We start from the raw sequence: 115,343 nt of genomic DNA, 5'->3' as shown, positions 1-115,343 counted from the left end.
GCTCTCACCCAGGGCCTCGTATTCTGCGATGACCTTGTCGGCAATCTGCATCCGCTGTTCAAAGGGCATGGAGGAAACCAAAGCGATCAAGTCGACGTTGCCGCCGGGAAGGGCTTGCCCACTCAGCTCTCCAAAAACTTTCTGGAGGGTATCCGGGTCTTTTTCCAGGGATTCCATCGTTCCAACCGTCGCGAACGCCCTGGCAAACGCCGTGTTCATTTCTTTTCGGTCGGAACTGCTGAGTCCCTTTTTCTGTAAAATCCAGTAGTCTCCGCCCGCTTCACTTGCTTCGCCTAAGTAATGCTTCGCTATCAGGCTCTGCTCGTCTTCCGACAGAAACAGAAAAAGTTTTTCCACTTCGCTTGCCCGAATTTTTTCTGGCACTGCATCTGTGATACCGCTCTGCTGTATGCCTACATTGACAATGTTGGACATGTAATCCGGAAGCTTCAAATCGCACATGGCCTGCACGAATACCAGCACAACGGCAACTGCAATGGAGCCTGCAAACGGTTTGAGGTACTTCATAATTTTCTTCATCGACCGTTCTCCTCTCATTCCCTCTTCATCTTTTCTTTAACCGATAATTTGTTTATAATTTACTTTTTTACCGTATAAAGGTAGTAAAATCAATCAAGATGGGTTCAAAAGGCAATCAACTTTTGAAAAAGTAAATTATTAAAAAATAGTTATGGGTTTGCAAAGCAAACCCATAATACCCGCTTTTTGGGCTGTTATAGGCGTCTTATGCCCATAACAATATTGTTTTTTTATAATTTACTTTCTTTTACCTGCATTTTATGCGGTAAACTCCATAGAAGATGGGTTCAAAAGGCGAATGCCTTTTAAAATAGTAAATTGCTAGATAATAGTTGCAATCCGTGTTACGGATTGCATATGACTGTATCATCAGGCATATTGTGGGCACTTCATGCCCGCAAAGATACTGTTTTTTATTATATTCCCCGAATATGAACTGTATTTGAAGGAATGCGCAGGAACCGCCTGTAATTTGTGAATGAAGATTGAATTTTCTGGAAGAAAACGGGGGGCGAAACCGAATCGCTTTTGCACCTGGCAACTTCTATGGTATAATGTCCACAAATAGCACACAATGTGTGCTATGCGCCGCAGGCGCAATCATTTTGTCTCGCAAAATGATTCGTGGATGATTATCACCATAACAAAAACAGCTAAAGCTGTTTTGCGCCGCTGAAAGCGGCGTGCAAGCCCTATGGGCTTGCGGATATGGTATAATAACCTCACGGCGTGAACCGAAGCCTTGTTCTACAAGCCTTCGGACGCCTGAGAGTACATTTTATCACAATTTGGGGCTATCGCCCCTGTAACTACGCCACTGATTGCGCTTTGCGCAATCAAATTGTGGTACAATATCCACGAACGACACACTTTGTATACCGTGCGTCGTAAACGCAAGAGTGTTTTCATCCACTGCCCGAAAATTATTCAACTCAATTAAAGGAGTTTGCTATGCGCTTTAAGCGAATATACATTGAAATCGGCAATATCTGCAACCTTAATTGTTCCTTTTGCAGCAAGGGAATCCGACCCAAACGCCAAATGGATGAAGCAGAGTTTCGTCATGTTATTCAACAAATCAAACCGTACACGAAATATGTGTATTTCCATATCAAAGGGGAACCGCTAATGCACCCTCTGCTGGGAATCTTCCTGGATATCTGCGCCGAATTCGGACTGTTGGTCAACCTGACCACCAACGGCACCCTGCTTCCTGAAATCGCTGAGCTGCTTCTGTCCAAACCCGCCCTCCGGCAGGTAAACATCTCCTTACACAGCTTTTCCGCCCACGACGGTATAGACACCGAAAAATACCTGGACACCATCTTGAAATTCTCACAAAAAGCGAGCCTGGAACACCGCAAATTTATTGTACTGCGCCTCTGGAACCTAGATAAAAACCGTGGCGCTGATGAAGCCTCCTGTGATATTATGGCAAAAATCCGGACTTTCTTCCACTTTAAAGGAAATCTCGCGGCACTCATGTCCACCCAGCGGAGCGTTATGCTGGAAAAAGGCATTTTCATCAGCTGGGAGGAAGAATTCCTGTGGCCGTCCCTCTCTCACCCAGTGGTGACCGACGAAGGCATCTGTCACGGCGCACGAAACATGCTGGGAATTCTCGCCGACGGAACCGTGGTACCCTGTTGCCTGGATGCCAACGGAGAAGCTCCCCTTGGAAATATTTTTACCGAATCTATGTGCTCTATTGTGGAAAGCAAACAACTTCAGACAGTGGCCGCCAGCTTTACGAACCAGCGCATCGTACTTCCCCTCTGCCAGCGCTGCACTTATCGAATCCGATTCAATCAGCCGGATTCTCGCTTGGTTCCTCCAAGGTAGTTTTGTCAGTTTTTCCAAAAAAACTGCTATGTCGGCAGCATCTTTTTATCGCGAAATTTAAAATTCCTATTGACTTAGTATGATTTAGGAGTTATAATAATGGAAAATATTCCTACTAAATACATATGATTTAAAAAGGAGGCCATCCTATGTCCAGAAACTTTCATTTTGAGACACAGCAGCTTCATGCGGGACAAACCGTAGATCCCGCTACCAAATCCCGGGCCGTCCCCATCTACCAGACCACTTCTTATGTGTTTGACGATACTCAGCACGCAGAAGATCTGTTCGGACTCAAGGCAACCGGAAACATTTACTCCCGGATCATGAACCCCACTACTGATGTCTTTGAAAAACGGATGGCCGTGCTGGAAGGAGGTGTAGGAGCAGTCGCCACTGCTTCCGGCTCTGCCGCAATTACCTATGCGATTTTAAACATCGTTCGGGCAGGTGACGAAATTGTCGCGGCTTCCACTCTATATGGCGGCACCTATAACCTTTTCAGTGCGACTCTGCCCCGCTTAGGAATCCGTACCATATTCGTAAACCCCGACGACCCTAAGAATTTTGAAACCGCTATCACCGACAAGACCCGGGCCCTCTATATTGAATCTTTGGGCAATCCGGGTATCAATATCGTCGACATGGAAAAGGTGGCGGAAATTGCTCATAGCCACGGTATCCCGCTGATCGTAGACAACACCTTCGGCACGCCATACCTGATCCGTCCCTTTGAGTACGGCGCAGACATCGTTGTCCATTCCGCGACTAAATTTATCGGCGGCCACGGCACTTCTATTGGCGGCATCGTGGTCGACAGCGGCAAATTCGACTGGGTCGCCAGCGGAAAGTTCCCAGATTTGACTGACCCGGACAACAGCTATCATGGAATCCGCTATGTGCAGGATGTGGGGGCCGCCGCCTACATCACGAAGCTCCGGGTCCAGCTACTCCGGGATACTGGTGCCTGCCTCAGCCCCTTCAATGCATTTTTGTTCTTGCAGGGCTTGGAAACCCTCTCCATTCGAGTGGAGCGGCACGTTGAAAACGCCAAAAAGATCGCTGAATTTTTGGAAAGGCACGAAAAAGTCTCCCGCGTGAACTATCCCTCTTTGGAGAGCAGCCCTTATCACACTTTGTCGGAACGATATTTCCCCAAAGGCTCCGGCTCTATCTTCACTTTCGAAGTGAAAGGCGGCGCAAAAGCGGCCCGAAATGTCATCGACAACCTGGAAGTGTTCAGTGACCTTGCAAATGTCGCCGACGCGAAATCTTTGGCTGTTCATCCTGCATCTACCACCCACCAGCAGCTTTCGCCGGAAGAACAGAAGCAAGCGGGCGTCACCGAAAGCCAAATTCGCCTTTCCATCGGACTCGAGCATGTGGATGACCTGATTGAAGACTTGAGGCTAGCTTTGGAGCAAATATAACGAATATGTAAAAATCCCCTGCCAGTTGGCAGGGGATTTTTTTGCTATTTATCGTATACCGCGCCTCTGGAGGCAGAGTTTACAATCGCCGCATACCGTTTCAAGTAGCCTTTGACCTCTTTTTGGTAAGGTACAAAGTTTTCTTTGCGTTTTTGGAGTTCCGCTTCGTCAACCAGCAAGGTGATGCTGCGGTTGGGGATGTCGATAGCGATCTGGTCACCCTCTTCAATAAGGCCGATCATACCGCCCGCTGCTGCTTCCGGGGAAATATGCCCGATGGCAGCTCCTTTGGTGGCGCCGCTGAACCGTCCGTCAGTGATAAGAGCAACTTCTTTGTCGAGGCCCATCCCCACCAGAGAAGCAGTAGGAGCCAGCATTTCCTGCATACCGGGTCCGCCTTTGGGGCCCTCATAACGGATGACGACCACATCGCCTGACACGATTTTTCCGTCACGGATGGCGTCGCAGGCCTCTCCTTCGCTGTTAAAGACCCGCGCCGGACCTTGATGCTTCATCATTTCTTCGCAGACAGCACCCTGCTTAACGACGCAGCCTTCCGGAGCCACGTTGCCGCGGAGCACGGCGATGCCACCATCCTTGCGGATAGGCGCTTGAATGGTATGAATGATTTTGCCGTCTGCTTCGGGAACATTCTCAAAACGCTCCGACTGCTTGCCGCTGACAGTCATGACGTCAGTATTGATAAATCCGCCTTTGGAGAGTTCTTTCAGCACCGCCTGGATACCGCCCATAGCGTCCAAATCCTGAATGAAGGTGCTTCCGGCGGGATTCAGCTTGCAAAGCTGGGGGGCCGTACCACTCAGTTCCTCAATAGTGGTCAGATCCACGTCCACATTGGCCTCATATGCGATGGCGAGAATGTGGAGAACGGTATTCGTGGAACAGCCCAATGCCATCTCAGCAGTCAAGGCGTTTTTGATATTCTCCTTGGTGAGGATCTGAGACGGCAGAATCTGATTCTCGATTAGGTAAAGAATCCGCTCACCGGTTTCTTTGGCGAAACGCAGACGTTTGGAGGAAGTAGCAAGGGCAGTGCCGCTGCCAGGGAGGGACATTCCCATAGCCTCCACCAAACAGTTCATCGAGTTGGCGGTGTACATGCCGGAGCAGGAGCCGCAGGTGGGGCAGACGTTGTCCTCAAAATCCTTGAGATCCGACTCGGTGATTTTTCCGGCACTGTAAGCGCCGACCGCCTCAAAGCCCTCGGAAAAACCCACACGCTTACCGCCGACTACGCCGGCCTCCATAGGGCCGCCACTGATAAAGATGGATGGGAGATTCAACCGGGCTGCCGCCAGCATCATGCCGGGGACAATTTTGTCACAGTTTGGAATAAACACAATTCCGTCCAGGGGATGAGCAGTCAGCATTACTTCAATGCTATCGGCAATCAGTTCCCGGGAAGCCAAGGAGTATTTCATCCCCACATGGTTCATAGCAAGGCCGTCGCAGACCCCAATGGTGTGAAACTCAAAGGGCACGCCGCCTGCATTGCGGATACCGGCTTTGACAGCGTCGGCCAACAGCCCCAGGTGCATGTGGCCCGCCACATATTCGCTCTCAGCGCTGACCACCGCCACAAAGGGACGTTTGATCTCACTGTCGGTCAGGCCCATGGCCTTTAATAAAGAACGGTGCGGCATCCTGGCAGGGCCGCTTTTCATCAAATCACTGCGCATAAAGTTCTCCTCTTTCTATGTAGATTTACGCGGCCCACTCCCCCTTGACGACGTGATCGACAAAGTTCAGTGCATCCTCGTATTTTTTCTGTGTTTTTTCGTTGTCTTGTACGTTTCCTTCAATTTTGCGGACGCAAAGGTAGAGTTCTGACCCCACTGTATTCATCCGCCATTTTTTGCCCAACGCAGTCTGCTGGATCAGTACCTTGTCATCCTGCACCAACTCCGGCAGATCGGGATAAAGCGCCGACAGGTCGGTAAAGATACTTTCGCCGCCGTTGCTTCCTATGAGCTGGTCGTAGGTTTGGCCATCCAGGATGAAGACCAGATCCTCACCGGCGTTCAAAACGGCCAGTATTTTCTGCTCGCCCACCATTGTCGTTTGGTCATTGGATCCGGTTCCATCGTAATTGACCTGCATTTCGTTGACGAGAACCGCCTTTTTGCCGTTTCCGTCATAATCCTCGATGTAAGCGGCGGCATCTTCCCCCATCCCTTCGTTGATGGCGGAAAAAGAGTACTTGCTGGCAATATCCACCACCAAATCGTACTTCACGCCGAAAAAAATGTCCTTGACGAACCATCCGGCCACAAACACCACAAAAACGGCAAGCCAGGTGACCAGTTTATAATGATACCAATAATTATCCCATTTTTCTTTGAACGTTTTGGGGAGAAGGATCTCTTCCTCCTGTTTCGGCAAAGCGTCGACAATTTCCGGATGTTCCGATGCGGCCTGCCTCATTTTCTTAAGCTCTATCAGCTCCTGGAGTTCCCGCTGTTCTTCACTGACTTGATCGTTTTTATTAGACTCCAAAACAGCACCTCCTAAAAAATTTACAAACTATTTGTAAATTTTTTAATTTTCCCTTATTTGCGACAAACCTCTTACCCGAAAAAGGTAAGAGGTTTAAATGCTTACTGGCCCAGCGGCTTCATTGTCGGAAACAGCAATACATCGCGAATGGACGCGCTGTTGGTGAGAAGCATCACCAAACGGTCCAGCCCGAAGCCCAATCCGCCTGTAGGGGGCATACCGTATTCCAAAGCGGTGATAAAATCTTCGTCCACTTCAGCATTGGCACCGGTGGCGCGTTTGGCCTCCACCTGTTTGACAAAGCGTTCCCGCTGGTCGATGGGATCGTTCAGTTCCGAGAAGGCGTTGCCCATCTCCCGATTGTAGATAAAATACTCAAACCGCTCAGTAAAGGCGGGATCAGAGGGTTTTCTCTTGGCCAGGGGAGAATTCTCCACCGGATAATCGTAGATAATGGTGGGCTGGATGAGCTTATCTTCCACAAAAGCCTCGAAAAAGGCGATAAGCACATGTCCTTTGGTAGCGTTCGCCCCTTCTTCCACTTCGACATCGTGGGCCTTGGCGCAGGCTCTTGCGTCCTCGTCGGAGGCCCAGTCATTGTAGTCGACCCCGGCGTATTTCTTCACAGCTTCCACCATGGTCAGGCGTTCCCAAGGGCCGCCCATATTGATTTCAGTTCCCTGATAATTGATGGTGGTAGTGCCACAGACCTTTTTCGTAATAGTGATGTACATATCTTCTATCAAATCCATCATGCCGTGGTAGTCGGTATAAGCCTGATAGAGCTCAATAGAAGTAAATTCCGGGTTGTGAGAGGTGTCCATGCCCTCGTTGCGGAAAATTCGACCCACTTCATACACCCTGTCGAACCCGCCGACGATGAGGCGCTTCAGGTACAGTTCGGTTTCAATGCGGAGATACATGTCGATGTCCAGAGTGTTGTGATGGGTAACAAAGGGTCTCGCCGCCGCTCCAATCTCCAACGTATGAAGTACAGGGGTATCCACTTCCAGGTAACCCAAATTGTCGAGATAAGCCCGCACCTCCTTGAGGATTTGGCTTCTCTTTAAAAAGGTATCCTTCACCTCAGGGTTCACGATCAAATCCACGTACCGCTGACGGTAACGGGTGTCGGTATCCTTCAGGCCATGAAATTTCTCCGGCAGGGGGAGCAGTGATTTGGAAAGGAGAATAATCTTCTGAGCGTGAACCGAAATCTCGCCCTTCTGGGTACGAAATACAAAGCCTTCCACGCCGACGATATCGCCGATATCCCATTTCTTAAAAGCCGCGTATTCGTCGGTGCCAACGTCGTCCCGTTTCACATAGACCTGCATCCGGTCGCTGCCGTCGCGGACGTCCATAAAGCTCGCTTTTCCCATAATACGGCGGCTCATCATCCGTCCGGCAATTCGGACAGCCTGGCCTTCTATTTGCTCGAAACTTTCACGGATATAGCCGTTTTGGGCTGTGACGTCATATTTAGTAATCTCGTAAGGATTTTTGCCCTCTTCTTTTAGGGTGTTCAGCTTTTCTCTGCGGATGCGCAGCAGTTCGCTTAAATCCTCGGTCTGCTCGGCTGGAGTGTTGATCGCGTCGCTCATAGTTTTTTTCCTTTCCCATTTACACTTCTTTAAAATAGGGACAGAGCCTTCGCCCTGTCCCTGCATGGTAATCCTTTTTGCAATATTGTCAGGACGGTAAAAGCCGCTGAAGGCTGTTACATCATAATTTCCAAGACCTCATAGGAAATCACCGCTCCGGAAGGAACTGGGATTTCGACTACATCTCCGATCTTATGGCCTAAAAGAGCCTTACCCACCGGGGATTCGTCAGAAATTTTTCCAAGAGTGGGGTCGGCTTCAGTGGAGCCCACGATGTGGAAGGTCTCTTCATCTCCGAATTCCACATCCTTGACCTTCACTTTGCTGCCCACACTGACGTTTTCAGTGTTCAGTTCGTCGGTATCCAATATCTTTACGTTTTTGAGCATGGCTTCGATTTGCAGAATCCGCGCCTCGATCATAGCCTGCTCGTTCTTCGCTTCGTCGTACTCACTGTTTTCCGAAAGGTCGCCGAAGGAAATCGCCACTTTGATTTTGTCGGCAATGTCTTTCCGTTTGACGGTTTTGAGCTCTTCCAGCTCTTTTTCGAGGTTAGCTAGACCCTCGCTGGTGAGAATCACTGGTTTCGCCATAGTTTCAGTTACCGTTACGGCCCTTTTCCTTAAATAGACCGTTCCTTTCAAAAATTGATTTCCGCCGAAATCCGGCGTTTCCTTTATCTTACTGATTTCAAAGCAAAAGGCGGCCATCCCGCCTTTTTCATCCTGTAAAATCAGTAATGAATTCAGTATAAAGGGCAATGACCATCGGCTTTTCTGCAAAAGTCCGATGGTTATCACAAAACTCTATAATGTTTTAGATTATAGTATATGCCCGTTTGTTTGTCAAGTAAAAGGGTGGGATTTTTTTGTTTTTACACCGCATTCACATTTGACTAATGCCGACAAAGCTTGCAGAAGAGCTCAGCAAGCCAGTGACGCCTGATAGCTGCTTTTACATTACAGCATCCCTTTTACACGTTTTACAATGTTCTCTGAACCTAATCCGAACAACTTCAGCAAATCCAACGCTGGGCCTGACATACCAAAACGATCCTCTACGCCCAGCCGTTTAACGAGGCAGGGACACTCTTCACAAACTACTTCCGCCACGGCGCTGCCCAGCCCGCCGATGATATTATGCTCTTCTACCGTGAGGATTTTACCAGTTTCCTTCGCCGCTTTGACAATAATTTCCCGATCGATGGGCTTGATGGTATGGATATTGATGACTCGAGCATCGATGCCTTCTTTAGAAAGTTCTTCGGCGGCCATCCGGGCTTCATTGACCATCAGGCCAGTGGCGATGATGGTTACGTCTTTACCGTCCCGGAGAGTAATACCTTTGCCCAGTTCAAAGCGGTAGCTTTTCTCGTCGTTGAAAACTGGCACCGCCAAGCGCCCGAATCTCAGATAAACAGGTCCGTCGTGAAGGGCCGCCGCACGAACCGCCGCGTGGGCTTCTACGTCATCGGCAGGATTGATAATCGTCATACCGGGGATAGTGCGCATAAGCGCGATATCCTCGTTGCACTGATGAGTGGCGCCGTCCTCCCCGACGGAGATGCCCGCATGGGTGGCGCCAATTTTGACGTTTAGGTGAGGGTAACCGATAGAGTTGCGGATGATTTCAAAAGCCCGGCCCGCCGCAAACATAGCAAAGGAGCTTGCGAACACCGTCTTTCCGGTTGCCGCTAATCCTGCCGCCACACCCATCATGTTGGCTTCGGCGATACCGCAGTCAAAAAACCGGTCCGGCACCTGCTTTTTAAAGATCCCCGTTTTTGTGGCCGCCGCCAGATCGGCATCCAGTACCACTAAATCGTCTATTTCTTTGGACAGCTCCACCAAAGCGTTTCCATAGCTGTCTCGGGTGGCAATTTTCTTGATTTCAGACATACTTCTCGTTCCCTTCCCTCTTAATCCAAGTCGTTCAGCGTATCTCTCAGTTCCTTGAGTGCAGCTTCATACTGCTCGGCGTTGGGGGCGGAACCGTGCCAGCCCACCTGGTTCTCCATAAAAGAAATGCCTTTGCCCTTGATACTCTTCTGCACGATAACGGTGGGTTTGTCCTTCACCGTTTTCGCTTCCTCGAAGGCTTTCTCGATTTCATCGAAATTGTGGGCGTCGATGGTGATAACGTGCCAGCCGAAAGCAGCAAATTTTTCCGGAATGGGGTAAGGGGACATGACTTCTTCAACGGTGCCGTCGATCTGAAGGTTATTGTTGTCGACAATGGCCACAAGATTATCCAGCTTGTAGTGAGAGGCGAACATGGCCGCTTCCCAGACTTGGCCCTCCTCGATTTCCCCGTCGCCTAAAATGGAATAGGTGCGGTAGCTGTCTCCGGAAATCTTCGCCGACAGAGCCATGCCGCAAGCGGCAGAAATTCCCTGTCCCAATGAACCGGTGGACATGTCCACGCCGGGGATGTGTTTCATATCAGGATGGCCCTGAAGCATGGAGCCAATGTGACGCAGATTTTTCAGTTCGCTTTCAGGGAAAAAGCCCTTGAGGGCCAGCGCTGCATACAATGCTGGAGCGGTATGCCCCTTGGAGAGAACCAGCCTGTCTCTGTTTTGCATCTTGGGATTTTTAGGATCGACGTTCATCTCTCGCCAATAGAGGTAGCTCAAATCCTCCGCAATAGAAAGAGAGCCGCCCGGATGACCGGATTTGGCGTGAAAAGTACCCTCAATAATCCCCATCCGGATTTTGCAGGCAATTTTCATTAATTCTTTTTTCGTCGTTGCATCCATCTTGTGTAACCATTCCTTTCTACATGCCTATGAAACTGATTTTATCCTTAAAACAATTTTTTCTTGTTTTCCATTACATATTCTATGGCTTCCGCCACGCCGTTTTGTCCGTTGGATGAGACTACAAGGCTGGCAGTCACCTTAACATCCCGACAGGAGTTGGACACCGCTATCCCGAAGCCGGCCATCTCTATCATTTCCAAATCATTGTAAAAATCACCGATAGCCGCCGTCTTTTCCAGCGGAATACCAATTTCGCTGCAAAGCCGTCTGAGCGCAGAGCCTTTATTTGCATCCGCCGGCACCATCTCAACAAGGCGTTCCGCCGAATGGACGATGCGCACCCCCTGAATATTCAAGTTCTCTAATTCCCTTTGCAGCGCACCAACCTGGTCTTTTTCCGCCGCAAACATCACTTTAAGCCACCGTTTTGGAATAACGTCTTCTATTCCGCACCGTTCATGGGGTACTTGATATCCTCCGTCGTTTAAATGCCAGCGGATAAAATCGTTGTACACCACGGCGTACAGTGCGTGATCGTCCAATACTTCGATGCCCACCGTTTCTCCAAATATTTGGTAAATATAGGGTACCGCTTTTTTGGCTTCTTCCGGCAGTCCAGTCTCCCAAATCGTCTCCTTTGAAACCGGGTCGTAAATCATCGCCCCGTTGTAGAGTGTCACCGGAACATCGAGTTCCAATTCCTCCAGATAGGGGGCCACAGTAGGGATTGACCGCCCAGTCGCTACAGTAAAAGTCCCTCCGGCTTCCCGGAATCGTCGGATTGCCGCCTTGTCTATCTCAGAAATAGTCTTATCGTCCTGCAACAGCGTTCCATCCAAATCAGAGGCGATAAGGACATCCGCCATACTGACGGACGGCTTAATTCCCGATTCCCTGCGGAGTTTTTCGAGGAAATCCTCAAACACCTCGGGGAGGGGACTGTCAAATTCCAAATACTCCCCCGTTGTGGGATGGACAAATCCGATACTCTTGGCGTGAAGGCACTGGCCATTTAATACCTCCAGCACTTTTTTGGGGCCATACACCGGATCTCCCGCCACTGGATGTCCTATAGATGCCATATGTACCCGGATTTGATGGGTCCGCCCAGTCTCCAGCCGCAGTTTCACATAGGTAAAGGAGCCGTACCGCTCCAGCACCCGAAAATGAGTGACAGCACGCCTCCCGCCGGAAGTAAGCACCGCCATCTTTTTGCGGTCCTGCGGGTGACGGCCCAGCTGGGTCTCAATGGTTCCCTCGTTCTCCTTAATATTACCGTAAACCACCGCGTGATATACCCGGGAAAAGCTGTGACGTTCAATCTGCTCCGCCAACTTTAAATGGGCGTTATCGTTTTTCGCTACAATCAAAAGGCCACTGGTATCCTTATCGATGCGATGGACGATGCCCGGCCGGATAACGCCGTTGATTCCCGAAAGAGAGTCCCTGCAATGATGCAAAAGAGCATTGACTAGAGTTCCGCTCTCATTTCCCACCGCCGGATGAACCACCATTCCCTTAGGCTTATTCACCACCAGCAGGTCGTCGTCCTCATAAACAACCGACAGAGGAATGTCCTCCGCCTCCACATCCAGCGATTTTGGCTCCGGCTCCTTTACCATCACCATATCGCCTACACGCAGCTTGCTGTTTTTAGAAGCAGAGGCTCCGTTGATGCGCACATGCCCCCCAGCAACCAGCTTTTGAACTGCCGAGCGGGTTTTCCCCTCCAGCTTTTCCGCTAAAAAGACGTCGATCCGCTGTCCAGCCTCCAGCTCAATTCGAAACTCACGCACCTTTTGTTTCTCCCGCAGCTTCTTTGTTTTTATGCCTCAGCTCGTAAAACAAAAGGTAAACCAGCAGCATGGCGGTTCCCACTGTCACGCAAATATCCGCGAAGTTAAATACCGCAAAGTTTATCACTTTCAGGTGAACGTAGTCCACTACAAAGCCCCGGTACACCCTGTCGATGAGGTTCCCCACACCGCCGCCAATAATCGTCGCCACCGCGAACAGCACCATGGCATTCTTAATTTTACCCGCCATGACAACGACGATGGCCGCCAAAATAACGATGGCTGTCGCCCAAACCAAAAGCCATTTCTGACCGGCCATCATGCCGAAAGCCGCCCCCCGGTTTTCCACATAAGTCAAATGAAAAATATCCGGAATAATGGGATGGCTTCCGACAGGCTTTAAATATTGGATAGCCAACACCTTGAGAATCTGGTCGATTCCCACCAGCACCGCCGACATCAGCAGCGCAACGTATCTTCTCATTCTTTTTCCTCCCAGCAACAGGACTTGTCTCCACACCATTTTAGCAGCGGCGCAATTTGTATAAAAATACAACAGGACTTTGTCCGCTTGTTTCAGTAAATGAGGGGAATTTTATAGGTTGACGCCATACGTCTTAAAATTTCACTTTGGCATAAGTAGTTGCCGCAAAAAAATTTTGCGGCAACCGGCAAATGATATCGTTCCCCATTATCCGGGATTATCGATTGTTGTTTTTCCCGAACTTCAGCTCCCCAAACTTCTCCTCAAAGGTCGGTTTCCGGGTAGGAGTAAAAGCGGGCTTTGAATTATTGCTCTGCACTTTGTCAAAGCGCATGGTAGAAACTGTTTCATCCGTTTCTTCCACCGTTTCCTCCGTGGCGGAAGCTTCCACAGATTCAGAACTGGTTGACACTTCTTCGGTTACCTCCGCAACAGTCTCTTGTGCCTCCTCTGTTGCCTCTTCTTTAATACCACCCAGCTTGTCATTATAAAATTCCGCTGTTTCCGCATCCATCTCGGGCAGATTGGTAATGACGTTCAGGTGCCGCTTATAGGTAGCAAGCAGCGTGGCCTTAAAGTCGGAAACTTCTTTCTGCATCTTGGCCAAGGTCATTTTTTCCTTCTCGGTCTGCCGCTGGATAGCGCCTATTGTTTCTTCCGCCTGTTTCTGAGCGTCGTAAACCATCCGGTCGGCGCGGTTTTTGGCGTCTGTAATCATCATATCCGCCTTGGTCTTCGCCTCATTCATGATGGTGTTGCCCATCTTTTGAGCACCCAGCAGGGCGTCTTTCAAATCGGATTCTTCTTTGCGGTACTCATTTATTTTCTCCGCCAAAACTCTCATTTTGGCGACCAATTCTTCTTTTTCTGCTTCCAGGGAGGAAATCTGTCGATTTAGTTCGTCGATGTGGTTGTCCACGTCTTCAGGACGATAGCCAAAGGCTGCTTTTTCAAACATTTTCACCGGTTTGCTCATTGAAGTTCCCTCTTTCCCAATAAAATTTCGTCAAAATGCTATTCCTTTATTCATTTACAAAAGCGTCAAATAAAACGCTGATTCTTCCTTTTCGTGTTTCGTGGCCCACCGTGGTCAATCGAAATTTTCCGTAGCCGCGTACCGTGAGTATGTCCCCCTCCTTGAGGAGCGAGGCCCCCTGGCTTTTGTCCAGGTAGTTGAGCGTCACCATGCCGCTTGTAATTAGCTTAGCCGCTTTTTCTCGGCTGAGACCCGTCACCAGCGACACCGACGCGTCCAATCGGAGAGATGCCAGAGTCCCTTTTAATTCCCTAAATTTTTGTACAGCCGTCACGGGCCCATCAACGCCCTGTTCGACTGTAACACCGACACCGCCGACTTTATCGATCTGCGTCGCAACTAATTTTTGAACCCGCTCTTCGGCAAACAAAAATGCCTTGCCGGAAGTAATCACAATGTCCCCGATGGTTTCCCGCTTAATCTGCTGTGCCATCAAGGTGCCCAGAAAATCTCTGTGTGACAGATGATAGTTATCAGGATATCGGAAAGTAAACGCCTTCAAGGGGAAATAATCATCCAACGGCTCCATATGGTCAGGGAACACCCCCAACATCTGTCGCTGGGCCCCGGGAAAACCGCCGTAAAATCGGTACTGTGCTCCGCTTTTACGGACGATGGGTTCCGCCATAGCCTGTTGCTGCTCATTGAGGAAGCTGCTGAATTTCATTGCATCCTGCCTCATCGACAATTCGATAAGATTCCGGATGCCCGCTAAGAAATATTCCCGTTCCTTTTGTTCCTTATCCATCTGCCCTCGTCAAAACTTGTAATATAAAAGACCTATAGGCTGCGCCCCTTTTTAAGGAACACAGCCTTTTTATTCATTCGCTTAGAAGTATACGCCGCTGTTTTCCAGCTCGTCCAGCAGATCGCCCATCAAATTCACATTGGAGGGGGTGATGATGAAGGTGCTGTTGGCCACCCGCTTCACCTCGCCGTTGTTGGCAAAGGCGACGCCGCTTAAAAAGTCCAAAAGCCGTCTCGAGAGCTCTTTGGAAGCGGACTCCAGGTTTAAGACCACAGTGCGTTTCTGATTTAAATGCTCGGCGATGGTCCGGGCATCTTCGAAACGCTCCGGCTTTACCAGCATCACCTGCAATTGAGTGGTAGCGTGAATGTTAACCACTTTGCTGCGGTTCATGTTGGGCATTTCGCTGTAGTTGCTGCCAGTTTCCCGTTTAATCTGGTCAAAATCCTCTATTTCAGGAGCCGGTTCCAATTCATCATCGTACTCGTCGTCATACTCAGTGAACATGTCTTTAAATTTCTGTACCAATCCCATATGTATTCCTGCCTTTCAACAAACTAGTGCGGTTTCGCCGCAGGGCGTTCCCCAAAAATTGCTCGTCCTAAGCGTATTTGGGTGGAGCCGCAGGCGATAGCCTCCCTGTAATCGTCTGACATCCCCATGGATAGAACGGAAAATTCCAATCCTTCTATTTTTTTCTCTTTGCAGAGCAAAAACAGTTCCTGCATCTTTTCAAAGTATAATGTTCCGGAAAACCGAGGCGGAATGGTCATCAGACCCTTAGCTTTCAAACCGGGCAGTTTTGCAATACGTTCCACCGCATCCAAAACCTCTTCTTCGTAGAAGCCGCTTTTTGTTTCCTCTTTGCCGATGTTCACCTGCAATAAAATATCCATCTCCATCCCGCGTTTTTCACATTCCCGGGACAGGGCTTGTGCCAGATGCAGAGAGTCCACCGACTCAATCATACTTACCTTTTCTATTATATCTCGAATCTTGTTGGTCTGCAAGTGTCCAATAAAATGAATTTTGTCCTTGGAAGCCCGGTAAAATGCAGCTTTTTGACAGATTTCCTGCACCCGGTTCTCCCCTAGAAGGCAAATTCCCTCCTGAAGGGCCACATTCACCCGCTCTGGCGGTACCGTTTTCGTCACCGCCATCAAAGCGACGTCCTTTTCCGCCCGCCCGGCGGCCTGAACCGCTTCTTTCACATTTGCCCGAATTTCCTCTATGTTTTGCCGGACGTCCCAGCCAAAAGATTCATCCATTTGCTCACACTGGTTTTTGGTCATATAAATCCTTACCCTTCACAATCACATCATCGTAAAGTTCCAGATAGCCTTCCTTGTTGTCGTAATAAGTCCTGCTGATGACAAAGTCGTCAGTCTCATAGAGCTTGTCCAGCTTGCGAAAATACACCTTGTTCATCGTTTTGATGTAGACACCCATTTCGTCGTCCTTGAACCGGATGGCCTCCTTAGGAACCTTGAGTCCCTTATAGGAGCTGACCAGCACTTCCGCCGACTGCACCCTGGTGCTCAACAAAAAGTCATTGATGGTATCTCCCAAAAAGACAACCTTGTACAGGCCGGACGCTTCATCGAAATCCACCGACTGAACTGTCGCCGGAACCGACTCTTTTTCAGTGGGGAACTGAAGAGTCGCCTTACTTCCCGCTCTCAGGGATTTAGCATGCTCTTCGGAAACCGTTACTGCATAGTACCAGTTGTGGTCCTTCACGATTTTCACCGAAGTAGAATCCGCCTGATACCCCTGATAGAATTTGACAAAATCATTGATCTGTCCCGCCGTCAGGGACTGCATGTAACTCTCTGTGAGGGCTTCCTCCTGCCCGTCTACATGATCGACGAAATAGCCGGCAGCAGTGGAATAAAATGCCTGGGACGTGCCGCCGAGGCCCGCTTTCAAAGAATCCCGCTGATTCATGAGGTTTTGAATCGTCTCGGTGTAATCGGTGCCGCTGTCCATTAAAAGGTTCCGCTTAGCATAAGTCTCTGTGAGCCCTGTGCGGATATCAGAAAGTTTCGAAAAGTTCTCTGTGTCCCGGGAGGTAATCAACCGCTCGCCGTACTCACTGATGGAACTGTTTAAAACTTCTGGCTTGATGATTTCCGAAGCGTCGCCGTTTTGCTGGATTTTCTGGAGAGTCTCCAGGGTCTGCTCCACATTTTTTAATTCCCGCTGCTCGTCAATGGCAGCTTGATTTTGATAAACGCTTCCCAGCTGTGTTTTGGTAGAAACTTTTTCCCCAACCGCGTAGTTGCAGCTGATGATGCCGTTTCCCCCAACAGAAATCACCGTTTCGTCCCGAAAAATAATGCCCTCTACTGGTATGGTATCGTTGACGGTCTGCTCGTAGACCGTCTGGGTAGCATAATCGCTTCCGCCAAACCGGAACATTTGGCAGATCACGTAAATAATAACAAACGCCGACAATACGACGGTTGAAATCTTGATAACCTTATCCGAGTTCAATTACTCCACATCCTCGTCGGCAGACAGAATCGCTATGGGTTTCGACGGGATAATCGTCGATACCGCGTGTTTGTAGACCAGGTTTTGCTTCCCGTCGCAGTCCAGAATCACTGTGAAATTATCGAATCCCTTGACAACGCCTCGAAACTGGAATCCATTGGTTAAATAAATCGTCACAGTAATCCTATCTTTACGCGCCTGATTCAAAAAGACATCCTGCAAATTCAGGTTTTTCATCCATTCATCCCCCTTGTCTCTCTATATATTGAAAATAGAAATAGGTATACAACTGTATATTAGCACAATATGGCGGAATTTTCTATGATTTTTATAGATTTTTCAAAAACTTTTGTAAAGTTTTCTTCCTCGTCCGGATAAATCCAGTGAATCCGTCCGTCCCGCCTAAACCACGTGAGCTGCCGCTTGGCATAGCGGCGGGTACTTTGCTTGAGTTTTTCCACGCATACATTGAGGGGAAGTTCCCCTTCTAGGTAAGGCTTTAGTTCCTTGTAGCCGATAGCCTGAGCGGAGGTTTCCAAAGGCGCGTCAAGCACCCTTCTCGCCTCCTCCAAAAGCCCCTCCGCCATCATCCGTTCCACCCGCAGGTTGATACGGTCGTACAAGTTTTGCCGGTCTTTGTAATTTAAACCGATCATGCAGAATCGGTAGGGAGAATCTTGTTCGTGACTCCGTTTCACCCATTCGGACATAGTGACTCCCGTCAGACGATACACTTCTATGGCGCGGACGATACGCAAAAGATTGTTCTCATGAAGGTTCTCCGCCGTCTCCGGGTCAAAGGTGCGAAGCTCTGAAAGCAAATAGCCATTTCCCTTTTCCTCCGCTTCCCGCAGAAGCTCTGCCCGGAGCGTCTCATCCCCGCCGCTTTCCCCTAGGGTAACGTTGTCAAGCAGAGTGTTGATGTAAAGTCCCGTTCCCCCTACCAGTACTGGGAGTTTTCCTCGACTGTGGATGTCGGCGATGACTTTTTTAGCCGAATGGATGTATTCCGCCAGAGAAAAAGGCTTATCCGGGTCCCAAAAGTCGATCAGGTGATGAGGAACCCCGTCCATTTCCTCAAAGGTGGGCTTCGCAGTGGCGATGTCCATGGTGCGGTAAATCTGCATGGAATCGGCGGAAACCACTTCTCCTCCGTAGTGCTTCGCAACAGCAATTCCTAAGCCGGTTTTTCCCGACGCTGTGGGGCCTACCACCGCCACAAGGGGTATTTTATCGGCCATGGGCAAACCTCCTACACAATTCTTCCAAATAATTTTTCGATTTCTTTTCTGGTATAACGGATCATTACCGGACGGCCATGGGGACAGTACCGGACATTTTCATCCCGGCAAATGATTTTGACTAGTTCCTCCAGTTCAACCCGGCTGTTCTGATCATGGGCTTTGACCGCGCCCCGACAGGCGATCCGATGGAGGATGTCCTCGATGAGTTCCGGGAATTCCGTCTTTCGATTTTGGAGAAGGCTTGCTGTTATTTCCAAAAACATCTCTTTGGCCCGCTCCGGCTCCGCCACCGCAGGCACTGACCGGAGGATCACGGTGAGGCCTCCGAAATCTTCTACGAGAAAGCCGACTTTTTGAAACAGATCCAGCCGTTCCATCACCGTCTCGTGCTCCTGCCGCGACAAAGTAACCGTCACCGGGCTCAAAAGGAGCTGCTTATCCAGTTCCCCGTTATTTTCCTTGAGCTTGTTGTATAAAATCCGTTCATGGGCGGCGTGTTTGTCGATCATGACAAACTCATCTCCCATCTGGGCGAGGATATACGTCCCGAACAGCTCTCCGATGACCTGCATGGGAGCAGCCGTCTGAGGCGCTTCCTGTCCCCCTCTATTATCGTGCAAAACAGTCGCAGTTTCTGTCGTTTTCTCTGGTTTTGTTTCCGGCGACTTTTGGGGAACGAATTCTTCCCCTTCATCGCAGCTATGTAACTCAAATACCGCTCGGGCGTCAGTGACAGGAGGCGGGACAAAATCGTCTGGATCGGGCTCCACGTCAATATTGATGGATTTGGGCTTTTTCGGGAGCCACTGATCTGCCGGACTTATGGAAATGGTCTCCTGCACTGCCGGAACCGCTTCACTGCGAAACGGACTGGCCACGTCCAAGGGTCCGTTGCCAGTCAGAGGGGCATTTGTCCGGAATGCCTCTTTTTGTATGCCCATAGTCTGTTTTGAAACTGACGCTCCCCTTTTCCCCTGCAATTCAGGCAATTTGTCCGAAACAGCTGTCTCTTTTCTGACCAGTGTTCCGTGATCTGCCACCGCACTTTTCACTGCGAAATAAACTGCGTCGAAAACCGCCTTTTCATTGACGAAACGGACCTCTATTTTCGCCGGATGAACGTTGACATCAACCTGGTCAAAAGGCATCTGGAGTTCTAAAACGCAGGCGGGAAATTTCCCCACCATCATGGCGCCCCGGTATCCTTCCTCCGCGGCAATGCCGCAGGTGCGAGTCTTAGTGTAGCGACCATTGATAAAAAAATGCTGCATCGACCGGTTTGCCCGGTGAAACATAGGCTTACCTGTCAGTCCAGTCACTTTGATGCCGTTCAGTTCGTAATCCACCGGCAGCATGTTCTGGGCAAACTCCCTGCCGAAGATGGTGTAAACGGCGCTTATGAGCTTGCTGTCCCCCGGTGTGTGAAAGGCTACCTTGTTGTCTCTTATGAGTTTTACCGAAATCTCCGGATGGGAGAGGGCGATTTTATCAACGATACTGGCAACAGCATTCCCCTCGGTTACATCTTTTTTGAGAAATTTAAGCCTTGCCGGCACGTTATAGAAAATGTCCCGGATGGTGATGGTGGAACCCAGGGGGCAGCCGGTCTCCCGCACCTCCTGGAGCTCCGATCCTTCGATTTTCACGTAGGTCCCCAGCTCTTCGCCGGCGGTTTTGGTCATCATTTCCACCCTGGCCACAGCCGCGATAGATGCGAGGGCCTCCCCACGGAATCCCAGGGTGCCGATCTCGTCCAAATCTCTGGCGTTTTTCACTTTGCTGGTGGCGTGACGAAGAAAGGCCGTGGGGGCATCGGACGGATGGATACCGCAGCCGTTGTCGGTAATACGGATGAAACGGATGCCGCCGTGTTGGATTTCCACCGTGATGATAGTGGCACCCGCGTCGATAGAGTTTTCGATCAGCTCCTTGACAATGGATGCGGGCCGCTCGATGACCTCGCCCGCCGCAATCAGTTCGGACACTTCTTTGGGCAGTACATGGATCTGGGGCATTTGGTTCCTCCTGTTATGTATTATTCCTGACCGTTTAAGATCGCTTTTAATTCGTATAGGGCTTCCAGCGCCTCTCTCGGCGTCAAGCTGTCGGCGTCCAGTTTTTTGAGTCTCCCCAGCGCCTTTTCGTTTTGCTGATCCTCAAAGGAAATCTGGTCGTCCTCCGCCCCGATGTGATAGGTCAGATCTGGTTTCCCGACGCTCATTTCCAGTTCGCTCAAAATGGTCTTGGCCCGTTTGATGACTTTACCCGGCACCCCGGCCAGCTTGGCCACCTCGATTCCGTAACTGTCGTCTGCGCCGCCGCGAACGATTTTGCGGAGGAAAATGATATCGTCCCCCCGCTTTTTCACGGCGATGTTGTAATTGACGACCCCTTCATACTCGTTTTCCAGCTCGGTCAGTTCGTGGTAATGAGTGGCAAACAGGGTTTTACAACCTAAATTTTTCTCCCGGACGATGTATTCTACTACGGCTTCGGCAATGCTCATGCCGTCGAAAGTGGAGGTTCCCCGCCCGATTTCGTCAAGGATAACTAAACTGTTTGGGGTGGCGTTTTGAAGAATGTGGGCCACCTCGCTCATTTCCACCATAAAGGTGGACTGGCCCGCCGTCAGGTCATCGGACGCGCCAACTCGGGTAAACACCTTGTCCACCAATGAAATCGTGGCCGCCTTGGCCGGCACAAAGGAACCCATCTGCGCCATAATAACAATGAGGGCCACCTGACGCATGTAGGTGGATTTGCCCGCCATGTTGGGGCCGGTGATGATGGCGATTTTATTTTTGTCCCGGTCGAGAAATACATCGTTGGGGATAAATGCGCCGTCGGAAGAAATAGCCTCCACCACCGGATGCCGCCCCTCAATAATCTGGATTTCCCCATTAACCGAAAGTTGGGGACAGACGTAGTTGTGGTCCGCCGCCACCTGGGCAAAGGACTGTAAAACGTCCAGCTGGGCCACGGCGGCAGCTGTCCGCTCGATAACAGGCAGCTTGTCGGACACAATTTGCCGGATCTCGTTATAAAGCTCTGTCTCCAGCGCCACCATCTTGTCTGTGGCGTAGAGCACCTTGCTCTCCAGCTCTTTGAGTTCTTCTGTTATGTACCGCTCGCAGTTCACGAGAGTCTGTTTGCGGATGTACCGGTCGGGCACTAGATTCAGGTTCGATTTCGTCACCTCGATAAAATACCCGAACACCCGGTTATAGCTGATGCGCAAATTTTTGATGCCGGTAATGTCTTTTTCTCGTTGTTCGATGTCGGCCAAGTACCCCTTAGCGTTTGCATGGATGTCCTGAAGCTCGTCCAAATCGCCGTTATAGCCCTTTTTGATGACGCCGCCGTCTTTTAAAGAAACCGGTGGATCTTCCACAATGGCGCTGTCGATGAGTTGGCGGATGTCCGATAGTGTGTCCAGCTGAACGTCCAAATCCCGCAGAAGCGCCGACGAAAAAGTCCTCGTCAGCTCCTTCACCTGGGGCAGATGGGAGGCAGTATAAGAAAGCGCCTGCATCTCTCGGGGATTGACTGTACCGTATACTACCTTGGTCATCAGCCGCTGCAAATCATAGACACCGCTCAAGGCCTCCGCCAGTTCGATGCGATCGATGCTTTTCTCAAACAGCTCCGCCACCGCGGCCTGCCGCCTGGTGATCTGCGGGATGTTTGCAAGGGGCTGCTCCAAATATTTGCGAAGAAGCCGTTTTCCCATGGCGGTTTTCGTCTTGTCCAGCACCCAGAGAAGGGTTCCCCGCTTCTCCTGGGTGCGAATGGTCTCGGTAAGTTCCAAATTCCGGCGGGCAGTGAAGTCGATGGACAAAAACTGCTCTTCGTTATAAGAAGAAATACCGGTGATCCGGTTGATTCCTTCCTTCTGAGTCTGCCGCAGATAGTTTAGAAGGCTCCCCACCGCGTAAACAGCAAATTCCTGGTCCTCCAACCCCAAATCGGAAAGGCTCGTCTTTTTAAAATGGGATAGGATGGTCTTGACACAGGCGGATGCCTCGTACTCTTCGCTGTCCACCGGGTCAACGACGCAGTTTAATTTCTGCTTGAGAAATTCTCCTGCCTCCTTGCAGTCAAAAAATTTCTCATTGACCAGCAGCTCCGCCGGCGTAAATTTCGACAGCTCGTTGATAATGCCCCGCTCCACCGACTCGTCCCGGCTTTCGGTAAACAGCACTTCGCCTGTTGAAATATCGGCAAAACAGATGCCAAAGCCCGTTATGTCATAATAGACGCTGGCGATATAGTTGTTTTCTCCTTCCGGAAGCATACTTCCTTCGACGATGGTTCCCGGAGTCGTAATGCGGATGACTTCCCGCTTGACGACACCTTTTGCCTCATAGGGGGACTCCACCTGTTCGCAGATAGCCACTTTGTAGCCCTTTTCCACCAGCTTTTTGACATAAACGTCGCAGGCGTGGTGCGGCACTCCACACATAGGCGCCCGTTCCTCTAGCCCACAGTCCCGGCCGGTGAGGGTTAGTTCCAGTTCCCGAGACGCCGTCAAGGCGTCGTCGAAAAACATCTCATAAAAATCGCCCAAACGGTAAAAAAGGATATAATCCTTGTGCGCCTCTTTGATTTCCTTATACTGCTGCATCATCGGAGAAAGCTTGCCCACAATGAACGCCCTGCCTTTCAAAAAATGTCAATCCAAAAAAGAAGAAAAGAGGGCCGCCAAAATTTTTGGTGACCCTAGCTTTTTAAAGTTTAGTGGCATCCGCCGCAGGAGGAACAGCTGCCGCTGCACCCTGTGGGGATTTCACAGGTTTCAGGGTCTTCGCCATTGACGCACATCGTAAGGATGGCGTTCACCTGCTGCATGATCTCGTCCATTTCCTGCTTGGCGATATTGTACTCCATCATGTTCTTGTTGCCCATGACTTCAGTGTAAATGTTCTGCAGCTCCTCGTTGAGGACTTTGAGCTTTTCGTCGTCCCGCTCGGTTTTCTGCATCTCGTTATTCATGTCCAGTCTTTTCAGGTTAAACTTGCCGATATCGTCCTGCAATGCGGAATCATTATCGCAGGCAGTCTGTGCTTCCCGCAGTCTTTTGTATTCGGCGCTTGCCTGAATCTCTTTGCCCATGTCTCTTGCCATTTCGATCAATTTCATGTGTTCTTTTCCAGCCTTTCTATTCTAAAACGCATAGCGTTTTGATTACTCGTTTACAAGCTTTCCCCGGACGGAACGATTATTGGCGGAAACGATTTCCACCATGGCGAACTCCCCCACCAAAGAAGGATCCCCTTCAAAGTCAATAATTATGTTATTTTCTGTCCTGCCGGCCAGCAGATAGTCGTCGTGATCACCCGTCCGTTCAACAAGTACCCGATAGGTTCTGCCCACGCAGTCCCTGTAAAGCTCGTCAGTGATTTTCCGCTGAACGTCTAAAAGCTCCTGAAACCACTTGGATTTTTCCGACGCGGAAACGGGGTCTTCCATAGATGCTGCCTTTGTTCCAACCCTTTTGGAGTAGATAAAGGTAAAAAGCGATGCATACCGCACCTTTTGAACCAGATTAATCGTCTCCAAAAAGTCCTCATGGGTTTCCCCGGGAAAGCCCACGATGATGTCCGACGAGAACATCACGTCCGGAATTTTTTCCCGGGCGTAATCAATGAGAGAAAAGTATTCCTCGGTGGTGTAGTGCCGGTTCATAAGTTTCAAAATCCGGTCGCTTCCCGACTGTACCGGCAGGTGGATGTGGTTGCAGATTTTATTGCACTCCGCTACCGCATCGATCAGTTCCTTTGTACAATCCTTTGGATGGGAGGTCATAAATCGAATGCGGAAGTCCCCTGGGATGTCGTTCACCGCCCGCAAAAGCTCCGGAAAGCTTAAATCGTTGTCCAAATCTTTGCCGTAGGAGTTGACGTTCTGCCCCAATAGCATAATTTCCCTGTATCCCGCTGCCACGATCTCTCTCGCTTCTTGGAGTACGTCTTTGGAACTTCTCGAACGCTCCCGGCCCCGCACCAGCGGCACTACGCAGTAGGTGCAAAAATTGTTGCAGCCATACATGATGGGTAGGCTTGCCTGTATTTTACCCAGCCGCCTAACTGGTATTCCCTCTGCAATGATACCATCAGAATTTTCGATATCAAAAATCCGTTGGTGCTCTGTCAATGCCTTGCAAAAAATCTCCGGAAACCGGTAAAGGGCGTGCGTGCCGAACACAAAGTCCACCTGAGGATAGCTTTTTTTAATTTTTGCCGAAATGTGCTCCTGCTGCGCCATGCAGCCGCAGAGTCCTACAAGGAGATTTTCATTCCGCGCCTTGCAGTGGGAAAGCTCCCCCACAAATCCGAACACCTTTTTCTCGGCGTTTTCTCGAACAGCGCAGGTATTATAAAGTATCACGTCGGCGGCGTTTACGTCATCTGTAAAGCCAAAGCCCATCTCTGATAACATACCCATAATTTTTTCGCCGTCGTTCACATTCTGCTGACAGCCATAACTGCGCACCAGTGCCATGGGAGACCGATGATCGCCGTATCGCCTCAAAACCAATTCCGCGCATTTTTTCATAAACTCAGCTTGGCGGGAATATTCTTCCTGGCACAGCACCGCCCGTTTTTTTTCCGACAAATCCCGAAACCTCCGCAGACAAAATAAATAGGAACAATTTTTCTCAATACTCTAAAATAGTATCACTTTATGACGAAAAAGGCAAGAAAAAATTTGTGAATACAGTCAAAAGATGGTGCAGGTTGACTACTTTCGTAAATATAGTGATCTCTTAGACAAACCAATGCTAAAATCATTTTGATGGCATCACTTGAAACAAAGCAGACACATTTTGCTCCGGTTTCAAAGATAGAAAAGCCGCCTATTAAAGGCGGTTTGTCTATCGGATGGATTTGACTGCCACATTTGGAATCTGCTCTTCCACTTGCTTAGGAGTAACGATGTCGGTGCCATCCAGCATCACCGAAGCGCTGCCGGCGGCCACTGCGTAAGTAATCGCCTCCTGAGGAGAATTCCCTTGTTGCAAACTGTGGATGAAACCAGCCAGCGTCGTATCCCCAGCACCGATGGTGGATTTCACGCTGACAGAGAGGGTACTGAGCCGGTATCCACAGTCTTTTGTAACGTAAATGAGCCCTTTTGAACCCAAACTCACCAGGACATGGTCCACATAGGAAGACAATGTCCTGCAAAGTTTGATAATCGACTGCTCAGTTCTCAAATCACTACCGCACATCTGTCTAAATTCTACTAAGTTTGGCTTGATGATAAAGGGTTGCAGTTCTTCAATATCCTGCATCTTGAAAACCGCGGTATCCAGGGCCAAGGCAACCCCTTTCCGCCGGAAGGATAAAATATATGATTTATAGGCTTCCGGAGTGATGTTGGGAGGCAGGCTCCCGGCGAAGACCAGCAACACGTTGCCGCAGCCATCCATTTCTTTTTCTATGCGTATTTTAAGCTGCTTCATGGCATCGGCCGGCACCGGAAAACCGGCCCTGTTGATTTTGAGAACGCGCCCGTCCGGTATAATGAGGGTCAAATTTTCACGGATGCAACCAGGGATGGTTAAAAAGTCATAGTGTACCCCATCTTTTTGAAGCAACGAAGTGAACAGCCTCGAATTATCGTCACCACAGATTCCCAGTGAAACCGACGGCGTTTGCAGGGATGCCAGCACCCTCGAAACATTGATGGATTTTCCAGCGGCATAAATTTCCTCCCGGGTGGTCTTATTCGGCTCGGAAAAGTCCATAGTTTCGGTCCAAAGTGTTACATCCAGTGCCGGATTGACGGAAATGGTAATAATTTTGTCAAACATACAAACGCCCTCCTGACAAAAATAAATCGGAAAAGTACCAAGCCGATTCGTATTTTTTTCTCTATTTATCAAAAATGCAAATCACAGTACCTGAATATTTTATTCTGCATTATTTTCCCCAACTTCCAGTTCGGGATGTGAAAAGTGTTGCTCGCGCAGCAACTTTTCCAGTTTGTCGATGCGGTGCCGCATCTGGCAAAGTTCCTGGGAAACAGGATCAGGAATATGAATCTGATCCAAATCTTCACAGATTCGTTTTCCGTTTTGTTTAACGACCCTGGCCGGGACGCCTACGGCGGTGGAATCAGGTGGAATTTCCTCTAAAACTACCGCATTAGCGGCAATTTTCGAATTGTCTCCCACTTTGAAAGGTCCTAAAATCTTCGCCCCGGTTCCCACCAACACATTTTTCCCCAAAGTGGGATGCCGTTTTCCTTTTTCTTTACCCGTTCCACCCAAAGTCGCCCCCTGATAGATTGTACAGCCGTCGCCAATTTCGGTGGTTTCGCCGATGACGACGCCGCTGCCGTGGTCAATAAAGACTCCTTTGCCGATTTTAGCCCCCGGATGGATTTCGATTCCGGTCAAAAAACGGGCGAACTGGGAAAGAAAGCGCGCAAGAAAAAACCACTTATGACGGTATAAAAAATGCGCGGGACGATGCAGCATAATAGCGTGCAGTCCCGAATAGAGCATAACAATTTCAAATGAATTACGGGATGCCGGGTCGCGTTCTTTGATGGCCCGGATATCCGCTCGGACTCGGTCTAGCATAAAAACCACCTTTATAAAAAACTGTGTAGGTTGTAACACCACCGTTTGGAATGTCGTTGTTGTAATCTTATTTAACTACGTTTTCCATTTCTTGTCAACTTTTGGATTCTTGCTGAAATACAACAAGCAAGGCAGGGGCAGCACTTGTGCCCTCTGCCTTGCTACTATCATATGCAGATAAAAAATATTGGCTTTGCAAATCCATTAACCTTATTTGTCGGAGCTGAACTGCGCCCGGTTTTTCCACAAATACTCGCCCCCGGACAAAAGGGTAATGGCTGCCGCCATCCAAACTAAAACATTGCTGATAAGGGCAATGTCCACTGTAAAGGAAGAAACTTCACAAATAGCTGACAGGCAGAGAACCACAACGATAGCCGCCATTGTCATAGCTGTCTTGAGCTTACCGAGCTTGCTCGCCGCAATCACCGTCCCATTATCTGAGGCGACCAGCCGCAGAGAGGTCACCAAAAATTCCCTGGCCATCATAATAATGACCGCAATAGAGCTGGCAAACCCCAGGTCAATAAAGGCGATCAGCGCGGAAAACACCAGGATTTTGTCAGCCAACGGGTCGAGAAATTTCCCAAAGTTCGTGATGAGCTGATGCTTCCGGGCCAAATGCCCGTCCAACGCATCAGTGCCCGAGGCCACGGCAAAAACGATAAGTGCCCAAAGATAGTGCCACGGAATAAAATCCCCCAGCAGGAAAAGTAAAAATACTGGAGCCAGGATTATTCTGACGATAGTCAGCTTGTTGGGTGTGTTCAAAACGGTTCACATTCCTTTCCGAATGGGTGGTGTAGCTCTAATCCTCCACGACAGAGCCGATCAAATCTAAATCCAAGGTATCCTCCAGGGCGACTTTTACAAAGTCACCGACAGACAATTTTTTCTCGGAAGTGAAGAAAATTTTCCCGTCGATGTCAGGAGCGTCCGCCTCACTGCGGCCAAAATAGCACTCGCCGAACCGGTCGAAACCTTCGGTGACTACTGTCACCACCTGGCCCACCTTCTTTTCGTTTTGCTGAGCCATAATGTTCATCTGTTCTTCGGTGACGATTTCCGCCCGGTGGATTTTCAGCTGTTCATCCAGCTGGTCTTCCATCTCAGCGGCAGGAGTTCCCTCCTCCGGCGAATAGGCAAAACATCCCAGTCGGTCGAACCGCATATCTTTGACAAACTGACAAAGTTCTTCAAACTGCTCCTCTGTCTCACCGGGAAAACCGGCAATCAGCGTTGTGCGAACGGTAATGCCTGGCACTTTTTCCCGCACTTTGCTGATAAGCCTCTCGATACTCTCCCGGTCGCCGGGACGGTTCATCTCCCGCAAAATCTCTTTGTTGCAGTGCTGAATCGGGATGTCAATGTATTTGGCAATCTTCTCTTCCGATGCCATTACGTCTAAAAGTTCATCGGTAATCCGTTCCGGGTAGGCGTAAAGAACCCGAATCCACCGAAAGCCGTCGATTTGCGCCAATTTTTGTAGTAATTCATGTAGTTTATACTCACCGTACAAATCCTGCCCATATCGAGTGGTGTCCTGGGCTACAACGATTAGTTCTTTGACGCCGCGGGCCGCCAAAACCTCCGCCTCTTTGACGATACTTTCCATAGGGCGGCTGCGGAATCTTCCTCGAATGGAGGGAATGGCGCAGTAGGAGCAGCAGTTGTCGCAGCCCTCGGCGATTTTCAGGTAGGCGTAAAAAGGCAACGTCGTCAGCACCCGATCACCCTCCAACGGCAAATCGGTTTTTTCCCCGTAAAGATAGACTTTTTCGTCCCGCATGACCCCTTTGATGGCGTCGACGATTTTGTCATTTCCGCCGATGCCGATAATAGCATCCACTTCGGGCATTTCCTCTGCGATTTCATCCCGATAGCGCTCTGCCAGGCAGCCAGTGACAATGATCTTTTTGATGGTCCCCTCTTTTTTCAGAGTGATAAACTCGAGGATATTCTCAATGGCTTCCTGCTTGGCGCTCTCAATGAAGCCGCAGGTGTTGATGATCACCACATCGCAGTTACCGGAATCCGGTTCCAAAACATATCCGTCTTGTTTGATTTTATGGAGCAGCAGTTCTGCATCCACCTGATTTTTGGGACACCCCAGCGAGACCATCCCCACCTTGATTGGCATAGTATTCCTCCATCTATCTCTATTGCGATTTTTCTGTTATTATGCGGCTATTCTTCTTTTAGAGAGGCTTCTGCCTCGTCCACGGCCTGAATCACGTCGCCGTAATCGTGTCCTAACCGCATGAGGGCAGCAATAACCTTATTCCGCCCCTTTTCGTCGCCAAGGTAGCGAAGATATTTTCGCTCGATCAGTTGTTGCAGGAGATTTTCATCCGGCTCCACCAGCGAGATGGCCTCAACAGCAGTCTCCCGGTCGATGCCCTTCAGCGCCATTTCCTGCAACGCCCGGCGTTCTCCCCGCTTTTTGACAAGAATCAGGTGCCGGGCGAGCTTTTCAGCGTATTTGCGGTCGTCGAGAAAGCCCAATTCTTCCATTTTATCGGCGATTTCTTCCGCCAAATCCCTGTCAATGTTCTTTGAGAGCTTATCCACCAAATCCTTGCGGCAGTGATCCCGGTACCCCAACAGGTAGAGAGCCCGCTCTTTGCCCCGACGGTAGTCGGCGGCCCGCTGGACCTTTTCCTGCATTTCTTCGGTTACTTCCATCCCTTTTTTCAGGTGAAAGTCGGCGATGATTTCCACGTCTATAATCGTCCAGTAGGCCCCATCCAACTCAATTTGGTAACGGGTGCCCTGCTTTTTAAAAATATCAGTGATGACCATTATTCAAAGTCTTCAAGGTCGGCCTCCACGTCCAAAACAATGTCGGTGAGGGCATCAGAACTGCTGGGAGCAGGCGCTTTCGGAGCTGCGTCCACCGTCACATCGGTTCCCTTGCGAATTTCGATGTTGCCGCCCTTGGCCCCTTTGGACGGAGCAAAAACCAACTTGTCCATATTATCCCGGATAATCTGCTCCACCTCGGCGGAAACCTCCGGGTGTTCCTTCAAAAACTGCCGGACTTTTTCCTTGCCCTGACCGATCCGCTCGCCTTTATAGCTGTACCACGAACCGGACTTGACGATCACACCCAGCGCCGTTCCGATGTCGATGATTTCACCCTCGTAGGAAGTCCCTTCTCCGTACAGCAAATCAAAGGTGCACTCTTTAAAGGGAGGAGCCACCTTGTTTTTGACCACTTTGCACTTTGTCACATTGCCGATAATTTCGTTGCCGTCCTTGATTGCCTCGCCCTTGCGAACGTCGATGCGGACAGTAGCAAAGTACTTGAGCGCCCGTCCGCCGGTGGTGGTTTCGGGATTGCCGAACATGACGCCGATTTTTTCACGAATCTGGTTGATAAAGATGGCGACGCAGTTGGATTTGCCGATGATACCGGTGAGTTTTCTCATAGCCTGAGACATCAGTCTGGCCTGAAGGCCCATGTGGCTCTCGCCCATCTCCCCTTCAATTTCCGCCTTGGTAACCATAGCGGCGACCGAGTCGATAACGACGATATCAATAGCCCCGGAACGCACCAGCGCTTCGGTGATTTCCAACGCCTGTTCGCCGGTGTCCGGCTGAGAAACCAACAGCCCATCGATGTCCACACCCAAAGCCCCTGCGTAAACTGGGTCAAGGGCGTGTTCCACGTCGATAAACGCGGCTGTTCCGCCGGCTTTCTGAGCCTGAGCTACCATCTGAAGGGCAACGGTTGTTTTACCGGAAGACTCCGGGCCATAAATTTCAACGATTCTTCCCTTCGGCACTCCGCCTACGCCCAGCGCAATGTCAAGGCCCAGAGAACCGGTGGGAATTACGTCCACGTTGAGGGTAGTCGTCTGTCCCAATTTCATAATGGAACCCGCGCCGTAAGCTTTTTCGATCTGGTCAATGGCCGTCTGTAAAGCCCTCATCTTTGCAGACTGTTTTTCGTCTGCCGCCTTGCTGTCCACCGCTGGTTTTGCTTTCGCCATATCGTTACCATTCCTTTCAAACGGCGCTTAGGCCGTAATCTTCAACAAAATCACAGTTTTTCCCCGTGATGCATCTTATTATACCATTGTAGTCCGGGATTTGGCAAATAGATTTTAAGGATGCTGCCGCCAGCAATTCCGACACCGCATTCTGCTGCCCTTCCCCGATTTCGTAGGCCAGCATGCCTCCAGGACGGAGCCTTTGAACATAGATTTTCGTCAGCTCCCGGTAAAAATAGAGTCCGTCTTCGTCCCCATACAGCGCCTCTGCCGGTTCAAATCGTACTTCCACTTGGAGCTCAGCCATATCCTGCCCCGTCAGATAAGGCGGATTGGATACAATGAGGTCAAACGGCCCTTTGACCGCCTCCAAAGCAAGCGCGTCCCCTAACAGGCATTCCGCCTTTGCGCCAAGTCGCTCGTTGTTCTGCGTAAGGTAGCAAAATGCCGCCGGAGATTTCTCCACCGCTGTGACCTGTGCATCTGGCCGCTCCAGCGCAACGGTAAGTCCAATGCAGCCACTGCCACTGCACAAGTCAAGTACCTTAGGAGCAGACAGCGGCTCTAAAAACCGCAGCGCCTCCTCCACCAGCACCTCAGTGTCGGCACGGGGAATCAGCACTCCTTCCCCAACCAAAAAGGGCCGCCCGAAAAAATCCCATTCTCCCAACAGATACTGCAGCGGGTAATGCTCACATCTTCTCGTAACGATATCCCGGATTCGCTTTATTTGCTCTGGACAGGCCATACGCTTAACACCGGTCAGGATTTCACTGTAGCTTACGTCAAACACCTGCCGGACAATTTGCTGCGCCTCGAAATCCGGCGCTTCTACGAAATCACTTAAAGTATTTTTTGTTTCTATATATACTTTTCGTAAATCAATTTCTTCCCGATTTACCACTTATCTTCGCCCTCGACTTCCGGCAAAACCGGCTTCATTGAAGCAATCGCCACTTCGATCTGGTCGTCATCCGGCTCGTTGGTGGTAATCCGCTGAATCTGCAATCCGGGGAAGGAAATAATTCTCGTAAAGAGGTTGTCGTACCGTCCCGCCAACCGGATAAGCTCATAAGCGATGCCCACCACTATCGGCAACAGAGCGATTTTCAGCACGGTGCGGACAAAAGGATTACTCCAGGTGACTATCGAAAAAATCAGGATGCTGAGAATCAGCACGATGACGAGAAAACTGGTGCCGCAGCGGGGATGGAACCGTCTTTGTTTGCGGACATTCTCCACTGTCAGTTCTTCTCCCGCTTCGTAGCAAAAAATCGTCTTATGCTCTGCTCCGTGGTACTGAAACAGCCGCTTCATATCGGGAATGCGGGCGCAGAGGGAGAGATAGGCAATAAAAATAACAATTTTTATGAGTCCTTCAATGAGCGATAACCCCCACCGGGGAACAAAATCCCGCATTAGCCCTACCAGCCAGGCCGGCAGAAACATAAACAGCCCAATTGCGATACCAAAGCCCAGAATGGAGCTGATAACCATCACGACTTTCATCAACCCGTCTCCGCACTTTTCGTCCAGCCATTTCTCGAACTTGCTCTGGGGTTCCTCATCCTCGATGCCCTCGGTGGAAATCTCTGCCGATTTCATCAGACACTTATACCCATCGACCAGACTGGCAATAAAGGTAAAAATACCGCGGATAAAGGGCACCTTGGAAATCTTGCTGGGAGTTTTGTTGTCCCATTCCTCTAGGTGGATGGTCTTGTCCGGCTTGCGGACCGCCATGGCAGATCTGCGCACACCGCGCATCATCACGCCTTCCAGCACCGCCTGTCCGCCAATGGATGTTTTAAAATTTCTGCTCATTGATTTGATAATCCTTTCTATTTATAAGAAATAGCGGCATTCGCTTCTATATCCTCTTCCGGGTTATGAATGGGAATGGTAATGATCACAGTCGTCCCCACATTTAAGGTACTCTCAATGTCGATCGAGCCGTGGTGCATGGAAATGATTTCATTTGCCACTGCCAGTCCGATGCCAGAACCCCTTCGCGTATGGTTGGCCTTAAAAAACTTGGTCTTGATCATGGGCAGGTCGTCAGGACTGATGCCGCAGCCGGAATCAGCGACGGTAATCATGATTTTTTCGTCCCGGGCAAAGGCGTCGATTTTTACCCGCCCACCCGGGTCGGAATATTTAATGGCATTGTCGATGATGTTGATGAACACCTGTCTCAGCCTATTCTTGTCGCCGTAAATCACCGGCAACATCTCCGGCTCCTCGTAGATGATTTCGATGTTGTCCCGCTTGGCCTTTTCTGCGTACATCAAAACCGCCTCGCCCAATTCTGCCAACAAATCCATCTTCTGGAATACAAGGCTGAAGCGGCCATTTTGGATACGGGAGAAGTCGAGAAGCTCCTCCACCATACCGGAAAGCCGTTCCGTCTCAGCGCTGATGACCCGCATTCCCTTTTTCATAGTGGCCAGGTCGTAATTCTCGGTATCAATGAGCGTTTCAGCCCAACCCTTGATGGCGGTCAGCGGGGTCCGCAGCTCATGGGAAACCGAGGAAATAAACTCGTTTTTCATCTTTTCGCTGTTTTCCAACTCGTCCGCCATAAAATTGATGGTTTCACAGAGCTCGCCCACCTCGTCGTTGGAAACTTTCTGGATCCGGCTCTTGAAATCCCCTCCGGCGATTTGCCTGGCGGCGGTTCCAATGTCCCGCACCGGCCGGACAATACTCTTTACAAACAAAAGTCCAGAAATCAGCACCAGCGCCAACACTGCTACCGCCACAATGCTGATTCCCATAATCAGCTGAAAAATCATGGCGTCAACATTTTCCAGAGACACCACAAACCGCATGGCGGAAATCTCACTGTTGACCACGCTGACCATCTGGGTGACCGCCATAATTTTCTGTCCGTTGCTGAGCCTGCCCACATAGTAACCGGTGCCGTCTGGCGCGCTGAGAGCCTCGTTATAATCGGGCATCCGATCCTTTTTCTGATAGGAAAACCCACTGGACGTCATGGATACATTTCCGTAAGGGTCGATTGCCATAAGTTCAACGAAGTCCTTGTCCGGAAACGACTCCACATAGTCTCGCATCGAGGTATAAAAGCTGCTGTTAGAGGCGTTTTCTGAGTATTGGAGTACAGTGCTGGAAACCGAATTCGCCCGGTATTTTAACGACTGCCGCACCGAAGAATAGTAAAAATTATGGATGACAAAGCCGCTGCCGGTCACAATAGCCAGCAGAATAACAAAAATTACAGCAAAGCTGTTGATAAACCAACGCTGGGCGATGCTTTTTAAAGCCACCGAACGCACTCCTTCTTTGTTCCTGTTGATTTGACACGAAAAACTCCGTCAGGCTCCCGACGGAGTTTTGGAGCCGACACACAGCAGTATCTGTCGGCTTTCATTTATTTTGCGTCAGGGTCTCCCCACTTGTAGCCATAGCCCCAAACCGTCTGGATGTACACCGGTTCGGAGGGTTCGTCTTCTATTTTGATGCGCAGACGCCGGATGTTGACATCGACGATTTTCACGTCGCTGTAATAATTCTCGCCCCAGATTTCGGTGAGAATTTTATTCCGGTCAAGGGCAACCCCCTTGTTTTTGAGAAGGAGCTCCATGATTTGGTACTCCACCTGGGTAACATCGACTGGCTTTCCGTTTTTCGTCAGAGTCCGGCTCTTTTGATTGAGGACAAAGGGCCCGCTGGAAACCACAGAGGTTTCTTTCACACCGCCGGAAGCCATACAGACCCGCCGGTAAACGGCGTCCACCCGCGCAACCACCTCGGACGGGCTGAAGGGTTTCGTCACATAGTCGTCCGCCCCTAGCATCAGGCCGCCCACCTTATCCATCTCCTGGGTTTTGGCGGACAGAAAGATGATGCCCAAGGTCCCCGACTTCTCCCTAAGCTTTTTACAGACGGTAAATCCATCGATACCGGGCATAGTGATATCCAAAAGCGCGATGTCGAAGTCGCCGTTTTGCTCGTCGTAAACGCGAAGTGCATCCTCGCCGCAGTTTACGTCTACCACGGTATAACCCGCCCTTTGCAGGTTAATCACCACAAAGTCGCGGATGACATCTTCATCTTCGCAGACTAAAATTCGTTTCATTGGAAATCCCCCTTTTTGGCTTAACGTATCAGATGATCCTGCTGAAATACTCCTTTACCTGAGGGATGGAAATTTTCAGCGCTGAATCCGAGTCGGGAATCTTTGCAAGGTAGACAATCTGCCCACGGGTGTCGATCAGTTCATAATCGTTCGACACCTTCTCGCTCACCCATTCGCTGCGGGTGGCCACTTTTAAATATAGAAGCGCGCTGGACAAAGGATCCTGCCCCATATGGTATTCGTAAAACAGGATTTCGTTTTCCTGTGTAGTTTTCTGGGCGCTCACTTTGCCGATCCAGTTTTCCGGGAAGGTGAGCATATATCCCAGCGGAGAATTGACAAACGAGGACTGAATCCGCTCATACTGCCCATCCGCAAAATGGTACCAGTCGGTGAGATACAAAGGGCTCGTGCTGCTTTCTGCGTATCCCGGAAGCGGGCGGATCCCCGGCACCTCGATGACGCCGTCGTTGCTCAAATCATAGCAGGTAGCCAAGGGGACCCGATCCACCGGGTATTTTTTCGGCACCTGGCCATCATAGGTCCAATTAATAAGCTGTCCTTTGTCCCTGTCAAAGGACAAAATCTCAGTGGTCATCAATTCACTGCCTTTATAGCCGTCTAAATAGACCGCTTCCTCTCCCTGAGCCATGTATCCTTTCAGGATATTGGTATAACGAGTGATTTCCGGGTTGACCAGTGCCGATCCCGATGTCAAAAACCGTCCGTTTTCATAGCTGTAGAGCTTTGCCCAGGTTTTGACCTCGGACTCGGGGTTTTCCACAAGGAAAATATCGTCTTTCCCGTCTCCGTCCAGATCATAAAACCCTTTGGCCTGGTAATTTTGCGAAAACACTGTGTTCAGGATCTTGCCGTCAAACTGCATCACCCGCAAAAGATGGCTGCCGTCACCGACGAAGTTGAGGCCAATGGCCAAAAGAGGCACACCTGTCCCTACGTTGAGGATGGATACATCTTCTATCTGGGTACCGTCCAGTACCAGATCGTACATAGACTCCCATTCCCCATCCAGCTTGTCGAGCACCTTCATGCGGATGGGAGCTGCGGCAGAAGAGGCTGTAGCCGGTTGAAAAAATACCACTGCCTCATCTCCGGGCTCGTCGTCTAAATTGGTCAGGAGAATCGCTGAACGGTTCTCCCCACGCTGGGGGTAAACCAGCTTGATGCTGTCTCCCTGACTATCCTTTTTCAGGGCGAGCCAGATGTCGTTTTGTTCATCGGAAAGCCGCGGCGGCCTCAGCAGGCCGTCCACGTTTCCTCCACCGTAAGTACAGCCGCTGAAAACAAGCATCACCGCAAGGATGCCGCTTAACCATCTTTTTTTCACGGATTCACTCCCCGTTAGGTTTAACCAAAATCTATCTTTCACTGATAGGTGTATACAGTTTCTTTTTTACAATGGACTTATAGGCGGGACGGATGATTCTGGAGCAAGTCATAAACTCCTCGATGCGATGGGCGCACCAGCCGCTCATGCGGGAAACCGCAAAGAGAGGGGTATACAGTTCCACCGGAATTTTGAGCATCCGGTATACAAAGCCGGAATAAAAGTCCACATTGGCGGAAACCACTTTTCCGTCTCCTTTTTTCTCCAGGAACACCTCGGGGGCCAGCCGCTCGACGCTCTTTAAAAGCTCAAATTCATCCAGCATGCCCTCTTTCTCCGCCAGTTTCTGGGCGCTGTCCCGCAGGATGACCGCGCGAGGATCGGAAAGGGTATAGACCGCGTGGCCCATGCCGTAGATGAGGCCAGTGCCATCGCCCTTTTTCTTATCCATAATCTGACGAAGGAAATCCTTGACTTCCTCATCGCTCTCCCAGTGCTTGACGCCCCGTTTGATTTCTTCAAACATCTGGACGACTTTGATGTTGGCGCCGCCGTGGCGAAAACCTTTCAGTGAGCCGATTGCCCCCGAATAAGCGGAATAGGCATCGGTACCCGAAGAAGTCAGCGCCCGGCAGACAAAGGTGGAGTTGTTTCCGCCGCCGTGCTCCGCGTGAAGCATCAGGCAGGTGTCGAGAAGCAGTGCCTCGTCTTTGGTGTATTCCCGAGTTGGGCGCAAAGTGGACAGGATGCTCTCCGCCATGCTCTCTTCCGGGCGCAGGGGATGATAGTATGTAGAAGCGTTGTCGTAATGCCCGATTTTCGCCTGATAAGAGTTGACCATGATGACTGGCATCCTGGCGATAATGTAAAGAGCCTTTTTCAGTTCCCCTTCCAAGGTGTTCTCATCGGCAAAATCGTCGTAGGAATAGAGGGCGAGAATACTCCGTCCCATTTTATTCATGATGTCTTTGGAAGGAGCCTTGATAACCATATCCTGAATAAAATCTGTGGGCAAAGTCCGGGCCTGGGACAGGACCATCTTAAAAAATTCCAACTGTTTTTTGTCGGGAAGGCTTCCGAACAGCAGCAGATACGCCACTTCCTCATATCCAAAGCGCTGCTCTTCATTGCAGGCACTGACCAAGTCACGAATATTGACACCACGAAAGGTCAGTTCACCGTCCACCGGCTGCTTCTCCCCCTCGTTAATCACATAGCCGTGTACGTTACAAATCTGGGTCAGTCCCGCTAAAACACCGGTGCCGTCGCTGTTGCGCAGCCCTCTTTTGACATCGTACTTTTCGTTCAGCGCAGGGTCGATATAGTTATATTTCTTGAACTCCTCGAATAATGTGTTGAGAGATTCCTTTTTGACGAATCCGCCTGCCATACCTGCATCACCTTTCTCTTTTCAAATTGTCGCATCGCCCTCTCAGCTGCAGCCAACGTTTTATTTTGCTGCAAAATAAAGGATCCTATTTTTTATCATATGACGATGCGATGCACTTTTTTCCATTACAATATAGATAGTTTTATTGTATATCGCCACAGCCTCAAAGTCAATACAAACTCTCAGGGATTCACAAACTATTAAAAGACCTCGCGGTCGAAAAGGAGGGCTTTTCTATGAAGCGCAAACTATGGAAGGTACTGATATTCTGCGGGGCGTTTATCCTGCTTCCCGCCGCCTCACTGATGCAGCAGCAAGTTTACGGCGAGGCTTTTTTTAACCCGAGTTCTACCCCCGCTTTTTCTTTCCGTTTTGAAGGGACAAACTCTCCGGCTTTCAGTAAACCTTCCCCCGAAAGCGGTACATCATTTGTCCATCCAACCGATTCCGCCGGACAGGAAGCCCCAAAAACACCAGAAGCCTCCACCTCTTCCCTAACCCTTCCTTCGGTCTACAAAGTGCTGGACAAAGATAGCGGTAAGGTATTGGAATTGTCTCCTGAGGAATACATTACCGGCGTGGTAGCGGCGGAGATGCCCGCGTCCTTTGAGCCGGAGGCCCTCAAAGCCCAAGCGGTAGCAGCCCATAGCTACGCCTTACGGCAGATCGGCCTCCAGCTGAAAAATCCAGATGATTCCCTGAAGGGCGCCTACCTTTCCACTGATCCTGCCCATTTTCAGGCCTACCTCTCGAAAAAGCAGCGGGAAAAACGCTTTGGTGCCAATTTTGATACGCAGGAAAAGAAAATTGCTGATGCGGTAAACACTGTTATTAGCCAAATACTCGTCTACGAGGAAGAGCCCATTGCGGCCGCTTTTCACTCCATCTCTTCTGGCAAAACCGAATCCGCCCAGACAGTTTGGGGCAAAGAAATCCCCTATCTCGTCCCAGTGGACAGTTCCATAGACCGGAACAACGACAAATGTAAAACCATTTCCAGTTTTACCGAAAAGGAATCCCGATCCATACTGGAAGCAAACTGCAAAGATACCGATCTATCCGGAAATATCAACGGATGGATTCAAATTGGTTCCCGCTCCGACTCCGGCACCGTGCTGGACGCGACGGTGGGCAGCGTCAAAGTGAGTGGCCGAGACATCCGCACCTGGTTTGACCTTCCCTCCGCCAACTTCAGTGTTGAGACAACTGAAGACAGTCTTTCTTTCATCACATACGGCTACGGCCATGGAGTCGGCATGAGTCAGTACGGAGCAAACGACATGGCCAAGGAAGGCAAAACCTATCAGGAAATCCTTGCCCACTACTATCCCGGCACTCAGCTTAAAATTCTGGCAGACGCCTCCTAAAATTCAAAGTTCCTTCAAAATATTCCCGATATTTTTCAGTTGTAATCCCTGCTAAAATGATGTATAATCGTTGTCAATCAATTGATTTTATCACCAGGAGGACATCGTGCAGAGGATTTTAGGATATATGAGAAAAGCCATCCAGGAATTTGACCTTATTCAGGACGGCGATAAAATCGCAGTAGGTGTTTCTGGCGGCAAGGACTCTATGGTACTGCTCCGGGGGCTTCATCTCCTGAAACGATTTATCGGTATCGACTACGATTTGGTGGCTATCACATTAGATCCACAGTTTAACGGTGTTTCCGGAAATTATGAACCGGTCCGGGAATTGTGCGAAGAAATGGGCATCCTTTATTATCTAAAGCCCACCGACATCGGCCAAATCGTCTTTGACATCCGAAAGGAACCGAATCCCTGTAGCCTCTGCGCCCGGATGCGCCGCGGCGCTCTTCACGACGCCGCCATTGAAATGGGCTGCAACAAAATTGCGTTGGGACACCACTATGATGATGTAGTGGAAACTTTTATGATGAATCTTTTTAACGAGGGCCGGGTCGGCTGCTTTTCTCCAAAATCTTATTTGTCCCGCAAAGACTTATGGATGATCCGTCCCCTGGTGTTCGCCCCGGAAAAAGAGGTTCGCAAGGCGGCTGCCAAATGTGGGCTCCCCATTGTGAAAAGCAAATGTCCCGCCGACGGGCATACCTCCCGCCAGCAGATGAAGGAATTTCTGTTAGAGCAGGAAAAACAAAACGGCGGTTTTACATACCGGCTGTTCGGTGCCTTGCGCAGAAGCGGTATCGACGGATGGGGATACACCGGAAAAAGTGCCCGCCAAAAAGTTGACAAATGAGGGAAACTCCGATATGATGAATGCGTTAAAGCCCATGAGAGAGGAACAAAACCGGAAAGGATGCGATAAAATGGCTGCAAGAAAAAATGAAAATCAGCAGACAGCACAAAAAAATGAATCCCTGCTTCGAAAACTCACTAAAATGTCTACAGTGTCCCTGATTCTTGGGGTTCTGACCCTGCTCACCGGCATGGCTTACCTCGTTTACCGCTTTTTCAGCGAACGGGCTTACCGGGAAAAATGGAAGGACTACGACGACTGCGGATTGATGTAAACGAATGCCTCACTTTAAAGTCGGGGCGTTCGTTTCTAAAACAAAAAGCGGGAGCATATGCTCCCGCTTTTTTATTTGCGCTTTTCCAAATTTTTGATAATCATCTTTGCCGCCTTATACACATCGCCGCAGCCCAGGGTGATAATTAAATCCCCCTCCTCGGCGTTCTCCGCTACGTAATCGGCGATTTCTTCAAAGGTGGGGAACCACTGGCAGCCGGGGATCTTCTCAGCCAGCTGACTCGCGTAAATATTGTAGGTATTTTTCTCCCTGGAACCCATAATCTCCGATAGAACCACCTTGTCGGCGATTTGCAGTACCCGGGCAAAGTCATCTAAAAGCATGGCCGTACGGGAATAGGTAAATGGCTGATGCACCGCCCATACCCGTTTGAATGGCAATGCTTTTGCCGCCTTGAGCGTGGCCTCGATCTCGGTTGGATGATGGGCGTAATCGTCGGCAACAGTGATACCGTTTATTTTAGCTAGCACCTCGAACCGCCGGCCAGCTCCGTGAAAAGAGTCGAGTCCCTTGGAGCAGTCCTCCGGCGAAATGCCGGTTGCAATAGCCGCAGCACAGGCGGCAATGGCGTTTAAGATATTGTGGTCACCGGGCACGTGAACGGGCATCGTGCCCAAGTTTTCCTCACCATGCATCAAATCGAACTGCATATCGACTCCGCCCAGGTGCTCAATGTTGGCGGGATAATAGTCGTTGATGCTGGAGAACCCGAAGGTGACGATACGATGGCTCAGTCCCTCCACCGCTTTCAAGGTGTTGCGGTCATCACCGTTCACAATCAAAAGCTTGGTGGTCTTTTCTGCGAATTTCCGGAATGATGCGATAATGTTATCTAAGGTCTTAAAATAGTCCAGATGGTCCTCGTCGATATTGAGGATAATCGAGACATCCGGGTACAGTTTCAAAAAAGTGTCGACAAATTCGCAGGCTTCACACACCATGTTCTTGCTCTTGCCCACCCGGCCGTTCCCGCCGATGGATGGCAGCTTACCGCCGATGACGCAGGTTGGGTCGGCTCCCGCATCCAGCAAAATCTGGGTCAGCATAGAGGATGTAGTCGTTTTTCCGTGGGTGCCGCTGACGCAGAGGGTATTGGGATACATAGCGGTCAGCTCGCCTAAAATGACGCTTCTCTCCGCCACCGGCAAGCCGCTTTGTCTGGCCGCGATCAGCTCGGGGTTGTCGTCCATAATGGCCGCCGTATGGATGATCAGATCGGCTCCTTCGATATTCTCCGCCTTCTGTCCCAAGGTGACGGGGATTCCCAATCCCCGAACCAGCTTCAGGGTGTCTGTCTCGTTGTTATCGGAGCCTGTAATGTAGTACCCCTCGCTGTGGAGGATCTGGGCAATCGGAAACATGCCGGAGCCGCCGATGCCGATAAAGTGAATATGTTTTTTGTTGTCTAAAAGCATAAAGATGCCCTCCGATTCTCTAGGATCAATCTGATCTATGTGAAATGAGTGGCCTGAACGACGGATGAAATGCGTTTACCTCTCCTATTTTATCGTAAAGGAACTAGTTCAGTCCACTGTCATTATTGCCAAAGATTTCATCCATATACAGCCGCAAACGCATCTGCTCCGGCTGTTCCAGGCCGGGATCCCGCTCCAGCAGTGCCTTAGCCTCCCCTTGTGCCGTCCGAAACAAAGCGCTGTCCTCTAATAGGTCGGCGATACCCAGCTGGGGCAGCCCGTGCTGCCGGTCGCCGAAGAAATCCCCCGCCCCGCGGAGCTTCAAATCCTCCTTGGCGATGACAAAGCCGTCGGAAGTCTCCTTCATTACCTGAAGCCGCCTGCGGTTTTCCTCTCCCTCGTTGTCTGAGACGAGGATACAGTAGGACTGGGCGTTGCCTCTTCCCACCCTGCCCCGCAGCTGGTGGAGCTGGGACAGTCCGAACCGCTCAGCGTTCTCAATCATCATAATGGTGGCGTTGGGAACGTCCACCCCCACCTCCACCACTGTGGTGGAAACGAGAAGATGGATTTTTCCCTCCTTGAAAGCGTTCATGATCTGGTCCTTTTCGTCGCTCTTGAGCCGCCCGTGGAGCAAAGCAACCTTGTATTCGGGAAAATAGTTTGTCTGAATGATCTTCTCATACCGAACCGCCGCCATGAGCTCCGAATCGCTGTCCTCGATAAGAGGGCAGACGATGTATCCCTGATGCCCGGCTTCCAGCTCTTTTTTGATAAACCCCAGCGCCCTTTTCCTCTTGTCAGAATGAACGGTAAAAGTCTCCACCTTTTGTCGGCCTTTAGGAAGTTCGTCGAGGACGGAAATATCTAAGTCCCCGTAAACAATTAGGGCCAGAGTCCGGGGAATGGGCGTGGCCGACATGACCAGATGATGAGGCCGTTCTCCTTTTTTCACAAGCTCTCCCCGCTGCCGGACACCGAACCGGTGCTGTTCGTCGGTGACAATGAACCCTAGACGTTGAAAAACGGTGTCCTTTTGCACCAGAGCGTGGGTTCCCACGACTACATCATATGTTCCGGCAGCAATTTCTGCCCGTAAAGCGTCTTTTTGCTTCTTGGTGAGAGAACCCGTAAGCAGGCACACCTTCATCTCCAGCGGCTCCAGCGTCTTTTTGAGCGTGGCCTCATGCTGGGAAGCTAAAATCTCGGTGGGAGCCATAATGGCTGATTGAAAACCTCCTTTAAACGCCGCGAAGCACCCGGCCGCCGCTACCATAGTCTTGCCGGAACCCACATCACCCTGCAACAACCGGTTCATGGGAACTTGTCCTGACATATCGGAGAGAATTTCCCCAATGGCGCGCTTCTGCGCCCCAGTCAGCTCAAAGGGCAGCGAAGCGTAAAAAGGCCCCATGTCAGGGTCTTTAATCTGCACCTCTGTACTGCCCTTATCCCGCCCTTTTAAGAGCAGGAGGGACATGCTCAGCAAAAACAGCTCCTCAAAAGCCAGCCGGTACCGCGCCCTGTCGTAAGCGTCCTTCCCTGATGGGAAATGGATCGTCCGCACCGCCTCCTCAAAAGGCATCAGCGAATGTCGGGCCGCCACTTCCTGAGGCAGAATATCCTCTAAAAGTCTTCCCCAGTTTGCAACCGCTTCTTTGACGTTGTTGACAACCATTCCGTTTGAAAGGCCCTCCGTCAAATTGTAAACGGGCCGCATGACTTCCCCGTCCTCGGCGCGGATGAAGGAACTGAGAGTCAGCTGATAGTTGCCGCCCATGGTGGAAAACTTCCCGTGAAAAAGGTAGGTCTCCCCCACTTTCATGTCGTAATAGGCGTACTCGTTGTTGAAAATGGTGAGCATCACGTTGGAAAGCCCGTCGGTTAAAAGCAGCTTATAAAGCACCATATTTTTCCGAATGGGAGCGGGAGTGAGTTTTTTCAGTACTTTCGCTTCGATGACAGCAGGTTCCCCCGGAACGCACTCCGCCGCCAGTTTGGGGCTGGTGTAATCGACATAACTTCGGGGATAAAACCGCAGCAAATTCCCAACCGTCCGGACGCCCAGCTTTTCATAGAGCTTTTCCCGCTTACCGCCCACGTTTTTTAAAGCCGTCACTGGATCATTGAGATGAAAAGCCACTTTGCTCCCTCCTTTCCCCACAATAATAGGCGTGAGGTTCCCCCCACGCCCCTATCATCCTGCGTTTTTATTTTCTACTCTACCGAAACGATATAATAGTATACAGGCTGTCCGCCGTTGATCAGATTGATTTCAACGTTGTCGCTGAGTTTCGAGCGAAGCAGCTCGTAGGCCTCTGCCGCCTGATCGTCGGAAATATCCGCGCCGTAGAGCACCGTGACAAAGCTGCTGTCCTTTCTCACCATAGACTTGGTGAGCTTCAAAAGAACCCTGTTCAGATCCTTATCAACGAATGAAAGCTTGCCGTTTTCCATAGCCAGCAGTTCCCCGGCCTTGATATTGTGGCCGTCAAAGTCGCTGTCCCTCGCGGCAAAAGTGATTTGTCCCGTCTGGACTTTGTCCAGCGCCTTTGTCATATTGACCCGGTTTTCGCTGAAGCTCACATCGGGGTCAAAGGCGAGCATAGCGGAAATTCCCTGAGGAATGGTCCGCGTCTGCAAGACACAGACGCGCCGGTCGGCCAGTTTTATGGCCTGTTCCGCTGCCATAATGATATTTTTGTTGTTGGGCAGGACGAAAACCGTCTCCGCCGGAGTGGCGTGGATGGCCTTTAAAATGTCTTCGGTGCTGGGATTCATGGTCTGTCCGCCGGTGACGATATTATTCACGCCCAAATCCTGAAACAGGGCCTGCATCCCAGCGCCTGCCGCCACCGCCACAAAGCCGTAGGGCATCTCCGGATCCACGGGCTGATAGGTGTCGTCTTCCTCCAGCTGTTCCGCCTCCAAAACCTGAGCAGAATGCTGTTCTTTCATGTTTTCAATCTTTAAGTTGGTGAGCATGCCGAACTTGAGAGCTTCCTCAATAGCGTCCCCGGGATGATTGCTGTGGACGTGGACCTTGATAATCTCCTCGTCGTCCACCACCACGACGCAGTCGCCGATGGATTCCAGATACGCCCGGAGTTTCAGCGGATTATCAGCGTTTTTCTTTTTGTTGACAATATATTCGGTGCAGTAGGCAAACTTGATGTCGCCGCTGGCTTCGGCGACAGCAGTGCGCTTCACTTGAGCCGGTTTCGCCGGTGCGCCGCCCGAGGGTTTCACAACCTCGCCGCCCTGGAACACCCGGAGCATAGCGGTAAAAATAACCGTAAAGCCCTTGCCTCCCGCGTCGACGACGCCTGCTTTTTTCAAAACCGGCAGCATTTCTGGCGTTTCCTCCAATGTAGCTTCCGCCTGGTTGACGATGGCTTCAAATACTTCCAGCGCATCGTTTGTTTGCAAAGCAGTTTCCCGTCCTTTTTCCGCCGCCACCCGGGCGACGGTGAGGATGGTGCCCTCGGTGGGCTTCATTACCGCCTTATAGGCCGCTTCCACACCGGAAGTCAGCGCTTCTGCCAAATCGACGCCATTGGCCTCCGTCTTTCCCTTGAGGCCGTTTGCAAACCCGCGAAACAGCAGAGAAAGGATAACGCCGGAGTTTCCTCTCGCCCCTCTTAACAGAGCGGAGGCCGCGGTTTTGGCCGTCTCCTCCACGGTGGGCTCCTTTAACAGTTCCAGTTCTTTCACCGACGCGCCGATGGTCATAGACATGTTGGTTCCGGTGTCGCCATCGGGGACAGGGAACACATTGAGCTCATCCACCTTCTGCTTCTGGTTTTGGATATCGTAAGCCGCGGATACGATGGCATCCCTCAACAAACTTCCGTTAATCACTGATTGTTGCACTCCTTAAGCCAGAGCGCGCGTCACACCTGCGCCCTGCAAATAAATTTTCTCACGTACCGGCACAAACGGCCACAGAGGGTCGTTTTCCGGGAGTTTTCTCCCTAGCAGGTGCGCATGCCGTCCACAAAGACATTGACGTTTTGTACCCGGATACCGGTGATATCCTCGACGGTATAACTCACTTTGTGGATGATGCTTTTGACGATGGCAGAAATATTGGTTCCATAAGTTACGATGATATGGAGGTCGATGACGAGCTTGCCGTTGCGGGTGCGGATTTTGACGCCTTTTGACCCGTCGTGATCCCGGCGGAACTTGCTCAAAAATCCCTGAGCTGGATCGGAAACCGCCATGCCCGCCACGCCAAAACAGCTAGTTGCCGTCGCGCCGACCAGGTTGACGAAAAAGTTTCTGGAAATATCGATCGTGCCCAAATGATTTTCCATTCTTACCATTGTGATACCCCCTCTTGCTGTGTACGTTTTCCTTTGTATGATGGAAACTGAAATTATTTTGTTATCTTTAGAAATGTTTGGAATGATATTCCTATTCAATGTACAGTTTAATCAAAATAAGCCTGTTTGTCAAGGGAACACCCCGATATTTTGCCCGCATAAACCGTTCTTTAGATGCATAACAATAGTACCGTGACAACAAAAGAAAGGGTGATGGACTTGCGGACACATTTGCGGCGGCGCTTTCAGCTTAGGCGCCTGATTATGGGAATATGTTTTGCCCTGGCCCTGATGATCGGGACCGGCAGTATCCTGAAAGCGCTTCCAAAGCTGACAAGCTTTGGACAAAAACTGGGTGTACTGTCTGCGGTGATGGCTCTGCCCGAAGGCGCTTACGGACTGCTGGAAGGCGATTCTCCACATGAAGTCACACTTTCGGCGAACGAAGAAAATCCCGTCTCAATCCTGGAGCCGACCGATGATAAGCCTTCCGATCAGGAACCGGCCTCCTCTGAATCCGCGGTCTCAGATACAGGCACAGAACCGATCCCGGAGCCAGAGATCCCTGACGAAAACAAAGCGGTTTTGGTTCATAAGACCTACACGGCCGCTCCTTCCAATATATATATTCCACTGGAAAACGGATTTATTAAAAATTGTACTTCCCATAGTACCGCAGAAATTGAAGAAGCCATTTCCAAGCCCCCCGCCTTCACTATTGAAAACACCGACGAGCCCCAGGTGCTCATCATGCACACCCACACCACCGAGAGCTATCTTCCTTTCACCGGCGAGTACTATGACAAGACCTACAGCTCCCGCTCCACCGACAACACCAAAAACATGGTCGCTGTGGGAAATAAAATCGAAGAGGAATTGAAAAAAGCCGGCATCGGTGTCATCCATGACACCACCCAGCACGACTACCCCTCATTTAACGGCGCTTACGACCGGTCGGTAATCACCGTACAAAATTACCTCAAAAAATACCCGTCCATTAAGGTAGTTTTGGACGTTCACCGGGATGCCATCGTCTCGGGCGACACCGTCACCGCCCCCGTAGCCGATGTAAACGGCAAAACCGCCGCCCAGGTGATGATCGTCAACGGCTGCGCTAACGACAATATTAATTACCCGAACTTTTTCCAGAACCTGAGCTTCTCGGCCGCCCTGGAAAACCAGATGGAAGGCGACTATCCGGGTCTCACCCGTCCCGTACTTTTCGACTACCGCAAATATAACCAGCATTTGACCACCGGCTCCATCCTTCTGGAAGTAGGCGGCCACGGAAACACGTTAGAACAAGCAACCTATTCTGGTGAATTAATCGGCGCTTCTTTGGGAAAACTGTTAAACAGTTACAAACAATGAGGCGGTCTGCAAGAAAAAGCCCGTCAATTACTGACGGGCTTTTTACTTGCATTCTCCGCCGGACAGGACGTGAAACGATGAACCGCACCTCTATGAGGATCCTTTGGATCGCCTTTTTTCTGACTCTGATAATCTTAGGCACCCTGGCCGGACTAACCATAGCCGCATTCAATACTCAATCTGCCATGACGCCTATGGATGCGCCCGCCTCGGCGCAAATCGCAGAAGACGGAAGCTGCTACCAGTTTTCCTTTTTCGGACAGCATTTTACCCTTCCCCGCTTTCCGGTCAAAGAGGTGGAAGACGTTATCAACCGGTACCCAGTACTCATTCCAAAATCCATTGTTTTTTTCACCTACGGGGCAGATTTCCTGTCAGACTATTTGGAGTAGACCTCCAGAAAGGAGAAATAATGATGCCTGAACTCAGCAAAGACGAGCTCCGCATGTTGGACACCCAAATGGGAAAAGAGCAGATGCTCATAGAAAAGTACAAAAACTACGCCCTTCTATGTAAGGACCCCCAGCTTCGCACCAAATGCGAACAAATGGCCGCTCAGCATCAGACCCATTACCAAGTGCTGCAAAGCCTGCTTCAATAGGACGAAAGACTTTGTCTTCTGCATCTATTGTGTACTCTTCCCGTTGACATATCCCATTCCCAGAAAGGATCGTTTTATATGGATATCAAGCTGGATAACAATTGTTACGACGAAGATATGATTACTGACGCCCTCCAAGCCGAAGAGGAAATGACTTCCCTCTACAACCATTTCGCCAACAAATGCGCTACCGTGAACGTTCGGAGCGAGTTCCTCAATCTCTTAAACGACGAGCATCAGCTGCAGATCGAAATTTCCGACGAAATGCGTAAAAGGGGATGGAATCTACATTAAAGAGGCGTCTTGACTTCTTTTTAAAATCTCCCTATACTGAAAGAAAGACTTTTGGGACGGGAGGAAACTATGAAAAAACGTGTGCTCCAAATCGGCTATATTCTCCTGCCTGTCTTCCTTTTGTCCCTGTTTTTTCTGACGAAAGATTTTACTTTATCCCTGTCCTACTTCCTTCCAAACTGCCCTTTTTACCGCTACACCGGCTTTTATTGTCCCGCCTGCGGCAATACCAGAAGTGTCCGCGCCCTACTTCGGGGAGATGTTATTTCTGCACTGCAATACAACATTGTCCCTTTGATTTTACTCATATTGGGGCTTTTTCTCTATGCCGAACTGGGCACCGCTCTTTTCGGAACACATAAGACACTCCTTCCGCGCAAAGGTCTCTTCTGGATCGTTTTCGGCATTTTGATGGCCATATATTTTGTGGGCAGGAATTTTTTTCTGCCGCTGCCATGATCACAAACCCATCAAATATTATAAAAATAAAAGGCACGAAGCTGATGCTCCGTGCCTCTTTTATCTCCTCTAATAAGAGGAATATTGATAATACTGTGCCAACTCGGGATAAGATGCAAGCAAGGCGCCCAAAAACAGTACCGTGCAGATCGCCAAAACGATTGCAATAGCACACATGATGATGCCAGCAATTGCCATACCTCTGCCGTCTCGGTTCTGTTTAATGGATACGATACCAAGAATCAAGCCGACAACTCCAGCTACAAGAGATATGTACCAAAGGCAGCAGGCAAACACAACAGAAACGATTCCGAGAACCATCGAAGCGATTGCAAGCCCTTTGCCTCCCTGCGGCTGTACCGGGGGTTGGTATTGGTTCATTTCATCCATGAGTTCATCCTCCTTTTAAGCGAAAATCCATTTCGCTTTGATAATCTTATCATAGCATAACAATGTCTTTTTTGCAATAAATATTAGAAATATTATGAAATATTAATAACCATTTTATGACGGAATATATTACGAAACTTTATTTTTCAATGCCCTGTTGCGATTAGAAACAGTCAATCAATTATATTTATGCCGTGCATATCCTATGATATTCGTGAAATGCTATAATTATCGTCTTTCAGAATCGCATATAGGTTATTGCCAAAAATTTTCCTAATTTATTATGAAAATTATGGGTTGCGTCAAATTTAAAAATGATTATTGACAAGCTATAAACGATTTGATATAATAGACAAGCGTCATAAAACGACAGTAAACGAGCCACTAGCTCAGCTGGCAGAGCATTTGACTTTTAATCAAAGGGTCCGGAGTTCGAATCTCCGGTGGCTCACCAAATGAAATCCTCATCCAATAGGGTTGGGGATTTCATTTTTTTAAATCAGGCTTGACTTTTTCCGAAGATTTTGATAGAATAAAATTTATGAGAGCCACTAGCTCAGCTGGCAGAGCATTTGACTTTTAATCAAAGGGTCCGGAGTTCGAATCTCCGGTGGCTCACCAGTAAAAAACAGACCGTATCATGATACGGTCTGTTTTTTCTTTTCAAACATAGAAAACAATTTTTACGGCTGGTAACTTTGCCAATTTGGGGAAATGCTAATAATCCAAGCTGGAAAAAGGGTTGTTAATCTTGCCAATTTCCTTGACAACCTATGGGAAAAAGAATTATACTAAAATGTGTTTTTATGTGCTAATCTGAATACATTTAGAATAGAAAATGAGTAAGGACCATTTTGTTCTCGAAAGGATGAACGTTTTGCAGACAAAATTAGACGGCATCCCCATCAACTATATCGCTGAAGGACTCCAAAACGACTGCGATGAAGCGGTTGTTCTTCTCCACGGCTGGGGCTCCAACATTGCGCTTTTCAGGCAGATGGTAAATCATCTGGCCCAGTACCGCCGGGTTTACGCCCTTGATATGCCTGGTTTTGGGGAAAGTGGCGAGCCGCAGAGTCCTTGGAGCGTCGACGAATTTGCTGACTGTGTTTTGCAGTTTATCGAGTTTTGTGGCATTAAAAAAGCCGTTTTGTTGGGACATTCCCACGGCGGGCGGGTCTCTATCAAGATCGCCAACCGGAGAAAACTTCCTTTTGAGCTTACAAAGCTCATTTTAGTAGACAGCGCCGGAATTCTTCCCAAGAAAACCCTAAAAAAGCGGTTTCGGCAGCGGTGCTATAAAATCGGCAGAAACGTCCTCAGCATCGAAATCGTACAGAAGATGTTTCCAGACGCTTTGGAAAATCTTCGCAATAAACACGGCTCCGCGGATTACAAAAGTGCCACGCCCCTCATGCGGCAGTCTTTGGTAAAAGTGGTTAACGAAGACCTGGAACCGCTACTTCCAAACATCAAGCAGTCCACCCTCCTCGTATGGGGAGAAAATGATACAGCCACCCCTTTGAGTGACGGCAAGCGAATGGAAGAACTCATTCCCGACGCGGGACTCGTCATCGTCAAAAACGCCGGGCATTACTCCTTTTTGGACCAGTGGGGCACCGTGTGCCGGGTACTGGACTCCTTTTTGGGTATCCCTCTCAATTCATAACTGAAAGGAAACGACGCCAACAATGGAAATCGTTTTTCTAATTTTGCTTCTTATGGCCTTTGCGGTCAATTTTACCATGCTGTGCCTGTATTATTTGCACATGTTTCAGCTCAATTCCTATAAGCCTCATGAGCAGCTCAAATGGCTCAAAGGCAATTTTCTCCCTGCCGTTGTAGGCAGAAATCTGGGGGCCATCGTCACCATTCCCCTGCTTTTGTTTTGTGGTCCCATCGGTCAGGGTATTTCGTTTCTGGTCTTGGCGATCAGCGCTTACCTGAACCGTCCCAAAAAGGCCAAAAAACCTTTGGTTTACACCAACCGGATCAAGCGAATGCTCATCACCCTGGGTGTCCTGCTGTGTTTTATTGTTGCAGCCGCCGCCCTTTTGGGCCAAAGCTGGGGAAACGGTCTGCTCCTGCCCATCGCACAGTTTTTCGCTTCTTTGTTAGTGCTGCTGGCAAACCTGATTAACCGCCCGATTGAACAATCCATCAACAACTGGTATATTAACGACGCAAAACAGATGATCCGAGAAATGTCCGATCTCAAAGTCATCGGCATTACTGGCAGCTATGGTAAAACCAGTGTCAAATTCTATTTAAACAAACTGCTCTCGGCAAAATACAACGTTCTCATGACCCCCGAGAGCTTCAACACCACTTTAGGCGTTGTCCGGACCATTCGATCCTCCCTGAAGGCCACCCATGAGATTTTTATCTGTGAGATGGGCGCGAAAAACATCGGAGACATCCAGGAAATATGCGATATCGTTAAGCCAAATTATGGAATCATTACTTCCATTGGCCCTCAGCACTTGGAGAGCTTTAAATCCATTGACAACGTCATCAAAACAAAGTTTGAGCTGGCGGACGCCGTTCCCCAAGACGGCATCGTTTTCCTCAACAATGACAACGAATACATTCGAAAGCAAAAACGCTCGAAGAAAACTGTTGCCTACGGTATTGAGGAGACCGATAGTGATTACCGTGCCTACGACATTCAGGTATCCAGCAAAGGCTCTTCCTTCAAAATGACGGTGGACGGCACGGACTACACTTTCCTGACGCGCCTCATCGGTGCTCACAACGTTTTAAACATCGCAGGAGCTATTGCGGCAGCCCATACCCTAGGTGTTCCAATGACGGATCTTGTTCGTCAGGTTAAGGCGCTGGAAAGCGTTCCTCACCGGCTCCAGCTCATCAAAGGCAGCCAGGCGCTGATTATTGACGATGCTTATAATTCTAACCCCAGCGGTGCCAAAGCGGCCCTCGATACTCTGTCCGCTTTCGAAGGCTTCAAAATCCTCGTTACCCCCGGCATGATCGAGCTGGGTGAAAAACAGGACGAATGTAACCACACCTTCGGTACCCAAGCCGCTTCCGTCTGCGATTACGTAGTGCTCGTAGGCGAGCGGCAAACCAAGAGTATCTACAATGGCCTCACCGATGCCAAATATGAACCCAACAAAATCATCGTGGCTCCCAATTTGCAGGAAGCCCTAAAATCAGTAGAAAACATCAAAACAGGCGGCCTTCAGAAAATTGTCCTGTTAGAAAACGACCTTCCAGACAACTATTAAAATAGACATTAACCGCGAGAAAGGACTGTATCATCTGTGAAAATCAAAATTGGAGTGTTTTTCGGCGGTCAAAGTGTGGAGCACGAAGTATCCATTATTTCCGCCTTACAGGCGGTGAACAACTTTGACCGCAACAAATACGATATCATCCCCATCTATATTACCAAAGGAAATGAGTTTTACGTCGGAGAAAATATCGGTGACATTGAAGCTTACAAAAATATTCCCGCCCTGCTTAAAAAGAGCCAGAAGGTGATTCTGGTCAATGAAAATGAGAAGCTGAATCTAATTAAATACCCCATGAAAAAGTTCGGCAGTAACATTTACGACTACATCGATATCGCTTTTCCCATCGTCCACGGCACCAATGTAGAGGATGGTGCCTTGCAGGGCTATTTGAAAACCCTCCGCATTCCCTTTGTGGGCTGTGACGTGATGTCGTCGGCCTCCGGAATGGATAAATACGTGATGAAAGCCGTCTTAAAGGACAACGACATCCCGGTTCTGGACTGCTGCCGCAGCGACCGACGCCACTATCAGGGGGACACCACTGCTTTTCTGGATAAAGTGGAGGCCCTTATCGGCTATCCCGTAATCGTCAAACCCATTAATCTGGGCTCAAGCGTCGGTATACGCAAGGCGAGCGACCGAGAAACTTTGGAGGATGCCCTCGATTACGCCTTCCAGTTCGCAAATAACGTGCTGGTGGAAAAAGCCATTATAAATCTTCGGGAAATCAACTGCTCTGTCCTGGGTGATTACGAGGAGGCCATCGCTTCTGAATGTGAAGAGCCCATCAGTTCCGACGAAATCCTGAGCTATGAGGACAAATATCTGTCCGGGGAGAAAAATTCTGGTTCCAAAGGCATGTCCAGCACCAAACGGAAACTCCCTGCCGACATACCCGCAGATGTAAAAGCGGAAATCCAGCGGCTGGCGGTAAAAACTTTCCAAGCTTTGGGTTGCAACGGCGTTTCCCGTATCGACTTTATGCTGGACGTGGATGAAAACAAAGTCTGGGTCAATGAAATCAACACTATCCCCGGCTCTCTTGCTTTTTACCTCTGGGAAGCCAGCGGAGTCAAATACAAAGACCTTCTGGACCGAATGGTAAAGCTTGCCCTCAAGCGGGAACGGGAGAACAAAGACATTACCTATTCCTTTGACACTAACATTCTTTCCGGCGTCAAGCTGGGCGGCATGAAAGGAAAACTGTAATTTTGCACAGCAAAAAAGCCTATCGGAATTCCGATAGGCTTTTATTATCTGATATTTTAGCAACTGACGGAGGCAGCTTCGATTTTTCGGATCAATACCTTGCTGATGCGGTGCTCCTCGATTTCCTGCACCGCCACTTCAAAGCCGTTGCCTGCCGGTAAGACAATTTTGTCTCCCGATTTCGGAATACTGCCCAGCTGTTCAAGAATCCAGCCAGCCACCGTGTCGCTGTCAGAGTCTTCTTCGATATCCAAGGAAACACCAATGGTTTTTTCCACGTCCTCGATAGCGGTCCCCCCGTCTACTAAGTACGTATCTTCCGACAATTCCTGAATATCTGCATCCTCATGATCGGTTTCGTCCTCAATTTCTCCGACGATGCTCTCCAAGAGATCCTCCATGGTGACAAGACCGGAGGTGCCGCCGTATTCATCGATGACAATAGCCATGTGAACCTTCTCCTCCTGGAACTCTCGCAAAAGCTTGCTGCACAGCTTGGTCTCCGGCACGTAGATGGGCTTGCGTAGCATTTTGGTAACCGGCTCATCGTTCCCGCCATGCAAGGCACTGTCAATGAGATCCTTGACATAGGCCACACCGGTGATGTCATCAAAATCCTTTTGGTACACCGGAATACGGGAAAAGCCCTCTTCCTTGGCAAGGTTCAGGGTCTCCTCCACCGTTGCCGCTGCCGACACCATCACCATGTCAGTACGGGGCGTCATGACATCCATCACGTCCTTGTCGTCGAACTGGAGAATGTTCTGAATCATATGTTTTTCATGCTGTTCGATGGCACCGGTTTCCTCGCCCTCGTCCACCAGCATCATAATATCCTCTTCAGTGACCGCCTCTTCATCGTCCTTTCCGCCCAGACCGATGAGCTTCAATACGCCATTTGTGCTGGCTGCCAAAAAAGAGACGAAAAACTTCATGGCCTTGCTGAAGCCCCACACCGGACCGGCAACCGATAAAGCTACTTTTTCCGGATTTTTCATCGCCACCCGTTTGGGCACCAGCTCGCCGAAAATCAAAGTAAAGTAGGATAAGATCAATGTGATAAGCACCAGTGATACGCCACTAATGATTCCCTTGCTGATGGGGATGAAACTGAGCGCGCCGGAGAGCATCCCGGCAAATTTGTCCGCCGCCACCGCTGAGGAAAGGAATCCCGATAGGGTGACGCCCACCTGAATCGTAGCCAAAAAGCCCGATTGGGAAGAGATGATATCCAAGAGATGCTTGGCCTTTCGGTTTCCACTTTCGGCTAACCGCTCAATTTTCTTAGAGTTGGTCGAAATGATTGCAATTTCGCTCATGGCGAAAAAGGCGTTGGTCGCCACCAATAAAATAAGGATCACGAGACTCAATAATAAGCCTCCTATGCCGTCATTCATCAAAGTACTCCTTTTGTGTAAAACTTATGGACTGTCGCAGAAAAGCGTCATTGTTTACACTGGAATTAAATCCTCCTTATAAAACTATAACTGAAAAATTCTTCAGTTATGGGCAGACCGCCCCTACAAATTTTATTGAAGTTATGATACCACATCCACAAATTTTATGAAATTCCTAGGGAAATTGATTCGCCGCAGTTCTGCTCTAGCAGAATCGGATGATGATAACAAGGAACTCCGTGCCAAAATACATGGTATTTTGGCTAGCCACATTTATATAGCCATAGGTTTTCTTTGAAAGCCTTTACTAATTGCGTCTATTATAGCGGGATTTCACCCAAAAGTAAAATCCCGCCAAAGGCCCCAGAAGCTATATTTCACTGATATTTCGCCGGTTTTGCCACAAAGGCTTCCCCGCAAGCTCTCAAACAGAACCGGAAAAAGCCGCTCAGCCGTTTTCGTCGGATTCAGGCTCCGCTGGAACAAAATCGATATTTCCGGCATTCACATCCACGCCGGAGCAGGTCACGCGGATGGCATCACCTACCCGGAACGCATTGCCTGTATGAGTTTCCTTCAACTCCATCAGCCCGTCGTACTGATACTGCCCCTCTGGCAGAGCCTCGATGCGCACAAGCCCCTCTACTGTGTTAGGAAGCCCTACATAGAAACCGAACGAGGTCACCGAAGTAATCATACCGTCGAAGGATTCCCCTACATGGTCTTCCATGTATTCAGCCTTGTAGCAGTCCTCACAGTCCCGTTCCACTTTCATGGCGGAAATTTCCGCCTCAGTGGAGGCGTTCGCCGACCTGCCCACAAATTCCGAATACCGTTTTTTTATATCAGAAGCAGAACGCTTTTGTGTCACCACATCACTCAAAATCCGGTGGATAGTCAAATCGGGATAACGGCGGATGGGCGAGGTGAAGTGGGCGTAGTTTTCCAACGCCAAACCGTAATGGCCGATGGGTGTTTCACTGTATTTCGCTTTGGCCATAGAGCGGAGCACCTGCCGGCTAACGATAGGGTAAAAAGGCTTACCCTTAGCCTCGTCGAGAATATCGGATAATACTTTGGACGGTACGTTCCCCTTGATTTCCCGGGCAGGAAGGCCCAGTGCCTGCAAGGTTTCCTTCAGCACGTTGAGTTTTTCCCCGTCTGGATACTCGTGAACCCGGTAGACAAAGGGAATCTGGAGCTTTTTCGCCAGGGTGGCGGCCGCCTCGTTGGCGGTGAGCATGAACTCCTCGATCATCTCCTCTGCCTCGCCCCGCTGCCGGGGTACGATATCGACGATGCGGTCGTTTTCATCGAGAATGAGCTTGCTCTCCGCTGTATCGATATCCGGTGCGCCCCGAAGCTTCCTGTTATGGTGTAGAATGTCAGAAAGCTCCTTCATTAGGGGTATGACATGGAGAACGTCCCGGTATTTTGCGAGGATTTCCTTCCCTGCCGTTCCGGCAATGATTTCATTTACTTCAGAGTATACGCCTTTGACTCGAGAGCATATAACCGATTTTTTGAAATCATAATCTAAGAGCTTCCCGTCCTTTGAGAGAGTCATAATGGCCGAAAAGGCCAGCCGCTCCTCATCGGGGTTCAGCGAACAAATACCGTTTGAGAGTTCCTTGGGCAGCATGGGAACCACCTTATTGGCATAGTAGATACTGGTTCCCCGCCGAAGTGCCTCTTCGTCAAGAGCGGTTTTTTCCCGCACATAATAGGAAACGTCAGCGATGTGAACCCCCAAAATGTAAAAATCCTGGTATTTCGAAAGACTGATGGCATCATCCAGATCCTTGGAATCGGCGCCGTCGATGGTGAAAATCACTTCATTGCGCAAATCTTCCCGGTTCAAAAGCTCTTTGTGCTTGATGCCCCGCTGGGCCAAAAATTTCGCTTCTTCCAGCACTTGCGGAGGAAACTCCGGCGTGACGCCGTTTAAATTGAGGATGGCCTCACAGCAGGCGGCAGCCCGGGTCGCTTGTCCAAAACTCTTTACCACCTTGGCACGAAGGTCCCGGTGACCCTGTCCCCTCTTTGTAATCTTAGCTGTCACCTTGTCGCCGTCGGCGACCCCTTTGACGCTGCCCTCCAACCGCAAATCGAAATTACCGATATCGTCAGGAGTAATAAACGGCCCCCCTTTCGTCAGATGGGCAATCCCGGTGAATTCCACCTCTCCCGCCTCGATAAAGGAAATCACTTCACCCTCTGGCAGGTTTCCCCTAGTGTGTTTGGAAAGACGAATCATCACCTTGTCCCCAGCCAGAGCGCCTTTGAGCTTGCTCCCCAGGATAAAGACCTCGTCCTTCTGCTCCAACCGCTCGGCAAATCCATAAGTTTTGTGGAGCCGTTTGATGACAGCTGGGTACAGCCCCTTGGACTGTGTCGCAAAAAACTTGCCCTTTTTCTCCAAAATCAACCCGGCTGCTTTACATTTCTGTACAGCCAGCCGAAAATATTTCCCCTCTTCTTTTTTCGCTTTGCATTTTATGCTCAATTCTTTATAGGTCATCCCTTTTTTGCCGGCTTTTTCGAGCAATACCGGTATTTTTTGTTCAAATTTTATTTCCATTTAAAATAACATTCCTTTCTGGAAATTGGAACATTTGCAGGTATACTGCAAATCTCCTCTAACATCGCTAATCATTGTTTTTCTTGACCATTCTGCAAAATAAAAAGCCCTGCGGTTTTACTCGCAGGGCTTTGCTCATTACGAATTTTATTACTTGAGATGGACGGCCAAAACCGACGCGGCAAGTGTCAGTATAAAAAAGACAACCGCTGCAACCTTTGTAATCTTAGCCAAAACGGCGTCCAAAGTCCGTCCGCTGTTTTTATCGAGATAAGAATCAGAGGAACCGCCGCCAATCGCCTGGGACATTCCCTGTTTACTCTCCTGCATCATAACCAGGACAATCAAAATCAAGCAAGCAATCAGCAACAAAACGCCGCCCACAATTTCATATACGTTCATAACTAGTTTAACCCTCCGATGTAATTTTATCATCAATAGACATGAATTTCATGTTAACCATGTTAGTATATCACATTTTTTGCTGCTTGACAAGCCCTAATCACAAAAATTTGCAGAATTTCCCTACCGCATCTCAAATTCGGCAACCAAAGCATTGTGATCGGATAAATCGCTGTAAACCATTTTGGATTTTTTCATAACCAGCGTGTCGGTATAGATAATATTGTCCAAGCATTTGGTGTCCCAGTCTTTTCCATGATAGGTCTTGAGCGGTTTTTCTTCGGTACTTAGCATATTGAAATCTTCAAAAGGAGCAAGTTCATCAAAGTTTTTAATATTAAAATCGCCCATGAGAACCTTATAACGGTTGGGGTCGGCGGCAAACACATCTGCAGCCAACTGAATCTGCCGCTGCCGCTCGTAGTCGCTCTGATAAGAAAAATGCACGTTGTAAACAGAAATTAACTGTCCATCCTTCTGCATTTCCACCTTCATAAAACCGTCACGGGCCAGGTTTCCGCCTTCCCGAAAAGAAGACTTCTCGTTTCCAAAATAATATTTGCTCATAATGCCGAGGCCATATTCCCCGCCTTTATAATCCATCTCTTTGGCAAAGCTGTTGAAATAATACCGCCCCTTGCCCAGATGCTCAAGGCAGCTTTTTCCATCGACTCGCTCTGTCTTTTCATCCACTTCCTGAAGCGAAATTACATCAGCTCCCATGGAAATAATCTGTCTGTGTTGGGCCTCCATTACATCGTTTCCATGCAGGATGTTCCAAGTGGCTACCTTCAAAGTGGTGGTTTTTTCCGGCGTAAAGCCCACCATCATGGGAAACATCATCAAGCAGCAAACTGCAACGCATAGAAACTTCAAGCTGCTTTTTTTCATCATTGTTATTCCTTCCTTTCTGGAACTTGAGCGGTTTTGGTAGTGTAGCCAAAACTGAGTCAAAATTTAGTTAAATGCTGCCATAATACAATAATGTAATGGTACTTTCTATTACAAAAAGAAAATCAAAAATTTTCTTCCTTATTCCAAACAAAAAACTGCAACTTCCCTACAACGTGATCATCAAGCAGTATCGCTATTTTTTATTATGCCGATTTCGTCGTTTTTTGTCAACCGATAATCCCCCTATTTTCCGAGTGGGATAGGCTCATGTTTTGGGTATTTATAATAAAGACTCCTTTATGCTTGAAAAAGTTTTGAAAAAAATGCAAATTCTTTCTAAAAAGTGTATAATAGGGATAGAAAATGGGCTTTTTCGCCGTCCATCAATAGTCGGTTCCTGAAAGGAAGGTTTTTTATGAGTTATCAAAAACTGGTAGATCACTTCGTGAGCTCCGATGGAAAAAATGCTGTGACCTATTATACTTATATTCCGCAGAGCATCGAGCCGAAAGCTATCCTGCAAATTTCACACGGCATGTGTGAATACATCGAACGCTATGAGGACTTTGCCGCTTTTCTCTGCCAAAATGGATTCATCGTTTGCGGAAACGATCATCTGGGACACGGTAATTCCATCGCATCGGAAGACGACTTAGGCTATTTTGGGAAAGAGAACGGTTATGAATTTCTCATCACCGATCTTTATAAAACCATGACTATCATTAGAAAAGGCTACCCAAGTCTTCCCTATTTCATGTTGGGGCACAGCATGGGCTCCTTTGTGGCTAGGATGTTTCTGACCCTGTACGGCAAAGAATTGACCGGAGCTATTATATGCGGGACCTCTGGGGGGAATCCCTTTGCTGGAATTGGCATCAGGATGGCAAAATCCGCCATTCGCAAAAAGGGTGAACAGTTTCGAAGCAATAAACTGAATTCGATGGCATTTAGCGGTTATAACAAGCGAATTGACAAGCCAAATTCTGAATTTGATTGGCTGACCACCGATTCTCAAATTGTTTCGGACTATGAGAAAAATCTCAAAAATAATTTTGTATTTACTGCGGCTGGTTTTAAAGACCTTTTTACCCTGGTCAAGCTGGTTTCGGCAAAGGAATGGGCAGACAAAGTACCGAAAAACCTTCCCCTTTTTATCATTTCGGGGGAAGAAGATCCGGTGGGTGATTACGGCAAAGGGGTACGGAAAGTCTGTCGGCGGCTCATTGAGGCGGAGGTACAGGATATTGCTCTGCATCTCTATCCGGGCGGCAGACACGAAATCATCAATGAAACAAACCGGCGGGAGGTTTACCGTGATATTGCCCGATGGTTGGACTCAAAAATATAGTTGTATTTTTACTAAACACACTTTTGCGCCGACTATAGACATATTTCACGAAGATTTAAACAAAATTTTGGAAAAGTCCTATTGAAAATGTATTGTAAAGTGTGCCGCTTTCCGATATAATAGAATTTAATGCGTGTTCTACAAATTTGCAAATAAGATTTAACTGTAGAAGAAAAAATGCCCAGGAGCCACCTTCCAGGCAATCAACAAGGAGAGATGACTAATGTATCAGGATTTTCCCAACAACATCGGCTTTGTCGGCCAGTATGACAGTGAAGTGGCAGACGCTATGAATCTGGAACTCAAGCGCCAGCGCCGCAATATCGAGCTGATCGCCAGTGAAAATATTGTTTCCCCCGCTGTTTTAGCAGCAATGGGAACAGTTCTCACAAATAAATACGCCGAGGGTTACCCCGGCAAACGGTACTACGGCGGATGTGAGTGCGTTGATATCGTCGAAAACATTGCCCGCGACCGGGCAAAACAGCTCTTTGGCGCTGAGCATGCCAACGTTCAGCCTCATTCCGGCGCACAGGCAAATTTGGCGGTTTACTTTGCTTTGCTTCAGCCCGGCGACACCATTCTCGGCATGAATCTGGCTCACGGCGGGCATCTCACCCACGGCTCCCCTGTCAACATGTCAGGCAGCTATTACAATGTCATCCCCTATGGCATTGACGACGACACCCATCGTATCGACTACGACAAGCTCATGGCTCTCGCCATGGAGCACAAGCCTAAAATGATCGTGGCAGGCGCTTCCGCTTATCCCCGCGTCATCGACTTTAAGAAATTCCGCGAGATTGCCGACGCCTGTGGTGCATACCTCATGGTGGACATGGCCCATATCGCAGGACTGGTCGCCGCCGGCGTCCATCCTTCCCCTGTGCCCTATGCCGACATCGTTACCACCACTACCCATAAAACTCTCCGCGGTCCCCGCGGCGGTATGATTCTCTGCAAGGAAGAGCTGGCGAAAAAAATCGATAAAGCGGTCTTCCCTGGCACTCAGGGCGGCCCCCTCATGCATATCATCGCGGCAAAAGCCGTCTGCTTCGGCGAAGCGCTGAAGCCTGAGTTCAAGGCCTATCAGGAGCAGGTCGTCAAAAACGCTGCCGCCCTAGCCAAAGGATTGGTTTCCCGCGGATTTGATCTGGTTTCCGGCGGCACCGACAATCATCTGATGCTCGTCGACCTTAGAAACTTCAACATCACCGGCAAGGAGATGGAGCATAAACTGGACGAAGTGTACATCACCGCCAACAAAAACGCCATCCCCAACGATCCCCAGAGTCCCTTCATCACCAGCGGTATCCGTATCGGCACTCCCGCCGTCACCACCCGCGGTTTTAAAGAAGAGGATATGGAAGTCATCGCCGAGTGCATTTACAAGGTCGCCGCTGATTTTGAAAATTCCAAAGAAGAAATCAAGGCAAAGGTGGAAGCCCTCTGCCAGAAATACCCCCTGTACGAATAATCTCACCCGTATATACTCGAATAAGGCGGCGATCATTCCCGATCGCCGCCTTTTTGCAAACAAAAACCGCCGGAAATATCCGGCGGTTTTGATATGTAACGCTTATTTTAAAATGGTAATACCGCCAATCACAGGGAGCGGGACTTCCTCATCGTTGGCTGCGTGGATAATGCCGATAATCATAAACACGACGCCAACAATGCCGATTATTCCACTGCAAATACTGCCGATGAAACCAATAAACGGAATCGCGCTAATAATACCGCAAACAATGCCCAAAACTACCTCTGCTAAAAACAGGACTAGTCCCTGATTGACATGGAACCGCACCTTGGGATTCTGACTGTCGGCAATCAGCCCGACGATAAACAGAATACCGATGTACGCGAGAACATTGTACACTTTCTCATTTGAAGAATTAGCCATAAAAATCCTCCTGACAATCACTTTTTCATGGATTAACCATACTGTCATATTACCACAAACAGAAAGAAAACCCAATACCTTTCGCAACGATTTGTGAATATTTGGAGCAAGACATTTATCACAGCCTCGATTCTGCACAAAATTGACAAAAATACTTATCTCCCCATCTTGTTTCTACTCTTCGATTGTATAAATGGCTGTTAAAACTTCAGTGCTCTCTTCTAATTCGCCCGAATACAGTTCACGGTTGCTGATTTTATTCTCATGCTTCAGGCAAAGTTCCAGAAACAGCAGAAAAATTCCTATATCGATCTGGTTGTAAAAAGACACCTTTTTCTTGGGCATCATCCCCCGTTTTCCCTTCACCCGATATACCTCCAGCCGGTTTTGCCCCGCGTTTACCAGCCACGGCTGGGTGTTGCAGGCGCTTGGGGCGTAGCGCACCACATTTGCGATTTCCGGATACCCGTTCCCCTGCCAGATTTCGCTGAGCGGCTTGCGTTTGGTGTTGCTGTAATCCTTACGAAATTTCGTTTCCTCCACCTTTTCAATGGCGATCATGATGACGAAATCCAGGCCGCGCCATTGTGTCTCTTTTGTTTTCCCCATGCCGTACCAGCAGGCGCCGATATTTTTGGACGCGAGCCAGAGATCCAGCTGCTCTGCCATATAGCCTACATTTTGCAGATACTGATCTTTTTTCTCACTGTAAATCAAAATGCAATATTCTCCCCGCCGGCAGGAAGTCTCCTCACGGGAGACCAGTTTGAATGCCACAGCAACGTTCTCCATAAGGGGAGCGAGCCTCTCGAACTGGTTTTCAATCCCCCGTAATTCTGATTCCGACAGATGTTTTGTCCCCGGAAACATATGAAAGGATCTACGCTTAAAAATCATCTCATAGTACCGTTCATCCACTGCAATCATCCCTTCGTATCGTGATACTACCAATCTACCCCAATATAAAAAGAATTGCAACGATTTTTTATGGAGGAATTTTGGCCTTTCCTTTACTTTTAGGGCAATTTACGGTAAAATGGATAGAGAAATCAAGGAAAGGAAGGAGGGGTTTTATGTCGTCTCCATTAGCGGACAGGCTCCGCCCCAAAACCATCGACGAAGTAGTGGGCCAAACCCACCTGTTGGGTGAAAACGCCAGCCTGCGCCGCATCATTGAAAGCGGGAATATCCCCAACCTCATATTCTACGGACCCTCCGGCGTGGGAAAAACCACCGTCGCCCGCATCATCGCCTCCCAGACGAATAAGCGGCTCCATAAGTTGAACGGCACCAATGCTTCTCTGGCCGACATCAAGGCCATTGTGGGCGAGCTGGACACCATCGTCGGGTACAACGGCATTTTGCTCTATCTGGATGAAATCCAGTACCTCAATAAGAAGCAACAGCAGTCGCTTCTCGAATACATTGAGGACGGGCGCATCACCCTTATTGCCTCCACTACCGAAAACCCCTACTTTTACATTTACAACGCCATTTTGAGCCGTTCCACCGTCTTTGAATTCAAGTCGGTGCCCTGGGAAGAGGTGGAAAAAGCCGTCACTCGGGGATTCGCAGCTATATCGGGGGAACTGGGCTTTACAATCGAACTGGAAGACGGCGTTTCTTCCCACATTGCCAAAAGCTGCGGCGGAGATGTGCGAAAATCCCTCAACACCGTGGAACTGCTCTGCATTTCGGCCCAGCGACGAGAGGACGATACCCGCTACGTATCAATGGAGCTTGCCCGGGAGCTCTCCCAGAAAAGTTCCATGAAATACGACCGGGATGGGGACGAGCACTACGACATCGTCTCCGCTTTCCAGAAATCCATGCGGGGCTCCGACCCGGACGCCGCTATTCACTACTTAGCAAGGCTGCTGGAAGCCGGCGACCTGGCAAGCGCCTGTAGGCGGCTGATGGTCTGCGCCTGCGAGGACGTGGGCCTGGCCTACCCCATGATTATCCCCATCGTCAAGGCGGCGGTGGACGCGGCCTTGCAGGTGGGTCTGCCGGAAGCCCGGCTCTGCCTCGCCGACGCGGTGATTTTAGTGGCCACTTCCCCCAAATCCAACACCGCTCACGACGCCATCAACGCCGCTATGGAGGACATCCAGAAGGGCAACTCCGGCCCCATCCCCCGCTGTCTCCAAAACAAGCATTACGACGGCGAGGACAATCAAAATAAGGGGCAGTTTTACAAATACCCTCATGAGTACCCCAATCGCTGGGTGGAGCAGCAGTATTTGCCCGACGCGCTGAAAAACCGGGTCTACTACACCCCCGGCGACAACAAAATGGAGCAGGCCGCCGCCGAGTACTGGAAGAAAATCAAAGGGAAGTAAACGGCTCTTCCCGCTGGTGGACGGCGTAGCAGTCCTGAATCAGCAGGATTCCCAGCCGCAAGCCTTCGGCAAAACAGCGGATGGCAAATTCATTGGCCAAAAGATCCTTTTGGTCGATGATGCGGAGCAGGTATTTTTTCTGTTCCTTGGAAAAGTCCTGTTTGAGCAGGGCCGAATACCGTTCAATGACCGCGTCGGGCTTGTCGTCTCTGGTTCTGCGGACAAAGTCGTCGAATAGAATGTCGATTGCGGTTTCCATAGCAGTTCCTCCCTAAATAATTAAATTTAAAGTCAATTTACCTATAAGTAGATTATAATCTACTTATAGGTAAATGTCAAGAGGTTTTATTATGAACAGTGAAATTAATTTGGGAAAAAGGCTTTATGAATTGCGGACAAGCCGTTCCCTCAACCAGAAACAATTAGGCGAAATCGTCGGGTTGTCCCACAAAGCGATCAGCACGATAGAAAGCGGCTCTCGTTACACGACCATCGAAAAACTGGTGCAATTAGCCGACTACTTCGATGTATCAACCGATTATCTCCTCGGCCTCTCCGATGACCCCAACCGTCATTAAAGGAACAACGATGAAAAAAGCATTTCCAATCGTCCTGCTGGTTTTCGGGGCGATTTTTACCGGCTACTATTTCCTCTGTGGCTCCCTCGCCGGCTTTCACGTCTCGATGCTCTGGGTCTGGCTCTTGTTGGGACTCCTATGCATCGGGAAGGGCCTTTGGGACCTGCTGCGAAAAGAAAAATCCACCGGCAAAGCGGCCCGGGTGCTCACTGTCGCTGCCCGCTCCGCCGTCTCCATATTGCTGGCCGCTTTTGTCCTGGCGGAGGGCTTTGTCCTCTCCGGCATGGTGAAACAGCCGAAGCCCAATCTCGACTACATCGTCGTCTTGGGCGCCCGGGTCTTTGGCACCGAGCCCAGTCCAATCCTCCAGTACCGCATCGACGCGGCCTACGATTACCTCATGGAGAACCCGGAAACCACCGTCATCGTTTCCGGCGGTCAAGGGGAAAACGAGGACATAAGCGAGGCGGCGTGCATGGCGCAGGAGCTTCGGAAACGCGGCATCTCTTCCGAACGCATCCTCCTGGAGGACAAATCGACCACCACTGCCGAAAACATGGCCTACAGCAGGGCACTTATGTCCAAAGAAAACCCGACAGTCGGCGTCGTCACCAACAATTTTCACGTTTTCCGTTCGGTCTGCATTGCCCGGAAGCGGGCGGGGCTGAGTCACATTTCAGGTATTCCCGCCCCCTACCCCAGCGTTCTCCTCCCCCACTACATGATGCGGGAGTTTTTCACCATCACCGTTGATACCCTGTTAGGAAACACCATATAGAAAGGACTTTCCCATGACTTTGAAAGAAAAACTCGAACCTCTCCTTCTCAAGGTGCAAAAGCCCGCCCGCTACATCGGCGGAGAGCTGAACAGTGTCATGAAGGACAAAAACAAGGTGGAAACGAGGGTCGCCCTCTGCTTCCCCGACAACTACGAAATCGGCATGTCCCACCTGGGGCTCAAAATCCTCTATTCCCTCATCAATAAGCGGGAGGACTGCTGGGCCGAGCGGGTCTACGCTCCCTGGATTGACTTTGAAGCCCTCATGCGGGAAAACGATATTCCCCTCTACGGCCTTGAGAGCCTCGACCCCCTCACCGATTTCGATGTGGTGGGATTTTCCCTTCAGTACGAGCTTTCCTACACAAATATCCTCAACATGCTGGATTTGGGCGGCATTGAGCCGCTGGCCTCTGTGCGCGGAAACGACGAGCCTCTCATCATCGCCGGCGGCCCCTGCGCCATGAATCCAGAGCCCCTTGCCGACTTCATCGACCTGTTTCAGATCGGCGAGGGCGAGGAAGTCATGCTCGAGATGATCGACCTTTTGCAACAACACAAGAAAAAAGGCTGGGACAAGAGATCCTTCCTCCGGGAAGCCGCTCAAATCCCCGGCATTTACGTCCCCTCTCTCTACGACGTGACCTACGACGAAACCGGTATTATCACCTCGGTCACCCCCAAAGATGGCGCGCCGGAAAAGGTGACCAAACGCATCATCAAAGACATGGACAAGGTCTTCTACCCCGAAACCTTCATCGTCCCCTACACTGAAACGGTCCACGACCGGGCGGTGCTGGAAGTCATGCGGGGCTGTATCCGCGGCTGCCGGTTCTGCCAGGCCGGGTTTATCTACCGTCCCATCCGTGCAAAAACCCCGGATACGCTCTGCCGCCAGGGCAAATCCCTCTGCGATACCACCGGCTATGACGAAATGTCCCTGTCCTCCCTCTCCACCTCCGATCATCCCCAGGTGGAGGAACTGCTGGACAAGATGATTGACTACACCGAAGCGGAGAAGGTCAACCTCTCCCTCCCCTCCCTGCGGGTGGACAACTTCTCGGAGGAACTCTTGCAAAAGGTGAGCCGGGTCCGCAAAAGCGGTCTCACCTTCGCCCCGGAAGCGGGCACCCAGCGGCTGCGGGACGTGATCAACAAAAACGTCAGCGAGGAAGAGGTCATGGAGACTTGCCGCATCGCTTTTGAGGGCGGCTATATGTCGGTGAAGCTCTACTTCATGCTGGGCCTCCCCACCGAGACCATTGAAGATGTGACCGGTATCACCGCTTTAGGACAGCGAATTGTAGACATGTACTACTCCCTGCCCACCCGCAAGAAGGGCAAGGCTGTCAACGTGTCCATCAGCGTTTCCACCTTCGTCCCCAAGTGCTTTACCCCCTTCCAGTGGTGCGCCCAGGACACTTTCGAACAAATCGTCGAGAAACAGAAAGCCCTGCAGCACAGCGTCACCACCAAAAAGATTTCACTGAGCTGGCACGAGGTTAAAACCTCGGTGCTGGAAGGTGTCGTCGCCCGCGGCGACCGGCGCTTAGGAAAAGCCATTTATAATGCCTGGAAAATGGGCTGCAAATTCGACAGCTGGGACGAGTGCTTTGACTTTGAAAAGTGGAAGCAGGCCATTCGTGATGCCGGCCTCACCATAGAATTTTACGCCAACCGTGTCCGGGAGGAGAACGAAATTCTCCCCTGGGATCACATCGACGTGGGAGTCTCGAAAAAGTTCCTTTGGCGGGAGTACCAAAAGGCGGTAAACGCACAGGTGACCCCCAACTGCAAGGAAAACTGCGCTGGCTGCGGCGCCAACAAGCTCATCGGGGGAGGTGTCTGCATTGGCTAATATGGAACCAAAAATCACCGTCATCGAAGGAGTTCCCGTTTACGACGTGAGGGCCTTCTACCACAAGTTTGGCCGGGCCAAATACATTTCCCATCTGGACCTCTACCGCACCATTCAGCGGGCTTTCCAGCGGGCAAAACTGCCCATCTGGTACACTCAGGGATTCAATCCCCACATTTACCTGACTTTCGCCCTGCCCATCGCCTTGGGCTACGAGGGGGTAAACGAGAGCTTCGACTTTAGGCTGACCACCGACATTCCGCTGGAGGAGGCGACCAAGCGCCTCAACGACGCTATGCCGGAAGGCATCGTCATCCGCGCCATCCAGCCCCCCGTCCGAAAGGCAAACGACATTGAACGGGCGGATTATGAGCTCACCATGTCCTGCAAGGCTCTCCCTATGGAGCAACTAACTGAAAAACTGAATGAATTTCTTACCCAGGACGTGATAGAAACCGAAAAGCGCACCAAAAAAGGGATGAAAATGATTGACCTGAAGCCGCTGATTCTTTCTCAGCGGGTTTCCTGCGACCACCGGGTCAAACTGGAAGTCACCCTGCCTGCCGGAACCCAAGTGAACATCAATCCGACTCTTCTGACTGATGCCTTCGCCAAATGGGCGGAAATTGATCTTGACTACCACGATATCCGCCGGCTCAAGGTGCTCTGTGCCGACGGGACGGAATTCATCTGACCAAAGAGGGGGAGCAGGCCGCTTCCCTTTTTCCTTTTAGGGGGGATTTTGTTGTTTGACGACCTCTACATCCGCGCTGTGCGATTAAAACCTCATACCGACGGGGACTTGGGATACACGGCGGCTATTCCGGCCATCAGGTGCCTCAAACGGCTGGAACTCAAAAGCCCCGTCACCTTTTTCGTTGGGGAAAATGGTTCAGGCAAGTCAACACTGTTGGAAGCCATCGCCGTGGCCTTCGGCTTCAATCCGGAAGGCGGTACTCAGAATTTCCACTTTTCCACCAGTGAGACACACTCGCCATTGTATCGGTTTCTGACGCTGGAAAAGGGAATTCACCGCCCAAAGGACGGCTTTTTTCTCCGGGCGGAGAGTTTTTACAATGTGGCAAGCGAGGTGGACCGCTTAGAAGAGGTCGATATGGGGCTGCTGCGGTCTTACGGGGGAAAATCCCTCCACAGCCAGTCCCACGGAGAGAGTTTTCTTTCCCTCTCCCTCAACCGATTCGGCGGAAATGGCTTATACCTCCTGGACGAGCCGGAAGCGGCCCTTTCGCCCCAAAACCAATTGGCGCTTCTGTCCCGTATTCATCAACTTGTGGGGCTCAAATCCCAGTTTATTATCGCCACCCATTCCCCCATCCTGATGGCTTGCCCGAATGCAGAAATTTACTCCATTAGCGACGATGGAATCGTTCCCACGGAATATGAGCAGACTGAACATTACCAGCTGACCAAAGCTTTTCTGGAAAATCCACAACGAATGCTCCGTTATCTTTTAGATGAAACAGACTGACCAAACAAAAAGCCGAAGCGCAATCGCTTCGGCTTTTTATTATGAGGGTTAATCACAGTTTTGCATATCGCCGCTATAGCAGCTATCAGCCCTGCCGTCATACAGATCCCGACAAGTGAGCCATCTGGGATGCGCAAACTCGGGCCAGAAAGGATTCCGGCAGCTGCAGGGGTATTTGCAGCAGCATCCGTTTGCATCGCAGCAGATTCTGTATTTATGGGCATTTTCATCGAAATCGCTGTCGTAAGTGCATTCGATGGGTCGGCAGGACGGGGACGTATTGTTACCGTGGCAGCCACAACCACAATTGGGGGTTGAAGCTGCTTCCGCTCCACAACCGCAGCTCGGGCGTTCAGGCATAGCAGGAGCTTCCGCTCCGCACCCGCAAGCATCCGGCTGTACGAACTGAGGTTTCGTATAGCTATACAGCGCATCGGGCATGATAAATCCCGGCGCTCCACTTTTACGAGCCATAAAAAAATACCGCCATTCTCCGCGCAGAATTTTCTTCTACCCGCCCCGCGCGTAAGACAGGTAGGACAGATAAAGATGTCTGCTTTCTATTGTATGATTGGAACATTTTTTTGGTTCGGAAAAGGTCCCCGTCATGCTTCCCGTTCTGACATTTTTTTTAGGGCCGTCCCTCTATAATAGAATCATCGGCCACCCAAAAACACCTTTCAGCAAAACACGACCTCAAAGGACGGCTCCAATATGACAGTCATTTACATAGACGTACTCATTGGCCTTAACATTTACATTACTTATTTTCTCCTTTTGGCTACAGAATCACTGTCCAAATCCAAGTCAAAAGCATTTAGGCGGGGGATTGCCTCCTGTGCTGGGGGACTGTCCGCTCTGCTCATCCTAGCGCCCGACCTACCGTTTGTACTTTTACTGCTCATCAAATTAATGGTAGCGGCACTGCTCATCTGGATCAATTTTGGATTCCGGGCACGGGCGGTTTTCCTCAAACGGGTCCTGATTTTTTTTGGCGTCAACTTTGTCTTCGCCGGCTTTATGATCGCCGTGTGGTTTCTGTTTACTCCCCCTAAGCTGGCAATCCGGAATGGTACGGTCTATTACCACCTTTCCGCGTTGACACTGATTGTATCCACCATACTTGCTTACGGCGCCGTCCGACTTTTGGAATGGCTTTTGGCGCGGCGCGTCCCCCCCAAGAGGCTTTACGAGGCGGAGGTAACAGTAAATGGCAAGCAAGCTGCACTCACTGTGTTTCTAGATACTGGCAATAAAGCCTGTTCCATGAGCGGACTTCCTGCAGTACTATGCACTGCAGGAAGTCTGAAGGACATTGTCCCTCAAAACGTGCTAGCGTGTATGCAAAACGTCGAGGCTGTCACAGCCCTGAGCGGACAGCAATGGGCTTCCCGAATACAGATGATCCCCTATCATGCCATAAGCGGAAAAGGGGTTCTGGCTGGCTTTCAGCCCGATTCCTTTGCAATTATTGAAAACGGAGAAAAAATTGTCCGTCCCTGTGTATTGGCTCCGGTTTTTGAGCCGGTCTCCGATGGAGAAGCCGATGCCATTGCAGGTGAAATGCTATTTGAAGAATAATACGGGAAAGGATGGAGAACGAGATGCTATCACTGAAACAACAGTCTACTTTTTGCAGGCTAAAACAAAAATTGCTGGACCTGCTGGGATTTCGCAAGAGAATCGATTATATCAACGGTTCTCAAACGCTTCCTCCCCCCTTAAGCCGGGAAGAGGAAGAAAAAATGTTTGTGATGCTGGCTACCGACCCTGAAAAGGCACGCAACGAGCTCATTACCCACAACCTGCGGCTGGTGGTTTATATCGCGCGTAAATTTGAGTCCACCGGTATCAATATTGAAGACCTGATTTCCATTGGCACTATTGGACTCATTAAAGCGGTCAATACCTTCTCTCCGGAAAAAAAAATAAAGCTCGCCACCTATGCCTCCCGCTGCATTGAAAATGAAATCCTTATGCACCTGCGAAAAAACAGTCATCAAAAAACCGAGCTTTCCTTTGATGAGCCTTTAAACATCGACTGGGACGGCAATGAACTGCTGCTTTCTGATATTCTCGGCACCGATGAGGACTGTGTCAACCGGGATATGGAAAACGAAGCAGAGCGCAATGCGCTCATGAACTGTGTCAACCGGTTAAACAGCCGGGAAAAACAAATTATGGAGCTGCGATTTGGACTTCATGGGCAGCAGGAACGCACCCAAAAAGAGGTTGCCGATCTCATCGGCATTTCCCAATCCTATATCTCCCGATTGGAAAAGCGTATTATCAAGCGGTTGCAAAAAGACATGGAGCGGGAATTTTAAAAACGCTCTTCCAGTTTGTAACACAACAGAGTCCTCCGACATAGTATGCAGTACAATAATTTTAAGGAGGTTCTCTTATGAACTGTTTTGGTGGAAACTGCAGTTGGATCCTGATCATCATCCTCTTGTTGGTATGCTGCTGTGGCAATAACGGCTTTGGTGGCTGCGGCTGTGGCTGCAACAACAATAACTGCGGCTGTGGCTGCAACAATGACTGCGGATGCTGCTAATCCCTCTTGCATAAAAAAGCAGGGCCTATAAGGCCCTGCTTTTTTGCGTCCCTTTAAACAAGGAACCGGCTTGGAAACAATTGTAGGAAACCCTTCCCCACACCCGTTTCCAAACCGGCCCGGCATTTTTCATTTTACAATGAAAAAGAAACCTTAAAAAATCCAAAAGATTTTTATTGAGCGTTGTCTTCGATATATTTTACGATATCGCCAACGGTCTTGATATTCTCAACCTGATCATCTGGAATTTCAACATCAAATTCCTCTTCCAAAGACATTACAAGGTCGACAAGATCCAAAGAATCAGCTCCCAAATCATCTGTAATCGATGCTTCCATGGTCACTTTCTCTTCTTCGACATCCAGCTGATCAACCAAAATATCTTTTACCTTTTCGAATACCATATGTTCCCCTCCTAACTGCTTGTGATGAATCTATTATAATGTGTGCCGAACAAAGCCAAATGGTCTTTAAGGCCAAGGCTTTTAAGACCATTTGGCTTTGTTCAAGCATAGAATTATTCTGCCATTGCGAATAAATTCTATGCTTCCAATTGGGACTTTATCCAAGTCCTAATTGGGGCACGCATTGCAACAATGTCTGAATTTTGTAAAATTCTTTTTACAAAATTGCGCGGTTTTACCGCGTGAATAAACCGCTTCACGGTTTATTCACCAGACATTATTATAACACGCTAAGGGTAGTTATAACCGGATTAAAATACTTCCTCTTCGAAAGCCCCAATTTTTCTGAACTTATTATATCGTGCTTCCAGTAAATTTGCAATACTTTTCTGGGTTAAATTTTTAAGGGCCGCAATCAGATAATCAGAAATATTGCCGGCCATGACCTCGTGGTTCATGTGAGCGCCGCCTGCGGGTTCCGGAATAATATAGTCGCAGACACCCAATTTTGACAAATCTTCTGCAGTGATGCGGAGCTTTTCAGCTGCTTCCTTCTCCTTTGAGGCATCCTTCCAAAGGATGCTGGCGCAGCCTCTGGGAGAAATCACGCAATATACGGCATTTTGGAGCATGGCAAGCTCATCGCAGACACCCAGCGCCAGTGCGCCACCAGAACCACCCTCTCCCAAAACGATGGAGATGACGGGTACTTTCAGGGTGGCGAATTCTTTCAGGTTGCGGGCAATCGCCTCGCCCTGGCCCCGTTCTTCCGCCGCCACGCCGCAGAACGCCCCCGGCGTATCGATAAAGCAGATCACTGGCCGGCCGAACTTCTCCGCCTGTTTCGCCAAACGGAGGGCTTTGCGATAGCCTTCCGGGTGAGGACATGAGAAATTGGTCTTTTTGTTTTCTTCCAGGTCCCTGCCCTTGACTTCCGCTATGACAGTAACGGACAGGCCGTTGAAGCGGCCAATTCCGCCCAAAATAGCCGCGTCGTCTCCGAAGCAGCGGTCGCCGTGCAGCTCGTAAAACTCGTCAAAAATCAGGGGGATATAATCGTTGATGGTGGGCCGCCCTTTGTGACGGATCAGCTCTATTCTTTCCCAAGGAGTCAACTGTTCCATTTGTTTTCCTCCTTCAGGTGCAATTTTAAAAGCTTGGAGATGGTCCGGCGCATGTTGACTCGTGGGATGATCATATCCACGAAGCCATGTTCCAGCAGAAACTCTGCCGACTGAAAATCGTCGGGAAGCCGCTGTTTGATGGTTCCTTCGATGACCCGCCGTCCAGCAAAGCCGATGAGAACCTTGGGCTCTGCGATGATAATATCCCCCAGAGACGCAAAGGATGCAGTAACGCCCCCCGTCGTCGGATCGGTGAGGACGGTAATGTAGAGAAGTCCTTTGTCGGAGTGGCGGGCAACAGCAGCAGAAGTTTTCGCCATCTGCATCAGCGAGAGAATCCCTTCCTGCATCCTGGCGCCGCCGGAAGCGGTAAATGCCACCACCGGCAGTTCCTTTTCCGTCGCCCGTTCAAATGCCCGGGTGATTTTCTCTCCTACCACAGAGCCCATAGAGGCCATCATAAAGCGAGAATCCATGACGATAATGACGCATTTTCTCCGTCGGATAGTGCATTCGCCGGTGATCACCGCGTCCTTAAGGCCCGTCTTTTCCCGCATCTCCTTTAATTTTTCGTCGTAGCCCTCGAAATCCAATGGATTTATCGAGACCATATCAGGGTCGTACTCTACAAAGCTCCCCTGGTCCACCGTCAGGTCCAGGCGCTCCTTCGCGGAAATCCGCGCATGGTAAGAACAGGCGGAACAGACCTTAAGTCCAGCTTTGTATTCGTCCATGAACATGACGTTCTGACAGCGGGGGCATTTGAATAGCAAATCCCCCGGCATCTTGGACTTAACATTGTTCGGCGATTTATCATCGTAGTCAAGCCGCGACTTGACAACCTTAAACAAATCTTCAAGCATTCACATTCACGCCTTTCTTCGCCATCAAGTCGAGGGCGTTAGTTGCGGACGAGGCTTATTTCTGGGTATTCAGGTGTTTGCTCCTCCCCAGATAGCCGATGTCGTAATTTCCCGCTTCCACATTGGGATCCTTCAATAAGTTTAACTGAAAGTCAATATTGGTGTCAACACCTTCGACCAAAAACTCCGCCAACGCCCATTTCATCTTCATAATCGCTTCCTGTCTGGTAGGAGCGTATGCAATGAGCTTTGCAATCATGCTGTCATAATAGGGAGAAATTTCATATCCCTGATAGACGGCGCTGTCAATACGGATTCCGGGGCCGCCGGGCATATGAAGCCCTTGGATTTTCCCAGGAGAGGGCCTGAAATCGAACTCCGGATTTTCTGCGTTAACCCGGCACTCAATGGCGTGTCCCCGCATGGCGACATCTTCCTGCTCAAAATCCAGATGCCGTCCAGCGGCAATCAAAATTTGGTTTTTCACCAAATCAATACCGGTCACCATCTCAGTTATGGGATGTTCCACTTGAATACGGGTGTTCATCTCCATAAAATAGAAGTCCTTGCCGGAAAGGAGAAACTCTACCGTTCCCGCGTTGTGGTAACCGCAGGCCACCGCCGCCTTCACCGCCGCTTCTCCCATGGCTTTGCGGAGAGAAGGGGTCATGATGGGGCAGGGGCACTCCTCGATAAGCTTTTGGTTCCGGCGCTGCAGGGAGCAGTCCCGCTCACCCAGATAGACCACATTCCCGTAATTGTCCGCTAAAACCTGAATCTCCACATGGCGGGGATCCTCGATAAATTTTTCAATGTAAATACCGTCGTCGCCGAAAAAAGCAAGGGCTTCCTGCCGGGCGGCAGTCATAGCCGCTTCTAATTCAGAGTCGTTTTTCACCTGACGGATTCCCCGTCCGCCGCCGCCGGCCGAGGCCTTTACCATAACAGGATAACCAACCTCATTCGCGATTTGCAGGGCTTCCTCCAGGGTTTTCACCACCCCATCGGAGCCAGGAATCACTGGGACGCCGCCGTTTTTCATAGTCGTTTTGGCCTGTGCCTTGTCCCCCATCAACTCCATGGCGGAAGGAGGAGGACCGATGAAGGTCACGCCGCATTTTTCGCACATCCGGGCAAAATTTGCGTTTTCTGAAAGAAAACCGAATCCCGGATGCACGGCCTCGGCCCCCGTCCGCTCGCAGGCGGCCAGAATAGCCTTGATATTTAGGTAGCTGTCCGCCGTTTTCGCCGGGCCGATACAGATAGCCTCATCGGCGATTTGGGCGTGGAGTGCCGTCCGGTCGGCTTCAGAAAAGACCGCCACGGTGCCGATACCCAATTCCCGGCAGGCGCGGATGATCCGAACCGCGATTTCCCCGCGGTTTGCAATCAGAACTTTATGAAACATGTTATAGTTCCTTTCCGTTTACTCGCCTAAGGCAAAGGTGATTTCCGCTGTCACAGCTTTTTTGCCATTCACGGTGGCCACCGCCTTACCCACGCCGATGCTGCCGCGGGATTTAACCATCTCTACGGAGAGCACCAAGGTGTCGCCGGGCTTTACCTGCTGCCGGAAACGCGCTTTGTCGATCCCGGCGAAAAAGGCAATTTTGCCCTTGTTCTCCGGCAGGGAAAGCGCGCACACAGCTCCGGCTTGGGCCAGCATCTCTATAGTGAGTACGCCGGGCTGAACCGGCATTCCGGGGAAGTGGCCTTTAAACCAGGTCTCTTCCGGTCTCAAATATTTGGTCGCCACCACACGGACGCCCGGCTCAAGCTCCAGCACTTCGTCGATGAGCAGGAAGGGGTCTCTATGGGGGATAATCTCCTTGATTTGTTCCTGATTTAAAAGGGCCAACTGCGTCCCGCCTTTCTATTCAATGATGAGGATGGGCTGGCCGTATTCTACGCCCTCGCCGTTTTCCACCATCACTTTTGTAACGGTTCCGTCGAACTCGCTTTTGATTTCGTTCATCAGCTTCATCGATTCCACGATGAACAGGGTGTCCCCTTTGTGAACCGCCGTGCCAACTGTGGCAAACGCCGGTTTGTCCGGAGCGGAACTGGCGTAAAACGTCCCAACCAAGGGGGACTTAACCACATTGCCGGAAGCTTCCTCACAGGGGCAAGCCGCTGTTGGTGCCAGCGCCGCGGCAGGCATAGGAGTACCCGGAACAGCGGCCTCGTAAACCACCTGGGTTTGTTCCGCTTTCAAAGAGAGCTCAAAGCCCTCCACTTTAACGCAAACTTCCGTCAAGCAGTTTGCGGCCATTTTATCCATCAGTTCCTTGATTTCGGAAACGGTCAATTTCATTTCAGCCATTGCAATATACCCTCACTCTTCTGTTTGGACTAATCCTCATATTTTTTCAGGCAGACGCAGGCGTTATGCCCGCCAAAGCCCAGGGAATCCGACAAGGCCACTTTAATGTCGGCCTTTCTTGTCCCCTCGGTCACGTAGTCCAGGTCGCATTCTTCGTCCGGCACTTTGTAGCCAACGGTACCGGGAATTACCCCATTTTGAAGCGCCAAAGCTGTCGCAATCGCTTCCACCGCACCAGCGGCACCCAGCAGGTGCCCGGTCATCGACTTGGTAGAGGATACCGCAACCTTGTTTGCCGCCTCGCCAAGAGCCACCTTGATGGCGTTTGTCTCGAAATGGTCGTTGATGGGAGTGGAAGTGCCATGGGCGTTAATATAATCTACATCCTCAGGTCTGAGTCCCGCTTCTTCAATGGCAAACTCCATCGCCTTGGCAGGTGCTTCCCCATCGGGGGCTGGGCTTGTGATATGATAAGCATCTCCTGTAGCCCCGTAGCCGACGATTTCTCCGTAAATGGTTGCATTTCTGGCTTTAGCGTGCTCCAACTCCTCCAAAATGAGGATTCCGGCGCCTTCGCCCATAATAAATCCGTCCCGTTCCTTGTCAAAAGGAATGGAGGCACGATCCGGGTCAGTGGATTTAGAGAGAGCTCCCATATTGTCAAAGCCTGCCACGGCAAATTTGGTGATGGCAGCTTCCGCGCCGCCTGTCACACACGCGTCCAGATAACCGTGTTTGATATTCCGAAACGCCTCACCAAGGGCATGAGTGGAGGTGGCGCAGGCGGTCACAGGAGCGTAATTGACGCCCTTAAATCCGGTGCGAATGGAAATGTTGCCTGCCGCCATGTTGGAAATCATCGTGGGGATAAAGAAAACGGAAACCCGCTTGGGGCCTTTTTCCAGGTATTTGCCGTGTTCCGTCTCCCAGGTGTTCATACCGCCGATGCCGCTTCCCACAATGACACCGACACGGTAAGGATCCAGATCCTTAAAGTCTGTGCCGCAGTTTTTGAGAGCTTGTTCAGCGGCATAAATAGCAAACTGGCAATACCGGTCGGTACGGCGCAGCTCTTTCTTTTCCAAAACGGTCAGGGGGTCGAAATCCTTGACCTCCGCCGCGATTTTTACTTCCATATCAGAGCAGTCAAAGCCCTCAATTTGGGAAAATCCGTGTTTGCCATTTAAAAGGCTCTGCCAAAAAGTATCTACGTCTTTACCGATGGAAGTGACCACTCCCATTCCGGTTATTACAACTCTTCTCATGTAAATTACCGCGCCTTTGCATATAACTGCTGTGAAAATTGATTTCTTCAATTTACTATGACAAAGGCTCCCTTTCCTCGGAAATTGTGCCGGCTTGAGCACCACCAAAATTGGCAGCGGATCCGGCAAGCCATAAAACGTTTCATTATTTCTTGACGCAAACTCTCGCCGTTACATCGACATGCCGCCGGAAACCTCAATGATCTGCCCGGTGATGTACCCCGCCTTCTCAGAGGCAAGAAACGCCACAGCGTTGGCGATGTCCTCCGGCTGGCCGAAGCGTCCCAACGCGATATTTTTGACGATGGCCTCTTTGTATTTCTCGTCCAGCACATCTGTCATGGGGGTCTGCACAAAGCCGGGAGCGATGGCGTTGACAGTGATGTTCCGCGCGCCCAGCTCCTTGGCCGCCGTCTTTGTCATACCGATGATGCCCGCCTTGGAAGCAGAATAGTTAAACTGCCCCGGGTTTCCGTAAACGCCAGCTACAGAGGACATGTTGATAATCCTGCCGCTCCGCTGGCGGATCATGACAGCGCTCACATGGCGGGTCATGTTGAAGACCGATTTATAGTTGACGTTTGTGACCATATCGAACTGTTCTTCGCTCATACGGGCCAACAGCCCGTCCTTCGTAATGCCCGCGTTGTTCACTAGCACGTCAATAGAGCCGAAGCGGGCTTTCACCGCTTTCACCATCTCTTCGCAGGCCGCGTAGTCGGAAACGTCGCAGGCAAAGCACTCTGCCTCCACACCCAAAGCACGGCAGGCTTCCACCACATCGGAGCCTCCATTTTGGATTTCCGCCTCGCTGCGGCAGTTGACGGCGATGTTATAACCTTCCTGTGCAAGGGTTTTTGCAATACAGGCACCAATCCCCTGGGATGCGCCGGTAATCAATGCGGTTTTTGCCAAAATAAAGCACTCCTTTGATTTCGATTTTCTAAAACTGTTTGCTTTTTCTGATGATGAGCTCCTCGGCATCGTTGAAAATACTGTCGAGAATCTCCTGACAGGAACGAATTTCTTTAATCATGCCGGCAATCTGTCCGGCCATAAAGCTCCCATTATCTTTGTCACCGTCCTTGACGGCTTTGCGCAGGGACCCGGTGCAGGCTTCCTCAAACTCCTCCTGAGTAAGGCCCTCCCGCTCCTTTTCCATAATGCGCTTCGTAAATTTATTGCGAATTTGACGGCAGGCCGCACACCCGGAAATCCGTCCGGTGACGGCGCTGTCGGTGTCCTTTGCATTCAAAACGAGGTTTTTGTAGTTATCGTGAATTTGGCACTCATCTGATGCCAAAAAGACCGTTCCCATCTGGACGCCTTCCGCCCCCAGCATCAAAGCCGCTGCCAGTCCTCTACCATCGGCGATGCCACCCGCGGCGATGACTGGGATGTCCACTGCGTCTACGATCTGAGGTACAAGCGCCATGGTGGTGAGCTCTCCGATGTGGCCTCCCGCTTCGGTGCCTTCAGCCACCAGCGCGTCGGCCCCAGCCCGCTCCATCCGTTTTGCCAGGGCGACGGAAGGGACTACCGGAATTACCTTGATGCCTGCCGTCTTCCATGCTTCCATAAATTTGCCGGGATTGCCTGCACCCGTTGTGACGATAGGCACCTGCTCCTCGATGACGAGCTGTGCCAAATCTTCGGCATTGGGGCTCATGAGCATAATATTCACGCCGAAGGGGTTGTCGGTCAGTTTTTTGACCTTACGGATTTCTTCCCGCACCACATCGACGGGAGCGGCCCCTCCCGCAATCAGGCCCACGCCCCCCGCATTGGAGACAGCCGCTGCCAGAGTAGATTCCGCCACCCAGGCCATGCCCCCCTGGATGGCGGGGTATTTAACGCCCAACAATTCAGTAATCCTTGTATTCATCATTTTATTATCCATTCCTTTCTGGGAACAAACGGAACTGCTGCAAAACCGGATAGATAAATTTTCTAAACCCTATCTTCCGCTTTGCAAAATCAGCTTCTTTAATATTCAAATACCGCACCACCATAAACCAGCCCCGCCCCAAAGCCGACGATGCAAACCTTCTGGCCGCGCTTGATTCTGCCGTCCTTGATAGCCTCGTCCAGCGCAATGGGAATGCAGGCGGAGGAAGTATTTCCATAGGCTGCGATATTACAGATAAACCTATCCATCGACAGCCCCAGTTCTTTCGCTGCCGTCTGCACGATGCGGATGTTGGCTTGATGGGGAATGACCCAATCAAGTTCTCCCGGCGTAATACCAAATTTCTCGCAGGCGTCCCTGACCCCTGTGGCCATGGCACCTACCGCAAATTTATATACTTCCCGGCCGTCCATATAAATCGTATTGTCCTTGGCGTCGGGGAAATGGTCGATTTCCTGTGGGTCCGCCACGTCCACAAAGGGAATGTCGTTGCGGTGACGGCGGGCGAACAGGGTGTTGGCCCCTGTTCCATCGCAGCCCAGCGCAGAAGCAAACCCTCCCTCGCCTCTCGAGACGACGCAGGCTCCCGCCCCGTCCCCGAACAGTACGCAGGTTCCCCTATCCTCAAAATCAGTAATTTTAGAAAGGCATTCTGCAGAAATCAGCAGGATGTTTTTGTATCCGTGTTCCAGATACATATAAGCCAAATCCATGGTGTAAACAAACGCAGCGCAAGCGCAGTTTATATCATATGCAATGGCATTTTTCGCGCCGATGCGTCCCTGTATTACACAGGCCAAAGAAGGAGTTATAAAGTCGGATGTTACAGTAGTGCAGAGAATTAAATCGATATCCTCCGGGCTTAGCTTAGCGTCGGCAACAGCATTTTTCGCCGCCTCCTCCGCCAAAACATAGGTGGGTTGTCCGGTCATGCGGCGGGTGTGAATGCCAGTTCTTTTCACGATCCATTCGTCGGAAGTCTCAACAATTCTTGTAAAGTCCCCGTTCGTTACAACGGTTTCCGGAAAGCAGACTCCCGTCCCTAAAATCTTAACACCCATAGCATACCTCACCTTTCTATTCATAAACATCAACCGATGTTATCTTAACATAAATATATGAACATTTCTGCCTTGCAAATTACGGCAAATTTTGTTATAGTGAAGAAAATTATAATCCAAAACAACGCCCTGAAAAAGATTCCCAAATATTGGGCTATCTTTTATATTGTATCGGTTTGTTACCGTTTTGTCAATAAATATCCTCTGGATTTCCCGGTAAAACCCCCATAAACACGACAAGAAAGCCCTTTTTCATTATTTTTACGGTCAATTGTTTACAGAATTGTTACAAACCTGATTTGCAAATTACTTTTACACTAGAAAGGATTCGATTCCATGGAAAAAACCGTATTTTTATTTTCAGGACAAGGCTCACAATACCCCAAAATGGCAGAAGAACTCATCAACTCTTCTCCGAAAGCGGGGGAGGTTTTCGCCTGCGCTTCCGACGTACTGGGCTTTGATCTGAAGGAAATTTGTCTCAACGGTACCGCTGAAGACTTAGCGAAAACGCAGGTAACTCAGCCCGCTATCATGGCCACCAGTTTAGCAGCGTTGGCCTGTATTCGGGAACGAGGCATCGATGCTTCGGCAGTAGCCGGACATTCTCTGGGAGAATACGCCGCCATGGTCGCTGCCGATATGCTCAGCATGGAAGACGGCTTTAAGCTCATCAAGGCCCGTGCTGCCGCCATGGGCAAATGCGCAGAAAGCGGCGATGGAGCTATGGCCGCCATCATGGGCCTTTCCGCCCAAGAAGTCGCCGCCGTCTGCGAGGAGACTTCCGGTTACGTCCTGCCTGTCAATTACAATTCTGCAGCCCAAACCGTCATAGCAGGGGAACGGGCGGCAGTGGCAAAAGCTTCGGAAACCTTCATGTCCATGGGCAAAAGAGCTATTCCATTAGCGGTCTCCGCCGCCTTCCATTCTAAACTGATGCAGCCTGCTGCCGACGAATTCTACAATGCCGCGAAAAGTTTTGCCTTTTCGCAGCCCAAACTTGATTTCTATGCAAACCTCACCGGAACAAAGCTCACAGATTTCTCCGACATGGCCGAGTATCTGGCAAAACACATCGTCTCTCCTGTTTTCTTCACATCGGAACTGGCAGAACTACAGTCTGCCGGATATCTGAATTACGTGGAGTTGGGGCCAGGCAAGGTGCTGACGGGTCTTGTCAAGAAAACCCTCAAAGATGTGACCGCCCTCAACGTGGAAAACGCCAAAACCTTGGAAAAAACAGTGGAAACCCTGACAAATTAAAAGAAATTTCGCCTTAACGAGGCGGCAGCGTCCCGCTGCATAAAATATTGTTGAATTTTCTGGAAAGATTGGTGATTCCAAAGGCAATATCCTTGCCAGCCGCAGAGTGCACTCTTTGTAAGGGGCAAAATTTCCTGTTCTTAAAAAATGCGGAGAATCTAAGAACCTCATCAAGGGGCATTCAGATGCCTGAAGCAATACGAAATATCTCTTTGATTGTCGCCTGTTTTTTCAACAGGCGACAATTTTTCTTTTACCTGGATTTTTGAGGATAACTTTTCACAAAATAAGTTATTCGGACGAATGGAGTTCGTTGCATTTGCATCGGAGGTATGGTAAAATAAGACCAGTATACTTGGAAAGGGGGACTTTCTTGAAACAGATCGCAGTCATCGGGGGCGGCGCATCTGGGATGGCGGCGGCAATCACAGCTGCCAAAGCCGGCGCAACTGTAACCATCTTTGAAAAAAGTCCCCGAGTAGGCAAAAAACTGCTGGCAACCGGAAACGGCCGCTGTAATATCAGCAATCGGTTTTGTACAATTGACCGCTATCATGGAGGCGATCCGGATTTTATTCTGCACGCAATGCAAACCTACGATGTGGATAATACTGAAAAATTCTTTAACGATATGGGACTTATGATTACCGAGCTGGAGGATGGGAAGCTGTATCCCCGCCCTCTTCAGGCTTCGGCGGTTTTAGATGTGCTGCGCATGGAGGCAGAGCGGCAGCATGTCCAGACTGTCTGTAATTGTGAGATTGAGGAAATTCGCCCCAGAGGGCGGGATTTTCTCCTTTTGTCTGGAGAGAAGTCCTTTGCCGCTGATGCAATCATTGTAGCGGCCGGCGGCGAGGCGGCTCCTCAGCTTGGAGGTACCGAAAGCGGTTATCGGTTGCTGCACAAGCTGGGCCACTCTATTACCCAACGGATTCCGTCCATTGTTCAGTTGAAAACCGATGTGACAACCATCAAACCGTTATCAGGGATGAAAATCGACGGAACGGTTCGACTGTTTACTGGTAAAAAAGAGGTTCGGTCCCAATTCGGAGAAATCTTGTTTACTGATTACGGAGTGTCGGGTCCTCCTATTATGCAGATTTCGGGATCTGCTTCCCGGTTGCTCCATGAGGACAGAAGCGCTATCCTATTATTGGATCTTGCACCGGAACTTCAACAAAAAAAGCTTTATTTTTTGTTGAAAAGCAGAGCTTTCACCCATTCAGAGCGTAGCTTAGAGGAATTTTTGGTGGGAATGTTCCCCAAACGGCTGGGGATGTGTGCCATCAAGACGATTTCCCCGGTTCCGCTTTCAAGGAGGATATCCGAACTGGCAGACAAAGACTTGCAAGCGCTGGCGGCACAGCTCAAAGCCTGGAGGCTCACCGTCAAGGGCACCAATGGATTCCGCAACGCCCAAGTGACGGCCGGGGGCGCAACGGTCAAAGAATTCAATTCCAACACTATGGAGTCAAAACTAGTCCCAGGGCTTTATGCCTGCGGTGAGGTTTTGGATGTGGACGGGGACTGCGGAGGCTTCAATCTGCAGTGGGCCTGGGCATCGGGACGACTGGCGGGAACATCTGCCGCAAATAAGCACCTATAAACTGGCACGATTGATTTGAATCATCCAGGTTAGATGCAAAATTGGGTATAGGCGCAACATATGGTAAAGCACTTCTGGAAATTTGTGTGAACCGCCTCAGGGCAATTAAATTATTTCTGCAAAAGGGCTGCTGCACAAATAAAGCAAATGTAAACCAATAACTTAATTCCATATAATAAAATGCCGCAGAATTCAAAAGTTTCTGCGGCATTTTTTAGTAAGTGACGTCTGACAGCATAATATCTACAATGCCCAGCTTTCCGCCCACCCTCCGTTTGGATGTATATACCGGTTCATCTGAGACAAAATCATTGTCAATAAGCTTTGCCTTCATCCGGATGAGAATTTTGACGCCGGGATGATTATCGGCAATAATGCACTGACCCCCGTGAAGTTCCACGGTCTTCTGCAGAATATCGTAACACATTTTTTTCATAGCAGGAGGTTCGCCGGTAGCGTCCAGCGCAACTACGTCCAAAATGCCTGGTGTGGTCACTGCTTCATAATCAGTTACGTTATCTTCCATAGTCAAAAGCATTTCGTCAGGAAAAAACTCGGTCCGACAGATGAAATGCCCCTCTTCTTGAGCATATAGATAAGAGATATTTACCACATTGAGAAGTGCCGTAGCAAATAGCACCTTATCCAACTTGACAATTCCGTTTTGATAATCAGGGTCGAAAACAAAAGACAGACCCGTGGCAGCGAGAATCATTTCGGCCTGATTCATCAGAGGAGTAAAATACTCGTGAAAGTCCACTTCTGTCTGATAAATAGCATTCTCGTCAGACACCGTATAGTATGCGTTGAAATTATAGGATAATTTGAGCAAAGAACGACAGTTGCGTTCAATATCCCGAATATGATAGGCTGACTCATAATCTTCCCGCTCCACCAGTCTTTCCGAGATCAGCTCGGAAAGGTTGAAGATACTGGTCATCCGTTGCCGAATATAGTAGGAAAGAAGCTTGACGCTGCCCTGCTCGTTGCCGCTGCTGGCCAAATGGAAAGGACAGCTTCCATAATAAATTCCCACATAGAGGGAGCCTTCTTTGGGGTCGGGGAAAGTTAGCACTTCCAAGCGATCCTGGCCATCTAATTTGTTATTAATTTGGAGCGAAGACGAGGTCGGCTTGTCCTCGGAAAACAAACCAGTAAAAGAAAACTGGGGGAAACATTCCGCCAGTTCATTTTCCTCCGCTACATGGGGAAAATCTTTCATTGCAGCGGCATTAATCCATAGAATCTTTAAATCTGGTCCAAAGCAAAAGCATGGCTGCTCATGAGAGCGATAAAGTTTATACAACCAATCGGTTCTTCCGGCCATAAGAACTCCCTTCTTTTCACCCTGTTTCATTGGTATGCTGTTGCCGGTGTAAGTAGGTCAAGTGTATGATACCGGAAACGATATTTTGTACGGATTTTAGTATCCGCGGTGCCAAATAAGACAGATATTAATTCATATAGGAGATAAGTGTATTCTTTTATGTATTACAAATTCCTGAATTTATTATACCTATTTTCGTTTTCTTTGTAAAGCGAGTTGGAAACTATTTCCATATGGTCTCAGCAAAGGAAACTGCTGCCTTTACAATTTTGTGGAAATCCGCTACAATAAAATGTAATTTTCTGTCTAAAGGAGATATCATGGGTATTTTATGCAACGACTGGGACCCTTTTTTGGAGGAACAATTTCGTCAGAATTACTATAAGCAACTGCAGAAATTTTTATGCCGTGAGTATAAGGCAACAACAATCTATCCAGCGCAACCGCAATTGTTTACCGCTTTTCAGCTGACGCCTTATGAGAATGTTAAAATTGTAATTTTAGGGCAGGACCCTTACCATGGACCCAATCAGGCCCATGGACTCGCCTTCTCGGTTCCAAAAGGTGAAAGAATTCCCCCGTCCCTCCGGAATATTTTTAAGGAACTGGAAGCGGACACAGATGTTGTTCCGCCTTCTCACGGAAATTTAGAGCATTGGGCCATGCAGGGAATCCTGCTTCTGAACACGGTGCTCACCGTGCGCGCAGGACAAGGGAATTCCCATCGTGGGAAAGGCTGGGAAGTCTTCACCGATGCTGCAATTACATATCTCAATCAGCGGGAGAAACCCATAGTGTTTCTTTTGTGGGGAAATAATGCCCAGCAAAAGGAAACGCTCATCACCAATCCTGCCCACCTAGTATTAAAAGCCGCACACCCCAGTCCTTTGTCCGCCAACCGAGGTTTTTTTGGATGTGGGCATTTTTCTAAATCCTGCCGTTTTTTAAAGCAACATGGCATGGCAATCGATTTTTGTATTCCAGATTAGAATATACTTATTATATCATACCGGCCTTTTCAAATCCAGTGCGAATATGATATAATTTTTTATATGCGAAAATGGAGTGTATAAAATACGGCGAATTTTCCATACAATGTTTGTATGGAGGGACCAATGATGTTTCATGTACAAAAGCCGGAAATGATCAACAAAACAATTCGAATGCCTCAGGAATTGGTTCGTCAAATGGAGGTCTTAGCGCAGAAAAAGGGTATCTCACTGAACAATCTAATCGTCCAGTGCTGTCAGTATGCGATGAACGACCTGCCTCCCGAAGAAACCAAGAACTAGGTCAGTAAAAAGGAGAATGTATGGGTAAACAAGTGTGGAAACCGGGCACAATGGTATCGCCAGTGCCTCCGGTTATGGTTTCTTGCGGTTCTTTAGAAAAGCCAAATATTTTAACCATAGCGTGGACAGGTATTGTCAATACCATTCCCGCCATGACCTATATCTCGGTTCGGCCGCAACGTTTTTCCTATCCGCTTATTAAAGAGAGCAGGGAATTTGTCATTAACCTGACCACGCGGGCTCTGACTTGGGCGGCGGATTACTGCGGCGTCAAAAGCGGGGCTGACACTGATAAATTTTCCGTCTGCAAGCTGACGCCAGCCCCCGCTTCCCAGGTGGGAGCACCTCTCATCAAAGAAAGCCCCGTCAATATCGAATGTAGGGTAAATCAAGTCATTCCGTTGGGCAGCCACGACATGTTTCTGGCGGAGATCGTCGCCGTCAACGTGGACGAAGTACTGGTGGATCAAAACGGCAAACTCCATTTGGACCAAAGCGGGCTTGTAGCCTACTCTCATGGGGAATATTTTGCCCTTGGGGAAAAACTGGGTTCCTTTGGATATTCGGTACGCAAAAAGCCGAAGAATAACCCTGCCTCACGGAAAAAGAGGCTTGGAAAAAGGAAAAGAGCGTAAAAACGCAGAACCAGTACCTCTGCGTTTTATTATGAAGCGGCTTTTTTACTGAAAAAGGCTTATGAAGTAAATGAAATGAAAGAAATCCGTAAACTTTTTAATCGGGTAATATAATCTATTACTGTCTATGCCAATCCTTTTCTCCCACTCAAAAACAACCCTTGACAACCGTTTTCGATAGTGATACAATCAACTCAATAAGCGAAATCATTGAAGAGGACGCGGCTTTTTCGTAAAACCGTTTCAGAGAGAAACGCCAAAATGGGCTGCAAGCGTTTCACGGCGGAAAAAGACGACACCACCTCAGAGAGTGCGTAACCCCCCTTTTACAGAGGATCAAGCGCAACGGCCGGCAGCCGTTACACTGCCTTCAAGCGGTTCGGATTTTCCGAACAATTTGGGTGGAACCATGGAGTTAGACGCTTCATCCCATAGAGTTGGGATGGGCGTTTTTTGTTTTTGAGAAAGGAAGATAAAGTATGGTAAAAATTACCTTGAAGGACGGCAGCGTCAAAGAATACGAGCAGGGCGTTTCGGTGGGAGACATCGCAAAGGATTTGAGCATGGGGCTTTTCCGCAATGCCTGCTGCGGACGCATCGACGGGACTGTTGTCGATTTGCGTGCACCCATTAACAACGACTGCAACTTAGAAATCGTTACCTTTGACGAAGAGGACGGCAAAAAGGCGTTTTGGCATACCGCTTCCCATGTGTTGGCTCAAGCGGTTAAACGGCTTTATCCCCATACGAAACTAGCCATTGGCCCTGCTATTGACAACGGTTTTTACTACGATTTTGACGTAGAAACGCCTTTCGGCCCAGACGATTTGGATAAAATCGAAAAAGAGATGAAAAAAATCGTCAAGGAAGGGCTTTCTTTGGAGCGGTTTGAGCTTCCCGCTCAGGAAGGGCTCAAAAAGCTGGAGGACATGGGCGAACCCTATAAAGTGGAGCTTTGCCACGAGCACGCTGACAAAGGCGAAAACATCAGCTTCTATCAGCAGGGCGATTTTGTCGATCTCTGCGCCGGCCCCCACCTGATGTCCACCGCCCCTCTGAAGGCAGTAAAGCTCACAAACTGCACCGGCGCTTACTGGCGGGGCGACGCCAAGGGCAAACAGCTCTGCCGCGTCTACGGCACTGCGTTCCCTAAGGCCAGTATGCTGGAAGAATACCTGACCATGCTAGAAGAGGCCAAAAAGCGCGACCACCGCAAAATCGGCAAGGATTTAGAACTCTTTACTATCATGGAAGAGGGCCCCGGATTCCCCTTTTTCTTGCCCAAGGGCATGGTGCTCCGCAATTTGCTCATCGATTACTGGCGGGAGCTGCATCGGGAGGCAGGGTATCAGGAGATCTCCACCCCTGTTATCCTGAGCCGCACCCTCTGGGAGCGCAGTGGTCACTGGGGACACTACAAAGACAATATGTACACGACGAAAATTGACGACGAAGATTTCGCAATCAAACCCATGAACTGCCCCGGCGGCATGCTGGTCTACAAGACTAAAATGCGTTCCTACCGCGACCTGCCCCTTCGCATGGGCGAACTGGGACTGGTTCACCGTCATGAGCTCTCCGGCGCGCTCCACGGTTTGATGCGGGTGCGCAATTTCACCCAGGACGACGCCCACATCTTCATGACTCCTGACCAGATCAAGGACGAGGTCAAAGGGGTCGTCCGCCTCATCGACAAAGTGTACAGCACCTTTGGGTTCCCCTACCACATCGAGCTGTCCACCATGCCGGAAGACCACATCGGCGAAAAAGAGGATTGGGACATTGCCACAGACGCTTTGCGGGACGCCATCGTCGAACTGGGTTACGATTATCAGATCAATGAGGGGGACGGCGCTTTCTACGGCCCCAAGCTGGACTTCCATCTCACCGACTGTCTGGGACGCACCTGGCAGTGCGGCACCATTCAGCTGGATTATCAGCTGCCAGAACGGTTTGAATTGGAGTACACCGGTGCTGACGGCGCAAAACACCGACCCGTCATGATTCACCGTGTCGTTTTCGGCTCAGTGGAACGCTTTATTGGCATTCTCACCGAGCATTTTGCCGGCGCGTTTCCCTTGTGGCTTGCTCCCGTCCAGATCAAAGTGCTCCCCATCAGCGAACATCAGCACGCTTACGCCAAGGAAGTTGCCGACAAGCTGACTGCCGCCGGCTTTAGACTGGAGCTAGACGACCGCAACGAGAAAATCGGCTATAAAATCCGGGAGGCCCAGTTGGAAAAGGTTCCCTTCATGCTCATACTAGGTGACAAGGAAGTGGAAAGCGGCGGCGTTGCCGTCCGTTCCCGTTCCGAAGGCGACCTGGGCACCATGAGCCTGGACGATTTGATCGTTAAGCTCTCCCAGATGGTCAAGGATCGGGTAAAAGAATAGGGTATTTTAAACCCCGTCCCTGCTAACAGGGACGGGGTTATTTTGCCTCTTGACTTTCAATGTCACCGATACTATAATACTACTATCAGACTAAAAGGAGAATCATACGTCTCATGTGTATAACAATCGTTCGTATTCGTTAAAATCGCACTTTTAATTGAACCGTTTTACACGGTCTATTAAAGGTGCCTTTTTATGATACTAACGAATCATATGAGGTGTATTTTTTATGTCAAAAAATAATAGTAAGGGAGCAAACCGGTATTCTATCTCCCAGAATTTCCTGACCAGTCGAAAGACCATTGACCGAATCATCCGCATCGCAAATCTTGGCCCAAAGGATTCCGTTATCGAAATCGGAGCCGGAAAAGGCCATATCACAAAAGCACTTGCCCGAAAATGCAAGTCGGTGCGCGCCTATGAAATAGACGAAAAGCTTTATCAAAAACTCCTTGCCGTCCAAAACGATTTCCCTAACTGCACCATAAAAAAAGAGGACTTTTTAAAAGCAATCCTACCAAGTGTGGAATATAAAATTTTTTCAAACATTCCCTTTTCCATTACGACAAACATTGTTCGCAAAATCACCGACGCGCCGAACCCGCCCAAAGAAGCCTATCTCATTATGGAAAAAGGTGCGGCGAAACGATTTTGTGGAAAACCTGCTGATGGTCTCAGTTCCCTGCTCCTAAAGCCATTTTTTGATCTTAAAATCGTCTATTATTTCCGAAAAGAGGATTTTCATCCGTCGCCGTCGGCGAACTGCGTGCTGCTCTGCATCCGCCGAAAAGAAACGCCGGATATTCCCCTGAATACGCGGCAATCCTACCAAAAATTCATCACCCATTCCTTTCAGCACGGCCTTTTCGGTCCGAACCATCTGCTGACGAAAAAACAAATTGCAACTTCCTTAAAGCAATCGCATCTTCCGCAAATCGAACGTTCGGGGAATACGCTGTACGTACAGTGGCTTTGCCTTTTCCGATGCTATGAAAAATTTCATCATAAATAGAGAAGCAGAGGCTAATACCTCTGCTTCTCTATTTATGATGCATCTTCTGATGCAGCGAACTGACTGTTATACAATCGGTAATAAAATCCTTGTTTTTGCAGCAGTTCCCGGTGGTTTCCCTGCTCAATGATATGGCCCTTATCCATAACGAGAATAGTGTCAGCGTTTTTGATGGTGGAAAGGCGATGGGCGACGATAAAGCTGGTGCGCCCTTCCATCATCCTCTGGAACGCCTCCTGGACGTATAGCTCGGTGCGGGTGTCGATATTGCTGGTGGCCTCGTCGAGAATCAGCATGGGCGGATCTACCAGCATGACCCGTGCAATACAAAGAAGCTGCCGCTGGCCTTGAGAGAGGTTGCCGCCATCCTCTGCGATAACGGTGTCATAGCCGTTAGGGAGCCTTCGGATAAAACCATGGGCGTGGGCAGCCTTGGCCGCCGCTTTGACTTCTTCGTCGGTGGCGTCGGGCTTGCCGTAGGCGATGTTGTCCCGCACCGTCCCCGAGAAAAGCCAAGACTCCTGGAGCACCATGCCGTAGCTTCCCCGCAGGGAATCCCGGGTGATGTTTCGAATATCGGTTCCATCCACCGAGATTGCCCCTTCGCTTACATCGTAAAACCGCATGAGCAGATTGATAAGAGTCGTTTTGCCGCAGCCGGTGGGGCCGACAATGGCGATCCGGTTACCCGGATGGACGAGAAGGTTTAAGTTTTCGATGAGCGGCCGCTCCGGGTCGTAGGAGAAGGACACGTCCGACAACTCCACCCTGCCTTCGCAGGATGTTTTTCGGAGTGCCTGGGGGGCGTCGGGAATTTCCGGCTGCTCATCCAGCACCGCGAACACCCGCTGCGCTGACGCGAAGGCACTTTGCAGCTGGGTGACAATGCCTGTGATTTCGTTGAATGGCTTGGTATATTGGTTGGCGTAGCTCAAAAACATTGAAATCTGTCCAACTGTCAATCTGCCATAAATGGCGCTCACCGCCCCGATGATTCCCACCGCCGCATAGACGACAGCATTGACAAACCGAGTGCAGGGATTCGACAAAGAGGAATAAAACTGCGCCTTCTGCCCCTGTCCGTAGAGTTTTTCATTGATTGTCCCAAACTTTTCTTCGGCCCGCTCCTCATAGCCAAAACCTTTGACCAGCTTCTGGTTGCCTATCATCTCTTCAATGTATCCGGTCAGTTCCCCCTGAGTCACCGTCTGATTTCGGAAATGCTTGTAGGAATTTTTGGCGATAAAGGAAGCGACAAACAGCGAAAGAGGAGTCAACACGACCACCACCAGAGTTATCAGTGGGTCGGCAAACAGCATAAACAGCAATGTGCCGAGAATAGTCACAACACCGGTAAACAATTGGGTAAAACCCTGTAACAGCCCGTCGGAAACCTGATCAATGTCGTTGACCACTCGGTTGATGATATTTCCGTGAGCGGTCTGGTCGATAAATTTTAAGGGCACTGCACTCAGCTTGTTGAAAAGTTGGATACGCAGGTCTTTGACGGTCCGGTAGGTGATCACATTGGTGCAATAGGACATAAGCCATTGAAAAAGGGAGGAACCCAGGATGCAGCCTGCCAACCACCAGAGAATCATCGGAAGTCCATCAAAGTCAACCTGACCTGGCCCGATAATCAAGTCGACAGCGTCACCGATGAGCACCGGCACCAGCAGGGATAATGCCACGCTAATGACAGCGCAAAGGAGAGCTAGCACCAAAAAGCCGCGATATGGTTTTGTATAAGAAAGAAGGCGCTTGAGTACCAGCTTATTCATGAAATGCCCCTCCTTTTGCCTCTTCTGCACTGAACTGGGACAGGCAGATTTCACGATAGACAGCACAGTTATCGAACAAATCGTCGTGGCAGCCGATTCCTGCCACTTCGCCATCGTCCAAAACAATAATTTTGTCGGCGTGCCGGATGGAGCCCGCCCGCTGAGAGACGATGAGTACCGTCATCCCCGCCGTGTCTTTCCGGAGCGCTTTTCGCAGCGCCGCATCGGTGGCAAAATCAAGGGCGCTGGCACTGTCGTCCAGTATTAATACTTCGGGCTTGCCCACCAGTGCTCGCGCAATGGTGAGCCGTTGCTTCTGACCTCCGGAAACATTTTTGCCCCCCTGCTCGATATAAGATTCAAGACCATCGGGCAGCGCTGTGACAAAGTCGTAAGCTTGGGCTGTTTTCAGCGCTTCAATCAATTCTTCATCGGATGCATCCTCTTTTCCCCAGCGCAGATTTTCTGCAATCGTGCCCGAAACCACTGCAGCCTTTTGGGGGACGAGTCCTATTTTTTTCCGCAATTGAGAAAGGGGGTAATCTTTTACGTCTACCCCGTCGATGAATAACTTTCCCTCTGTGACATCATAAAATCGGGGAATGAGATGGACCAAGGTTGATTTACCCGCTCCGGTCCCTCCAATAATCCCCACCGTTTCACCACGTTCAATATCTACTGTAATCCCTTGCAGGGATGGCTCTTCCGCCCCCTGATAGGAAAACTCCACGTTCTGAAAGGAAATCTGGGGCATATTCGTTTTCGCCTCAACGGCAGTCTGATTAATTGAAATAATGGAGGATTTTGTCTCCAAAACTTCATTGACTCGAGCCGCCGAAGCGGACGCTTTGGTAAAGGTCACTACCAAATTGGCCACTACCACCAGCGCCAGTAAAATCTGGGTCATATAGTTTACAAACGCAATAATTTCCCCCTGAGTCAAATCTCCTCCACTTACCTGCCCGCCGCCAAACCATAAAACAGCCACGATGCCGATATTCATAATAGTATAAGTCAACGGATTGAGCAAAGCGGAAAGCCTCCCTACCCCAACCGCCGTATCGGCCAGGTCGTCGCTGGCTTGAGCAAAACGAGCCTTTTCGCTCTCCTGCTTGGAGAAAGCGCGGATAACCCGGGCACCCTCCAGATTCTCCCGGGTAATGAGAGAAATCCGGTCCAGCTTTTTCTGCATCACCTTGAAAAACGGCACTGACTTGCCCATAATGAGCCATAAAACCAACACGATGAGAGGTAGAGTCGCCAGAAGAATAAGCGACAGTTTGAGGTCGATGGTAAAAGCCATCACGACGGCACCGATTGCCAAAAACGGTGCTCGCACCACCAATCGAATGAGCATCGCCACCGCCACCTGCAGCTGGTTAATATCGTTTGTCAGCCTCGTGACCAGCGAATGGGTGCCGAAACGGTCGATTTCAGCGTGGGAAAAGCTATTGATCTTACGGTACAGATCATTTCGCAGAATGGTACCCACCCCCTGAGAAGCGACGGAAGCTGAGTACTGACAAATAAGGGCACACCCCAGTCCCACCACCCCCAAGAGCAGCAGGAATCCTCCCATTTTGAGCACATAAGGCAAATCCCTGCCGGCGACGCCGATATCGATAATTCGTGCCATCACCAGTGGAACAAACAGTTCCAAAACCGCCTCGGTAAACTTGAACAGAGGGCCGATGATGACCTGCTTTTTATAGCGGCCTAAATATTGTTTCAGTTTCCACATAACGTCAATACCCTTCTATTGATCTTTTTATAAAACAGATTACAGTTGTTTCACCATATTTACAGGTCCACAAGGAACATTCTCATCGTCTCATGACAGAATTTATCCGGTATGAGGCATTCAAAAAAATTTTTCTGATAGAAAACCTTTTCACCCATTTGCGAATATTTTACCATATTCTCTCTGATGATAAAATCCTTTCCAAATGATTTTTTCGAAACCTTTACAAATTCGTTAACATGCTGAGGATTTTTTGAGTTATGGCTGACATTTTGTGGCAATAATGGTATAATACTCTCACTAGCATACAGCAAAGTGTCACAAACACTTTTGTTCCTCTGAATCGGAATAAGTGAGAATATTTTATTTGGGGCAATTATCTCTGCGTTTCTCCCTTATCGCGTTCTACGCAGCAAAATTTGGGGGATTACATCCACAGGCAGCACATAATACGTGCTGTGTTCTCTGTCAAAGATGCGAAAAATTTCGTTTAAAATTGGCCGTAAAACAGAATCATGTAAGAAGAAAGGACCCTTTTATGAAATTGATTTCCTGGAATGTTAATGGTCTTCGGGCTTGTATGAATAAAGGATTTATGAACTTTTTAAAGGAATCAAACGCAGATATCTTCTGTGTTCAGGAAACAAAAATGCAGCCAGAGCAGGCGGATTTTATTATGGAGGGCTATGAGCAGTACTGGAATTCCGCTGAGAGGAAAGGCTACTCTGGCACTGCGGTCTTTACCAAAGTTCCCCCGTTTTCAGTCCAGTACGGCATCGGTATCGATGAACACGACCACGAAGGGCGGGTCATTACGCTTGAATTTGAAAAATTTTTTCTCGTAAACGTATATACCCCCAACTCCCAACGAGATTTGGCTAGGCTTAATTATCGAATGAAGTGGGAGGACGATTTCAGAGATTATCTTATAGAACTGGATGCAGTCAAACCGGTCGTCGTCTGCGGGGACATGAACGTTGCCCATCAGGAGATCGACCTGAAAAATCCCAAAACCAACCGAAAAAACGCCGGATTTACTGACGAAGAGAGGGGCCGGATGTCAAAGCTTCTGGAAAACGGTTTCTTAGACAGCTTTCGCTTTTTCTATCCGGATAAGACCGAATGCTACTCCTGGTGGTCCTATATGTTCCATGCCCGGGAAAAAAACGCCGGATGGCGCATTGATTACTTTATTGTTTCCAAGGCGCTTCAGGATAAACTCTTGGACAGCGTGATATATCCGGAAATTATGGGCAGCGACCACTGCCCAGTAGGACTTATGCTCAAAGACGAATAAGGACGGGTGAGGATATGCAGACTGAAATGCTGCAAAAGTGGGTCGAGCAAAGCGATAATATCGTTTTCTTTGGTGGAGCGGGCGTTTCCACTGAAAGTGGGATTCCGGACTTTAGGAGTACCGACGGGCTCTACTTTCAGAAATACGACCACCCTCCAGAAACGATTTTGAGCCATCATTTTTTTATGGAACGAACCGAAGACTTCTACAAGTTTTACCGAGAGAAAATGCTGTATTTGGACGCCCTTCCCAACCGAGCCCACAAAAAACTGGCGGAATTGGAGCAAACCGGCAAACTTCGTGCCATCGTTACCCAAAACATCGACAATCTGCATCAAAAGGCGGGAAGTCAAAATGTTTTAGAGCTGCACGGCTCAGTCTACCGCAACTACTGCATGAAATGCGGCAAATCCTATTCTGTCGAAGAAATTACCTGCACCCAAAACGTTCCCCATTGCAGCTGCGGAGGTGTCATCAAACCGGATGTGGTTCTCTATGAAGAGCCTCTGAATCAAGCGGTAATCCAGCGCTCTATTGAAGCCATCCACGACGCCGACTTGCTCATCATCGGCGGAACTTCCCTCGCGGTTTACCCCGCAGCAAGCTTCATCGACTATTATAGAGGGGAACGGCTGGTTTTGATAAATAAGTCTTCAACTCCGCGGGATCGTTCCGCCGATCTGCTGCTTCAAGGCAGTATCGGCGATATTCTGGACAGTATTATCGTCTAAAACAGGCACCTAGCCGGAAAGGAACAGAGCCTCATGAAATTTGACTTCAACCGCAAATATAACACCATCGCTGCATATACTTTAATCGTCATCGCTATCGGTGCGGCTATCGTCATTGGAATCTCCAACATTTCGCAGGTGGGGGCGTTCTTCTCAAAAATTTTTTCCATTCTGACCCCTTTTCTTTGGGGATTCGCCATCGCCTATATTTTGACCCCTGTGCTCAAGTACTGCGAACGGACGTTGGGACGTATCTTCAAAGGAAAATTGAAGCCCCGGCCCAGACGGACTTTATCGGTTATTTTTACTTATCTTTTTGCGTTGATCGTACTCATTGTTTTTTTCCGCATCGTAATACCACAAATTGCACAGAGCTTCGCCACCCTGGCTTCCCAGGTGCCCAGTTGGATGGAACAGCTGAAAGTAATTGCCATGGAGCTGGCAGAAAAATACGATTTGCAAAATATTGATCTGAATGCTTTGGAGGCAACCACCTTTGACAAACTGCTTAACACTCTCCAGGATATGCTGAAAAATCTGTCCACTGCCCTTACGTCGGCTATCCCACAGATTATTCAAACCACTGTCAATGTGACGGCGAGTGTTCTGAACGTTATTATCGGGTTTATCATTTCGGTTTACATGATGTTTAGCAAGGAACTGTTTTTTGCCCGTATCCGCAAGCTGTTGACCGCCCTTTTCCCAGAAAAATCCGTGGAAAAAATGGCCGTTGTTATTCATCAAAGCAATGATATCTTTAGCGGCTTTATCAGCGGTAAAATTTTAGACTCTTTCATCATTGGGCTTTTGTGCTTTGTATTTATGAGCATTTTCGGATGGCCTTACGCAATGCTCATCAGCGTCATCGTCGGAGTCACCAACGTCATTCCCTACTTTGGCCCCTTTATCGGAGCCATCCCTTCCATTCTGATACTCCTGATGGTGGAGCCGTGGACGGCATTGTGGTTTGCTATTTTCATTTTGGTATTACAACAAATTGACGGGAACATCATTGGGCCGAAAATTCTCGGCGATTCTACCGGGTTGTCAGCTTTTTGGGTAATCTTTGCCATCACAATTTTTGGAAGCCTGATGGGGCCCCTGGGCATGTTCATCGGTGTTCCTCTGTTCGCAGTAATTTATTCCCTTGTTCGGCAGTTTGCCGAGTGGCGGCTTTCAAAAAAAGGGCTTCCTACTACCACGGATGAATACGCTTCCAAGGAACATCCAATTATAAAAAAATAATGTCAGGATTTGACAAAGATAATTTTTTCTGATACAATGGAGGGCAGTTAAAAGGGAGTAGTTGTTTTGTATGGTCAACATATTCCGGGGCCCCCGGTGGTCATGCACCTTTCATTTGTGATTGGAACGAGACTTTTAGCACAATTATGTGCTAAAAGTCTTTTTTATTGTATTTCTGCTCTCCGACAAATCAATCGATAAGTGAGGAATCATTATGGGACTGACGACTGTACTGATTTTGGCGATTGGCCTGGCCATGGACGCTTTGGCCGTCTCTATCTCCAACGCAATGTGCTATCAGAATATGAACCGAAAATGGGCACTCCTGACCGCCGGCGCGTTCGGCCTCTTTCAGGGGATCATGCCGGTCATCGGATGGTTCGCTGGAATTGCTTTCACCAAATATATTGAAAGTATTGATCATTATGTCGCCCTCGTGCTGCTGGGATTTATCGGCATCAAGATGATTGTGGAGGCCATTCGGGAGATTCGCCATCCCGAAGCCTGCGACGCCACCAAACAACTGAATCTCAAAATGCTGGGGGTACAGGCCGTCGCCACCAGTATCGACGCGCTGGCGGTGGGAATCAGCTTTGCCGCTATCCACGGAGGGCTGAACATTTTTACAAGCGCCGGCATCATCTGCGGGATCACCTTCATTTGTTCTCTCATCGGCATCCTCATCGGCAAAAAGTTCGGAGGGCTTTTGGGGCAGAAGGCAGAAATTTTCGGGGGATTGATCCTTGTGCTCATCGGTGTAAAAATCTTTCTAGAACATACATTGGGATAAAAAGAAGGGCTCAAAAGCCCTTCTTTTTAGTCGCAAACAAAATGCCAGATTTTTATTCCAACATTTTATCTGTTTCCGCCCGGTCCTTATCCAGCAGCTTTTGATAGGTGGTGTCTATAAGTACCGCCCCTAGAGGTGCTGTAATCAGGATAGACAGCACAGCCACGGTTAGAACCATATTACCACAGGCCAATCCCATCGCAAACGGCAGGCCGCCAATGGCCGCCTGTACCGTCGCTTTGGGCATATAAGCAAGCGCGCAAAATACGCGCTCTCTTTTGCTCAGTGAAGTTTTAATGACACATACAAACACACCAGCCATGCGGAAAGCTAATGCGCATAAAATCAGCAGTACAGAGGCCGCTCCAGCTTTTAACGCGTAGTTGATATTTACGGTAGCTCCCACCAGTACAAAAAGCAGCACTTCCGCGCCGACCCACAGTTTGGAAAATTTGCCGGAGAGGCGCTTCGCCAAATCCTGTTTTTTCTGCTGCAAGGTGGCCCCCAGCGCCATCACCGCCAAAAGTCCTGAAAAACCAATGATTCCTGTCAGACTGTGTTCCGCTGTGACCAACAGGAACGACACAGACAGAATTATCACCACCTTTTCACTGTCCCTGATATGTACTTTTTTAAAGATCCATACGAGGAGCAGTCCGGAAATGAGGCCGCCGAACAGTCCAAAGAGGATAGATGTCGGAATCGTTAAAAACTGTATCGGCGCAATACTGCCGCCTTTTGCAAGGCCGGTAAATGCAGTGAATAATACGATGACAAACACATCGTCAACAGAGGCACCCGCCATAATCATTTGGGGGATACTTTTGTGCTTCCCATATCCGTCCTCCATCAGTTTTAGCATTTTAGGAACGATTACCGCAGGGGAAACGGCCGCAATAACCGTGCCCATAACAGCGGCTTCCATCCGTGTGACACCGAGGAACAGAGGCGCAAAGATCACCATCCCCGCGATTTCAAAGCAAGCCGGAACAAAACACATAAGAACGGCAGGACGTCCAACCCGTTTTAGGTCCCTGATATCCAGGTTGAGCCCGGCACGGGTCAAGATAATGATAAGGGCAATCTGCCTCAAATCTGAGGAGATGTTTAAAATGGTGGGATCCAGTAAATTCAGCACATACGGGCCAAGCAGAATTCCAGTCAGAAGCATTCCCAGCAGACTTGGCAGCTTCAGTTTTTGAAAAACCGCCCCTAAACTTATACCGCACATGAATACGAGCGCCAGTGATATTAACATAAAACCCTCTCCTTTTTTCGCAGCACATAAAAAAGCTGACGCGTCTGCGATTAAAAAATCACAGAAGTCATCAGCTCAAAAAGCGGTTTAGGATTAATCCTAGGGAGAACTTCATTCCCATATGAAATATTTTACCATGAATCGAAAACAGATGTCAAGAGAAGGGAAAACATTAGGCAGAAATATAGAATTCTCTGTGGGGCAGTCGTTTAACCTTGGGGCGCTTTCTAGAACAGGAAGTGTCTCATTTCCCCTGCCAAGTAAAAAGAGCCGCATATGAACACAGGCGTTTGCTGCTCTAAAACCCATCGAACTGCCTGCTGGACGGTTCCCAGCGCTTGGACATCATCACAATACGTACGCGCCTCTTCCGCCAGTTGTTCAGCTGTAGCCGCCCGGGGATAATCGATGGAAACTGTCCGGATTTTTTCAGCAACGTCGGAAAGCAAGAAAAGCACCTCTTCCACATCTTTATCCTTCATCATACCCACCACCGCGGCAAGATGAGGGATGTTCCACTTTTTAACATTTTCGCAAAGAGCCTTTACAGCATCCAGGTTGTGGGCACCATCCAATATGATCAGTGGATCTTGGCGGAGAATCTCTATCCGGGCGGGCAGCTGTGCCTTTGACAGGCCTCTTTTTACCGTATCCAAAGCAACTCCCAGAATTTTCGCCGTCTCCACTGCCACCGCCCCGTTATAGGCCTGATGTTCCCCAATCAGAGGGACAAAATATTCCTGATCTCCGTAACGGAAGGCCGTCCCTCGTAAATCGGAACGGTAAATCTTAATCGAAGCAGCGGCAGGCATCACAAGCCGGCTTCCGGTTTGGGCGCATCGCGCCATAATGACCTCAAGCGCCTCCGGTGCTTGCAGCGGATAACTCACTACCGGATTGCCTTTGATAATTCCCGCTTTTTCCCGGGCGATGGATTTCAGAGAATTCCCCAGTATCCCCGCATGGTCAATACCCACCGGCATCATCACAGAAACAAGAGGTGGAGGAATCACGTTGGTGGCGTCGTGTTCGCCTCCAATTCCCACCTCCATCACAACAACATCGCATTGCTGTTCCAAAAAATATTGAAAAGCCAAAACCGTTCCCAGCTCGAATTCGGTGACAAAATGGCGTTTTTTCTCCATTTCGTCAATTACAATTTGTATTTTTTTTATTAAATTCGTCAATTTGTTTTTAGAAATTAGCGTTCCATTGATCTGAAACCGCTCCCGGTAGTCGCAGACATAAGGCGATGTAAACATCCCCGCCTTTTTACCGCTTTCTATGAGGATGCTGGAAATCATGGCAGCAGCGGAGCCTTTGCCATTGGTGCCAGTGATGTGGACAAAAGAAAGCTTCTGTTCCGGGTGCCCCACCCTGTCCAGTAAAACTCTCATCCGTTCAGGGCTTCCCTTAGACGGCAGTCTGGGCCTATTGTGAATAAATGCAAGTGCTTCTTGATACTCCACTATTTTCACCACCTGAAAAAGGGCGGGAAATCCCGCCCTTTTATTCTTTGTTGATTAACCCAGCGCCTCGATACTTTCAAGGATTTTGTTCATCCGCTCCTGGGCCCTAGCAAGTTTTTCCCGCTCAGCATTGACGACCTTTTCTGGCGCCCGCTCCACAAAGGAAGCGTTGTTCAGCTTACTGGAAATAATCGCGATGTCTTTTTCGCAGGCTTCTTTCTCTTTGCCTAGGCGGGCGAGTTCCTTGTCCTTGTCGATCAGCTCGCCCATGGGAATGAACACCTTACAGCTGTCGGTGACGGCCAAAGCGGCGTTTTCCACCGCAAAATCAGTTCCCACATTGACAGCGGAAGCCGACGCCAGCCGCTCGAAGAAAGAAGCGCCTTTGCGGAAAGTGTCTTCATACTCCGTCTCGATATAGATGTTTGCTTTTCTAGACGGCGGGACGTTTTTCTCGGCGCGAACATTGCGGATGGCCTTGATGGCGTCCATGATGCGGGTAAATTCCCGCTCGTCTTCAGCAAAATCCAATTCCGGCTTGTATTCCGGGAACTTCGCCATCATAATGGTCTCGCAGTCATTGGAGATACTCTGCCAGATTTCTTCGGTGATAAATGGCATGAAGGGATGCAGCAGCTTCAGAGTATTTGCCAGCACGTACACCAGCACCTTCTGGGCATTAAGAGAAGCCTCTCCGCCTGCCTGCAATCTTGCTTTGGAAATCTCGATATACCAGTCGCAGAGCACATCCCACAAAAAGTCGTAAATTTTCTGCGCGGCCACGCCCAGCTCAAATTTCTCCAGGTTTTCGCCCACTTCTTTCACCAGGCGGTTGTACTGGGACAGCACCCAGCGGTCCTCCATTAAAAGCTCGGCGGGAAGTTCCGGTTTTGTCACTGCATCACTCAAGTTCATCAGAATAAACCGGGTGGCGTTCCAGAGCTTGTTGGCGAAGTTCCGGGCAGCCTTTACCTTCTCGTCGATGTAACGGGTGTCGTTGCCGGGGCTGATGCCGCTTGCCAGCATGAATCGCAGTGCGTCGGCGCCGTACTCATCGATGACCTGCAAGGGGTCGATGCCATTTCCCAAAGATTTACTCATCTTCCGTCCCTGGCTGTCCCGAACGAGGCCGTGGATAAACACCGTGTTGAAAGGCACTTTACCAGTGTGCTCGATGCCGGAGAAAATCATTCGGGCAACCCAGAAGAAAATGATATCATAACCGGTGACCAACGTGCTGGTGGGATAGAAATACTTGTAGTCGTCGGCGTTTTCCAGCCATCCCAAAGTGGAGAAAGGCCAGAGCGCTGAACTAAACCAGGTGTCCAGAGTGTCATCGTCCTGTTTGAGATTCTGGCTGCCGCATTTGGGGCAGGTATGAGGCGCTTCCTTCGAGACGATCATCTCGCCGCAGTCGGCGCAGTAGTAGGCGGGAATTCGGTGTCCCCACCAGAGCTGGCGGGAGATGCACCAGTCCTTGATGTTCTCCATCCAGTGGAAGTAGGTTTTATCGAAACGCTCGGGGACAAACTTGACTTCGCCGGAGCGAACCGCTTCAATAGCAGGTTTCGCCAGCGGCTCCATTTTGACAAACCACTGTTTGGAAACCTTGGGCTCTACTGTGGTGCCGCAGCGGTAGCAGGTGCCAACATTGTGGGCGTGATCCTCCACCCGGACCAAAAATCCCTGCTCCTCCAAATCCTTGACGATAGCCTTGCGAGCCTCGTAGCGCTCCATGCCGCTGTACTTGCCATAGCCGTCCACAATGTGGGCGTCGTCGGTCAGAATGCTGATAACCGGCAGATTGTGCCTGAGACCCACTTCAAAGTCGTTGGGGTCGTGGGCAGGAGTGATTTTCACGACACCGGTTCCGAATTCCATATCCACGTAACTGTCGGCCACAACGGGGATCTCCCGGTTCACCAGCGGCAGAATCAGGGTTTTACCTACCAAATCTTTGTAGCGTTCGTCCTCGGGATTAACTGCAACTGCCGTATCGCCCAGCATGGTTTCCGGACGAGTGGTGGCCAGTTCCAGGTAGCCGCTTCCGTCTTTAAAGGGATACCGCAGATGCCAGAAATGGCCCTGCTGTTCCTCGTATTCCACTTCGGCGTCGGAGATGGAGGTTTTACAGGTAGGGCACCAGTTGATAATGCGCTCGCCCCGATAAATGAGCCCTTTGTTGTAGAGGTTTACAAAAACCTCCTTGACCGCCGCGGAGCAACGCTCGTCCATGGTAAAGCTCTCTCTCGACCAGTCGCAGGACGCGCCCAGCTTTTTGAGCTGCTCGACAATGCGGCCGCCGTATACTTCTTTCCACTTCCAGGCCCGCTCCATAAATCCGTCGTAGCCCACATCATCTTTTGAGAGTCCCTCTTCTTTCATGGCCGCCACGATCTTCGCCTCGGTGGCGATAGCAGCGTGGTCGGTGCCAGGGAGCCAGAGGGTGGCGTAGCCCTGCATCCGTCTCCAACGGATGAGGATGTCCTGTAACGTCTCGTCCACCGCATGTCCCATGTGGAGCTGCCCCGTAATGTTTGGGGGCGGGATTACGATTGTATAGGGCTTTTTGTCGGGGTCGATGGTGGGGGTAAAATACCCGCCATCCATCCAGAATTTATAGATGCGATCCTCGAATTCCCGGGGATTGTACATCTTCTCCAGTTCTTTTGCCATCTCTATCACAGTCCTTTATCATTGTTAATCTTTTATTGAGCCAGCGCCCTGACCTTTTCTTCCTCTGGAGTCACATACAGGGTAAAGTAGTGGTCAAAAATCACCATGCCCGGCTTTGCGCCGTTTGGCTTTTTCACGTTTCGCACCTGGGTATAGTCCACCGGCACCAGCGCCGCATCCCGTGCTTTGGAGTTGTAGGCCGCGATCATCGCCGCCTCCTCCACCGTCCGGTCGGGCAGCTCGTCCAGCGTCTCACCGTCGGTGACGATAATCACGTGGGAGCCGGCAAATCCCTGGGTGTGCATCCAGATGTCGTCTTTTCTGGCATCCCGCAAGGTGAGCCTATCGTTTTGCTTGTTGTTGCGGCCACAGTAGATGAGGTATCCGTCAGAAGACCGGTATTTTAGCGGGGGCTGGGATTTGAGCATCTTGTTTTTGTTCTTGTAGTTTTTGATGTATCCCTGTTCCGACAGCTCCTGCCGGATTTCCAGGAGTTCGCTTTCTCCCACTGTCCTTGACACCGCGTCAAATACGCTGTCCACGTACAGCAGTTCCTGCTCCCCCTGCTCGATCAGGGATGTGAGCATTTTTTCCGCCGTCGCCGCCTTGTGGTATTCCTTATAGTATTTTTGCGCATTCTGAACAGGGGTGAGCGCCGGGTCCAGCTCGATTTGGATTTCTTCATTATCGTGGTAAAAATTCAAAAGCCTCACCGACTGCTGCCCTTTTTGCATATTGTAGAGGTTGGCAGAAATCAGGTCGCCATATACCTTTAGCTGCTCCCTGTCGCCGCACTGCTGGAGTTCTTCCCGCTGGGCCGCCAGCTTGCGACTCAGCCGCTCGGTGGTGTTTAGGAGCATCTTCAGCAAATCGTTGGAGCGCTGCTTCATCCGCTCGATGCGCACCCGCTCGGAATAAAAGCTGTCCAGCAATCCGCTGGGCGTCTCGAAAACCCGACTTTGCATCAAAGCCGCGTACTGTTTGATTTCCACAAAGGAAAAATCCTTGGGTTTTCCGCTCTGGTCGTAAATCACCGTGTAAACATTTCGGTTTTCCGAAAGGTTTTCCCGCAGCCGCCCCAGATAGAACAAAAGCCTGTCCCACTGATCGTCGGTGAGTTTTGTTTTATCCGCTTGCTGACCGTGAGTGGCATAAAAAGCTGCCTCTCGCGCCAGCACGGCGGAAAATCCCTCGAAGGCCGCCGCGATACTTTTGGCGATGTCCAAGCCCTTGGCGTTTAAAATACTTTCCCTGATTTCATCCCGCTGAGCTGTCAGCAAATTGAGTTTCTCCTGCTGAGGTGGGAAGGTATACGTCATACCGGGCAAAATAGGGCGCACTCCCGACATATCCCGGTCGATCCGCTTCACTGCATCGAGAATTTTGCCGTCCGGCCCCACTACAATCACATTGGAATGGCGGCCCATGATCTCCACCGCCACGGTGATCGTCACCACATCGCCCAGTTCGTTTGTCGTCTCAAAATCGAGATACAGCACCCGGTCCAATCCCAACTGCCGTACTGAGATGAGCTTTCCGCCGCTTAAATGCTTGCGCAGAAGCATGCAAAACATAGGCGGGACTTTTGGGTTTTCCATTTCGCTTTGCGTGAAGTGAATACGGGGGCTGTCGGCACCGGCCGACAAAAGCAGCTTTCCAACCCAGCCCCGGGAACGCAGTACCAACACGATTTCTTCCCGCGACGGCTGGTAGATTTTGTCGATGCGGCTGCCCATGGCTTCCGATTCAATTTGCGCTTTTATGGTGTGCAGAAACGCACCGTCTAATGCCATTTATCTTTCCTTTCTACACCGTTTGAAATAACGGCTTACAGCTTTTTGCCCGGGCGAATTCCACATCCGGGAACAAAGGGGTCAAGTATTCGATGAGCTTTTCCACAATAAGGTGCTCTGTTTCAAAATGCCCTGCGTCGATGAGGGTCAAGCCGTAATCCGCCGCATCCACAACGGTGTTGTGCTTCACGTCGCCAGTAATCATAGCGTCTGCCCCGGCGTTTACGGCGTCCATCAAAAAGCTGCCGCCCGCTCCGCAACACACCGCCACTGTCTCGATGGGGAAGCCCGCGTCGTAAAGACGCAAAGCCGGTATCTTCAATTTTTCTTTTACCATTTCCGCTAACTCGTTTGCGGTCATCATATTGTCCAAAGTACCCATCAAAAGGCAATCATCCGTGTCCCCCACGGGGACGGCGCTTTTCACCCCGAGCCGCTGTATCAGCGTGTCGTTGACGCCGTTTTTCGCCTTGTCCAGATTGGTGTGGGCAGAGAGCACCGAAATGCCTGCCTGAATCAGCTGATACACCGTACTTCTCGATGAAATCCGCTTTAAAGGATCAAAAATAACCGGATGATGGGAAAGGACGAGCTCCGCTCCCCACCCCGCCGCTTCGTCGCAGACGGCTTGAGTGACGTCTAAGGTCACAAGGCATCTTGTCACTTCCAAAAAATCGTCGCCGATGAGAAGCCCCACATTGTCGTAACTCTCCGCTGTTTCCGACGGCGCCCACTGGTCTATGGCGGCCCTGATTTCACCAATTGTGCTCATATTTCCACACCCCTTCCAAAAGCATTCTAATCTTATATATTTTACCTTTTCCTGCCTAGTTTGTCAACCAAATCCAGGGTCCGACGCAGTTCTTCCGGCTCTTTTCCAGACTTTTTCAGCCCCGCCGCCTTTTTTAAAAGCTTTTGCTCGATGTGAGCAAGATATCTTTCCACATCTTCACCCTTGGATTGTGGAATTTTCCCAACCAGGCAAAACAGCTCGTCACTATCCCGAACAACGCCGTCATATTGGGCATGGATCACACAGTAGGCCTTGTCCCCTACAAAGGCGGGAGCCTCCTCTAAAATATTGTAACCGTTTTGACAAAGCCACTGGCGCAGATGTCCCGCCTGAGTCATCGGCTGGAGCACCAGATTTTTGCCGCCCAATGGATGCCGCGCCTCCAGTATCTCGGAAATGAGAATCCCGCCCATCCCAGCGACAATAATATCGGTAACGCCTCCCAATTCCACTCCTGTGAGGCCGTCGGTGAGCATCGTGTTAATTTTTTCCCCCAGCAGATGTTCGGCGATATTCTGTTTTGCCGACTGCAGCGGCATTTCCCGCACATCGGTGGCCAATGCCTTTTTGGAGCGCCCTGACTCCACCAAGTAAATCGCCAAATACCCGTGGTCGGTTCCCACATCGACGGCGAATCCGCCATGGGTTACAAATCCCGCAATGGTTTTAAGCCTTTTGTCAATTGCAATCAACGTCTTTTCCCCTTTGTCGTACAATAAAGAGCCCAGCCTACTATCGTCATCATAAATTGCAGGCAATTATCCCGAAAACTTGTTGTTCTATAATGAAAAAAGAACGGACAGTCTGTCCGTTCTTTTGCCGTAAAATCAGAGTTTATTCCAGGCCGGACAAATGCTTATTGATTTTCTCAATGAGCACGTTTACGTCCACATCATGCACTTCGCAAGCGTCGGCAATGGATTCGCCTCTCGCCGAAGGGCAGCCTAAGCAGTGCATCCCCATCTCCAGGAAAAACGGAGCGGTGGACGGTGCTGCATCCAATATATCGCCAATGAGCATATCTTTTGTTACAACCATCTTTTTCCCTCCCAAAGGCCGTCGGCCCTCTTTTTGTGTATGGTATCATTATACCCTATTTCTACGAATAATCAAGCAAATTCCGCAAATTTATCGATTTTCGGCCTGATGCCGGTTCATTTCCTCCAAATTATAGGGCGTCTGCTGGTAGACGAAGTAGTTGAGCCAGTTCACAAACAGAAGATTGGCATGAGCTCTCCAAGTGAGCACCGGCGGGTTGTCCGGGTTATCCCCTTCAAAGTAATGACGGGGAATGTCAATGGGAAGCCCCTTTTCCAAATCCCTGAAATACTCCCCTGAAAGGGTCTCACGGTCGTACTCCGAATGCCCGGTCACAAAAAACTGCCTGCCGAAGCGGTCTGCTATGATATGTACTCCCGCTTCATCCGAATAGGTGAGCACTTCCAGCTCTTTTACCTTCTCCACATCTTCTAACCGAATCTCTGTGTGGCGGGAATGGGGAACGTAGAAGGTCTCGTCAAATCCCCGCAAAAGCTGATGATAAGGCTGTAATACCCGGTGGGGAAACACACCGAACATTTTTTTAGCCAAATCGTATTTTGGTATACCATAGTGATAATAGAGTCCAGCCTGCGCCCCCCAGCAGATATGGAAGGTGGAGTATACATTGGTTTTAGACCACTCAAAAATGTCGCATAGCTCCTCCCAGTAATCCACTTGCTCATAAGCAAGCTGTTCCACCGGCGCACCGGTGATAATCAGCCCATCAAACCGCTGATTCCTTACGTCGTCAATGGTCTTATAAAACTTAAACAGATGCTTTTCCGGCGTGTTTTTGGATACATGGGAGGCCGTCTGCAACAGTTCCAGGTCAATCTGGAGAGGTGAGTTGGAAAGCAGCCGCAAAAGCTGGGTCTCCGTCTCAATTTTTTTGGGCATCAGGTTCAGTATAGCGATTTTCAGCGGCCGGATATCCTGATGGGAAGCCCGCTCTTCTTCCATTACGAAAATATTCTCCCGCTGCAGCAGAGAGTTCGCCGGAAGCGAGGCTGGTATATTAATTGGCACAACAATCCCTTCCCTTCATACGGCCAAAACCGTTTTTACATTTGCAATCAGAATGTATTACTTATCTCATCTACTATAGCAGAAAATGTCCGCTTTTTCAACTACAAGCGGACATTTTTTATAATGTGTCTTCGTGCAAAAGACATCTATTCTTCACTCAAAGCCTGTTTCAGTGCTAATGCAAGCTGCGCTGGACAAGATGTCCCTCTAAACCCACATTTAATATTTTGAAGCAACGGAATCACTTCATTGACTTTGCGGCCTTTGCAAAGAGCGGCTACCCCCTGGGTATTTCCGCTGCATCCGCCGCTGAAACGCACGTCTTTGATAATTCCATCTTCGATGGTGGCTTCTATTTTTCGGGAACAAACGCCTTTAGGCTGGTAAGAAATCGTCATGTAAATCAACATTCCTTTCTGGATGTTTTGGGCCGGCCCTGCATGGTAAAATTAAAGTCACTGCATTTGCGGATATGGCGCAGAACTCCATGTTTGAAAGTTTACCTCCAAATCGTTCTTCTATGCGTTCTTGAGGGCCTCGCGAATTACGCCTTCTCGGATTGCCTCCTGCTTGACGGCTTCGGCAACTTGAAGGGCTACTCTTTTATCAAACGGATTTGGAAGAACGCAGTCAGCGGCAATTTCATCATCACAGAGAACCGAGGCGATGGCCAAAGAAGCGGCCCGTTTCATCCCTTCGGTTATATCCGTCGCCCCCGCTTCCAACGCTCCTTTGAAAATGCCCGGAAAGGCCAGGACATTGTTGACCTGATTGGGAAAATCGCTCCGACCGGTGCCCACAATATAAGCGCCTGCCTTTTTAGCCGCATCCGGCATGATCTCAGGGGTGGGGTTTGCCATGGCAAAGACAATCGGCTGCCGTGCCATTGACTTTATCATGTCCGCCGTGACCATATCAGGCCGTGATACTCCGATAAAAATATCTGCTCCCTTCATGGCATCTGCCAAAGTGCCAGTCTGATTCTTTCGATTGGTGACAGAAGTCATCTTCTGCTGAGCTTCATTGATATAAGGCGCTCCATCGTAGACGATGCCACCCCTGTCACAAAGAATCACATTGCCCGCGCCAAAGCTTAACAGGTGCTTAGCAATGGCAATGCCGGCCGCACCTGCGCCGTTGATAACAATAGTCACATCCTCAAATCGCTTGTCAGTGAGTTTCAGGGCGTTGATCAGCGCCGCAGATACGACGATGGCCGTCCCATGCTGGTCGTCGTGGAAAACCGGAATCGACAGTTTTTCCTTGAGCCTCTTTTCCACCTCAAAGCACCTGGGTGCCGAAATGTCCTCCAAATTGATGCCGCCGAAGCTGGGGGCCAGCATTTCAATAGTGCGGACCAATTCATCCACATCCTTGCTGTTCAAACAAAGAGGCACCGCATCTACGCCGCCAAACTCCTTTAGAAGGACAGCTTTTCCCTCCATAACAGGCATAGCGGCCTCCGGGCCGATATCGCCGAGGCCTAAAACGGCGGTCCCGTCGCTGATAACTGCTACCAAATTGGAACGTCTTGTCAGTTCAAAAGAACGCTCTGGATTTTTTTCAATTTCCAAGCAAGGCTGCGCCACCCCAGGCGTATATGCCACTGATAATTCGTCCCCATTGGTCACCTGGCACCGGGAAACGATTTCGATTTTGCCTCGCCACTCCTGATGCTTTTCCACCGCCAATTTTTTGATGTCCATGCTTTCCACCCTTTTAACTCATTTATCTTATTTCATATACCAAAACATTTGTATAAAATTAAGTTTATTTTACACTTTTTTACCTGGTGGGTCAATCTTTCTGAAAAAAGCCGTCGATTTTCACAGATTTAAAGAAGAATCCTCCAATTTGTTGCAACACTCCTCCCAGACAAGAGAAAAAAGAAATTACGTAGAAAGGCCTTGATTTTTTCTCTGCCTTTTGTTATAATATAACAGTTATCAAAAATGCATATGCGCCTGTAGCTCAGCTGGATAGAGTGTCAGACTCCGACTCTGAAGGTCGTGCGTTCGAATCGCATCAGGCGTACCAGCGGCAAACCGCCGTATCCAGAAAACGCATCCCTGAAATATGGGGTGCGTTTTGTGTTTTCATCATAGAGTACTGAAATGTATTACACTTCATTTACTGCGCCCGGATATTGCATTTTTACAAAATTGGCAGTCTCAGTATAAATTGATTGCCTTTTATAAAATATTCTCCTTTCCATGTAAATACTGATTAACGGCATAAAAAGTTTTATAAATAACAAAAAATTGTTTAAACTAAAAGGAAAACAAATGCACTGCATTCGAAAGGAGCAAAAGTATGAATATCACATCCATTAAAAAAGTATCTGGAAGACAAATCTTTGATTCAAGGGGAACGCCTACTGTAGAGGCTACTGTAGAGCTGCAAAATGGACTTACTGCCTGTGCAAGCGTACCCTCCGGCGCTTCCACCGGGCAATACGAAGCCTGCGAACTGAGAGACGGCGGTAAAGAGTATCAGGGAAAAGGAGTAGAAAAAGCGGTATCCAATATCAATGGAAAGATTAATAGTGCTTTACAAGGAAAATGTATTTTCGGGCAGCAAGAGCTCGACCAGACTATGATTGCCCTGGACGGAACCGATAACAAATCCAGACTGGGTGCCAATGCCATTCTAGCCGTTTCCCTTGCTTGTGCCAAAGCCGGGGCTAAGGCTTCTAATATGGAGTTTTACCGTTACCTGGGCGGTATGGACGGCGTCACGCTGCCGGTACCCATGATGAATATTCTTAATGGCGGTGCTCACGCCAGCAACAACGTAGACATTCAGGAATTTATGATTCGTCCTGTGGGTGCTCAAAGCTTCCGGGAAGCCATGAAGATAGGTACAGAGGTTTATCATCAGCTTAAAAAAGTGCTCCATTCCAAAGGCCTTTCCACCACTGTAGGAGATGAAGGCGGATTTGCTCCCGATCTGGAAGATGATGAACAAGCCCTTCAACTTTTGGTAGAAGCCATTGAAGGAGCCGGTTACCAGCCGGGAAAAGAAGTTAATATTGCCATTGACGCCGCAGCCAGCGAATGGTTTCAAAATGGAAAATACTTCTTTCCCAAAAAGAAAAAAGAACTGACCAGGGAGGAACTCATCTCCTATTTTGAGAGATTTTGTGAAAAATATCCTGTGGTCTCCATTGAGGATCCCCTCGGCGAGGAAGATTTCCCCGGATTTACCGAAATTACCCGGCAAATCGGCAACAAGGTGCAGATTGTTGGAGACGATTTATTCGTCACCAATCCGAAACGTCTTCAAAAGGGGATCGAGCAGCAAAGCGCAAATGCCATTCTGATAAAGCCAAATCAGATTGGCAGTTTAAGTGAGACAATGCTCTCCATTCGGTTGGCGCAGCAAAACGGGTACCAAACCATCATCTCCCATCGGAGCGGCGAAACAGAGGACACCTCCATTGCAGATATCTCCGTTGCATTAAATGCCGGCCAAATTAAAACTGGAGCCCCCGCCCGTACTGACCGTGTCTGCAAATATAACCGCCTGTTAAAAATCGAACAACTGCTGGGCGACGCCGCCGTATATCCTTCCAGCCGTTCCCGATAACAAAACATGTCTTTTGGCCTCGACTACTAGAAAGCCCGGCAGTTCCTCGAATGGAAACTGCCGGGTTTGCTAATGTGGCAAGCACCTGCCGTCAAAATATCATCCTTATATTTTCTTTTCCAGAGGACGGGTATAGTACCGCAGGGTTTCTAATTCTTCTCCATCGAAATAAGGAGACAATCGTTTAAAAACCAGCTTGTGATACTCATTGAGCGCACTGATTTCCATTTCCTGCATATACTGTACGTCGATACCATCCAAATCGATAGGGACAAGTGTCAGCGGCTCAAAGTACATAAATTGTCCATATTCATTTTTATCCCCTCTGCGGCAAATCAACTCGTTTTCGATGCGGATACCGTATTCGCCTTGTAAATACACACCCGGCTCATCTGTCGTGACCATGCCCTCTTCCAAAACTGCTGTACTGTCCACGCCCTGCTCCATTTTCCAACGGAAACCATTAGGCCCCTCGTGGACGCTCAACAGGTATCCGACACCGTGACCAGTTCCGCATTTGTAATCGATCCCCAATTGCCATAAAGGACCTCTCGCCAAAATATCCAGATTACCACCCCGGCATCCATATAAAAACCGTGCAGACGCCAAATTGAGCATACTTCGTACAACTGTTGTAAAATGGAGCTTTGCCTCAGCTGATATAGGGCCCAACACAAATGTCCGGGTGACATCGGTGGTGCCTTCAAGGTACTGCCCTCCGGAATCCACCAGCAGCATCCCTTCGGAGGCCAGTGCCGCATTGGTCTGGTCCGTTGCAGCATAATGCATCATCGCCCCATGCTCCTTGTAAGCGGATATCGTGTGAAAGCTGGGTTCCAAGTAATGCTCCTGTTTTCGCCGACAGTTCTCTAAATAGTCTGACGCACTTATTTCCGTTATGGAGGATCTGCGGACGTTTTTCTTAAGCCAGAGCATAAAGCGGGTAACCGCCACACCGTCTTTGACGTGACATTGAATTAAATTTTTTATCTCCACAGGATTCTTTATGGCTTTTTGCATTTTTTCTGGATTTGTTCCATTGACAGCATCCCCAGACAGACTGCAATAAAGGCTGTAGTTGACACAGGCCGTATCTAAAAGCACCGCGTGTTTCTCCGTAAGTTCTGGGAGATCCTCATAAATTTTATCATAAAGACGGAGCTGAATTCCGTCTTGCTCCAGTTCCTTTTTCGCTTTGGCATCCAACGATTTCGGAGAGATATAGAGAATGGCATCCTGTAAGGTAAGATAAAGATAGGATAGTGGGACGGGAGTGTGAACCACATCGCTGCCCCTTAGATTTAACAGCCATGCGATGTCATCTAAAGCAGTAAGCAAATGTCCATCAGTCCCTTGCTGTTCCATCGCCAGCCGCATATCTTTAAGCTTATCAGCACGGGATTTTCCAGAATAGCATTCTGGCAGCAAATAAGCTGACCGTTCCGGCAAACTGGGGCGCTCCTTCCAAATTTCGTCCAAAAGATTTTGTTTCCAGCTAATCTGCACGTCTTTTTCGTTCAACCTTTTTTTCCATTCTATACCTAATGCAGCGGAAATCAATCTCCCGTCAAAAGCAAAAGTTTGGCCTGACTGCAAGGCTTCAAATAAAAACTCGCTTATTGTAGGGACTCCTTCCTCCCCTGATTTCAAAAGGCGAATACCGCTTCCTGCAAGCTCATTTTCCGCCTGAATAAAATAACGGCCGTCGGTCCACAGCAACGCTTCCTCACATGTGACAACCAAAGTACCAGCAGAACCGGTAAATCCGGAAAGGTATTCCCGTTCTTTAAAATAACCGCTAATATACTCCGACTGATGAAAATCAGAAGTTGGGACCAGATATACGTCAATATTCTTTTCTTTCATCAGTCTTTGCAATAAAAGGATTTCCCGTTTCAAATTATTCTCTCCAATCAAATGGTTTTAAATTGATAGACAGTTCGATGACGATACACTTCACCCACATGCAGTATAGGCGAGGGAAAATCGGGGCAATTGATGGCATTGGGGAGAAACTGTGTCTCCAGGCAGACTGCACTCCGATTTTTGTAAAGGATACCATTTTTACCCAATGGAGAGCCTTCAATAAAGTTCCCCGTATAGAGCTGCATTCCATCCATATCCGTATAGACGTCCATTTTTATGTTGCTTTTATCCCCAACAAGCTCTGCTGCCAGCCGCATCCCCGTTCCATTTATGATATAGTTATGGTCATATCCGCCGCCAATATGCAATTGTTCATGAGAATCGTCAATTCGTTTGCCAATGCGATAAAAATCCTGAAAATCAAAGGGTGAACCAGTGACAGGCATTCTAGTCCCAAAAGCAACCATGTCCTCTTTAACGGGAGTAATAGTATCCGAATTAATTTTTAGCAAATGCCCACAAATACTTCCGGAATCGTGCCCATTGAGATTAAAATAGCTGTGATTGGTCAAGCTGACCACCGTATCACAGCTGGCGACAGCCTCGTAATCAATACAGAATTCGTTTGCTTCTGTCAGAGAGTAAGTAACTGTGGCCGTCAATTCTCCCGGATAACCTTCTTCTCCGTCAGCACTTGTATAAATTAGCCGTAAATTATCGCCATCTAGACTATCTTTCCAAATTTTCTTATCAAAACCAAAGACACCGCCGTGCAGCTGATTTCTGCCCTCATTTGTACTCAATAAATAAGTTCTCCCGTCAATAGAAAAGCAACCGTCGCCAATTCGATTTGCGCAGCGACCCACCAAAGCACCAAAATACTTATCCTGTTGTTCATAACAGTCTAAAGTATCATATCCTAAGACAATATCTCTCGTATCACCTGTGTAGTCACAGACTTGCAAAGATTTTACAATTCCACCATAACTGAGAACCTGTACTTTAGTACCTAGAGTGTTTTTAGTTTCAAATGAAAAAACCGGCGTTCCGTCTACTGTATCAGCAAAATATTTTTTTGTAAACATAGATTTTCTCCTCTTCATTGATACGTCCATCATAGCATAGTAAAAAATTGAATACAATAACAAATCTATGTTTTTCTATCATCATTTTATCTAAAAATCTATGTTCAATATACTAATAACCCCGAGCAGAATAATAGAAAAAGGAAGAAGCCAAAGAAGAAAGCAGCATAGACTACGTCCACACTGCTCTTCCTTTTTGGCTGCCTCTGTCAGGCTCGAACTGACGACCTCTGCGGCGCACCACGCAAGCGTGGTGCAGACAGCCGCGATCCGTCTCCCGAAACGCAGTACCGTGAGTGCAAGTCTGAAAAAGTTAACGAAAAAGGAAGAGCAGCATGGACTGCGTCCACACTGCTCTTCCTTTTTGGCTGCCTCTGTCAGGCTCGAACTGACGACCCTGCGGTTAACAGCCGCATGCTCTACCAACTGAGCTAAGAGGCAATATACAAAACGGACTGAATTTCAGTCCGTTTCTTTTGTGCTGGCACCGTTCTATCTTCCCAGGCCGTCTCCAGCCAAGTATTTTCGACGCGGGTGAGCTTAACTTCTGTGTTCGGTATGGGAACAGGTGTGTCCTCACCGCCATTAGCACCAACTGCTTTTCAGAATACCATATATATCCTCTTTTGTCAATACACGGTACCCTCAAAATTGAACAAAAAAACATCGAAGATCGTTTTGAAACCACATCTTATGGTCAAGCCCTCGACCGATTAGTACTCGCTAGCTTAACGCCTCACGACGCTTACACTTTGAGCCTATCAACCTTGTAGTCTTCAAGGGGTCTTACCTGA

The 115,343-nt window shown here is 49.4% G+C and carries 106 protein-coding genes, 4 tRNA genes, 2 rRNA genes and 1 riboswitch (1 of these 113 running past the window's edge); of the genes, 39 read left to right on the top strand and 73 right to left on the bottom strand.

Going from position 1 to position 115,343, the window contains the following annotated elements; all coding sequences use genetic code 11:
- Nucleotides 1-540 carry the start of an ABC transporter ATP-binding protein gene (locus H8710_RS00565; protein WP_249293441.1) on the bottom strand. It extends 1,668 nt beyond the left edge of the window, so the window shows 540 of its 2,208 coding nt (coding positions 1-540); its start codon is at nt 538-540; its stop codon lies off the left edge, out of view.
- Nucleotides 541-1,491: 951 nt separating this feature from the next.
- On the opposite strand from H8710_RS00565, the gene H8710_RS00560 reads away from it, so the two are divergent.
- Nucleotides 1,492-2,382 (top strand): radical SAM/SPASM domain-containing protein, encoded by an 891-nt coding sequence (locus H8710_RS00560; protein WP_249293440.1) that lies wholly within the window; start codon nt 1,492-1,494, stop codon nt 2,380-2,382.
- A 149-nt stretch (nt 2,383-2,531) separates the two neighbouring features.
- Entirely contained in the window at nt 2,532-3,812 is a 1,281-nt protein-coding gene (locus H8710_RS00555; RefSeq protein WP_249293439.1) for an O-acetylhomoserine aminocarboxypropyltransferase/cysteine synthase family protein, read from the top strand.
- A 44-nt stretch (nt 3,813-3,856) separates the two neighbouring features.
- Here the strand turns inward: H8710_RS00555 and ilvD are convergent, their stop codons facing one another.
- From ilvD to H8710_RS00395, 31 genes are all read right to left on the bottom strand, one after another.
- Nucleotides 3,857-5,512 carry a dihydroxy-acid dehydratase gene (gene ilvD, locus H8710_RS00550; RefSeq protein ID WP_249293438.1) on the bottom strand — a complete coding sequence of 552 codons (1,656 nt, stop codon included), beginning with the start codon at nt 5,510-5,512 and terminating at the stop codon, nt 3,857-3,859.
- Nucleotides 5,513-5,537: 25 nt separating this feature from the next.
- Nucleotides 5,538-6,329 (bottom strand): hypothetical protein, encoded by a 792-nt coding sequence (locus H8710_RS00545; protein WP_249293437.1) that lies wholly within the window; start codon nt 6,327-6,329, stop codon nt 5,538-5,540.
- Nucleotides 6,330-6,430: 101 nt separating this feature from the next.
- Nucleotides 6,431-7,933, bottom strand: coding sequence for a lysine--tRNA ligase (gene lysS / locus H8710_RS00540; RefSeq protein WP_249293436.1), 1,503 nt, complete (start codon nt 7,931-7,933; stop codon nt 6,431-6,433).
- A 116-nt stretch (nt 7,934-8,049) separates the two neighbouring features.
- Entirely contained in the window at nt 8,050-8,526 is a 477-nt protein-coding gene (greA, locus tag H8710_RS00535; RefSeq protein WP_249293435.1) for a transcription elongation factor GreA, read from the bottom strand.
- Between the two features lie 366 nt (nt 8,527-8,892).
- On the bottom strand, nt 8,893-9,831 hold the full coding sequence (locus H8710_RS00530) for a transketolase family protein (protein ID WP_249293434.1): 939 nt from the start codon (nt 9,829-9,831) through the stop codon (nt 8,893-8,895).
- Nucleotides 9,832-9,851: 20 nt separating this feature from the next.
- The gene (locus H8710_RS00525) at nt 9,852-10,691 is read right to left on the bottom strand and encodes a transketolase (protein ID WP_249293433.1); all 840 of its coding nucleotides are present in this window, start codon (nt 10,689-10,691) and stop codon (nt 9,852-9,854) included.
- A 47-nt stretch (nt 10,692-10,738) separates the two neighbouring features.
- A complete protein-coding gene (locus tag H8710_RS13485; RefSeq protein ID WP_430413295.1) occupies nt 10,739-12,490 on the bottom strand; it encodes an RluA family pseudouridine synthase in 1,752 nt (583 codons plus the stop codon).
- Nucleotides 12,483-12,974 carry a signal peptidase II gene (lspA, locus tag H8710_RS00510; protein WP_249293432.1) on the bottom strand — a complete coding sequence of 164 codons (492 nt, stop codon included), beginning with the start codon at nt 12,972-12,974 and terminating at the stop codon, nt 12,483-12,485. The genes H8710_RS13485 and lspA overlap by 8 nt, the downstream gene beginning before the upstream one ends.
- 217 nt (nt 12,975-13,191) lie before the next feature.
- Nucleotides 13,192-13,950 (bottom strand): DivIVA domain-containing protein, encoded by a 759-nt coding sequence (locus H8710_RS00505; RefSeq protein WP_249293431.1) that lies wholly within the window; start codon nt 13,948-13,950, stop codon nt 13,192-13,194.
- Nucleotides 13,951-13,996: 46 nt separating this feature from the next.
- Nucleotides 13,997-14,758, bottom strand: a complete 762-nt coding sequence (locus H8710_RS00500) for a YlmH family RNA-binding protein (protein ID WP_249293430.1) — start codon at nt 14,756-14,758, stop codon at nt 13,997-13,999.
- Nucleotides 14,759-14,839: 81 nt separating this feature from the next.
- The gene (locus tag H8710_RS00495; protein ID WP_249293428.1) at nt 14,840-15,292 is read right to left on the bottom strand and encodes a cell division protein SepF; all 453 of its coding nucleotides are present in this window, start codon (nt 15,290-15,292) and stop codon (nt 14,840-14,842) included.
- 23 nt (nt 15,293-15,315) lie between these two features.
- The gene (locus H8710_RS00490) at nt 15,316-16,050 is read right to left on the bottom strand and encodes a YggS family pyridoxal phosphate-dependent enzyme (RefSeq protein WP_249293427.1); all 735 of its coding nucleotides are present in this window, start codon (nt 16,048-16,050) and stop codon (nt 15,316-15,318) included.
- Complete coding sequence (locus tag H8710_RS00485) at nt 16,031-17,254, bottom strand: biotin/lipoyl attachment domain-containing protein (RefSeq protein WP_249293426.1); 1,224 nt, start codon at nt 17,252-17,254, stop codon at nt 16,031-16,033. The genes H8710_RS00490 and H8710_RS00485 overlap by 20 nt, the downstream gene beginning before the upstream one ends.
- Nucleotides 17,255-17,491: an RNA chaperone Hfq gene (hfq, locus tag H8710_RS00480; protein ID WP_249293424.1), complete on the bottom strand. Its 237-nt coding sequence runs from the start codon at nt 17,489-17,491 to the stop codon at nt 17,255-17,257.
- 59 nt (nt 17,492-17,550) lie between these two features.
- The gene (miaA, locus tag H8710_RS00475; RefSeq protein WP_249293423.1) at nt 17,551-18,495 is read right to left on the bottom strand and encodes a tRNA (adenosine(37)-N6)-dimethylallyltransferase MiaA; all 945 of its coding nucleotides are present in this window, start codon (nt 18,493-18,495) and stop codon (nt 17,551-17,553) included.
- An 11-nt stretch (nt 18,496-18,506) separates the two neighbouring features.
- Nucleotides 18,507-20,513, bottom strand: a complete 2,007-nt coding sequence (mutL, locus tag H8710_RS00470; protein ID WP_249293422.1) for a DNA mismatch repair endonuclease MutL — start codon at nt 20,511-20,513, stop codon at nt 18,507-18,509.
- Between the two features lie 20 nt (nt 20,514-20,533).
- Nucleotides 20,534-23,143 (bottom strand): DNA mismatch repair protein MutS, encoded by a 2,610-nt coding sequence (mutS, locus tag H8710_RS00465; RefSeq protein ID WP_249293421.1) that lies wholly within the window; start codon nt 23,141-23,143, stop codon nt 20,534-20,536.
- Between the two features lie 89 nt (nt 23,144-23,232).
- On the bottom strand, nt 23,233-23,637 hold the full coding sequence (locus H8710_RS00460; RefSeq protein WP_249293420.1) for a YlbF/YmcA family competence regulator: 405 nt from the start codon (nt 23,635-23,637) through the stop codon (nt 23,233-23,235).
- Nucleotides 23,638-23,682: 45 nt separating this feature from the next.
- A complete protein-coding gene (gene miaB / locus H8710_RS00455; RefSeq protein ID WP_249293418.1) occupies nt 23,683-25,113 on the bottom strand; it encodes a tRNA (N6-isopentenyl adenosine(37)-C2)-methylthiotransferase MiaB in 1,431 nt (476 codons plus the stop codon).
- Nucleotides 25,114-25,372: 259 nt separating this feature from the next.
- Nucleotides 25,373-26,314, bottom strand: coding sequence for a 1-phosphofructokinase family hexose kinase (locus H8710_RS00450; RefSeq protein WP_249293417.1), 942 nt, complete (start codon nt 26,312-26,314; stop codon nt 25,373-25,375).
- Nucleotides 26,315-26,413: 99 nt separating this feature from the next.
- A complete protein-coding gene (gene epsC, locus H8710_RS00445) occupies nt 26,414-27,088 on the bottom strand; it encodes a serine O-acetyltransferase EpsC (RefSeq protein WP_249293416.1) in 675 nt (224 codons plus the stop codon).
- Between the two features lie 210 nt (nt 27,089-27,298).
- Nucleotides 27,299-27,859: a CDP-diacylglycerol--glycerol-3-phosphate 3-phosphatidyltransferase gene (gene pgsA, locus H8710_RS00440; protein WP_249293415.1), complete on the bottom strand. Its 561-nt coding sequence runs from the start codon at nt 27,857-27,859 to the stop codon at nt 27,299-27,301.
- A gap of 37 nt (nt 27,860-27,896) precedes the next feature.
- The gene (gene rimO / locus H8710_RS00435) at nt 27,897-29,228 is read right to left on the bottom strand and encodes a 30S ribosomal protein S12 methylthiotransferase RimO (RefSeq protein WP_249293414.1); all 1,332 of its coding nucleotides are present in this window, start codon (nt 29,226-29,228) and stop codon (nt 27,897-27,899) included.
- A gap of 47 nt (nt 29,229-29,275) precedes the next feature.
- Nucleotides 29,276-29,890, bottom strand: a complete 615-nt coding sequence (locus tag H8710_RS00430; RefSeq protein ID WP_249293413.1) for a regulatory protein RecX — start codon at nt 29,888-29,890, stop codon at nt 29,276-29,278.
- On the bottom strand, nt 29,890-31,083 hold the full coding sequence (gene recA / locus H8710_RS00425) for a recombinase RecA (RefSeq protein ID WP_283242737.1): 1,194 nt from the start codon (nt 31,081-31,083) through the stop codon (nt 29,890-29,892). Before recA ends, H8710_RS00430 begins: the two co-directional genes overlap by 1 nt.
- A gap of 16 nt (nt 31,084-31,099) precedes the next feature.
- Nucleotides 31,100-31,987, bottom strand: coding sequence for a peptide chain release factor N(5)-glutamine methyltransferase (prmC, locus tag H8710_RS00420; RefSeq protein WP_249293412.1), 888 nt, complete (start codon nt 31,985-31,987; stop codon nt 31,100-31,102).
- A complete protein-coding gene (locus tag H8710_RS00415) occupies nt 31,981-32,907 on the bottom strand; it encodes a DUF1385 domain-containing protein (RefSeq protein ID WP_249293410.1) in 927 nt (308 codons plus the stop codon). Before H8710_RS00415 ends, prmC begins: the two co-directional genes overlap by 7 nt.
- A 17-nt stretch (nt 32,908-32,924) precedes the next feature.
- Nucleotides 32,925-34,373: a sensor histidine kinase gene (locus H8710_RS00410; protein WP_249293409.1), complete on the bottom strand. Its 1,449-nt coding sequence runs from the start codon at nt 34,371-34,373 to the stop codon at nt 32,925-32,927.
- 104 nt (nt 34,374-34,477) lie between these two features.
- Entirely contained in the window at nt 34,478-35,185 is a 708-nt protein-coding gene (locus H8710_RS00405) for a response regulator transcription factor (RefSeq protein WP_249293408.1), read from the bottom strand.
- 28 nt (nt 35,186-35,213) lie between these two features.
- A complete protein-coding gene (locus H8710_RS00400) occupies nt 35,214-36,533 on the bottom strand; it encodes a hypothetical protein (RefSeq protein WP_249293406.1) in 1,320 nt (439 codons plus the stop codon).
- A 31-nt stretch (nt 36,534-36,564) separates the two neighbouring features.
- Nucleotides 36,565-37,923, bottom strand: a complete 1,359-nt coding sequence (locus tag H8710_RS00395; RefSeq protein WP_249293405.1) for a citrate synthase — start codon at nt 37,921-37,923, stop codon at nt 36,565-36,567.
- Between the two features lie 236 nt (nt 37,924-38,159).
- On the opposite strand from H8710_RS00395, the gene spoIID reads away from it, so the two are divergent.
- From spoIID to H8710_RS00380, 3 genes are all read left to right on the top strand, one after another.
- Nucleotides 38,160-39,290 (top strand): stage II sporulation protein D, encoded by a 1,131-nt coding sequence (gene spoIID, locus H8710_RS00390; protein WP_249293404.1) that lies wholly within the window; start codon nt 38,160-38,162, stop codon nt 39,288-39,290.
- Between the two features lie 106 nt (nt 39,291-39,396).
- On the top strand, nt 39,397-40,146 hold the full coding sequence (locus tag H8710_RS00385; RefSeq protein WP_249293403.1) for a PP-loop family protein: 750 nt from the start codon (nt 39,397-39,399) through the stop codon (nt 40,144-40,146).
- 70 nt (nt 40,147-40,216) lie between these two features.
- Nucleotides 40,217-40,420, top strand: a complete 204-nt coding sequence (locus tag H8710_RS00380; protein ID WP_249293402.1) for a hypothetical protein — start codon at nt 40,217-40,219, stop codon at nt 40,418-40,420.
- A gap of 71 nt (nt 40,421-40,491) precedes the next feature.
- Here the strand turns inward: H8710_RS00380 and murC are convergent, their stop codons facing one another.
- The 4 genes from murC to H8710_RS00360 form a co-directional block, all read right to left on the bottom strand.
- Nucleotides 40,492-41,856 carry a UDP-N-acetylmuramate--L-alanine ligase gene (gene murC, locus H8710_RS00375; protein ID WP_249293400.1) on the bottom strand — a complete coding sequence of 455 codons (1,365 nt, stop codon included), beginning with the start codon at nt 41,854-41,856 and terminating at the stop codon, nt 40,492-40,494.
- Nucleotides 41,857-41,959: 103 nt separating this feature from the next.
- Nucleotides 41,960-43,999, bottom strand: a complete 2,040-nt coding sequence (gene recG / locus H8710_RS00370; protein ID WP_249293399.1) for an ATP-dependent DNA helicase RecG — start codon at nt 43,997-43,999, stop codon at nt 41,960-41,962.
- A 74-nt stretch (nt 44,000-44,073) separates the two neighbouring features.
- The gene (locus H8710_RS00365; RefSeq protein ID WP_249293398.1) at nt 44,074-45,717 is read right to left on the bottom strand and encodes a DAK2 domain-containing protein; all 1,644 of its coding nucleotides are present in this window, start codon (nt 45,715-45,717) and stop codon (nt 44,074-44,076) included.
- A 113-nt stretch (nt 45,718-45,830) separates the two neighbouring features.
- The gene (locus H8710_RS00360) at nt 45,831-46,184 is read right to left on the bottom strand and encodes an Asp23/Gls24 family envelope stress response protein (protein ID WP_249293397.1); all 354 of its coding nucleotides are present in this window, start codon (nt 46,182-46,184) and stop codon (nt 45,831-45,833) included.
- A gap of 219 nt (nt 46,185-46,403) precedes the next feature.
- On the opposite strand from H8710_RS00360, the gene spoIIP reads away from it, so the two are divergent.
- The 5 genes from spoIIP to H8710_RS00335 all read left to right on the top strand — a co-directional run bounded on the left by spoIIP (nt 46,404) and on the right by H8710_RS00335 (nt 48,909).
- A complete protein-coding gene (gene spoIIP, locus H8710_RS00355; RefSeq protein WP_249293396.1) occupies nt 46,404-47,555 on the top strand; it encodes a stage II sporulation protein P in 1,152 nt (383 codons plus the stop codon).
- Between the two features lie 92 nt (nt 47,556-47,647).
- The gene (locus H8710_RS00350; protein ID WP_249293395.1) at nt 47,648-47,947 is read left to right on the top strand and encodes a hypothetical protein; all 300 of its coding nucleotides are present in this window, start codon (nt 47,648-47,650) and stop codon (nt 47,945-47,947) included.
- Between the two features lie 20 nt (nt 47,948-47,967).
- Nucleotides 47,968-48,156 carry a PA2169 family four-helix-bundle protein gene (locus tag H8710_RS00345; protein ID WP_249293394.1) on the top strand — a complete coding sequence of 63 codons (189 nt, stop codon included), beginning with the start codon at nt 47,968-47,970 and terminating at the stop codon, nt 48,154-48,156.
- A gap of 78 nt (nt 48,157-48,234) precedes the next feature.
- The gene (locus H8710_RS00340; protein WP_249293393.1) at nt 48,235-48,450 is read left to right on the top strand and encodes a spore coat protein; all 216 of its coding nucleotides are present in this window, start codon (nt 48,235-48,237) and stop codon (nt 48,448-48,450) included.
- A 69-nt stretch (nt 48,451-48,519) separates the two neighbouring features.
- Nucleotides 48,520-48,909: a DUF2752 domain-containing protein gene (locus H8710_RS00335; protein ID WP_249293392.1), complete on the top strand. Its 390-nt coding sequence runs from the start codon at nt 48,520-48,522 to the stop codon at nt 48,907-48,909.
- Between the two features lie 69 nt (nt 48,910-48,978).
- On the opposite strand, the gene H8710_RS00330 is transcribed toward H8710_RS00335, so the two are convergent.
- Nucleotides 48,979-49,299: a DUF4190 domain-containing protein gene (locus H8710_RS00330; protein ID WP_249293391.1), complete on the bottom strand. Its 321-nt coding sequence runs from the start codon at nt 49,297-49,299 to the stop codon at nt 48,979-48,981.
- A 378-nt stretch (nt 49,300-49,677) separates the two neighbouring features.
- On the opposite strand from H8710_RS00330, the gene H8710_RS00325 reads away from it, so the two are divergent.
- From H8710_RS00325 to H8710_RS00305, 5 genes are all read left to right on the top strand, one after another.
- Nucleotides 49,678-49,753, top strand: a tRNA-Lys gene (locus H8710_RS00325).
- 91 nt (nt 49,754-49,844) lie between these two features.
- Nucleotides 49,845-49,920: transfer RNA gene (locus H8710_RS00320), tRNA-Lys, on the top strand.
- 256 nt (nt 49,921-50,176) lie between these two features.
- Nucleotides 50,177-50,968 (top strand): alpha/beta fold hydrolase, encoded by a 792-nt coding sequence (locus tag H8710_RS00315; protein ID WP_430413294.1) that lies wholly within the window; start codon nt 50,177-50,179, stop codon nt 50,966-50,968.
- 22 nt (nt 50,969-50,990) lie between these two features.
- Entirely contained in the window at nt 50,991-52,547 is a 1,557-nt protein-coding gene (locus H8710_RS00310) for a UDP-N-acetylmuramoyl-tripeptide--D-alanyl-D-alanine ligase (RefSeq protein ID WP_249293389.1), read from the top strand.
- Between the two features lie 36 nt (nt 52,548-52,583).
- Nucleotides 52,584-53,765: a D-alanine--D-alanine ligase family protein gene (locus H8710_RS00305; protein ID WP_249293388.1), complete on the top strand. Its 1,182-nt coding sequence runs from the start codon at nt 52,584-52,586 to the stop codon at nt 53,763-53,765.
- Between the two features lie 56 nt (nt 53,766-53,821).
- On the opposite strand, the gene H8710_RS00300 is transcribed toward H8710_RS00305, so the two are convergent.
- The 4 genes from H8710_RS00300 to H8710_RS00285 all read right to left on the bottom strand — a co-directional run bounded on the left by H8710_RS00300 (nt 53,822) and on the right by H8710_RS00285 (nt 59,039).
- Nucleotides 53,822-55,162, bottom strand: coding sequence for a hemolysin family protein (locus H8710_RS00300; protein ID WP_249293387.1), 1,341 nt, complete (start codon nt 55,160-55,162; stop codon nt 53,822-53,824).
- Between the two features lie 448 nt (nt 55,163-55,610).
- Complete coding sequence (gene rnr / locus H8710_RS00295) at nt 55,611-57,743, bottom strand: ribonuclease R (protein ID WP_249293386.1); 2,133 nt, start codon at nt 57,741-57,743, stop codon at nt 55,611-55,613.
- A 150-nt stretch (nt 57,744-57,893) separates the two neighbouring features.
- A complete protein-coding gene (gene secG / locus H8710_RS00290; protein ID WP_249293385.1) occupies nt 57,894-58,145 on the bottom strand; it encodes a preprotein translocase subunit SecG in 252 nt (83 codons plus the stop codon).
- Nucleotides 58,146-58,268: 123 nt separating this feature from the next.
- Nucleotides 58,269-59,039, bottom strand: coding sequence for an endonuclease/exonuclease/phosphatase family protein (locus H8710_RS00285; RefSeq protein WP_249293384.1), 771 nt, complete (start codon nt 59,037-59,039; stop codon nt 58,269-58,271).
- A 415-nt stretch (nt 59,040-59,454) separates the two neighbouring features.
- Here H8710_RS00285 and H8710_RS00280 point away from each other — a divergent pair, with 415 nt between their 5' ends.
- Both H8710_RS00280 and H8710_RS00275 read left to right on the top strand, forming a co-directional pair.
- Complete coding sequence (locus tag H8710_RS00280) at nt 59,455-60,387, top strand: alpha/beta fold hydrolase (protein ID WP_249293383.1); 933 nt, start codon at nt 59,455-59,457, stop codon at nt 60,385-60,387.
- Nucleotides 60,388-60,610: 223 nt separating this feature from the next.
- Nucleotides 60,611-61,864, top strand: coding sequence for a serine hydroxymethyltransferase (locus H8710_RS00275; protein ID WP_249293382.1), 1,254 nt, complete (start codon nt 60,611-60,613; stop codon nt 61,862-61,864).
- Between the two features lie 102 nt (nt 61,865-61,966).
- Here H8710_RS00275 and H8710_RS00270 read toward each other — a convergent pair whose 3' ends face one another.
- Entirely contained in the window at nt 61,967-62,290 is a 324-nt protein-coding gene (locus H8710_RS00270) for a magnetosome magnetite crystal formation protein family (RefSeq protein WP_249293381.1), read from the bottom strand.
- Between the two features lie 174 nt (nt 62,291-62,464).
- On the bottom strand, nt 62,465-63,217 hold the full coding sequence (locus tag H8710_RS00265; protein ID WP_249293380.1) for a nitroreductase family protein: 753 nt from the start codon (nt 63,215-63,217) through the stop codon (nt 62,465-62,467).
- A gap of 146 nt (nt 63,218-63,363) precedes the next feature.
- Here H8710_RS00265 and H8710_RS00260 point away from each other — a divergent pair, with 146 nt between their 5' ends.
- The gene (locus H8710_RS00260; RefSeq protein WP_249293379.1) at nt 63,364-64,632 is read left to right on the top strand and encodes a replication-associated recombination protein A; all 1,269 of its coding nucleotides are present in this window, start codon (nt 63,364-63,366) and stop codon (nt 64,630-64,632) included.
- Here the strand turns inward: H8710_RS00260 and H8710_RS00255 are convergent.
- The gene (locus H8710_RS00255; RefSeq protein ID WP_249293378.1) at nt 64,619-64,891 is read right to left on the bottom strand and encodes a hypothetical protein; all 273 of its coding nucleotides are present in this window, start codon (nt 64,889-64,891) and stop codon (nt 64,619-64,621) included. The genes H8710_RS00260 and H8710_RS00255 overlap by 14 nt on opposite strands.
- Nucleotides 64,892-64,982: 91 nt before the next feature.
- On the opposite strand from H8710_RS00255, the gene H8710_RS00250 reads away from it, so the two are divergent.
- The 5 genes from H8710_RS00250 to H8710_RS00230 are packed head-to-tail and all read left to right on the top strand — an operon-like array spanning nt 64,983 to nt 69,335.
- On the top strand, nt 64,983-65,210 hold the full coding sequence (locus H8710_RS00250) for a helix-turn-helix domain-containing protein (RefSeq protein ID WP_249293377.1): 228 nt from the start codon (nt 64,983-64,985) through the stop codon (nt 65,208-65,210).
- A gap of 10 nt (nt 65,211-65,220) precedes the next feature.
- Complete coding sequence (locus H8710_RS00245) at nt 65,221-65,988, top strand: YdcF family protein (protein ID WP_249293376.1); 768 nt, start codon at nt 65,221-65,223, stop codon at nt 65,986-65,988.
- Between the two features lie 13 nt (nt 65,989-66,001).
- Entirely contained in the window at nt 66,002-67,846 is a 1,845-nt protein-coding gene (locus H8710_RS00240) for a TIGR03960 family B12-binding radical SAM protein (RefSeq protein WP_249293375.1), read from the top strand.
- A gap of 1 nt (nt 67,847) precedes the next feature.
- Nucleotides 67,848-68,540 (top strand): TIGR03936 family radical SAM-associated protein, encoded by a 693-nt coding sequence (locus tag H8710_RS00235; RefSeq protein ID WP_249294669.1) that lies wholly within the window; start codon nt 67,848-67,850, stop codon nt 68,538-68,540.
- 48 nt (nt 68,541-68,588) lie between these two features.
- Entirely contained in the window at nt 68,589-69,335 is a 747-nt protein-coding gene (locus H8710_RS00230; RefSeq protein ID WP_249293374.1) for an AAA family ATPase, read from the top strand.
- Nucleotides 69,336-69,383: 48 nt separating this feature from the next.
- Here the strand turns inward: H8710_RS00230 and H8710_RS00225 are convergent, their stop codons facing one another.
- Complete coding sequence (locus tag H8710_RS00225) at nt 69,384-69,809, bottom strand: hypothetical protein (RefSeq protein WP_249293373.1); 426 nt, start codon at nt 69,807-69,809, stop codon at nt 69,384-69,386.
- 240 nt (nt 69,810-70,049) lie between these two features.
- On the opposite strand from H8710_RS00225, the gene H8710_RS00220 reads away from it, so the two are divergent.
- The 3 genes from H8710_RS00220 to H8710_RS00210 all read left to right on the top strand — a co-directional run bounded on the left by H8710_RS00220 (nt 70,050) and on the right by H8710_RS00210 (nt 71,892).
- On the top strand, nt 70,050-70,916 hold the full coding sequence (locus H8710_RS00220; protein ID WP_249293372.1) for a sigma-E processing peptidase SpoIIGA: 867 nt from the start codon (nt 70,050-70,052) through the stop codon (nt 70,914-70,916).
- A 23-nt stretch (nt 70,917-70,939) separates the two neighbouring features.
- A complete protein-coding gene (gene sigE / locus H8710_RS00215) occupies nt 70,940-71,662 on the top strand; it encodes an RNA polymerase sporulation sigma factor SigE (protein ID WP_249293371.1) in 723 nt (240 codons plus the stop codon).
- Nucleotides 71,663-71,739: 77 nt separating this feature from the next.
- Nucleotides 71,740-71,892: a hypothetical protein gene (locus H8710_RS00210; protein WP_249293370.1), complete on the top strand. Its 153-nt coding sequence runs from the start codon at nt 71,740-71,742 to the stop codon at nt 71,890-71,892.
- 173 nt (nt 71,893-72,065) lie between these two features.
- Here H8710_RS00210 and H8710_RS00205 read toward each other — a convergent pair whose 3' ends face one another.
- From H8710_RS00205 to H8710_RS00160, 10 genes are all read right to left on the bottom strand, one after another.
- Nucleotides 72,066-72,296 carry an acyl carrier protein gene (locus tag H8710_RS00205; RefSeq protein ID WP_249293369.1) on the bottom strand — a complete coding sequence of 77 codons (231 nt, stop codon included), beginning with the start codon at nt 72,294-72,296 and terminating at the stop codon, nt 72,066-72,068.
- Nucleotides 72,297-72,607: 311 nt separating this feature from the next.
- Nucleotides 72,608-73,420: an acetyl-CoA carboxylase carboxyltransferase subunit alpha gene (locus tag H8710_RS00200; protein ID WP_249293368.1), complete on the bottom strand. Its 813-nt coding sequence runs from the start codon at nt 73,418-73,420 to the stop codon at nt 72,608-72,610.
- Complete coding sequence (accD, locus tag H8710_RS00195; protein WP_249293367.1) at nt 73,408-74,283, bottom strand: acetyl-CoA carboxylase, carboxyltransferase subunit beta; 876 nt, start codon at nt 74,281-74,283, stop codon at nt 73,408-73,410. Before accD ends, H8710_RS00200 begins: the two co-directional genes overlap by 13 nt.
- A 55-nt stretch (nt 74,284-74,338) precedes the next feature.
- A complete protein-coding gene (accC, locus tag H8710_RS00190; protein WP_249293366.1) occupies nt 74,339-75,691 on the bottom strand; it encodes an acetyl-CoA carboxylase biotin carboxylase subunit in 1,353 nt (450 codons plus the stop codon).
- Between the two features lie 18 nt (nt 75,692-75,709).
- Entirely contained in the window at nt 75,710-76,141 is a 432-nt protein-coding gene (gene fabZ, locus H8710_RS00185; RefSeq protein WP_249293365.1) for a 3-hydroxyacyl-ACP dehydratase FabZ, read from the bottom strand.
- 15 nt (nt 76,142-76,156) lie between these two features.
- The gene (gene accB / locus H8710_RS00180) at nt 76,157-76,606 is read right to left on the bottom strand and encodes an acetyl-CoA carboxylase biotin carboxyl carrier protein (protein WP_249293364.1); all 450 of its coding nucleotides are present in this window, start codon (nt 76,604-76,606) and stop codon (nt 76,157-76,159) included.
- A gap of 29 nt (nt 76,607-76,635) precedes the next feature.
- Nucleotides 76,636-77,871 carry a beta-ketoacyl-ACP synthase II gene (fabF, locus tag H8710_RS00175; RefSeq protein ID WP_249293363.1) on the bottom strand — a complete coding sequence of 412 codons (1,236 nt, stop codon included), beginning with the start codon at nt 77,869-77,871 and terminating at the stop codon, nt 76,636-76,638.
- Between the two features lie 171 nt (nt 77,872-78,042).
- Nucleotides 78,043-78,786: a 3-oxoacyl-[acyl-carrier-protein] reductase gene (gene fabG, locus H8710_RS00170; RefSeq protein ID WP_249293362.1), complete on the bottom strand. Its 744-nt coding sequence runs from the start codon at nt 78,784-78,786 to the stop codon at nt 78,043-78,045.
- Nucleotides 78,787-78,814: 28 nt separating this feature from the next.
- Complete coding sequence (fabK, locus tag H8710_RS00165) at nt 78,815-79,756, bottom strand: enoyl-[acyl-carrier-protein] reductase FabK (RefSeq protein WP_249294667.1); 942 nt, start codon at nt 79,754-79,756, stop codon at nt 78,815-78,817.
- A 101-nt stretch (nt 79,757-79,857) separates the two neighbouring features.
- Nucleotides 79,858-80,841: a beta-ketoacyl-ACP synthase III gene (locus H8710_RS00160; RefSeq protein ID WP_249293361.1), complete on the bottom strand. Its 984-nt coding sequence runs from the start codon at nt 80,839-80,841 to the stop codon at nt 79,858-79,860.
- Nucleotides 80,842-81,177: 336 nt separating this feature from the next.
- On the opposite strand from H8710_RS00160, the gene fabD reads away from it, so the two are divergent.
- Nucleotides 81,178-82,104: an ACP S-malonyltransferase gene (fabD, locus tag H8710_RS00155; protein WP_249293360.1), complete on the top strand. Its 927-nt coding sequence runs from the start codon at nt 81,178-81,180 to the stop codon at nt 82,102-82,104.
- A 223-nt stretch (nt 82,105-82,327) separates the two neighbouring features.
- On the top strand, nt 82,328-83,710 hold the full coding sequence (locus H8710_RS00150; RefSeq protein WP_346727092.1) for a BaiN/RdsA family NAD(P)/FAD-dependent oxidoreductase: 1,383 nt from the start codon (nt 82,328-82,330) through the stop codon (nt 83,708-83,710).
- Nucleotides 83,711-83,924: 214 nt separating this feature from the next.
- On the opposite strand, the gene H8710_RS00145 is transcribed toward H8710_RS00150, so the two are convergent.
- A complete protein-coding gene (locus H8710_RS00145; protein WP_249293358.1) occupies nt 83,925-85,037 on the bottom strand; it encodes a hypothetical protein in 1,113 nt (370 codons plus the stop codon).
- Between the two features lie 320 nt (nt 85,038-85,357).
- On the opposite strand from H8710_RS00145, the gene ung reads away from it, so the two are divergent.
- The 5 genes from ung to erm all read left to right on the top strand — a co-directional run bounded on the left by ung (nt 85,358) and on the right by erm (nt 90,369).
- Complete coding sequence (gene ung, locus H8710_RS00140; RefSeq protein ID WP_249293357.1) at nt 85,358-86,026, top strand: uracil-DNA glycosylase; 669 nt, start codon at nt 85,358-85,360, stop codon at nt 86,024-86,026.
- Between the two features lie 126 nt (nt 86,027-86,152).
- Nucleotides 86,153-86,329 carry a toxin-antitoxin system HicB family antitoxin gene (locus H8710_RS00135; protein ID WP_249293356.1) on the top strand — a complete coding sequence of 59 codons (177 nt, stop codon included), beginning with the start codon at nt 86,153-86,155 and terminating at the stop codon, nt 86,327-86,329.
- Between the two features lie 20 nt (nt 86,330-86,349).
- Nucleotides 86,350-86,964, top strand: coding sequence for a flavin reductase family protein (locus tag H8710_RS00130; protein ID WP_249293355.1), 615 nt, complete (start codon nt 86,350-86,352; stop codon nt 86,962-86,964).
- Nucleotides 86,965-87,443: 479 nt separating this feature from the next.
- The gene (thrS, locus tag H8710_RS00125) at nt 87,444-89,357 is read left to right on the top strand and encodes a threonine--tRNA ligase (protein ID WP_249293354.1); all 1,914 of its coding nucleotides are present in this window, start codon (nt 87,444-87,446) and stop codon (nt 89,355-89,357) included.
- Nucleotides 89,358-89,586: 229 nt separating this feature from the next.
- Nucleotides 89,587-90,369, top strand: coding sequence for a 23S ribosomal RNA methyltransferase Erm (erm, locus tag H8710_RS00120; protein ID WP_249293353.1), 783 nt, complete (start codon nt 89,587-89,589; stop codon nt 90,367-90,369).
- A 32-nt stretch (nt 90,370-90,401) separates the two neighbouring features.
- Here erm and H8710_RS00115 read toward each other — a convergent pair whose 3' ends face one another.
- Entirely contained in the window at nt 90,402-92,150 is a 1,749-nt protein-coding gene (locus H8710_RS00115; RefSeq protein WP_249293352.1) for an ABC transporter ATP-binding protein, read from the bottom strand.
- Complete coding sequence (locus tag H8710_RS00110) at nt 92,143-93,891, bottom strand: ABC transporter ATP-binding protein (RefSeq protein ID WP_249293351.1); 1,749 nt, start codon at nt 93,889-93,891, stop codon at nt 92,143-92,145. The genes H8710_RS00115 and H8710_RS00110 overlap by 8 nt, the downstream gene beginning before the upstream one ends.
- Nucleotides 93,892-94,429: 538 nt before the next feature.
- Between H8710_RS00110 and H8710_RS00105 the strand changes: the two genes are divergently transcribed.
- The 4 genes from H8710_RS00105 (at nt 94,430) to H8710_RS00090 (ending at nt 97,954) form a co-directional block, all read left to right on the top strand.
- Nucleotides 94,430-95,188: an exodeoxyribonuclease III gene (locus H8710_RS00105; protein WP_249293350.1), complete on the top strand. Its 759-nt coding sequence runs from the start codon at nt 94,430-94,432 to the stop codon at nt 95,186-95,188.
- Nucleotides 95,189-95,202: 14 nt separating this feature from the next.
- Nucleotides 95,203-95,919 (top strand): NAD-dependent protein deacylase, encoded by a 717-nt coding sequence (locus H8710_RS00100; RefSeq protein ID WP_249293349.1) that lies wholly within the window; start codon nt 95,203-95,205, stop codon nt 95,917-95,919.
- 33 nt (nt 95,920-95,952) lie between these two features.
- Nucleotides 95,953-97,164 (top strand): AI-2E family transporter, encoded by a 1,212-nt coding sequence (locus H8710_RS00095; protein WP_249293348.1) that lies wholly within the window; start codon nt 95,953-95,955, stop codon nt 97,162-97,164.
- Nucleotides 97,165-97,378: 214 nt separating this feature from the next.
- Nucleotides 97,379-97,954, top strand: a complete 576-nt coding sequence (locus tag H8710_RS00090; RefSeq protein WP_249293347.1) for a manganese efflux pump MntP — start codon at nt 97,379-97,381, stop codon at nt 97,952-97,954.
- Nucleotides 97,955-98,006: 52 nt separating this feature from the next.
- Here H8710_RS00090 and H8710_RS00085 read toward each other — a convergent pair whose 3' ends face one another.
- The 10 genes from H8710_RS00085 to H8710_RS00040 all read right to left on the bottom strand — a co-directional run bounded on the left by H8710_RS00085 (nt 98,007) and on the right by H8710_RS00040 (nt 109,716).
- A complete protein-coding gene (locus tag H8710_RS00085) occupies nt 98,007-99,212 on the bottom strand; it encodes a cation:proton antiporter (RefSeq protein ID WP_249293346.1) in 1,206 nt (401 codons plus the stop codon).
- A gap of 54 nt (nt 99,213-99,266) precedes the next feature.
- Nucleotides 99,267-99,340: riboswitch (Fluoride riboswitch) on the bottom strand.
- Between the two features lie 99 nt (nt 99,341-99,439).
- Nucleotides 99,440-100,609, bottom strand: a complete 1,170-nt coding sequence (locus H8710_RS00080) for a bifunctional folylpolyglutamate synthase/dihydrofolate synthase (RefSeq protein WP_249293345.1) — start codon at nt 100,607-100,609, stop codon at nt 99,440-99,442.
- A 126-nt stretch (nt 100,610-100,735) separates the two neighbouring features.
- A complete protein-coding gene (locus H8710_RS00075) occupies nt 100,736-103,357 on the bottom strand; it encodes a valine--tRNA ligase (RefSeq protein ID WP_249293344.1) in 2,622 nt (873 codons plus the stop codon).
- Nucleotides 103,358-103,389: 32 nt separating this feature from the next.
- Nucleotides 103,390-105,150 (bottom strand): Rqc2 family fibronectin-binding protein, encoded by a 1,761-nt coding sequence (locus H8710_RS00070; protein ID WP_249293343.1) that lies wholly within the window; start codon nt 105,148-105,150, stop codon nt 103,390-103,392.
- Nucleotides 105,151-105,163: 13 nt separating this feature from the next.
- Nucleotides 105,164-105,922 carry a Nif3-like dinuclear metal center hexameric protein gene (locus H8710_RS00065; RefSeq protein ID WP_249293342.1) on the bottom strand — a complete coding sequence of 253 codons (759 nt, stop codon included), beginning with the start codon at nt 105,920-105,922 and terminating at the stop codon, nt 105,164-105,166.
- A 41-nt stretch (nt 105,923-105,963) separates the two neighbouring features.
- Complete coding sequence (locus H8710_RS00060; RefSeq protein ID WP_249293341.1) at nt 105,964-106,635, bottom strand: tRNA (adenine(22)-N(1))-methyltransferase; 672 nt, start codon at nt 106,633-106,635, stop codon at nt 105,964-105,966.
- 142 nt (nt 106,636-106,777) lie between these two features.
- Nucleotides 106,778-106,981, bottom strand: coding sequence for a DUF1858 domain-containing protein (locus H8710_RS00055; RefSeq protein ID WP_249293340.1), 204 nt, complete (start codon nt 106,979-106,981; stop codon nt 106,778-106,780).
- 90 nt (nt 106,982-107,071) lie between these two features.
- Nucleotides 107,072-108,010 (bottom strand): homoserine O-acetyltransferase MetA, encoded by a 939-nt coding sequence (gene metA / locus H8710_RS00050; protein WP_249293339.1) that lies wholly within the window; start codon nt 108,008-108,010, stop codon nt 107,072-107,074.
- Nucleotides 108,011-108,156: 146 nt separating this feature from the next.
- Nucleotides 108,157-108,420, bottom strand: coding sequence for a TIGR03905 family TSCPD domain-containing protein (locus H8710_RS00045; protein WP_249293338.1), 264 nt, complete (start codon nt 108,418-108,420; stop codon nt 108,157-108,159).
- Nucleotides 108,421-108,528: 108 nt separating this feature from the next.
- Entirely contained in the window at nt 108,529-109,716 is a 1,188-nt protein-coding gene (locus tag H8710_RS00040) for an NAD(P)-dependent malic enzyme (RefSeq protein WP_249293337.1), read from the bottom strand.
- A gap of 254 nt (nt 109,717-109,970) precedes the next feature.
- On the opposite strand from H8710_RS00040, the gene H8710_RS00035 reads away from it, so the two are divergent.
- Nucleotides 109,971-110,047, top strand: a tRNA-Arg gene (locus H8710_RS00035).
- A 276-nt stretch (nt 110,048-110,323) separates the two neighbouring features.
- Complete coding sequence (gene eno / locus H8710_RS00030; protein ID WP_283242735.1) at nt 110,324-111,598, top strand: phosphopyruvate hydratase; 1,275 nt, start codon at nt 110,324-110,326, stop codon at nt 111,596-111,598.
- A gap of 105 nt (nt 111,599-111,703) precedes the next feature.
- Here eno and H8710_RS00025 read toward each other — a convergent pair whose 3' ends face one another.
- The 5 genes from H8710_RS00025 to H8710_RS00005 form a co-directional block, all read right to left on the bottom strand.
- Nucleotides 111,704-113,497, bottom strand: a complete 1,794-nt coding sequence (locus tag H8710_RS00025) for an aminopeptidase P family protein (protein WP_346727078.1) — start codon at nt 113,495-113,497, stop codon at nt 111,704-111,706.
- A gap of 14 nt (nt 113,498-113,511) precedes the next feature.
- Entirely contained in the window at nt 113,512-114,549 is a 1,038-nt protein-coding gene (locus H8710_RS00020; protein WP_249293336.1) for an aldose epimerase family protein, read from the bottom strand.
- 365 nt (nt 114,550-114,914) lie between these two features.
- Nucleotides 114,915-114,990: transfer RNA gene (locus H8710_RS00015), tRNA-Asn, on the bottom strand.
- Between the two features lie 38 nt (nt 114,991-115,028).
- Nucleotides 115,029-115,145 (bottom strand): 5S ribosomal RNA (gene rrf, locus H8710_RS00010).
- A gap of 97 nt (nt 115,146-115,242) precedes the next feature.
- Nucleotides 115,243-115,343 (bottom strand): 23S ribosomal RNA (locus H8710_RS00005); the annotation flags it as partial.

This window comes from Fumia xinanensis (genome assembly GCF_014384905.1).
GTDB classification, from domain to species: Bacteria; Bacillota; Clostridia; order Oscillospirales; family Ruminococcaceae; genus Fumia; species Fumia xinanensis.
This window is presented reverse-complemented; position numbering and strand designations above follow the sequence as displayed.

Coding starts and splice junctions, on each gene's coding strand:
- H8710_RS00560 (WP_249293440.1), top strand. CDS start 1,492: ATGCGCTTTAAGCGAATATACATTGAAATCGGCAATATCTGCAACCTT.
- H8710_RS00555 (WP_249293439.1), top strand. CDS start 2,532: ATGTCCAGAAACTTTCATTTTGAGACACAGCAGCTTCATGCGGGACAA.
- ilvD (WP_249293438.1), bottom strand. CDS start 5,512: ATGCGCAGTGATTTGATGAAAAGCGGCCCTGCCAGGATGCCGCACCGT.
- lysS (WP_249293436.1), bottom strand. CDS start 7,933: ATGAGCGACGCGATCAACACTCCAGCCGAGCAGACCGAGGATTTAAGC.
- greA (WP_249293435.1), bottom strand. CDS start 8,526: ATGGCGAAACCAGTGATTCTCACCAGCGAGGGTCTAGCTAACCTCGAA.
- H8710_RS00530 (WP_249293434.1), bottom strand. CDS start 9,831: ATGTCTGAAATCAAGAAAATTGCCACCCGAGACAGCTATGGAAACGCT.
- H8710_RS00525 (WP_249293433.1), bottom strand. CDS start 10,691: ATGGATGCAACGACGAAAAAAGAATTAATGAAAATTGCCTGCAAAATC.
- lspA (WP_249293432.1), bottom strand. CDS start 12,974: ATGAGAAGATACGTTGCGCTGCTGATGTCGGCGGTGCTGGTGGGAATC.
- H8710_RS00505 (WP_249293431.1), bottom strand. CDS start 13,950: ATGAGCAAACCGGTGAAAATGTTTGAAAAAGCAGCCTTTGGCTATCGT.
- H8710_RS00500 (WP_249293430.1), bottom strand. CDS start 14,758: ATGGATAAGGAACAAAAGGAACGGGAATATTTCTTAGCGGGCATCCGG.
- H8710_RS00495 (WP_249293428.1), bottom strand. CDS start 15,292: ATGGGATTGGTACAGAAATTTAAAGACATGTTCACTGAGTATGACGAC.
- H8710_RS00490 (WP_249293427.1), bottom strand. CDS start 16,050: ATGACCAAAAACCAGTGTGAGCAAATGGATGAATCTTTTGGCTGGGAC.
- hfq (WP_249293424.1), bottom strand. CDS start 17,491: ATGAAAAACCTGAATTTGCAGGATGTCTTTTTGAATCAGGCGCGTAAA.
- miaA (WP_249293423.1), bottom strand. CDS start 18,495: ATGGCCGATAAAATACCCCTTGTGGCGGTGGTAGGCCCCACAGCGTCG.
- mutL (WP_249293422.1), bottom strand. CDS start 20,513: ATGCCCCAGATCCATGTACTGCCCAAAGAAGTGTCCGAACTGATTGCG.
- H8710_RS00460 (WP_249293420.1), bottom strand. CDS start 23,637: ATGAAATTGATCGAAATGGCAAGAGACATGGGCAAAGAGATTCAGGCA.
- H8710_RS00450 (WP_249293417.1), bottom strand. CDS start 26,314: ATGTTTGACAAAATTATTACCATTTCCGTCAATCCGGCACTGGATGTA.
- epsC (WP_249293416.1), bottom strand. CDS start 27,088: ATGCTAGACCGAGTCCGAGCGGATATCCGGGCCATCAAAGAACGCGAC.
- rimO (WP_249293414.1), bottom strand. CDS start 29,228: ATGCCAATCAAGGTGGGGATGGTCTCGCTGGGGTGTCCCAAAAATCAG.
- H8710_RS00430 (WP_249293413.1), bottom strand. CDS start 29,890: ATGGTCATCACTGATATTTTTAAAAAGCAGGGCACCCGTTACCAAATT.
- recA (WP_283242737.1), bottom strand. CDS start 31,083: ATGGCGAAAGCAAAACCAGCGGTGGACAGCAAGGCGGCAGACGAAAAA.
- H8710_RS00415 (WP_249293410.1), bottom strand. CDS start 32,907: ATGAGCAGAAATTTTAAAACATCCATTGGCGGACAGGCGGTGCTGGAA.
- H8710_RS00405 (WP_249293408.1), bottom strand. CDS start 35,185: ATGAAACGAATTTTAGTCTGCGAAGATGAAGATGTCATCCGCGACTTT.
- H8710_RS00395 (WP_249293405.1), bottom strand. CDS start 37,923: ATGGCAGGCGGATTCGTCAAAAAGGAATCTCTCAACACATTATTCGAG.
- spoIID (WP_249293404.1), top strand. CDS start 38,160: ATGAAGCGCAAACTATGGAAGGTACTGATATTCTGCGGGGCGTTTATC.
- H8710_RS00380 (WP_249293402.1), top strand. CDS start 40,217: ATGGCTGCAAGAAAAAATGAAAATCAGCAGACAGCACAAAAAAATGAA.
- murC (WP_249293400.1), bottom strand. CDS start 41,856: ATGCTTTTAGACAACAAAAAACATATTCACTTTATCGGCATCGGCGGC.
- H8710_RS00360 (WP_249293397.1), bottom strand. CDS start 46,184: ATGGTAAGAATGGAAAATCATTTGGGCACGATCGATATTTCCAGAAAC.
- H8710_RS00350 (WP_249293395.1), top strand. CDS start 47,648: ATGAGGATCCTTTGGATCGCCTTTTTTCTGACTCTGATAATCTTAGGC.
- H8710_RS00345 (WP_249293394.1), top strand. CDS start 47,968: ATGATGCCTGAACTCAGCAAAGACGAGCTCCGCATGTTGGACACCCAA.
- H8710_RS00340 (WP_249293393.1), top strand. CDS start 48,235: ATGGATATCAAGCTGGATAACAATTGTTACGACGAAGATATGATTACT.
- H8710_RS00335 (WP_249293392.1), top strand. CDS start 48,520: ATGAAAAAACGTGTGCTCCAAATCGGCTATATTCTCCTGCCTGTCTTC.
- H8710_RS00330 (WP_249293391.1), bottom strand. CDS start 49,299: ATGGATGAAATGAACCAATACCAACCCCCGGTACAGCCGCAGGGAGGC.
- H8710_RS00310 (WP_249293389.1), top strand. CDS start 50,991: ATGGAAATCGTTTTTCTAATTTTGCTTCTTATGGCCTTTGCGGTCAAT.
- H8710_RS00300 (WP_249293387.1), bottom strand. CDS start 55,162: ATGAATGACGGCATAGGAGGCTTATTATTGAGTCTCGTGATCCTTATT.
- rnr (WP_249293386.1), bottom strand. CDS start 57,743: ATGGAAATAAAATTTGAACAAAAAATACCGGTATTGCTCGAAAAAGCC.
- secG (WP_249293385.1), bottom strand. CDS start 58,145: ATGAACGTATATGAAATTGTGGGCGGCGTTTTGTTGCTGATTGCTTGC.
- H8710_RS00285 (WP_249293384.1), bottom strand. CDS start 59,039: ATGATGAAAAAAAGCAGCTTGAAGTTTCTATGCGTTGCAGTTTGCTGC.
- H8710_RS00280 (WP_249293383.1), top strand. CDS start 59,455: ATGAGTTATCAAAAACTGGTAGATCACTTCGTGAGCTCCGATGGAAAA.
- H8710_RS00275 (WP_249293382.1), top strand. CDS start 60,611: ATGTATCAGGATTTTCCCAACAACATCGGCTTTGTCGGCCAGTATGAC.
- H8710_RS00270 (WP_249293381.1), bottom strand. CDS start 62,290: ATGGCTAATTCTTCAAATGAGAAAGTGTACAATGTTCTCGCGTACATC.
- H8710_RS00265 (WP_249293380.1), bottom strand. CDS start 63,217: ATGATTGCAGTGGATGAACGGTACTATGAGATGATTTTTAAGCGTAGA.
- H8710_RS00260 (WP_249293379.1), top strand. CDS start 63,364: ATGTCGTCTCCATTAGCGGACAGGCTCCGCCCCAAAACCATCGACGAA.
- H8710_RS00255 (WP_249293378.1), bottom strand. CDS start 64,891: ATGGAAACCGCAATCGACATTCTATTCGACGACTTTGTCCGCAGAACC.
- H8710_RS00250 (WP_249293377.1), top strand. CDS start 64,983: ATGAACAGTGAAATTAATTTGGGAAAAAGGCTTTATGAATTGCGGACA.
- H8710_RS00245 (WP_249293376.1), top strand. CDS start 65,221: ATGAAAAAAGCATTTCCAATCGTCCTGCTGGTTTTCGGGGCGATTTTT.
- H8710_RS00240 (WP_249293375.1), top strand. CDS start 66,002: ATGACTTTGAAAGAAAAACTCGAACCTCTCCTTCTCAAGGTGCAAAAG.
- H8710_RS00235 (WP_249294669.1), top strand. CDS start 67,848: ATGGAACCAAAAATCACCGTCATCGAAGGAGTTCCCGTTTACGACGTG.
- H8710_RS00225 (WP_249293373.1), bottom strand. CDS start 69,809: ATGGCTCGTAAAAGTGGAGCGCCGGGATTTATCATGCCCGATGCGCTG.
- H8710_RS00220 (WP_249293372.1), top strand. CDS start 70,050: ATGACAGTCATTTACATAGACGTACTCATTGGCCTTAACATTTACATT.
- sigE (WP_249293371.1), top strand. CDS start 70,940: ATGCTATCACTGAAACAACAGTCTACTTTTTGCAGGCTAAAACAAAAA.
- H8710_RS00210 (WP_249293370.1), top strand. CDS start 71,740: ATGAACTGTTTTGGTGGAAACTGCAGTTGGATCCTGATCATCATCCTC.
- H8710_RS00205 (WP_249293369.1), bottom strand. CDS start 72,296: ATGGTATTCGAAAAGGTAAAAGATATTTTGGTTGATCAGCTGGATGTC.
- H8710_RS00200 (WP_249293368.1), bottom strand. CDS start 73,420: ATGGAACAGTTGACTCCTTGGGAAAGAATAGAGCTGATCCGTCACAAA.
- accD (WP_249293367.1), bottom strand. CDS start 74,283: ATGCTTGAAGATTTGTTTAAGGTTGTCAAGTCGCGGCTTGACTACGAT.
- accC (WP_249293366.1), bottom strand. CDS start 75,691: ATGTTTCATAAAGTTCTGATTGCAAACCGCGGGGAAATCGCGGTTCGG.
- accB (WP_249293364.1), bottom strand. CDS start 76,606: ATGGCTGAAATGAAATTGACCGTTTCCGAAATCAAGGAACTGATGGAT.
- fabF (WP_249293363.1), bottom strand. CDS start 77,871: ATGAGAAGAGTTGTAATAACCGGAATGGGAGTGGTCACTTCCATCGGT.
- fabK (WP_249294667.1), bottom strand. CDS start 79,756: ATGAATACAAGGATTACTGAATTGTTGGGCGTTAAATACCCCGCCATC.
- H8710_RS00160 (WP_249293361.1), bottom strand. CDS start 80,841: ATGGGTGTTAAGATTTTAGGGACGGGAGTCTGCTTTCCGGAAACCGTT.
- fabD (WP_249293360.1), top strand. CDS start 81,178: ATGGAAAAAACCGTATTTTTATTTTCAGGACAAGGCTCACAATACCCC.
- H8710_RS00145 (WP_249293358.1), bottom strand. CDS start 85,037: ATGGCCGGAAGAACCGATTGGTTGTATAAACTTTATCGCTCTCATGAG.
- ung (WP_249293357.1), top strand. CDS start 85,358: ATGGGTATTTTATGCAACGACTGGGACCCTTTTTTGGAGGAACAATTT.
- H8710_RS00135 (WP_249293356.1), top strand. CDS start 86,153: ATGATGTTTCATGTACAAAAGCCGGAAATGATCAACAAAACAATTCGA.
- H8710_RS00130 (WP_249293355.1), top strand. CDS start 86,350: ATGGGTAAACAAGTGTGGAAACCGGGCACAATGGTATCGCCAGTGCCT.
- thrS (WP_249293354.1), top strand. CDS start 87,444: ATGGTAAAAATTACCTTGAAGGACGGCAGCGTCAAAGAATACGAGCAG.
- erm (WP_249293353.1), top strand. CDS start 89,587: ATGTCAAAAAATAATAGTAAGGGAGCAAACCGGTATTCTATCTCCCAG.
- H8710_RS00115 (WP_249293352.1), bottom strand. CDS start 92,150: ATGAATAAGCTGGTACTCAAGCGCCTTCTTTCTTATACAAAACCATAT.
- H8710_RS00110 (WP_249293351.1), bottom strand. CDS start 93,891: ATGTGGAAACTGAAACAATATTTAGGCCGCTATAAAAAGCAGGTCATC.
- H8710_RS00105 (WP_249293350.1), top strand. CDS start 94,430: ATGAAATTGATTTCCTGGAATGTTAATGGTCTTCGGGCTTGTATGAAT.
- H8710_RS00100 (WP_249293349.1), top strand. CDS start 95,203: ATGCAGACTGAAATGCTGCAAAAGTGGGTCGAGCAAAGCGATAATATC.
- H8710_RS00095 (WP_249293348.1), top strand. CDS start 95,953: ATGAAATTTGACTTCAACCGCAAATATAACACCATCGCTGCATATACT.
- H8710_RS00090 (WP_249293347.1), top strand. CDS start 97,379: ATGGGACTGACGACTGTACTGATTTTGGCGATTGGCCTGGCCATGGAC.
- H8710_RS00085 (WP_249293346.1), bottom strand. CDS start 99,212: ATGTTAATATCACTGGCGCTCGTATTCATGTGCGGTATAAGTTTAGGG.
- H8710_RS00080 (WP_249293345.1), bottom strand. CDS start 100,609: ATGAGAGTTTTACTGGACAGGGTGGGGCACCCGGAACAGAAGCTTTCT.
- H8710_RS00075 (WP_249293344.1), bottom strand. CDS start 103,357: ATGGCAAAAGAACTGGAGAAGATGTACAATCCCCGGGAATTCGAGGAT.
- H8710_RS00070 (WP_249293343.1), bottom strand. CDS start 105,150: ATGGCATTAGACGGTGCGTTTCTGCACACCATAAAAGCGCAAATTGAA.
- H8710_RS00065 (WP_249293342.1), bottom strand. CDS start 105,922: ATGAGCACAATTGGTGAAATCAGGGCCGCCATAGACCAGTGGGCGCCG.
- H8710_RS00055 (WP_249293340.1), bottom strand. CDS start 106,981: ATGGTTGTAACAAAAGATATGCTCATTGGCGATATATTGGATGCAGCA.
- H8710_RS00045 (WP_249293338.1), bottom strand. CDS start 108,420: ATGTTGATTTACATGACGATTTCTTACCAGCCTAAAGGCGTTTGTTCC.
- H8710_RS00040 (WP_249293337.1), bottom strand. CDS start 109,716: ATGGACATCAAAAAATTGGCGGTGGAAAAGCATCAGGAGTGGCGAGGC.
- eno (WP_283242735.1), top strand. CDS start 110,324: ATGAATATCACATCCATTAAAAAAGTATCTGGAAGACAAATCTTTGAT.
- H8710_RS00020 (WP_249293336.1), bottom strand. CDS start 114,549: ATGTTTACAAAAAAATATTTTGCTGATACAGTAGACGGAACGCCGGTT.